Source organism: Paenibacillus xanthanilyticus (assembly GCF_042682185.1).
Lineage (GTDB): Bacteria > Bacillota > Bacilli > Paenibacillales > Paenibacillaceae > Paenibacillus_Z > Paenibacillus_Z xanthanilyticus.
The window spans coordinates 1,775,772-1,877,500 of record NZ_JBHUHA010000002.1 but is presented as its reverse complement, the minus strand read 5'-3'; the positions used below and the strand labels follow the sequence as shown (position 1 = coordinate 1,877,500).

Genomic DNA, 101,729 nt, shown 5'->3' with positions numbered 1-101,729 from the left:
GGTAGGGTGAATAGCCCGAGGGGGCCGCAGTGAAAAGGCCCAAGCGACTGTTTAGCAAAAACACAGGTCTGTGCGAAGCCGTAAGGCGAAGTATACGGGCTGACGCCTGCCCGGTGCTGGAAGGTTAAGGGGAGTGGTTAGGGGCAACCCGAAGCTATGAACCGAAGCCCCAGTAAACGGCGGCCGTAACTATAACGGTCCTAAGGTAGCGAAATTCCTTGTCAGGTAAATTCTGACCCGCACGAATGGCGTAACGACTTGGGCGCTGTCTCAACGAGAGATCCGGTGAAATTTTAATACCTGTGAAGATGCAGGTTACCCGCGACAAGACGGAAAGACCCCATGGAGCTTTACTGCAGCTTGATATTGGACTTTGGTACGATCTGTACAGGATAGGTGGGAGCCGTTGAAGCCTGAGCGCCAGCTTGGGTGGAGGCACCGTTGGGATACCACCCTGATCGTATCGGAGTTCTAACCCGCCACCCTGAATCGGGTGGGGGGACCGTGTCAGGCGGGCAGTTTGACTGGGGCGGTCGCCTCCTAAAATGTAACGGAGGCGCCCAAAGGTTCCCTCAGAATGGTTGGAAATCATTCGAAGCGTGCAAAGGCATAAGGGAGCTTGACTGCGAGACCAACAAGTCGAGCAGGGACGAAAGTCGGGCTTAGTGATCCGGTGGTACCGAATGGAAGGGCCATCGCTCAACGGATAAAAGCTACCCTGGGGATAACAGGCTTATCTCCCCCAAGAGTCCACATCGACGGGGAGGTTTGGCACCTCGATGTCGGCTCATCGCATCCTGGGGCTGAAGTAGGTCCCAAGGGTTGGGCTGTTCGCCCATTAAAGCGGTACGCGAGCTGGGTTCAGAACGTCGTGAGACAGTTCGGTCCCTATCTGTCGTGGGCGTAGGAAATTTGAGAGGAGCTGTCCTTAGTACGAGAGGACCGGGATGGACGTACCGCTGGTGTACCAGTTGTTCCGCCAGGAGCACCGCTGGGTAGCCAAGTACGGACGGGATAAGCGCTGAAAGCATCTAAGCGTGAAGCCCCCCTCAAGATGAGATTTCCCAATTAGTAAGACCCCTGGAAGACGACCAGGTTGATAGGTTCGAGGTGGAAGCGCAGCAATGCGTGCAGCTGACGAATACTAATCGGTCGAGGGCTTATCCTAACGTTTAAGTTCGCAAGAGCTTAGACAAACACAGCTAAAGTGTTGAGTTTCGTATCCAGTTTTCAGGGTGTAACATGCCTGAATATTCCCTGATAGCTCAGTTGGTAGAGCACTCGACTGTTAATCGAGTTGTCACAGGTTCGAGTCCTGTTCGGGGAGCCATATGGAGAGCTGTCCGAGTGGTCGAAGGAGCACGATTGGAAATCGTGTATACGCTAACCGCGTATCGAGAGTTCGAATCTCTCGCTCTCCGCCAGTATGGCCCGTTGGTCAAGGGGTTAAGACACCTCCCTTTCACGGAGGTAACAGGGGTTCGAATCCCCTACGGGTCACCATTGTTTTAACTTGCAAGGAAGAGCTAGAATATGGTACAATGTTGTTTGTCTGTTGTTAATATGGAGGCTTAGCTCAGCTGGGAGAGCATCTGCCTTACAAGCAGAGGGTCGGCGGTTCGATCCCGTCAGCCTCCACCATAATGATTTATAATGACGCGGGGTGGAGCAGCTCGGTAGCTCGTCGGGCTCATAACCCGAAGGCCGCAGGTTCAAATCCTGCCCCCGCAACCAATTCTTAATGCGGAGCCGTGGTGTAGAGGCCTAACATGCCTGCCTGTCACGCAGGAGACCGCGGGTTCGAATCCCGTCGGCTCCGCCATTTTGATTAAGGCTCGGTAGCTCAGTTGGTAGAGCAGAGGACTGAAAATCCTCGTGTCGGCGGTTCGATTCCGTCCCGAGCCACCATTTAACTTCATAAGCCGCTGTAGCTCAATTGGTAGAGCAACTGACTTGTAATCAGTAGGTTGGGGGTTCAAGTCCTCTCGGCGGCACCAGCTTCATGGAGGATTAGCGAAGTGGCCAAACGCAGCAGACTGTAAATCTGTTCTCTGACGAGTTCGGTGGTTCGAATCCATCATCCTCCACCAGTTTATAGGGGCATAGTTTAAAGGTAGAACAGCGGTCTCCAAAACCGTTAGTGTGGGTTCAATTCCTGCTGCCCCTGCCAATTTAGTTTAATCGTGGCGGTCGTGGCGAAGTGGTTAACGCATCGGATTGTGATTCCGACATTCGGGGGTTCAATTCCCCTCGATCGCCCCATGATTATTGGGGATTAGCCAAGCGGTAAGGCAACGGACTTTGACTCCGTCATGCCAAGGTTCGAATCCTTGATCCCCAGCCATGTTTGCGGAAGTGGCTCAGCGGTAGAGCATCGCCTTGCCAAGGCGAGGGTCGCGGGTTCGATTCCCGTCTTCCGCTCCATTAATACGGCGCCATAGCCAAGTGGTAAGGCAGAGCTCTGCAAAAGCTTTACCCCCAGTTCGAGTCTGGGTGGCGCCTCCACCTTTTTAAAACATGTGCCCTTAGCTCAGCTGGATAGAGCGTTTGACTACGAATCAAAAGGTCAGGAGTTCGAATCTCTTAGGGCACGCCAATTGAATATGCCGGTGTGGCGGAATGGCAGACGCGCGCGACTCAAAATCGTGAGGGAAACCGTGGAGGTTCGAGTCCTCTCACCGGCATTTGAATGACAGGATTAAACGTCGATTTCATGAATAGTGAAATCGACGTTTTTTCGTTTTGAATGAGTGTTTTGATTGTATGGAATGACGCGGTGCGTTAAGGTTGGACAGGACCTGTATTTCACATCGAGTTAGATCGGCTTTATCTAAAGAAGAGCGCTGCATGACAGGGCTCTTTTTTTAGTTATTCCGTGAATAGTTAAACCGCTTCAAGCTTGCTCCACCCTTGGTCCATCAGGGACTGGACCCAGGTCTAGGTTCAAAAACCGCCTGCGGTCCGTTTTGAAAACATCGCCAAACACCTAAACTATAAACAGAAGCAAGGTAATGAAACAAAGCAGTCCTGAAGCACGTAAAAGAACAATATGAGCAAACGGAGAGGCGGTGACAACAATATGAACGGTAAAACAGCACTAGGCGTCATTCTTGTTGTGGTCGGCGGATTGATGGTATGGAACTTCTTCGGACATGGATTGTCCGGCTTGATCGGGTTCTTGATGCCTTTCATTCTGATCGGACTCGGCGCGGTCGGGTTGAAAAACAACAGTAAAGTGATCGGTTCGATTTTGGTAGCGGTGGGCGCATTGATGCTGCTCCCTAAACTGATGGGAATCGTTAGCCTGCTGATCGCGGTCGGCATTATCGTATGGGGCGTATCGATGTTCAGACGCAGAAGAGAATTTTAATCGAACACGAAATTGGTATAGGAGGGGCAAACATGAGCATCATTCGTCGAGTCCGCGATATTACGGTCGCCACATTGAACGAGCGGCTGGAGAAAGCGGAAGATCCGGTTAAGCTGATCGATCAGTTCCTTTGGTCGACACGCGAGGAAATCATTAGCGCCGAGCGCTTGTATCAACAATATAGCGGCCATAGCAACCACTTGAAAATGCAATGGCTGCAAGCGGAGCAACAAAAGGAGAAGCGCGAGCAGCAAGCGCTGACGGCCCTCAAAGCGGGCGAAGAACATATGGCTCGCGTCGCGCTTCATGATAAAGCGGCAAGCGAAGAACGGGCCGCGCAATACCGCGATCTCTATGAGCAATCCAAAACGAGCCTCGTCGAGTTGGAAGAACAGCTTCGCGAACTGCGCAGCGAATACCAAACGGTATATGACAAGCGCGAATATTACTCGGCACGCATGGAATCGCTACGGCTGCAGCAGCGAATGAACGCACGATATGCGGGTCAGGGTATCCATAATCAAGGTCTTGGTCAACAACCGTCTGGGATGTTCCGTCGCTTGGACGACCGCATTTCGGATATGGAGTTGGAAGCCAGAAGCCTTCGCGACCTTCGCCGGTCCGGCCAAGAATTTCTGAGCGAGGCTGGGGCCGTCCTTCAAACCGCGATCGAACGCGAGATGGAACAGTTGAAGCGTAAATTACAGCAGGAAGGATGGAAGTCGCAATGAAGAAACTGTACCGGTCGCGCCGGGACAAGAAGCTCTTCGGTCTATGCGGGGGCATCGCCGAAGCGTTGAACGTGGATGCGACATTACTGCGGATTCTTCTGATCGTACTCACCGTATTTTCGGGCGGAGCCGTTATCATCGTGTACATTCTGGCAGGCTTAGTCGTTCCGAGCGAGCCGCCTAGCTACCCTAACTATGATCCGCGGTATGGCCCGGGTCCCTATAACGGTTACCAAGGCGGTTATGGCTCAACGCCGCCGCGTCAGCCGCACAACTATGGCGGACCTTATGCGGGCGCAACGCCGCCGCAACCGGATTCGGGCGCGTTCAACGGCGGTTGGCAAAACCCGCCGCAGGCTCAGCCTGCAGCACATCTTGACGGCGTGATGGACGATCTGGAGAAAAAAGTACTGCGCAGAGAAATCGAAGAACTGCGCGCCAAACTAGCCAAGTACGAGAAGGGAGAATAATACAATGAACATTTTCAAACGAATGAAAGACATGACGAAGGCATCGGTGCACGAACTGCTGGATAAAATGGAAGACCCTGTGGTAATGTTAAATCAATACTTACGCGACATGGAGGCCGAGATCCATACGGCTGAGGTAACGGTCGCGAAACAAATGGCGAACGAGCGCCGCATGAAGCAGCGCCTGGACGAAGTTGTCCGCAATGCGGCTGACCGCGAAGCGAAAGCAGAGACGGCGATCCGTTCCGGCCAAGAAGAGCTGGCGCGCAAATTGCTGGAAGAGAAGATCTATTTCGATCAGAAGAGTTCGGAATACCTCGAGCTGCACGGTCAGGCGAAAGGTCAAGCCGACGATCTGATGCACCAGCTGCATACGATGAAAGACGAGTTCTATCAGCTTCGCAACAAGCGCAACGAGCTTGCGGCTCGCGCTCAGATGGCGAAAGCGAAGAAGCAAATGGCCCAAGTGTCCGCCGTTCATTCCTTGGAAAGCGGCACGGCTTCCCGTGGATTCAGCCGCATGGAAGAGAAGATCATTCAACTGGAAGCGGAAGCAGACGTTCTTCGCGTGCCATATGGCTCTGCAGGCGGCGGCTCTTCGCTGCACAGCACAGTCGATGTCTCGAAGCAACTGCAGGTGGAAGAGCAGCTGCAGGCGCTTAAAGCGAAGCTGCAAAAGCCGGCTGCCGAGCAAGAATAGTCGAGGTTTGGACATCGCTTGGTAAATCGCGATGATCTGCCAGCCGGCAAGCCGGATTAGGAAATTGCGTACACTTAAGCTAGTCTGCGAGAATTAGGCTGTACGCTTATAGAATGGCATAAAGCGATCGTCTATGGTCGACCGTGACAGACGTCCCACACCGGGGCGTCTGTCTTCGGCTGTAGGCCGCTTATCTACATAAATGGGAGGCAATTAGTCGAATGGCAGATCAGTCGGAGCCAAATCTTAGCAAAGATCGCGCGCAGCAACGGGGAGGACCTTTGGAGGGGCAGCGAAGAGGCGGCAATATCGCGGAAACGGTTATCTGGCTCCTCGTTATCTTGGGTTTGCTCGTGCTGGTCTTGCAGGGCACGGGTTATATCAAGCTATTCCAGTTCCAGAGCAAGGCCGCCGCGATCGGACTCGGATTTATCGCGGTTGCATTGGCGCTCGCGGCGGCGTACAGTTATTTGCAGGGGCTTAAATTGAAAACTGCGATTCAGCGGTTGACCGAATTGCAGCTTCGCGGAAAACCGAAGCCGAACGTGACGCTTCCTCCGCTTGCTTCCGATGGCTCCGAAGACGTCGGCGAACAGGAAGAGGATGACCTCTATACGGAGCAGGTGCGTTTCTCCGCGGTCATCGAAGAACGTCAGCGGCTGGCGAGAGAGCTGCATGACGCGGTGAGCCAACAGTTGTTCGCGATCTCGATGACGGCCACGGCGGTCAGCCGGACGCTGGAGAAAGATTGGGAGCGCGCCAAACGTCAGGTTCAGCTGATCGAGGAAATGGCGGCCGTGGCGCAATCGGAAATGCGCGCGCTGCTGCTGCATCTGCGGCCGGTTCATTTGGACGGCAAGAATCTCGGTCAGGCGCTTCACAGCTTGGTGGATGAACTCAAGCAGAAGGTTCCCATGGCGATTACGCTGGATGTGGACGATTCGATCTGCTTGGCGTCGGAAGCGGAGGATCATTTGTTCCGCATCGCCCAGGAAGCATTGTCTAACACGCTGCGGCATTCGAAGGCGGATCAGATGGAGATTCGGCTTCAACGGATTGACGGCGTCGCTCAGCTGATGCTGCGCGATAATGGCGTCGGCTTTGATCTGGAATCCAAAAAGCAGGCCTCGTATGGTTTGCTGACGATGGAGGAACGGGTCAACGTGCTTGGGGGATCGCTTAGAATTGTGACGGAGCCGGGAGCAGGGGTTACGATCGATATTCGGGTGCCGCTCGCGGCATAGAAGGAGGAGCAGCTGGAATGGAGGCTTTGGAGCAAATGGAAACGTTGGAACAACCGATAAAAGTACTGCTGGTGGACGATCACGAGATGGTGCGCATCGGCCTAGCGGCCGTGCTCAATACGGAGGATGGCATCGAGGTCGTCGGCGAGGCGAGCAACGGCATGGAAGGCATCCGATTGGCGACCGCGTATCAGCCTGACGTCGTGCTGATGGATTTGGTCATGGAAGGCATGGACGGCGTCGAGACGACTCGCAAAATCATGGAGTTGTACCCCGAATGCCGCGTGATCGTACTGACGAGCTTTTTGGACGATAGCAAAATGTATCCGGTCATCGAGGCGGGGGCGTTCAGCTACTTGCTGAAAACGTCGCGGGCGACCGAAATCGCCGACGCGATCCGCGCCGCGGCCAGAGGACAGTCGGTCTTGGAGCAGCAGGTAGCGGCGAAAATGATGAACCGGTTCCGTCAACCGAAGGTTGCAGCCAAAGCGGCGCTGCACGAGCAGCTGACCGAACGCGAAATGGAAGTGCTGCTGCGGCTTGCGCGCGGCATGTCCAATCAGGAGATTGCAGAGGATTTGTTCATCGGCATCAAGACGGTGAAATTCCACGTCACGAATATTTTTACGAAATTAAACGTGGACGACCGGACGCAAGCGGCGATCTACGCGCATAAACATGGTTTGGCGGAGTAGTGCCTGCTGACGTGCCTGGAGAGCTGGAAGGTTACGCTAAGGTTCAAGCTGACAACGTCCTGATTGTTGCTTCCACGGAACGTGGATGCAGCATTCGGCGATATAGAGAAATCAGGGGAGGTCGCGGCGCGCGGCCTTTTTGCGTTGGGGGAGCAGTGCCGGGAGGATTAACAATGGAGAACAACGGAGCGGCGTAGAGAGGGGGGCGGTAAAGTTATGATAGCAGCGGATGGAGCTGAAAGAGAGGGAGCGGATGATGGGGTAATCGGTAGTGTGTCTGAAGCGCAGGGAGGATTGTTTGGGGAGGCGAACAGCTAACCAAATAAATAATATGCGATTGAAACTGAAGTCGTGTGATGGGGTCGCGTAGTCGGTAATGGTTGATATGTAGGTCAAGGCAGGCAGACGCGAGGTTAACCTAGGGATCGATTACGTGCCATGACTGAGGTGAGCACCGAATATCGAACGGGGGTAGTTATCGTAGAGGCGCGTTACTGTCAGTGACAGGAATACGGCAGAAAAAGAATGCGTATAACTTGGTCCGTTGCCACGGTCTATTCACGAGCAACGGAAGTCGATAGTATCGATATAGCGGGAAGATGATGAGACGCGGAGAAGCGTGGTGGATGCAGCCAGATCTCTTACGGGCGAGTGGCGTCCTCCAGCTGCTTGAGATACGCATACGCATGCTCGTTCGTCGTACCGCACATCTCGAGGCTAGGCATGAGGCTGCCGCACACGTCGGGTCTATCGGGCTTACCGAATAAACGGCACAGGTTCTGGTCGGTCAATTGCAAACAGCGAACGCCCGCCGGCTTGCCATTCGGCATACCGGGGATGGCGGACGAAATGGAGACAACGGTGCAGCAGGCGGCGCATCCTAAGCGGCATTCCATGGCTATCTTCCCCTCCTCTCTAGTTGGGTCACGTGAAGGATCTCGGCATAGATCGAGCTCGTCTCCGGCAGCCGAAGAATGGCATAATCGGGATGAGCATCGGCAGCCCAATGTTCCATCTCCGGCCAGACGACGACGAGGCGAATGTTCGCCAATTGTTCAAGCAAGGGAAGGTCGTCCGGTTTTCGAATGAGGACGAGCTTCGCATATCGCTCTTGCTTGAAGCCTTCGACGAGCACGATGTCCATTCCGCCCATATGCGATAAGAGCGCGTCCAACGTCGCTGGTTCGTTCGTTAGGACCGCAGCGCGGCGAGAGGAACTGATGGCCGTGACGTCGGCTCCCGCCTCCTGATGCTGCCATGTATCCGTGCCGGGGTGATCCATCGTAAAATCGTGAGCGTCGTGTTTGACCGTGCCTACACGAAAGCCCTCGGCTTTCAGTAGGCGGACAAGCGCGGCCACGAGCGTGGTTTTGCCGCTGTTTTTGTAGCCGACGATTTGAAGAACGGGCGGGGAGTACGAGATCGATGTCGTCATGGAACCCTGCCTCCTTGCTAGTGTGATAGGATCAGTATACCACAGGCCGGGAGAGACTCGGATTTAACGGGGCTGTGGAGCGGTCGGTGCTCTTCTGCTACAATGGAAGTACTTATAGAAGAGCGTCAGGACATAGAGATAGCAGCAGGAGCAGCCGCATGGCGCAGGGGGAGAAACCAACGTGGAACAGCTTCAAGGAGCGTCGCGATTCAACCGAAAAGCCATCAAAGTCGAAGAAGCGCAGCGCCGAATATTGCATGCTTGCGTAAGCGGCCGCGTCGAACATATTCCGATCGGACAAGCTAGCGGAAGGAGACTGGCCGCTTCGTTAACCGCGACAAGCGATTGGCCGCCTTTCGCGCGGTCCGGATTGGACGGCTATGCGGTATTTAGCGCGGATACGGGCAGCGCCAGTCCTAGCCAGCCGGTCGAGTTGGACGTCGTCGATCAGGTAGCTGCCGGCGGACAAGCCAAGCGACCCGTGCAATCAGGAACGGCCGTGCGTATCATGACCGGCGCCATGGTGCCTGAAGGCGCGGATGCGATCATCATGCTGGAGCAAACATTCGAACTGGAACGCGATGGAGCGGCTCGGGTAGGCATCAAGCAGCCCGCGGCAGCCGGGCAGAACGTGGCCAGAGCCGGCCAGGAATTCCGCAAAGGCGACGCAATCGCCGCAAGCGGCGAGCTGCTTAGACCCGGGCACATTGCGCTGTTCGCCACTTTCGGCTATGAGACGGTGCCGGTCTATGCAAGTCCGCGGGTCGGCATTATGTCGACGGGAACCGAGCTGCTGCCGATTGGCGCCGAGCTTGCGCCAGGACTTATCCGCGACAGCAACAGTGTCATGATCGCGGCGCTGGTGCGGGAAGCAGGCGGCGAACCTTATTCGCTCGGGCGAATCACGGACGACCTGACGGCCGTGAGAGAGGCCATGCTCCAAGCGGCAGTCGAATATGACCTGCTGCTTACGACGGGCGGGGTATCTGTGGGCGATTACGACGTGATGGCCGCATTCATGCGAGAGCTCGGTCAAGACGATCAAGAGGATCGGGGCAATCAATCCGACGGCGGGCAAGATCGAGTTGGCAGCGGTGCAGGGAGCGGGCTGCTGACCTCGCGCAGCCAATCGGGTGACGGGTCCTCAGGGGAAATCGGCAATGCGGATAGGTTAAGCGCGGAGAACGAAGCTAGGCGAAATGCCGTACCCGGCAGCACGACCTTGTTGTTCAGCAAAGTCGCGATGCGTCCGGGCAGCCCGACGTCCGCCGCAACGCTCCTTGGCAAGCCGCTCATCGCGCTGTCAGGCAATCCGGGCGCATGTTATGTAGGTTTCGAGCTGTTCGCGCGACCGGTCATCAAGCGGCTTCAAGGCGTCGGCGTGGAACAGGCGCTGCCTCAGGTGACAACGGCGACGCTGACGGCCGATTTCGAGAAGGGAAGTCCGCACGAACGGTTCGTCCGCACCCGCTTGTTCATCAAAGACGGCGTTCAGTTCGCCGATCCGCTGGCGTTCAACAAGTCGAGCATGATGGCCTCGCTCCCGGAGTCGGACGGCTTCATCCGAATACCGCCAGGCTCCTCCGGAGCAACGTCGGGTTCGCTCGTGGAAGTGATGGTACTGCGCGATTACACGTAGCGGTTCAGCCAGAAGCCGTTCCAAGGGACCGGGGTGTTCTGATACGGCGTATCGTTGTAATAGTACTGGCGCAGATGGAACGAGAGCGTGTTCGATTGAAGGAGCTCCGAGAACGGCAGGTTGCGGATCTCGTCGATTGCGTCGATCAGCTGCCGTGCGATGCTTTCGCCACCGGACCATGCGCGCATAGCGGCGTGAGGATGCGATTCAAAGGCGGCATACAGCTGCTCCTCATCCAATGCCCACTCTCCGGCGGCTGACCGGCGGGATAGGCCCGTCCGCCAGGAAGCGCCGCGAGCGAGCGGCGCGTCGATCGCATGTTGAAGCATGGGGTGAAGCGAGCCATCCGCGGCCTTGAAGGCAGCCTGCAGCGCGTTAACCTCATGGACAAGAGCTTGGATACTCCTAACCCATTGAGATTGAACGTCGGATTCGGCGCGAATTGCGGTCACGCGCAGCTCGGCGACCGCTTGAGCGGCTTGTCTCACGCGCAGGCTTTGCTTTAGCCAACGGTTCGTCTGTTCGATCGCGTCTTTGGCGGCGTGAAGCATCTCGAGCGGCAGCCCGCCGCCATAGGGTTGTCGATCAGGATTCGCCGCCAAGTCTTGGCGCGCAATGGGCCGGACCGGCAGGATCGCGTCGATACGGTCTACGATCGGGGGATGTATGGATGGAATTCGCATGAAAAAACCTCCTTGGCTGCATGGTTCTCCTATTTTCACGTGTCTGTGTATACAGATTGTAACATTCATTGACGATAAAAGGGAAGGGAAATGACAGAAGACCTGCAAAGTAGCAGGTCTTCAGCCACAGCCATCCCATTTCTCGATACGTTTCGGAACGATTGGCGATGCCTTTACAGAAGCAGGAACAAATACGCGATTAACGAAAGGTCGATTGCGAACGCTTCGCCGAACGGGTTATGTGGCCGATATGGACCGGAATAAGGCCCTGGCCCCGGATACGGGTAGAACGGATCGAACGGATAGGCTTGAATCTCCGCCTTCGCGGGTGCGGGGGCCGTTTTCTTCGCTTCGGTTTTCTTGCCTTTTTTGGCTTGTTTGCCTTTCGATTTCTTCTCGTTGCCGCCTGGCGTCTCCGAGCTGACGGCGGGGCCGGCTTGGTCGCCGTTCAGCGTGACCCGGCCGCCGCGGCAATGCGACAATATTCCGATATGGCGCGTGCCTTCCTTCGTGATGATGCACACGGGCATGCCGCAAAACATATTGATACGCTCCTCATGGAGCGGGAAGATAGGTTCCATTGTCTCTGCGCACCTCCCTGGATTTCCTGCAAGCAGTATATTCACCTACGGGCGGATGCGTATGGTTATTTACCCAGATCGTCGTTGTATTGAATCCAAAGCGCGGGGCGAGCGAACGGATAACCGCTTAACATTTCTCACGGCGAGCGTGTCAGGGTCAACAGCAACTACAACTGGTAGAGATGCGGATGATTGAACAAGGGGGCGCGATGAACGTATGCGTACAGCGGAGCAAAATCGGGGGTTGCGTACGGCAACCGGCGTCGTCTTGGCGCTGGCCGTTCTCATCTCGGCAGCGGGTTGGGCGCTATGGAGCAACCGAGCGGAGAGCGGGGGCGAAAAGGGCGATCAAGTGAGCATCATGCGCGATTTTCGCGAGGTGTGGACGTGGAGCGACGCGTCGTTTCGGGATGGGGCTGCATCGGCGGCGTGGTCGTTCCGACTCGATGGACGATGGACGCAAGGCCAGTTGAGGTGGATCGCGGAGACGCTAGGGATTGAAACCGTATTCGCGGAGGACGAGCATGCGTATTCCGGCGTCACGGCTAGCGCCGGTCCGAATCCGGGCAAGACGACGTTGTGGTACCGCCCATCCGATACGGCTGAGATGAAGACGGGAAGCGAGGACGCGGGGGCCGTGAACGGTGGCGAGACGGATTCGGGAAGCATCGTCTACGCGGATGCGGTTCTGCTGATCGAATTTCGCGCAGGGGTGGAGCTCGCGTCAATTGGCAATGCTGTAGAAGAGCTGGAGACGCGGATGCGGAAGGAGGGGCTCGCTTTCCAAAGCGGCTTCGTCGGACGCGGAAGCAAGAGCGAGTTGGCGGACGACGCCGCGGGCGCGATCGCGCTACGTGCAGAGGCGGCGCGTAAAGAGTCGTACGATGACGGGCATACGGCGAGCATGACCTATTTTACCTCGAAGCTGGAAAGCGGGGTGGAAAGCGGCGGCAAACGGGTTAACCTGCAGATCGCGCACAGCCGGGGGGCGAAGCCTGAATTAACCGTCGGCGTGCCGTTGATTACCGGAGATTACGCCTCGGAAAATTAGCAAAGATTAGGTTAGCGATCAGTATTTTTTATGTGCTAATGAATAGCAATTGGGGCCGGCAATATGCTAAACTACAATACATGATCGAGACGAAATGGATAGTGGAGTAGAAAAAATACATAGGAAAGAATGGGGCATATGACCGACGTGAGCAAGCAAGAATCGATTGCCGCCGCGGGAGCGGTATACTACTTATTCGGTGCTACAGGCGATTTGGCCCGGCGCAAGCTGTTCCCTGCGCTGTTCAGCTTATATAAGGAAGGCAAGTTGGCGGAGGATTTCGCGGTGGTGGGTCTTGCCCGCCGGCCGCGCACGAACGAAGAGTTCCGTCAAGACGTCTATGAGTCCATCGTGGAATTCTGCCGCTACAAGGCGGACGATCAGCAGCTGTGGGATAAGTTCGCGGAGCACTTCGTCTATATGCCATTGGACATCAACAACGTCGACGGGTTCCGCGAGCTCGGCAAGCTGACGCTCGAGCTGGACGACAAGTTCGGCATCCCGGGCAACCGGCTGTTCTACCTGGCGCTTGCGCCGAACTTGTTCGGACCGGTGTCGTTCAACCTGCGCGACGGCGGATTGCTCGAGACGAAGGGCTGGAGCCGTCTCGTCATCGAGAAGCCGTTCGGTTACGATTTGGAATCGGCGAAGAAGCTGAACGATCAGCTGAGCCAGGTGTTCAACGAGGAGCAAATTTACCGCATTGACCATTATCTCGGCAAAGAAATGGTCCAGAATATTCAAGTGCTTCGCTTCTCCAACGCGTTCTTCGAGCCGCTGTGGAACAACAAGCACATCGCGAACGTGCAAATTACGCTGGCGGAGACCGTCGGCGTCGAGGAGCGCGGAGGCTATTACGATAAGTCCGGCGCGCTGCGGGACATGGTGCAGAACCATCTCCTCCAGATGCTCTCGATGATCGCAATGGAGCCGCCAAGCCGCCTGCATCCGGAAGATATTCGGGACGAGAAGGTCAAGGCGCTTCGCTCGCTGCGTCCGTTCGCATCCGACGAGGATGTGGCCCGCAACGTCGTTCGCGGCCAGTATGGCGCCGGCGCATTGAAGGGCAAGGAGCTTCCTGCTTATCGGCAGGAGGATTCCGTCGCGCTGGACTCGAAGACGGAGACGTATGTGGGAGCCCGCGTATTCGTCGATAATTTCCGCTGGGCCGGCGTGCCATTCTACATTCGTACGGGCAAGCGGCTTCCGGTGAAGACGACCGAGGTCGTCATCGAGTTCAAGAACGTGCCGGACAACGTGCTGTTCGCGAATCGTCACGATCTGTCGCCGAACCTGCTCGTCATTCGCGTCAACCCGATGGAAGGCATTTATATTAAAATCAATGCCAAGAAGCCGGGATCGGACAACGCAATTCAGCCGGTCGTCATGGAGTTCTGCCAAAGCTGCTTGGTCGGCATCAATACGCCGGAAGCCTATGAGCGCCTCATCTATGACGCGGCGCGAGGCGAATCGACGTACTTCACCCGCTGGGATGAAGTCGCCCAGGCGTGGGCGTTCGTCGACCGGATGGCGCAAGCCTGGAAGGAAGAGACGTCCGAATTGCACGGCTACGCGGCCGGTTCGTGGGGCCCTGCCCGTATGGATGAGCTGCTGGGCGAAGACGGCTTCTTCTGGTGGCCGGTCAACGGGCAGGATGAGGATAACGTCATTTGGATTTCCGGTAGTCCGAAGTAAGCAATCGCGGCAGAAATGTCGTATAATAGAGAAAACGCGAAGCCGATTCCATCGCCGGGCCACCCGCCCGGCGAAAGGAGCGGCGTTTTGCGTGTTAAAGGCCTGCACGCACTAATCGATAACCATACCGCTCAAGCGTTCACCCCGGGACCGGTCCAACCCCCGGCCGTTCGCGAGGAGCGGCATGTGGTCCACGAAGGGAATGTACCATGAGCAAACCGTTAACCGAAGAATTACAGCGCGAAGTCGATAAACGGCGCACGTTCGCCATTATTTCTCACCCGGATGCGGGTAAAACAACGTTGACCGAGAAGCTGCTCCTGTTCGGGGGCGCGATCCGCGAAGCCGGTTCGGTCAAAGCGCGTAAAGCGAGCCGTCACGCGACGAGCGACTGGATGGAGATCGAGAAGCAGCGGGGCATCTCCGTTACGTCCTCGGTCATGCAGTTCGATTACAGCGGCCATCGCATCAACATTCTGGATACGCCGGGTCACCAAGACTTCAGCGAAGACACGTATCGTACATTGACCGCCGCGGACAGCGCGGTCATGCTGATCGACGTGGCCAAGGGCGTCGAGGCGCAGACGATCAAGCTGTTCCAAGTGTGCAGCCGGCGCGGCATCCCGATCTTCACGTTCATCAACAAGCTGGACCGCGAAGGCCAAAGCCCGTTCGACCTGATGGAAGAGCTGGAGCGCGTGCTCGGCATCCGTTCGGTGCCGATGAACTGGCCGATCGGCATGGGGCGCGAGCTGTGCGGCGTCTACGATCGGATGAAAAACCAGGTCGAGCTGTTCCAAGGCAACGACCACTCGAAGATCGAAGTACGCAAGGTGGCAGACTACCGCGACCCGATTATTCGCGAGATGGCGGGCGACTATTTGGCCGACCAGCTCATTAACGATCTGGAGCTGCTCGACGTGGCAGGCGATCCGTTCGATCTGGACAAAATCGGGGGTGGCGAGCTGACCCCGATCTTCTTCGGCAGCGCCGTCAACAACTTCGGCGTCCAGACGTTCCTGGAGAACTTCCTGGAGCTGGCGCCGAAGCCGACGCCGCGCGTAAGCGTGAGCGGCCCGGTGGAGCCGACGAACGAGAAGTTCACCGGCTACGTCTTCAAGATTCAAGCGAACATGAACCCGGCGCACCGCGACCGGATCGCGTTCCTGCGGATCGTCTCCGGACGGTTCGACCGCGGGATGAGCGTGCGCCATGTGCGCGCCGGCAAGGAAATCAAGCTGTCCCAGCCGCAGCAGTTCCTCGCGCAGGATCGGGATATCGTCGAATCGGCGTATCCGGGCGACATTATCGGCCTGTTCGATCCGGGCATCTTCCGGATCGGGGATTCCTTGTCCCAGGGAAGCGAGATCGTCTTCGACGAACTGCCGACGTTCTCGCCGGAGCTGTTCGCCAAGGTCACGGCCAAGAACGCGCTCAAGCATAAGCAGTACCAGAAGGGCATCGACCAGCTGACCGAGGAGGGCACCATCCAGGTGTTCCGCACGACGAGCTTCGACGATACGATTCTCGGCGTCGTCGGCCAGCTCCAGTTCGAGGTGTTCGAATACCGAATGCGCGCCGAATACGGGGTCGAAATCCAGCTGCAGCGGATGCCGTACCAGTTCGCGCGCTGGATCGTCGACGAGAAGATCGATCCGTCCAAGTATCGCATCAACTCTACGCTCGTGAAGGACAAGAAAGACAATTACGTCGCCTTGTTCGAGAGCGAATATGCGATGCGCACGGCGATGGAGAAGAATCCGACCTCCAAATTCCTGGAGATGGCGCCGTAAAACAAGAAACGCATGCTTTCCCTTCGGGGGAAGCATGCGTTTTTAGGTTGTGCCGGATGGGCGGCCGCAAGCCTCTAGAGGCTTGCGGCCGTGGTCGGGGTGAGATTATCGGACGAAAGCATCCAGCAGCGGGTCGTACACGCCGTGCAGGAGCAGGTAGATCAGCGCGCCGAGCCCCGCGCCGACGAGCGAGCCGTTAATGCGAATGCGGTTCAGGTCTTCGCCGACTTTGTCTTCGATAAAGGCGATTAATCGCTGCTCGGTGAAGGTGTTCAGCGTCTCGCGCGCGACTTGGCCGATTACGCGATGCTCCGCGTCGACCAGTTTGCTAAGCAGCGATTTGATGAAGCCGTCTACCCATGCTTTCTTCGCGGCATCGCGCTTGAAGGCGTCCCAATAGTCCGCGACGAAACGTTCGGTCCATTCGCGCAGCGCGGTTACGGCCGGTTGTTGGGCAAGCGACGGGATTTCCTCATCGTCGTACCCCCGCGTCAAGCTTTCACCGATCTGAGGCAGCGTAGCCAACTCTTCGTCCAGCAGCCGGCGGAACGTCTGCAAGATGCCCTCTATGGATGGCGCAAACGATAGGCGGGCAAGCACATCGTTCTTCCAACTCTCCAGCGTCTCCGATAACGAAGTCTCCGCATCGAGCTGATCGGCCACTTCGCCAAGCATCCGCAGCAGCAGCAGACGAAGCTCATGATCGTGCCGCTTCAGATCGGCGAGGAAGACTAACAGATCGGCATGGATGGCATCGGCCGCATCCTTCAAGTTGAGGGCGTCGGATTCCTCGGCGAAGATGAACGCGGCTTTCTTCAGAAATTGCATGAAGCCGCCGCCCTCGTTCAGCTGTTTGTCCTTCTCCTCCTCCAGAATGCGGAGGATGGCTTCCTTGGTTTCCGGCGCGGCAGCGGCTTTCTCCGCCTCGTCCACGAGACGGTCGAGCAGGAGATGAACATCTTCGCTTGCGAGAAGCCAGCGAAGCGATCGGCCGGCATACGGCGTGAAGTCGGTGCGGCGCAGAAGCTCTTTCAGCCGATCGTCCCAGTCGGCGCTCATGCGTCCGAAGTCCATGCGGCTCAGCAGACCGCCAAGCAGGCGCCAGCCGGCGCGGGCGAGCTCTTCCCCCGGGAAACGACGATCGATCCAGCCGATAGCGATATCCGCGAGCGGCGCCTGGGCCAGCTTGAGCTTGAGCGTCTCGGGCGGCAGCAGCTGCGTCTCGACCATGCGGACGACGCCGTCGATCAGCTTATCGCGGTTGCGGGGAACGATCGCGGTATGCTTGCCCTTCATGCCCAGCGGATGACGGAACAGCGCGGTCACGGCGTACCAATCGGCGAGCCCGCCCACCAGACCGGCTTCGGCCATATAGAAGAGCAGGCTGGACCACCATGCATCCGGATAGGAATAGCGGATCCAGGCGGCCGCCAGGAAGACGAGGGCAACGGCAGCGAGCACGACGTTGGCGATGCGTTTGTTGGACATTTCGCCGCTCACCTCCCAACCCAGCCGGTGGCCAGGAACAGGAGCAGGCCGATAAGGCCGCCGACGACCGTGCCGTTCAGCCGGATGAATTGCAAATCGCGGCCGGCTTTGTCATGGACGAAACGAACAAGTTCGGCTTCCGTGAACTGCTCCAAGCCTTCGCGGACGAGTCGGCCGATGGCGCTGTGTTTCTGCTCGAAGCCCCGCATGGCGGCTTGCTTCAGCGCGCCGTCCAAGCTCTCGAGCGCGGCGCGGCTGCCGCTGAATTTGCGGACGAAATCGGCGATTCTGCGATGCATCCAGTCGGCGCGTTCTTGTTCCGCCGAGCTTGGAGCCGCGCTGTCTTCGGCATCCGCGGCCGAGGACGGCTTAAGCCGGCGCAGCCATTCCTCCAGCATGGCGCCGAAGTCCAAATGCTCGCGCGCGAACGCGATCACCTGCAGCTTGCCGCGCTCCACCTTCTCGCGCAGCGCTTCTTCTTCGCGCAGCCGCCGGGCGTATTCCGCTATCATCTCTTTGATCCGCAGCCGCTTCGGATTATCCGGGCGAAGCAGCTGCTGAAGCGCGAGCGCAAGCTTCATCTGGACGACGTGGCTCATGCTGACCGGGTTAATCCCGGCGACCGAATTGACGAATTTGCGGTTGTTGCGGTCGCCTTCGTAGGTTTTCAAGGCGGAGGCGATCAATTGCTCCACCGCCTGGCGCAGTTCGGCCGTCTTGACCAAGCGGATGCCTTCGCGAATGAGAAAGTCGAGCAGCTTGTCGTCATAGCCATTGCGAATCGTCCAATCCGCCACGTCCGCCAGCAAGTCGGAGGCTTGGAAGACGTGCGCGTTGTCGAGGAGGAACGCTTGCACCTTGCGGGCCAGCTCGCCGATGTCGGCGCCTTCCATCGCTTCGGACGCGAATCGCTGCAGCAGGCGGGTCAGATCCGCCTCGCCGCCATGTTGGGTCAAATACGTCTCCAGCATGTCGGCGACGTCGAAGTGCTCGACTTTCCGCCGAATGCTCGGCAGCGACAGCAGCTCATGCTGCACCATGTCCACGATTTCATTAATAAGCCGGTCGCGGTTGCGCGCGATAATACGGGTCCCCATGAAGCGGGGCCAAGGAATGCCAAGCGGCTGCCGAAAGAGCGCGCTGACCGCGAATGTATCGGCCAACCCGCCGATGGTCGCCGCGCTGAAGCCGGAATAGCAAAGACCGCCCCAGAACGTATGTTGGAAGGGATAGGCGGCCAGCGTGCCCACGAACGAGAGCGTGAGCGCGGAGTCGGCGTAACGCTTCACATGGTCTTTTTTGATCATAGGGTTGCTCCAATCCAGGATTGCTTTAGGGTCTGCAGGTTTGGTTCTAATTAAACAAGCTGGCGCCTGCCGCTAACAGTACCCCATGCTTGCAGGGAGAAATTAAGAATAAACGTAACCAGTATAAGGGAAGGGGGATATTTCCACAACCGGCCGAGGGCGGGCGTTCGGATGCCAAAAGGCGGGGAACCGTATTGAGGAACGAAACGTGATGACCGAGAGTTGGGTAGGCTATGCGTTACCGGCATCGTGATAACGCAACAACCGATATGTCTTAAGATAAGGCTGGATTACTGATGTACTGCAGCAAGAAGGGAGTGTTTGTAGCGACACGGGCGAAATCCGGGAAGGTTATCAAGCCGGGGAGACGAACGAACAACGTCGAAGAAAGGCGAGAAGGTAGTGCTGCTGTTGCTGGTGCTGTCCCAAGCGCTGGCCGCTCCTAGTTGGCTGGCGGCTAAAACGCTTGGAATCAGCGAACGCTGCATGAGGATGCAGCATCATCTATGCAGATCGGGGTCCGATTAGCTCGGGCTAGGGTTCGCGACACTTTCCGCCTGTTGAATATAATCATACAGCGTTTGCACCATTTTCTGCTGATCCGCCTCGGCGCTTTGCTGCCAAATTACTTCGAACAGGACGCCAAGGCCGGGAAGCGCCATTTCGTCGCCGCCGATCGAATCGGTGATGACGCCGCGCAGCTCATCGCCTGATTTGTTTTGCACCCGATTCATGATGGCTTGCCGCAAGTCGAGTGTTACCTTCACACGTATCCCTCCTCATCGTTATCGCGTTTAATATGGCCTTGGGGGGAACCTTTCATGCCGCCGCGTTTTCGGTTCGAACGCCGATTTATGGTATAATGGGCAAGATGCAGGTTTATCCGAAGGGAGATACTCGGGCATGGCGAAAAAGCAATTTGCGGTCATCGGCATGGGGCGCTTCGGCTCCAGCGTCGCAGGCGCATTGACGAATCTGGGGTTTGAAGTGCTTGCCATCGATCGGGATGAGCAAAAAATTCAGGACATCGCGGACCAGGTGACGCATGCCGTATCTGCGGATACGACGGACGAGGACGCGCTGCGCGCGATCGGCGTCCGGAACTTCGACGTTGTCGTCGTCGCAATCGGGGCCGATATTCAGGCGAGCATTTTGACGACGCTCATTCTGAAGGACTTGGGCGTGCCGAGATTGATCGTCAAGGCGCAGAACGAGCTGCACGGCAAGGTGCTTGGGAAGATCGGCGCGGACAAGGTCATCTATCCGGAGCGGGATATGGGCCTTCGCGTGGCGCACCATCTGATCTCGCCGAACATTCTCGATTTTATCGAGCTGTCCGACGACTATAGCATCGTGGAGCTGAAGGCGCCTACCCAAGCGGTCGGACGCAACCTCAAGCAGCTGGACATACGCGCCAAATTCAAATGCAACGTACTGGCAATCAAATCCGGGGACCATATGAATATTTCCCCTTATGCAGAAGATATTATCCGGGAGCAGGACATCCTCGTGATCGTCGGCAAGAACGAGGATTTGTCGCGACTGGAAATCGAATTCGCGGAAGGCTGAGCAGCTAAAGTGAGCATGGACCGAATCATAACCATTACCTCCGCGCAGAACGACAAAGTCAAAGCGATGGCGTCGCTGCTGGAGAAGAAACACCGCGACCGGAGCGGGAAGTTTATTATAGAAGGCATTCATCTCATCCAAGAAGCGATCGGGGCCGGGGCACAGCTCGAATCGATCGTATATGACATGGAACGCGGCGTGCCGAATGAGCTTCGAGGCGCGCTTGCGCCGGCGAGCGGCGGATACGAGATCATCGAGACGACGCGTGCGATCATCGCCAAATGCACAGGGACCGATTCGCCGCCGCCGGTGTTCGGCGTCGTGCGCAAGCTGGAAGCTGATCCGGCGGCGTTATTCCGGGCGAACGGACTGGTCGTCGTGCTCGACGGCGTGCGCGATCCGGGGAACGTCGGGACGATCATCCGCAGCGCGGACGCGGTCGGGGCCGATGCGGTCGTGCTGGGCAAAGGCTGCGTCGATCTGTACAACCCGAAGACCGTCCGCTCGACGATGGGGTCGTTGTTTCACGTGCCGGTGGTCGAGGGTGATCTGAGCGAGCTGCTTCCGGCGGCGAAGGCCAACGGCATGCGGCTGGTCGGGACAAGTCTTCAAGCCTCCGCCAATTGCTACGCGCACGACTGGCGCGGACCGACGTGGCTGCTCATGGGCAGCGAATCGGACGGGCTGTCGGAGGCGGCGCTCGCGCAGCTGGACGATCGCGTCATCATCCCGATGAAAGGGCAGTCGGAATCGCTGAACGTCGCGATGGCGGCGACGGTGCTGTTGTACGAGGCGATGCGGCAGCGGGACTTCGGATAGGCGTAACACAACAACGCGGAGTGGTTATCCGCACAAAAGGTTGAGTCGAAAATCCGCTGCATAGGCGGATTTTTTGTTGTTCGCGCAAGTGAGGGGATAATGGCCAGATCATGCTACTTGTTGACCCTATTTTCAAGGTAGGGCGAGGAACGCGGTCGATATAATGCTAGATGAATGGAGCACCAAGAGCTGGCGATGCCGCGCGGCGATCGCGGATAGAGAATGACGAAAACGTATACGACGACGATGGAGAGGGGCACGAACGAACATGATCAAACCAAAGAGATGGCCGGGGCTGCTGCTGGCCGCGACCATGGTGGGCGGATTGCTGGCAGGCTGCAGCGGCACGAACGAACCGAAAGCGGCCGGCAGCGGCAATGCACCAGCGAACTCGAATACGGCGGGCGGCGATTCGGCAGACGAAGCGGTGCAGCCGCTTACGCTTAGTTTCTACAGCGAGGACCCGAATCCGAACTGGTCGGACATGCAGGATGACGTCGGCAAGGCCATCACCGCGAAAACGGGCATTACGCTCGAAGCCGAATTCGCCGTCGGCGACCCGGTGCAGAAGTCGGCCTTGATCGCGGCAAGCGGCGATTATCCGGACCTCATCAGCGCGAAAGGCAGCATCAACAAATTCGTCGATGCCGGCGCGGTGCTGGATTTGACGGATCTAATCGAGGAGCATGCGCCCAACATCAAGAAGGTCTACGGCGAAGAGCTCAAGCGCGCGCGTTACAGCAACGAGGATCAGGCGATCTACGCCCTGCCGACCTATGCGGGCGTCGGGCAGACGAGTTTCAACGCCGGCGGCGGCTTCGAGCTGCAGCATCGGGTCGTCAAGGAGCTGGGCTATCCGAAGATTCGCACGGTGAAGGATTTCGAGAACGCGATCAAGACATACCTCGAGAAGCATCCGACCGACGAGAAAGGCAACCCGAACATCGGCTTGTCCTTGAACGCCGACGATTGGCGGATGTATATTTCCGTCACCGATCCGGCTCCGATGGCGACGGGCGCGCCAGGCGACGGCGAATATTTCATCGACTTCGATACGCAGGAGGTCACGTACCATTTTCGCCGTCCCGTCGAGAAGGAGTACTTCCGCTGGCTGAATCATATGAACGCCGAAGGGCTGCTCGATCCGGAGAGCTTCGTGCAGAAGTACGACCAATACAAAGCGAAGATCGCGTCCGGCCGCGTGATCGGGCTCATCGACCAGGATTGGAACTACGGCGACGGGGAGAAAGCGCTCAAAGCCGAAGGGAAGTTCGAATACGGCTACGGCCACTATCCGGTCACGCTATCGGAAGAGTATAAGGATACGAGCTTCTGGCCGACCGGGTTCATGGGCGGCTACGGCATCGCGATCTCGGCCGATAACCCGGACCCGGTGCGTACGATCAAGTTCCTGGACTACCTCGCCTCCGACGAAGGCCAAGTGCTGATGAACTGGGGCATTGAAGGCAAGCATTATGAGGTCACGGCCGGCAAACGCACGATTCCGCAGGACGTGAACGAGCGCAAAATCAACGATGCCGCCGCGTTCCAGAAGGAGACGGGCATCGGGCATTATTTGAATCTGGCCCCTCACTACGGCGACGGGGTGAAGGATCCGAGCGGCAATTATTACACGACCCGATTCCCGGAGCAGATCGTGGCCGATTATAACGACGTCGAGAAAGAAGTGCTGAAGGCGTACGGCGCGACGACGTGGAAGGATCTGTTCCCGAAGGAAGAAGAGTTCCCCGTCCGTCCGTGGGGCGCGGCCTGGAACATCCCGGTTCCGGGCGACAGCGAAATAGCCGTCCTCGACGAGAAGCTGAAAAGCATCACGTGGCAACGGATTCCGGAGGCAATCCTTGCCAAGCCGGAAGACTTCGACAACATATGGGACGATTACATGGCGGAGCTGGAAAAGGCGGGCGTCGAGAAAGTCGAGGAGCTGCGTCAAGAGTTGGTGAAAGATCGCATCGAGCTGTGGCAATAGTCTGGCGGGGGGAGCCTGATCATCGCATCAGGCCTCTCTTATTTGCGGGGGGAATCTCGGAATTAATCGCCGCCGGGGTTCACAGACCCGTGCTGCTTCCGGAACGAGCTGGGGGAAACGCCGTAGGCCTTCGCGAACTGGCGCGTGAAATAGTTGCTGTCGTTAAAGCCGCATTCGTACGAGATTTGCGTCACCGGTCGATTCGTCTGCTTGAGCAGGTGGAACGCGCGCTCCAACCGCAGCCGCTGCAAATACGAGATCGGCGTCATCTTGTAGTAAGACCGGAATATCCGGTTCAGGTGCCGGACCGATATGTTGGCATGCCCAGCGATATCCGGAAGCGACATCGGCTCCAAATAATGATCTTCAATATAAGAGATCGCGCTCGCCAGGTGCAGAAGATTATTGGACTGTCCCTTCTCATGACGATCGTATTGCCGGGATAGGTAGACGACAAGTTCCATGAAACGCGACAGCAGCATCGTCTGGTAGCCTTGCGCCTGGTCTTGATATTCTTCCACCAAACCCGAGACGAGCGAGGCGACGTGCTCCAAGCTGGGGATCGGCAGACTGAGCTTGCTCGGATAGGGCTGAATGCTGCGATAGTAGGGCTCTAGGACGAACAGCGCTTGATAGCCGTTGGACGTCCGCAGATCCGGTCCGGCGAATCGGAGCATCTCCGACCGGTACATGATATTGCAAATTTTGAACTGATGCGGATCCTTGTAGCCGTGGGGCGTATCCCCATTAATCACGAATACGTCGCCTTTCTTGATGAACGAGGTTTCGTTGTTCACGATATGGGTCGCATGGCCGTTCAGCACGATGACGAGCTCGGAAAAATCGACGTGCTGATGCAGCTCCGTATCTTCGTCGTGTCCGCCGTACTGGATAAAGAACGGGAACTGCTCGTCGGTCGTGAACCAAGTCAAATAGACGCTGCTCAAAGGTACTCGCTCCCTTCGCCGGAATCGTATGCTGATATCATCGCTCTTCCTAATCGCAAGATCAAGACCAAATCCCGCGCTTGGCAGGCGCTGGAACAGGCGCTAGAAAAGATTACGCGCAGCATCCATATTAACGAGGGGAGCATGGCTATGCATTATCGCAATCCCGTCCTGAGCGGCTTTCATCCGGACCCGAGCGTGTGCCGATCGGGCGAGGACTATTACTTAGTCACGAGCTCGTTCGAATATTCGCCGGGCGTCCCGCTCTTTCACAGCAAGGATCTCGTCCATTGGGAGCCGATCGGCCACTGCCTGACGCGGCCGGAGCAGCTCGATCTGAGCAAGGCGTGGACCTCGGGCGGCATCTATGCGCCGACCATCCGGTTCCGCGAGGGCATCTTCTATATGACGACCACGAACGTGTCGGGCGGCGGTAATTTCATCGTCTATACGGATCATCCCCGCGGGGAATGGTCGGACCCGATCTACGTCGATCAACCGGGCATCGATCCCGATCTGTTCTTCGGCGACGACGGCACCGTCTACTTCTCGACTTCATGGGATCGGGACGGGCAGGGGATCTATCAAAGCCGGATCGATCTGGCAACGGGACGGCGGCTCTCGGACATCAAGCTCGTCTGGAAAGGAACGGGCGGACAGTTCCCGGAGGCGCCGCATCTGTATCGGATCGGCGAGTGGCATTACCTGCTCATCGCCGAAGGCGGCACCGAGTACGGGCATATGGCGACGGTGGCGAGAAGCACGCAGCCGGACGGTCCGTTCGAGAGCTGCCCGTATAATCCGATCCTGACGCACCGCAGCCTGCAGCGGCCGATCCAGGCGACGGGACACGCGGATTTCGTGCAGACGCCGGACGGACATTGGTGGGCGGTCTTCCTCGGCATTCGTCCCGCGGGTTATCCGATGCGCCACCATTTGGGCCGGGAGACGTTCCTGGCGCCCGTCGCGTGGACGGCGGACGGCTGGCCGGTCATTGGCGAGGGCGGCACGGTCCTCGAAACGATGGCGGCGGATGGTCTAGCGCTAAGTCCGCCTCCTGCGCCATCGGTCCGGGACCACTTCGAAGCGGCGTCGCTCGCGCCGGCTTGGCTGTTGCTGCGCACGCCGAATCCGCCGCATTGGACGCTCGCGGAGCGAGCGAGCTGCCTGACGCTGCGCGGTACCTCCGCTACCTTGAACGACGGCGGCGCGCCGGCGTTCGTCGGCCGCAGACAGCAGCATTTCGCCTGCCGCGCCTCCGCCAAGATGAATTTCGAGCCGCAGCGCGACGGGGAAGAAGCGGGGCTGACCGTCTTCATGAACGAGCGGTTCCATTACGAGATCGCGGTGACCCGGATTCGCGGCGAGAACAAGGTGATCTTCAGAAGAAGAATCGGAAGCCTGTGGAAGGTGGAGCATGAGACGCCGTGGACCGAAGCGTCGATCGTGCTGACGATTCGGGCGGATCGGGAGCACTACGCGTTCGGCTTCGCAAGCGGCGAAGAGGAGCCGTTCTGGTTCGGCCGGGGCGAATGCGCGATGCTGGCGACGGAAGTGGCAGGCGGTTTTACGGGCGTCATCCTGGCGATGTACGCCACCGGCAACGGCGCGGAGTCGCGGACGCCGGCGCAGTTCGATTGGTTCGATTATGAGGCGTTGGACTAGTTCCGCCACAAGCATGCGAAAAGGGTTAGCGACCGCATCCGAGATGCAGCGCTAACCCTATTTGCCGTATTAAGCCGAAGTCTCGGGGATGCGCATTAATGCGCCGCTTTCGGCCGATCCGCCGGTTCCTTCGCCGTGACGAAGGAGGTGACCTCGGCGCGTTTGCTTTGATAGAACAGCCAGTTCAGCACGATGGCCGCGACGTAGAAGCCGATGAAGACGTAGAAGGCGGTCACGTAAGAGCCGGTGGCGTTGATGGACCAGCCGAACAGCTTCGGAATGAAAAAGGAGCCGTAGGCGGCGAAGGCCGCCGTGAAGCCGAGCACCGGCGCCGCTTCTTTCACCGGGAAGATGTACGGAATCATCTGGAAGGTCGAGCCGGAGCCCGTGCCGGCCGCCAGGAATAACACCAGGAACGAGATCAAGAAACCCGCGAAGCTGCCCTGCCCGATGAAATAGATGACTGCGAGCGAGCCGAGTCCCATGGCGAACAGCGTGATGGCCGTCACCTTGGCGCCGCCGAATTTATCCGAGATGAAGCCGCCGAATGGTCTGGCCGCCGCCGCGATGAAGGCGCCCAAGAAGGCGAGCGAGACATGCTCAGGGAACTGCGATTTCAGCAGCAGCGGGAACGCCGCGGAGAAGCCAATGAAGGAACCGAACGTTGCAACGTACAGGTAGGTCATGATCCAAGTGTGCTTGCGCTTCACGATGGCGAACTGGCTGGAGAACGACTGCTTGGCGCCCGGCAAATTGTCCATGCCGAAGAAAGCGATGACGGTCATGAGCACGATCGGGATGACCCAGATGAATGCGGCGTTCTGCAGCCACAGCTGTCCGCCGTCCTTCAGCAGCTTCCCGTCGCCGGACAGCGCGGCAAAGGTGCCGGTCGTGATAATGAGCGGCGTGACGAATTGGACGACCGAGACCCCCATGTTGCCGAGTCCGCCGTTAATGCCGAGCGCTGTGCCCTTCTCTTTCTTCGGGAAGAAGAGCGAGATGTTGGACAGCGACGAGGAGAAGTTGCCGCCGCCAAGGCCGCACAGCGCGGCGAGCAGCAGCATGATGGAATACGGCGTGCCTGGATCCTGAACCGCCATGCCGATTCCAATCGCGGGGATGAGCAGGAGAGCGGTCGAGATGACCGTCCAGTTGCGCCCGCCGACGATGCCGACCGCGAACGTGTAGACGAAACGCATCGTCGCGCCGACCAGACCGGGGATTGCCGCAAGCGTGAACAGCTGGCTATCCGTGAATTGGAAGCCGACGTCGTTCAGCCGGACCGCGACCACGGACCAAATTTGCCAGACGATAAAAGCGAGCATGAGCGAGGGGACCGAGATCCACAGATTGCGCGTGGCGTGACGCTTGCCTTCTTTAGCCCAAAATTCGGCGTTCTCGGGGTTCCATTGATTAATTCTTGCCATAACGAGTACCTCCCGTCGGATGCGTGCCTTCGCTTGTCGTTCGCGGGCCGCACCGTGCTTTGATGATCCAAAGTATACCAATGCCGAAGGGAGGCGCACTGTAAAATAAATCACAGTCGTTGGTGAAAATTAACAACCGTTCTTGGCAAACCGTCACAACGCAGGGAGGAGGGAACGGCGAAAGGGGGCGAAGAGGCTGTGATTTACGTTACAGCGCTTATGGAGGTGGAAGGAGTAGGATCAAGTCAATCAAAGAAAGTGAAAAATTTCACGATGTAGGGATGAAGGGTTGTTTCTACCGCTTACTATTAACCTGCCTTGTTCATTCTGGTAAGAAAGCATTCTTCGCGTTATTCATTCACGTCGTTAAACGGAGGAGATTCCTTATGCTTCACTTATCGCTTACGGCCATTATCCTGCGGTTCGTGCTCGGCGGCGCTGCCGTCGCCGCGGCTTCCCTTATATCGAAACGGGTCGGCGGGGCCATCGGAGGCATATTCGCCGCGTTCCCGGCAGTGTTCCTGGCCGCGCTGCTTACGATCCGGTTCGACCATGCGGGCGATGCGCTCGTCTCGAAGTCGATCGCCTTATCCGAAGGCGCGCTGATCGGGATGGGCATCAACGTGGCATGCGCGGTGGCGGTCGGCATGTTATGCGCCAGCAAAGGATGGAAGAAAGGCCTGTCCTTGTCGGTTCTCGGCTGGTTGACGACGTCGGTCGCGATTTCGTACTTGATGTTCAGCGCGTAAAGAAGGAGGGATTCCAATGAAAGCCAAAGAACTGCTGCTCCGTTTCGCCCTCGGCGGGCTTGCCGTCGTCCTCAGCTACGTCGCTTCCGTGCTGCTTCCCTGGAAAGCGCTCGGCGGTATCTTCGCAGCCTTCCCGGCCGTCATGATCGTGGCCGTCATGATGGTAGGGATCAGCCAAGGCTCGGATAAGGCCGCCGCGATCGCCCGCGGCTCCGTGTACGGCATGACGGGCTGCGCGGCCTGTGTCATCGCGGTACTCGTCGCTCTGCGCGCCACGGGATTGTGGTGGTTCAGCCTGCTGCTTGGCCTGTTGGTCTGGTTCGCGAGCGCGTTCGCGCTGTTCAAGCTGCGCGACCGAGTACAGGAAGCCCGTTCCAGGACATAAGGCGAGTTCTCGCGAAACGATAGCGGTCCCGCGTGATATTAATCACAGCGGGACTGTTTCGCGTTGTGTTCTACTACTTACAGAATCGTTGGAGGCGGGGGGCAGTGAACATGAATCGAGCTTTTGCTTCAAGGTGGGCGAGGAACGTCTTCGCCACGGTGTGCGCGTTGGCGGCGCTCATGTACATAGGATCGCGTTTTTTTACGCACTTGGATTTGGCGTTATACGGCTACATGGTCGGCACCGTCGTCTTTATCGGCGGCTTCTTCTATCGGTTCATGGCTTGGGCGGAACGTCCGCCGACCCGTATTTTGCTCCGCAAGGGGGTACGGTTGATCTTCCGGAGATCGACGCCCGCCGTGGCGGCGGATCATCTCGTCGTGCACCGGTTCATCTGGAACCGGGGCTGGTACCGCTGGCTGCAGCATATTTTGCTCGGCTGGGGCTGCATCCTGTCCGCGTTCGTGACGTTCCCGCTCGTGTTCGGGTGGATGTATTTCACGATGGCGGACAACGGCTATTACACCGTCGTCGGCTTCGGTCTCGATCTGATGCGGGTACCCGCGGACGGCTGGATCGCGTTCCTGTTTTACAATGCGCTCAATATTACGGCGTTCATGGTCATCGGCGGCGTCTGCATGGCGCTGTACCGGCGGATCCGCAATAAGCAGGCGCTGGCCGAGCAAAGCTTCGCGTACGATTTTCTGCCGCTGTACCTGCTGTTGTTCATCTCGGTGACGGGGCTGCTGCTGACGTTCAGCAACATCTTCCTGCATGGCTTCGGCCATCCGGTCATGTCCCTGATCCATCAGTGGTCCGTCATTCTGACGCTGCTCTATCTGCCGTTCGGCAAGCTGGCGCATATCCCGATGCGGCCGCTCAGCGTGCTGGCGAGGAATTATCGCGACCATTACGGCGAGGCGGAGCCCAAAGCATGCCGGGTATGCGGCACGGAATTCGTGTCGGCCGAACAGTCGCGGGACGTCGTCGACGTGCTCAAGCAGAACAACCTGGAATTCAAGACCGAGGACGGCGATCACTTGGCGGAATTGTGTCTGCCCTGCCGCCGCAAATACCGGATGTCCCGGTTCACGGGCATCCCGACCCATCAATTTCGCGTGAAGGAGGCGAATCAGGATGCTAAAGGATAACGGAGCCGCCCGTGCGGCCATCGCGAACAAACATCATCCCGGCGAGCGACTCGTGCCGACCCACTGCTCCTATTGCGGCATGCAGTGCGGTATGAATCTGCGCGTGAATACGTCCACGAATACGATTATCGGCGTCGAGCCGCGCTACGATTGGCCGGTCACGCTGGGCAAAATGTGTCCGAAAGGCGTCACCGCTTACCAACAGACGAATCACGGCGATCGCCTCATGACGCCGCTCATTCGCGACGACCGGTCGCTGCGCGGAACGAAGGAAGGGTTCCGGCCGGCCACTTGGGAGGAGGCGTACGACCTTATCGTGCGCAACTTTCAATCGCTGCGGAGCAGTTACGGCCCGGATGCGCTGTCGGTGTTCAGCGGCGTATCGATGACGAACGAGAAGTGCTACCTGACCGGTAAATTCGCGCGCGTCGGCCTGCAAACCCGGTACATCGATTACAACGGGCGGTTCTGCATGTCCAGCGCGGCCGCGGGCTTCATGCGCACGTTCGGCATCGACCGGGGATCGACGCTGCCCTGGACGGATCTGAACGAGACGGACTGCCTGTTCATCGCCGGCAGCAACACCGCGGAATGCCACCCGACCTCGATGTTCCGCATCTGGGAGGTGCAGAACCGTGGCGGCTATCTGATCGTCGTCGATCCGAGGGAGACCCCGATCGCCCGGCGTGCGGATGTTCATTTGGATTTGCGGCCGGGGACGGATCTAGCGTTGGCGAACTGCATGGTTAACCTGCTGCTTGCGGGCGGCTATGCCGACGAGGCGTTCATCCAGGCGCATACGAACGGAATCGAGGAGCTGGCCGAGACGGTGAAGGCGTTCACCCCCGAATATACGAGCGAGATTACGGGCGTCGCGCCGGAGAAGCTGATCCGTGCCGCCGAGCTGTACGGCAAGGCGCCGAACGCGGTCGTCATGTTCGCCCGCGGCATCGAGCAGCAGCATAAAGGCTCGGACAACGTGTCCGCCTATACGAATATGTGCCTGGTGACGGGCAAGATCGGACGGCCCAAGTCGGGCGTGGCGACCTTCACGGGACAAGGAAACGGCCAAGGCGGCAGGGAACATGGGCAAAAAGCCGACGCGCTCCCCGGCTACCGCAAAATCGCGAATCCGAAGCATGTCGAGGAGGTGTCCCGCGTATGGGGCATCCGGCCGGAAGAGATGCCGCTGCCCGGGGTTTCGGCCTATGAGATGTTCGAGCTGATGACCAATAAGACGATCCGGAGCCTCTACCTGCTGTGCTCGAACCCGGCCGTCTCCGCGCCGAATCTGAACGAGGTGCGGGCCGCGCTCATGAGCCTTGATTTCATGGTGTGCTCGGATATCTATCTCTCCGAATCGGCGGAGTTCGCCGACGTCGTCCTGCCATCCACAACCTGGAGCGAGGACGAGGGCACGGTGACGAATTTGGAGGGCCGCATCATCAAGATCAACAAGGCGCAGGAGCCGGTCGGCGAATCGAAGCCGGATTGGCTCATGCAGATCGAGCTGGCGGAGCGGCTCGGCCGAGGCGATTATTTCCGCCACCTTACCTCTGCGCGGGCGATCAACGACGAATTCCGTCTTGCGTCCAAAGGCGGCTACGCCGATTACTTCGGCGCGACGTGGGAGAAGATCGATCGGCAGCAGGGCGTGTTCTGGCCGTGCAAAGACGAGCAGGACCCCGGCACGCCCCATATGTTCCTGGATAAGACGTTCTATCATCCGGACGGCAAAGCCAAGCTGTGCGCGCTTCCGTACCGGCCGCCGGCGGAGGAGCCCTGCGAGCAATATCCGCTGCGCCTGACGACGGGGCGGGTCGTCTACCACTATCTGTCCGGCAATCAGACGCGGCGCATTCCGTTCCTGCACGCGATGTGTCCGGAGCCGTTCGTCGAGGTTCACCCCGAGACGGCGGAGAAGTACGGCATCGCCCACGAAGAGCTCGTGCGGCTGCATACCCGCCGGGGAGAAGCCCGCTTCAAGGTGAAGCTGACGGAGGCGATCCGCCCGGATACCGTGTTCGTGCCGTATCATTTCGGCCATGACGACTCGGTCAATCTGCTGACGATCGCCGCGCTCGATCCGATGTCCCGCATGCCGGAATTCAAGGCGTGCGCCGCCCAGATCGAGAAGGTCGCGGCCGTATCGCCATCCGCATCCGCACAGACAGGAGGCTTCCGATGAAGCATTATCTTTATATCGAAATGGACAATTGCGTCGGCTGCCGCAGCTGCCTGGCGGCCTGCACCCAATGCGGCGGGCACGACGAGCGCAACCGGAACTACGTGCTCGACGTCAACCCGTTCGTGGACCGGCAGACGATCCCGCTCATGTGCCTGCACTGCGTCGACCCGGCCTGCGCGCGAAGCTGTCCGGCGCAGGCGATTCAAGTGACCGCGGAAGGCGCGGTGCTCTCGGCGCTGACCGAGAAGTGCGTCGGCTGCCAGAACTGCACGATCGCCTGCCCGTACGGCATTCCGAAGTTCGACCGCGCGCAGAACCTGATGTACAAATGCGACCTGTGCTACGACCGGACCAAGGAAGGCATCCCGCCGATGTGCGCGTCGGTCTGTCCGACGAATACGCTGCAGTGGCTGACCGAGGAAGAGTGGAAGGCCAAGGAGCAGCGGCACGCCATCGGGCAGTGGAGCGCGAGCCGTTCACCAGAGAGTCCGCTCGAAGGCGAGACGAACGTCAAAATTAGCCTGCCCGGCATTCTGCAAGGCATACAGAAGCTGTATTAAGGAGGCATTCGCATGAGCGAGGATAACAAGAAGAAGACGCCGGCGCCCGATGTGCCTTTGAACGAAGACAATTACACGCACAACATCCGCAAGTTCCACGAGCGGAAGCTGGACCGTCGCAGTTTCCTGAAGACGATGGTCGGCGCCGCCGGCGTCTTCGCCGTCTCGACGCTGCCTTGGGGCGCGATCGCGGCGAAGCATCTGGCGGAGGGGAGCAAGCGCGTATATCCGGCCCGGCAGATCGGCTCGGCTGCCGACCTGCCGGTGGGGGAGGCGCTGGAGTTCGCGTATCCCGGCGAGCATGATACCGCCCTGCTGGTGCGCTTATCCGAAGGCGAATACAAGGCGTACCATAACGCCTGCACGCATCTGAAGTGCCCGGTGTTCTGGGATAAGGCGGAAGGCGACCTGCTCTGTCCCTGCCACCACGGCGTCTTTGACGTGCGGACCGGGAAGCCGAAGGCCGGACCGCCGAGACGGCCTTTGCCGGAGATCGAGCTATCGGTCGAGCAGGGGACGATCTATGCGACCGGGGTGAAGCGCTATGAAACGTAGCTACCGGGGCGTCGTTTATTTGAGTCTCGTCCTGCTGCTGAGCATCGTGTGCACGCAGCAGGTCGTGAACGCTTTTTTCTATGAACGTTACGCGCTCACGCTCGTCTTTGCAGGCGCGAACGTGCTGCTGTTTCCGATCGCGCTATGGCTGTATCGGCGGGAACGGGACGCGGAGTAACAAGAGAAGGGAGGCGCGCGGATGACGTGCGAATATAACGCCGATCTTTGCTTCATCCGTCCGGCGGGATGGGGCGGCGTCCTGGAGGGCGAGGCGGAGGCGCTGACGCGGAAGCTGTTCCCTGGCGCGGCGGTCGAGACCGAGGCAAGCGTGGAGGAAGGGCTGGACGTCGCCGTCGTCCGGGTGAACGGGCTCGCGGCATGGCAATCGGAGGCGGAGCTCATGGAATGGCTCGACGACAAAATGCCGGAATCATGGTGGATTTGGCTGGCTGGCATCAAGGCGGAGGTGATGCCGAAGGCGGATCACGGGCCATGCCGGGTGAAGAAGCGAACCCCTGCCGAAGGCCGAGCGCATGCCGGACAACAATCGCAAACTTAGGCTTCCCGCGCGTGATTTATATCACAGGCAAGTCGAACCGGTTTCCTTATAATGAACCCAAGACCAAGAAGATTGGGAAGTGATGATCATGACCGGAACGAACAACGCGCGGCGCAAGCTGGTTCTCATCGGCAATGGCATGGCCGGCATCAACGCGCTGGAGCAAATTTTGAAGCTGACGAACGCATTCGAGATTACCGTATACGGCGAGGAGCCGTATCCCAACTATAATCGCATTCAGCTGTCCTACGTGCTGGAAGGCAGCAAGACGATCGACGACATTATTCTGAACAGCCGCGAGTGGTACGAAGAGAACGGGATCACGCTGCATACGGGCACGAAAGTCGCGCGGATCGATACGGCGGCGAAGCGGGTTTATACCTCCGCGGGCGATAGCGCGGACTATGATATCCTGATTATCGCCACCGGCTCCAAGCCGTTCGTGCTGCCGATACCGGGCGCGGACAAGAAGGGCGTCATCGGCTTCCGGGATATCGCGGACTGCGAGACGATGATCGGCGCGGCCGGGCGAGTGAAGCAAGCGGCGGTAATCGGCGGCGGCCTGCTGGGTCTCGAAGCGGCCAAAGGTCTCGTGCAGCTCGGCATGGAGACCACGGTCGTCCATCTGATGGATACGCTCATGGAGCGTCAATTGGATCAGACGGCGGCGGGGATGCTGAAGGCGGAGCTGGAGCGGCAGGGCATCAAGTTTCGGATGGGCGCCAAGACCGTTGAAGTGCTGGGGGGCACGGAGGCGAGCGGTCTACGGTTCGCAGACGGAGAAGAGCTGGACGCGCAGCTGGTCGTGATGTCCGCGGGCATCATTCCGAATGCGGAGGTGGCGAAGGCGAGCGGCATCGAGACCGGACGCGGCATTCTAGTGAACGACTACCTGCAGACGAGCGCGCCGGACGTGTACGCGGTGGGCGAATGCTGCGAGCACCGGGGCGTCTGCTATGGCCTGGTCGCGCCGCTGTTCGACCAAGGCGCGGTCCTTGCGAAGACGATCGCGGGCGTGAATACGGCGCCATACGAAGGATCGACGGTATCGACCAAGCTGAAAATATCGGGCGTGGACGTGTTCTCTGCCGGCGAATATCTTGATGCCCCGGATCACCGGGTGCTGCGCCTTCACGACGATTGGCGCGGCGTCTACAAAAAGGTGCTGCTTCGCGACAAGCAGATCGTCGGCGCGGTTATGTATGGCGACGTGACGGATGCCCCGCTGCTCGCCCGCCTGGTGCGGGACGGCGGCGCGATGACCGACGAGCTCTACGCCGAGCTGTTCGGCGGCGGCTCCGGCTGCTGCGGCGGCGGGGGCAAGAAGAGCTCGGCCGTCGAGGGCATGGCCGACGAGGAGATCGTCTGCGGCTGCAACGGCGTCACCAAGGGCGATATCGTGCGGGTCATCCGCGAGGACGGCTTGTCGACCGTCGATGAGATCAAGGTCAAGACGGGCGCGACGCGCTCGTGCGGAGGCTGCAAGCCGCTCGTCGAGCAGCTGCTGCAGTTCGTGCTGGGCGACGGGTTCCAAGCCAAGGAAGAGACCAAACAAGGCATCTGCGGCTGTACCGATTGCACCCGGGATGAGATTGTGGCCGCCATCCAGGAGAAGCATTTGACGAATGTGCGCGAAGTGATGGCGGTGCTGGATTGGCGGCAGCCGGAGGGATGTTCGAAGTGCAGACCGGCGCTCAACTACTATTTGGGCATGGCATGGCCGACGGAATACGAGGACGAGCGCAACTCCCGGTTCGTCAATGAGCGGCTGCACGCCAATATTCAGAAGGACGGCACGTACAGCGTCATCCCGCGGATGTATGGCGGCGTCACGACAGCTGATCAGCTCCGCCAGATCGCCGACGCCGCGGATAAGTACGGCGCCAAGATGGTGAAGGTCACGGGCGGCCAGCGGATCGACCTGCTGGGCATCGCCAAGGAAGATTTGCCCGCGATATGGGAAGAGCTCGGCATGCCGTCGGGTTACGGCTACGCGAAGGCGCTGCGGACCGTCAAGACCTGCGTCGGCAACCGCTTCTGCCGCTTCGGCACACAGGATTCGATCGGCATGGGCATTCTGCTGGAACAGAAATTCGAGCGGCTCTGGATGCCGGCGAAGTTCAAGATGGCGGTCAACGGCTGCCCGCGCAACTGCGCCGAATCGGGCACGAAGGATCTCGGCATCGTCGGCAACGACGGCGGCTGGGAAGTGTACGTCGGCGGCAACGGCGGCATCCGGATGAAGGAAGCGGAGCTGCTGTGCAAGGTGAAGAGCGACGAAGAGCTGGTCGACATCTGCGGCGCGTTCATTCAGTACTACCGGGAGACCGGCAACTATGCGGAGCGCACGTCGGATTGGCTCGAGCGGATCGGCATGGAGCAGGTGCGGAAGCTCGTCATCGAGGATGCCGACAACCGGAAGGCGCTCATCGAGCGCGTGGAGACGTCGCTGGCCAAGCTGCAGGATCCGTGGCGCGAAGTCGTGGAGAGCGGCAGGCTGCAGCAGGAATACTACCATCGGATCGAAGTGGCGCGAGACTAGGATTTGTCAAAAGGAGGCTGAAGAACGATGAGCGTACAGACGCAAAGCGCGTACAAGGCGGTAGGTCCGCTGCTCGCCTTCCCGGTAGGAGCCGGGAAGGAGGTGCGGATGGGCACATTGGAGTTAGCGGTCTTCCGCACGTCGGATGGGGGCGTGTTCGCCCTCGAGAACCGGACGCCGCACCGCAAGGGCGGACCGCTCGCGGAGGCGATTGTAAGCGGGCATTACATCTATTGCCCGCTGCGGGATCTGAAGATCTCGCTCCGAGACGGCCAGGTACAGGAGCCGGACACCGGCCAAGCGCTGACGTATCCGGTCAAGATCGTAGACGGCTATGTATACATCGAGGTACCGGAGTAGATTCAGGAAGCGCGAAGGGGGATGCCGGGATGTCCGGGGCGCATCCTTCTTCTTATATGCGTGATGCTGCATACCCAATCTTCGGTTGGGGAACGCTAGTCAATCCGCGATACGAATGGGAGGAAAGAGGATGCAAGCCATGGCAAACCTACAGCATACCTTAGAGAAGTTGCGCGAGGATCACGATAGAATCCGGGAGGCGGCCGCGATGGCGTGCCGTATGGCTGAAGAGGTGAAGCGCGGCCCGGCGGAAGAGGTGCAGTCTCGAGTCCGGCAGGTAGAGCGCTGCGCGCGGGCGCTCGGCGAGGAACTCGTGAAGCATGGGCAATGGGAGGGCGAAGTGTTGTTCCCGCTGCTGGCGGAGTTATATCCGATGGAGAGCAATCCCGATTTACCGACGTCGATATGGATGCTGAAGAAGGAGCATCAAACCGCGGATCAATGCTATCGCGCTTATCTACACGACATGCAGGCTTACTTCGAGCTGCGGGATGAACAGCTGCTGCGGCTCGGCATGACGGAGCTTGCGCACGCGTGCCGCGTGATTCGCAGACATTTGGATTCGGAGACGGAGCTGCTCGTACCGCTTTGCGAAGTGCGGGTTAATATGTGATTTATTTCACAACATATATAGTCAGCCCCCCTTACAATGAAGACAGCCGAATGCTGAGGCTAGGAGGCGTGTGAAGATGGCCATTCCTACACAGGATAAACAAATGCAGGTAAAGCCGGTACTGGACGCTTATGCGGAACGGTACGAGATCGACCTCATCTGTCGCCGGCTTGGCGGCATGAACGGGTATCACGATGCGGAATAGAGCGATGAAAGGGAGTAAAGGACCGAAGCGGAGGAGAGAGACCATGCCGATGACGATGAGCAAGGCCGCTGCGTTCGAGCCGGGCAATTCGGCCCGCACCAGCGGGTTCATGGAACTGGCGATCCGCCTGCAGCGCGAGCACGAACAATTGAAGCGGCAGTGCGACGCGCTGTGCGAGCTGAGCAGCCGCACGGCTTCCAGCACGAGTATAGCCGGGGCGTTCGCGATCTTGGCGGAGCTGCGGGCCCAAGCGTCTTCGCTGCTTGCGCTGCTCGAGCGTCACTCGGCTTGGGAGGATGAGGAGGTATTTCCGTTCTTCTCCCGTTATTACAAGCTGAAGATGGAGCCAACGATCATGCCTTCGTTCTGGGTGCTGGAGAAAGACCACGAGCTGGCGGTGCAATTTTTCGAATCGTTTCTGCAGGCAAGCGACGCGCTGCTCGGCTTGATGGACATGGACGCGCAGGGGACCGCCCTGACGGAAGTCAAGCAGAGCTGCGACGATTTGACGCAGGGCTGCTTGATTTTGACGAGCCATTTCGAGATGGAGGAAGAGCTGATCTATCCGATGGCCGAGGAAATTTTGACGGATATGGACTATTTGTTCTCGTAAAGGAGGCTAGGGACGATGATCACCTGCGAACAGTGCGCGCGGACCAAAGGCGAGGGCGCTGCGCCGGGGACGAGCTGGATTTGCGCGGACTGCCGCGTCGAAGCCGGGCAGCCGGCCGACGGAGATCGAGACCATTCGTGAACGCCTATAAGATATACTCATCCAAAGGCCCGTCTGTGCGATTGATCACAGCGGGCCTTTTTTGCGCTTGCTAGAATGAGCGCAGAAGTGGAAATATGCGGGAAAGTCGGGGAGGACGAGGCAATGAAGAGGAGAACAAAGGGAGCCGGCACTCGGCTGGCAGCGGATCCTGCGGCGGGAACGCCGGAAGTAGGCGCGCCGTTAGCCGGCGGCGATGCGCGAGGCGGAGAAGCCGACGTTTCGCGGCAGGGGGACCCTCCGCTCAACGGCACCTTCGCCAGCGTCATGCTGGTCGGCGGGTTCATCGCGCTGACCTGGGTCGCCGTATTCGTTTTATTTATGGCTAGGCAATAGATACAAGGGGAGATCGGCGTTATGCATATTCATCGTTTAGAGAAAATTTGGTTGACCGTGGGCATCGCGATGCTGTTCGTGTTCCTCGGCGTCATCGGCGTCTCGGCATTCGCCATGGGGACGCAGCCGCCGAGCCGGCACCATCATATGATCGATCCGGCCAAGGTGAACGAGACGGCCCCGTTCAATCAGCCGGGCGTCTTTCAGGTCGGAAAGACGGAATACGAGGCCGTCATCGTGTCGTACGCGTTCGGCTATACGGGCGGGCCCGAGGAGCAGCCGGAGATGCGGGTGCCGGCCGGCTCGACGGTTCATTTCACCGCGACGAGCACCGATGTCGTGCACGGCTTCGAGATCCCGGGCACGAACGTGAACATGATGCTCGTACCGGGAGAGGTCAGCCAAGTGTCGCATACGTTCGACCGCAAGGGCGAGTACCTCATTCTGTGCAACGAGTACTGCGGCACGGGACATGAGTACATGATGACGAAGCTGATCGTGGAATGAGGCCTGCGGCCCAGATATCGAATGAAGGAAGAGGCGGAAGATGAACATGGAATCTACTAAAGGATTGGACCCGCGCGATGGCGCGCTCGTGCTCGCCCACGTGCTCTTCGCGTTCGCCGCGCTGCTGCTCGGCGGCATCGCCGGCATGCTGCAGAGCGTCGTGCGCGGCGGCGCGTACACGCTGCCGGGCGGCATCGGCTACTATCAATTACTGACCGCGCACGGCATACTGATGGCCATCGTATTCACCACGTATTTTATCATCGGTTTTCTCTACTCCGGCATCGCCCGCACGATGGGCGGCACGCTGCTGCCCCGAGTCCGGCGGCTCGGTTGGACGGGGTATGCGCTTATGACGCTCGGTGGGCTCTTCGTGCTCATCATGATTTTGCTCGATAAAGCGAGCGTCTTGTATACGTTCTACGCTCCGATGAAGGCGGCGCCGCAGTTCTATTTCGGCTTGGCGCTCGTCGTCATCGGCAGCTGGCTGAGCGGCGCAGGCATTTTCTATCAATACATCTATTGGAGAAGGACTCACCGGGGCAAGCTGTCGCCGCTGTTCGGCTTCATGGCGGTCGTGACGATGCTGCTCTGGCAAATCGCGACGATCGGCGTGGCGATCGAGGTCGTCGTGCAGCTCATTCCGTGGTCGCTCGGCTGGACGGAGACCGTCAACGTCATGCTCAGCCGCACGCTGTTCTGGTATTTCGGCCATCCGCTCGTCTACTTCTGGCTGCTGCCGACGTACATCTGCTGGTATGTGATCATTCCCGAGCTCATCGGCGGCAAAATCTACAGCGACGCGCTCGCGCGGCTGTCGTTCATTCTGCTGCTGCTCTTCTCCATCCCGGTCGGCTTCCACCATCAGCTGATGGAGCCGGGGATCAGTCCGCTCTGGAAATACATCCAGGTCGTGCTGACGTTCATGGTCGTCGTGCCGTCACTGATGACGGCGTTCTCGCTGTTCGCCTCGTTCGAGCTGAACGGAAGAGCCAAGGGCACAAGCGGCCTGTTCGGGTGGGTGAAGGTGCTGCCGTGGAAGGACGTCCGTTTCTTCGCGCCGTTCATGGGGATGCTCGCGTTCATTCCGGCAGGCGCGGGCGGCATCGTCAATGCGAGCGATCAAATGAATGCGGTCGTCCATAACACGCTTTGGGTGACGGGACACTTCCATCTGACGGTGGCGACGAGCGTCGCGCTGACGTTTTTCGGCATCACGTACTGGCTGGTTCCTGTCATTACGGGCCGGGTGCTGACATCGAAGGTCAACAAGCTCGGCATCGTGCAAACGGTGCTGTGGCTCGTCGGCATGCTGTTCATGTCCGGCGCGATGCATGCGGTCGGCCTGCTCGGCTCGCCGCGGCGCACGGCCTACACGACGTACCAGAACCATCCGGATGCCGTGCTGTGGATGCCGTATCATGTTGCAATGGCGATCGGCGGTGTCATTCTGTTCGCCGCGCTGATCTTGATGATCGTCAACGTGGCGCTGCTGTTTCGCGCGCCGAAGGGAACAACGGCCTATCCGATCGGGCAATCCGAGGCGCCGGAAGAGGCGACGCCCCGCTTCCTGGAGCGTTGGGGCGTATGGATCGCGATCACGGCGGTGCTCATCTTGTTCGCGTACACGATTCCGGTCATGGATATGCTTGGGCCGGATACGTATGGGGCACCGGGGTACCAGACCTGGTGAGGCATGCATCCGGAAGGGCTTCACGCCGATGCCGGCCTCGAGCGGCGCTTCCGGGCGCGCAAGATTTTTGCCGGCCTGTGAGCAATGTCATAGTTTGCCATGCGTAAGGAAGGTAAGATGAAGCCATAGAGGAGATGGCTGATCACCGAATCCACATCTCCAAGGAGGAGAAGACCATGGCTGTTAAAGAAAGCAAACTCGAAGCGCAACATTCCGCGCAGGACGAAGTAAACCGGCTGGTCGCCCGCGCGCGACTGGCCCAGGAAGCTTATCTCGGCATGGATCAGGAACAAATCGACCGCATCGTGCAGGCAATGGCGCTCGCTGGACTGGATCGGCATATGGCGCTGGCCAAAATGGCGGTGGAGGAAACGGGACGCGGCGTATACGAAGACAAAATCACCAAGAACATTTTTGCGACGGAATACATTTACCACAGTATCAAGCATGACAAGACGGTCGGCATCATCGAAGAGAACGCCTTCGAGAATTACAAGATGGTCGCCGAGCCGGTCGGCATTATCGCCGGGGTTACGCCGGTCACGAATCCGACGTCCACGACGATGTTCAAGACGCTGATCGCGACGAAGACGCGCAATCCGATCATCTTCGCGTTCCACCCTTCCGCCCAGAAGTCCAGCGCGGCGGCAGCCCGCACCTTGCTGGAAGCGGCCATTGCGGCCGGCGCGCCTGAGCACTGTGTGCAATGGGTCGAGACGCCGTCGCTGGACGCGACGGGGCTCTTGATGAATCATCCGGACGTGGCCCTCGTGCTCGCGACGGGCGGCTCCGCGATGGTGAAGGCTGCGTACAGCACAGGCAAGCCGGCGCTCGGCGTCGGACCGGGCAACGTACCGTGCTTCATCGAGCAAACCGCCGATCTGAAGCAGGCCGTGACGGATCTCATTCTCTCGAAGACGTTCGATAACGGCATGATCTGTGCCTCCGAGCAGGCGGTCATCATCGAAGAGCCGATCTACGACCAAGTCCGCAAGCTGATGAAGGACAGCGGCTGCTACTTCCTGAACAAAGCCGAAACCGAGGCGGTATCCAAATTAGTCATTAACAGCGATAAATGTGCGGTCAACGCGGTCATCGTCGGACAGCCGGCCGTGAAGATCGCCGAGATGGCCGGCATTCAAGTACCGCGGGAGACGAAGATTCTCGTCGCCGAGCTCGCGGGCGTAGGTCCTTCCTTCCCGCTGTCGGCCGAGAAGCTCAGCCCCGTGCTGGCCTGCTATAAAGTCAAGAACGCGCAGCAGGGCATCGACCGCGCGGCGGAAGTGGTCGCCTTCGGGGGCTTGGGCCACTCCTCGGTCATCCATTCGAACGACGATGCGGTCGTGCAGGCGTTCGCCAGACGGCTCAAGACGGGCCGCGTTATCGTCAACTCGCCTTCGACGCACGGCGCGATCGGCGATCTGTACAACACCAACCTGCCTTCGCTTACGCTCGGCTGCGGCTCCTACGGCCATAACTCGACGACATCCAACGTCTCGGCCGTGAACCTGCTCAACATCAAGCGCGTCGCGTACCGGACGGTCAATATGCAGTGGTTCAAAATTCCGCCGAAGATCTACTTCGAGAAAGGCGCGACGCAATATTTGGAGAAAATGCCGGACATCTCCCGCGTGCTGGTTGTGACCGACGCGATGATGGTGAAGCTCGGCTACGTCGAGAAGCTGGAGTATTACCTGCGCAAACGGACGAACCCGGTCGCGATCGAAGTGTTCTCGGACGTCGAACCGGACCCGTCGGTCGAGACTGTCGAACGAGGCACGGCGCTGATGGATAGCTTCAAGCCCGACTGCATCATCGCGCTCGGCGGCGGATCGCCGATGGACGCGGCCAAAGCGATGTGGCTGTTCTACGAATACCCGGACACGAGTTTCCATTCGCTGAAGCAGAAGTTCCTGGATATCCGCAAGCGCGTGTACAAATACCCGCGCCTGGGCGACAAGGCGAAGTTCGTCGCGATCCCGACGACCTCCGGCACCGGATCGGAAGTGACCTCCTTCGCGGTCATCACCGATAAGAAAGACGGCCATACGAAATACCCGCTCGCCGATTACGAGCTGACGCCGGACGTGGCGATCATCGATCCGGAATTCGTCTACAGCCTGCCGAAGATCGCCGTGGCGGACACCGGCATGGACGTGCTGACCCATGCGATCGAGGCTTACGTATCGGTCATGGCGAGCGATTACACGGACGGATTGGCACTGCATGCGATTCGGCTCGTATTCCAGAACCTGGAGAAATCCCATCATGAAGCGGATCCGACCGCGCGCGAAAAAATGCACAATGCCTCGACCATCGCGGGCATGGCATTCGCCAACGCGTTCCTCGGCATCAATCATAGCTTGGCGCACAAGTGGGGCGGCCAGTATCATACGGCCCACGGCCGCACGAACGCGATTCTAATGCCGCACGTCATCCGCTATAACGCGCAGAAGCCGACGAAATTCGCTTCTTTCCCGAAATACGGCCATTTCGTCGCCGATGAGCGTTATGCCGAGATCGCCCGTATGCTCGGCCTGCCGGCCCGCACGACGGAGGAAGGCGTGAACAGCCTGATCGAGGCCATCCGTAAGCTGAACGCGTCGCTCGGCATTCCGGAGAAGTTCCAGGATCTCGGATTCGATCCGGCCGATTTCGAGGCGAAGGTCGACTACCTGGCCGACCGCGCCTTCGAGGACCAGTGCACGACCGCGAATCCGCGCATGCCGCTCGTGACGGAGCTGGCTGACGTTTACCGCAATGCCTTCTACGGCAGATTCTAACCGCGTTTGCATCGCCCGGCTGCCGATCTGTGAGATCGGCAGCTTTTTGATTGGTTGCGGCCGTGACGGAACTCACTGCGCGCCGCTCCTGGCCATGGTGTAATGGTAGGGCGGGCGTACGCCGCCATTCGATAACGAAAGGAATGATCCCTATGCTGTCCGGCGTCATATTGGCGGGAGGCGAGCATGCCGCCACCCAAGGAGAGAATCGCGCCTTCTATGAGTTAGAGGGCCAAATGCTCATTCAGAAGCAAATCCGGGAAATGCAGGCATGCTGCAGCGACATCACGATCGTCACCGACCAGCCGGGGGCTTTCCTTCGCGTGGTCGACCGGAGCATACGCATCATTAGCGACTACTACCCCGGCAGCGGCCCGATGAGCGGCATGCACGCCGGCCTCGCGCTCGCGAAGAACCGGTCCGTCTGGCTGCTCGGCTGCCACATGCCTTACCCTTCGGCGGCCGCCGCCAAGCTGCTCTGGGAGCGGCAGACGGGAGGCATTGACGCCATTCTTCCGTTGGTGGAGGGCGCCCCTCATCCGCTGCACGGCATATACGACCGCGACTGCGCTAGCCAGCTGGAAGCCTTGCTCAGCCAAGGCAGCACGACGAAGGCCGATCTGCTGGAGACGATCCGCTGGAAGCCGCTGGAGGAAGCCGAATTCCGGTCCCGCGGCATCAGCAGCCGGTTCGTGCGCGCGATCCAGTCGTCCGAGGATTGGGCGCGCATCGCCGCCGACCAAGCGGAGACGTCGGCCAAACGCGGATATCTCATAAAATCGCGCCGAAGTGTGAGCAATGTCATAGTGAAACGGCTGTAAAACCGTTAATTTAGAGGTATAGAACAACGGAGGTGCTTATTCATGGCGATGAAAGAGCAGGAAGTCAAAGAAGGGCTGAATCGGCAGGGAGCATGGCGGGGCTTCGCGGAAGGGAATTGGCAGGCGAAGATCGACGTCAACTCGTTCATCGAGCGGAACCTAACGCCGTACGAAGGCGACGAGACGTTCCTCGCCGGTCCGACGGAAGCTACCGTTTCCTTGTGGGAGCGAGTCAGCGAGCTGCTGAAGGAAGAGCGCGAGCGGGGCGGCGTTCACGATATCGACGTCAATACGGTATCCACGATCACCTCGCATGAACCTGGCTACATCGACGAGACGCGGGAGCGCATCGTCGGCTTGCAGACCGACGCGCCGCTGAAGCGGTCCGTGCAGCCGTACGGCGGCATCCGGATGGCGGCTGATGCCTGCGAGGCGTACGGCTATAAGTTGAATCCAGAGCTCGACCGTCTCTTCACGGAAATCCGCAAGACGCATAATCAAGGGGTATTCGACGCTTACACGACGGAGATGCGGGCCGCTCGCCGGGCGGGCATCATCACCGGCCTGCCGGACGCCTACGGACGCGGTCGCATCATCGGCGATTACCGGCGCGTGGCGCTGTATGGCGTGGACCGGCTCATCGCCGGCAAGAAGGAGGAGCAGCTCGAGCTCGAGGTCGATGCGATGACCGAGGACGTCATTCGCCTCCGCGAGGAGCTGTCCGAGCAGATCCGCAGCCTCGCCGAGCTGAAGAAGATGGCCGCTTCGTACGGCTTCGATATCTCTTTGCCGGCTGTGAACGCGAGAGAAGCGGTGCAGTGGTTGTACTTTGCTTATTTGGCGGCAATCAAGGAGCAGAACGGCGCGGCGATGAGCCTTGGCCGGGTGTCCAGCTTCCTCGACATCTTTATCGAGCGCGACCTGCAAGAAGGCACGCTGACGGAGAGCGAAGCGCAGGAGCTGGTCGACCATTTCGTCATGAAGCTGCGGATCGTGAAATTCCTGCGGACGCCGGATTACAACGAACTGTTCAGCGGAGACCCGACCTGGGTGACCGAATCCGTCGGGGGGATGGGCGTGGACGGCAAGACGCGCGTGACGCGCAACTCCTACCGGTTCCTGCATACGCTCTATAACCTGGGACCGGCGCCGGAGCCGAACCTGACGATTCTGTGGTCGACGAAACTGCCGGACAACTTCAAGCAATACTGCGCGCGGGTATCGGCGGAGACGAGCTCGATCCAGTACGAGAACGACGACCTGATGCGCCCTTACTTTGGCGACGACTACGGCATCGCCTGCTGCGTATCCGCGATGCGGATCGGGAAGCAAATGCAATTTTTCGGCGCCCGCGCCAACTTGGCCAAAGCGCTCCTGTATGCGATCAACGGCGGCGTGGACGAGAAGCTCGGCGCGCAGATCGGGCCGAAGCTTGCGCCGATCACGTCCGACGTGCTGGACTATGAAGAAGTCAAAGCCCGCTTCGACACGGTGCAAGACTGGCTGGCGCAGCTGTACATGAACACGCTCAACGTCATTCACTACATGCACGACAAATACTGTTACGAACGCATCGAGATGGCCTTGCACGACCGGGATATCGTCCGGACGATGGCATGCGGCATCGCGGGTCTGTCGGTTGTCGCCGACAGCTTGAGCGCGATCCGCTATGCAAAGGTACGTCCGGTCCGCAATGAACAGGGCATCGCGGTCGACTTCGAGATCGAGGGCGACTACCCGATGTACGGCAACAACGATGACCGCGTCGACACGATGGCCGTCGAATTGGCGGAGGGCTTCATGAACCGGCTGCGTCAGCATAAGCCTTATCGCAACGCGATTCCGACGATGTCGGTGCTGACGATTACCTCCAATGTCGTGTACGGGAAGAAGACCGGCAGCACGCCGGACGGCCGCAAAGCCGGCCAGCCGTTCGCGCCAGGCGCCAACCCGATGCACGGCCGCGACCGCAAAGGCGCGCTCGCCTCGCTCGCTTCGGTGGCGAAGCTGCCATACGAGCACAGCCTGGACGGCATCTCGAACACGTTCTCGATCATTCCGAAGGCGCTCGGACGGGAGGACGCGGTCCGCTTCAACAACTTGGCGGCGATGCTGGACGGCTACGCGGCAAGCGGCGGCCACCATCTGAATGTGAACGTCTTTAACCGCGAGCAGCTGCTCGACGCCATGGAGCATCCGGAGAAATATCCGCAGCTGACCATTCGCGTCTCGGGTTATGCGGTCAACTTTATCAAATTGACGAGAGAGCAGCAGCTCGACGTCATCAGCCGCACGTTCCACGGGGAAATTTGACAGCTAGACGTGCATCATGGAAAGGAGCGTGGCCCGCATGAAAGGCCGTATACATTCAATGGAAACCTTTGGGACGGTGGACGGCCCCGGCATCCGCTTCGTCCTGTTCATGCAGGGCTGCGCGCTGCAATGCCAGTTTTGCCATAACCCCGATACTTGGGACACGGCAGGAGGCCGCCAAGTCACGGTGGAGGAGATTTTAGCGGAAATCGAGCCGTACCTGGCCTATTACAAAGGCTCGGGCGGCGGCATTACGGTGACGGGCGGAGAACCGACGCTGCAGGCCCCTTTCGTCGCCGAGCTGTTCAAGGCGTGCAAGGAGCGGTTCGGGCTGCATACCGCGCTGGACAGCTCGGGATTCTGCGAGACGTCCCACGCGGCGACACTGATGGAATATACCGACCTCGTGCTGCTCGATTTGAAGCAGATGAACAAGAAGAAGCACGAAAGGCTGACCTCCCAGCCGAACGACCGCATTCTGAAATTCGCCCGCTGGCTGTCCACGATCGGCAAGCCGGCGTGGATCCGGCACGTGCTCATTCCGGGCATTACGGATAATGCGGAGGATCTGAACGCCTTGGGCGAATTCATCTCGCTGCTCTCCAACGTCGAGAAGCTCGAACTGCTGCCCTACCATCGCATGGGGGTCTACAAGTGGCAGGCGCTCGGCCGCGAATACCCGCTGGAGGGCGTGCCGACTCCGACGGAACGGGACATTCGGCGGGCCAGGGAAGTCATCGACCGGGCCAGGAAACATATCGTGCTGTAATAGTTGGCAAAGAAGGCGCATTTTGCGCCTTTTTTGCGTAGGTACCTTCCGGCGATCCGCCGGGGTTATCAGGGTTTTCCCGCATACGTTCGGTGGAATAAGAAGGCGATTGGAGCAAATTACCTGTCTAAATTGTGATTTCCCTCACAGCGAAGCGGGGGGAAACCCGCCGCAAAGATCAGTGGAGCCCCCGATGTTCGGCGAAGGCCGCGCCGCGATATGATAGAGGCAACAAGGAAGCCGGTCGGGGCTTGAAAGGGGACGGATGAGAATGGGAATGATGGTGAATCGCGCGGAGGGCTTGGAGCCGATCTTGTCAAATGAAAGCTTCGAACTGCTTAAGGGCATCATGTATATCAAACAGGTCGAGAAAGGCAGCTGTCTGTTTTGGGAAGGCGATAAGGCGGATAAATTGTTCTTTCTTTTCGGCGGCCGGGTCAGGACGACCAAATCGTCGGACAGCGGTCGGACGCTGACGCTGTACTTGCATCAGAAGGGCGATCTCATCGGGCAAGTGGACCCGTTCCAGGACTCCGTGCACGGCTTCAGCGCGGAAGTAACCGAGGATGCGAAAGTCGGCGTCATTCAGCGCAAAGACCTCGAGGTGCTGTTGTGGCAGCACGGGGATTTGGCGGTGGAGTTTATGAAATGGATGGGGCTGATGCACCGGCTGACACAGACCAAATTCCGCGATCTGATGATGTTCGGCAAGACCGGCGCGCTGTGCTCGCTGCTCATCCGGCTTAGCAATTCGTACGGCAAAGACAAGGACGGCGGCATCTTCATCGACCTGAAGATCAACAATACCGAGATGGCCGATATGATCGGCGCCACGCGCGAGAGCGTCAACCGGATGCTGAGCGACCTGAAGAAGGAAGACGTGATTCAATACGCGGACGGACACTTCTTGATCAAGGATCTCCATTATTTGCGGGATGTATGCCATTGCGAGAACTGTCCGAAAGAGATTTGCCGCATGTAGGGAGCATCAAAAAGGACGATGACGGGCGCAAGGGATGACCGGTGCGGCAACCGCACGTGAGAAATTTCACAGCTTCTCCCCCGGCTGCGGGCGTATACTCGGCTCATAACAGAGCGGGGGGAGATAGAGAATGGGATACACGAAACCGGAACAATTAGCCAATCTTGCCGTCGAGATGGGCGTCAAGAAAGCGTCGCTGCCGCTTCGAGCCCAGGCGGTGCTCGGCTTCGCGGCCGGTGCCTTCATCGCGCTCGGCTTTCTGCTCGCCATTAAGGTGAGCGCGGGCATCCCCGAATCGTGGAGCGGCATGAACAACTTCATCGGCGCGGCGGTGTTCCCGCTGGGCCTGATCCTTTGTCTAGGCGCAGGCGGGGAGCTGCTGACCGGCAATATGATGGCGGTCCCGCTCGCTTGCTTTGCGGGCAAATTGACCTGGCGCAAGTGGGCGGCGAATTGGAGCGTGATCACCGTCAGCAATATGGCGGGGGCGCTCTTTGTTGCTTACGTGTTCGGACATCTCGCGGGGTTGACCGAACACGGTCCGGCGCTCGCGCGAATGGTTGCGCTGGCGAGCGGCAAGCTGGAGGAGTCGTTCCTCGTCGCGTTCATATCCGGCATTGGCTGCAACTGGCTCGTCTCGTTAGCGGTATGGATGGCGAACGGCTCGAAGGACGGAGCGGGATTCGCCGTAGCGGTCTGGTTTCCGACGATGGCCTTCGTCGCGCTCGGCTTCCAGCACGTCGTCGCCAACATGTTCCTGATTCCTGCGGCGATCTTCGCGGGCGAAGCGGGATGGCTCGATTGGCTGTACAATTTCGTGCCCGTGTACCTCGGCAACGCGGTCGGCGGCTCGCTCTTCGTCGGCGGATTGTACGCCCTCGCTTATATCCGAAAATCATAACCGTCCTTGCGCAAGCGGCGGCGCCAGCGAGATCGACTCTCGGGCGCCGCCGCTTGTTGCGTTCTTCACTTGCGGAATTCCCTGAGCGGTGAATGGGGGAGTTCCCTTACATACAAGTTCCCGCGGAACTTTTACAATATAGATAGAAAATAACTGAACCTGGGTCAACCGGCGGAAAGAAAGGTGAAAAACCAGTGAACGGTTCGAATATAAGAGAGCACCTGGCATTGGAATTGGAGCGGCTTCGGGAGCGCAACGGCAGCGACTTCGCCGCGATCGCGCTTCCGGCGTCGGACGACCGCGCCATGCGCTGGCAGATCGTCCTCGGCGGTCGCAACGGGAAAGTCGGGCAGATGAAAATTAAACCGGGGGTCGGACTCGGCGGTATGGTGCTGCGGCACGGGACGGTATACACTGTTAACGATGGAGAAAACGCAGAATTGCTGGAAGCGTGTCCCGTCATGCTCGCCGAACGGCTCGCGTCGGGTATCGCCTGTCCGCTGATCGAGAGCGACACGGGTCCGGCAGCCGGCATCCTGTTGTTCGGCAGGAGAGGAAGGGAAGCCTACGAGAAGTTCGCGATATCGCGAATCGGGGAGGAATTCCGAGATTCGGGGCTGCTAACCGGCCTCCTTGACGGCGACTTCGGTTAGAGCGGGCTGCGTGAACAGCGGAAAGAGGGATCGGAATGATAAAAATTTTGATCGTGGACGATCACGCCATGGTTCGCTCCGGGATGCGGCTGCTGCTCGGCGGCAAGGACGATATCGAGGTCGTCGGCGAAGCTTCCGACGGCGATGAAGGCATACGCGCGGCGGAATCGCTGCGTCCGGATGTCATCTTGATGGATCTGAGCATGCCTCATGGCAAAGACGGCCTGACGGCCGCCGCGGAGCTCAAGGAACGGATGCCGGAGACGGCCGTTCTCATCTTGACCATGCACGACGACGATGAATATTTGTTCCGGGCGATTAACGCGGGCGCCGCCGGATACGTACTCAAGAGCGCGCCGCACGAGGAGCTGCTCACCGCGATCCGCTCCGTCGCCAAGGGCGACGCCTACCTGTATCCGACCGCCACGAAGCGGCTCATGAACGAATACGTGGAGCGCATGAAGCGAGGCGAGAGCTCGGACGTATTCGATACGCTCTCCGAGCGGGAGAAGGAAGTGCTGGCGCTGGCGGCTCAAGGCTACGCGAACAAAGAAATCGCCGAGCAGCTCGTGATTAGCGTCAAGACGGTGGAAACCCACAAGAGCAACGTCATGGAGAAGCTCGGACTGAAAACGCGGCCGGAGCTGATCAAATACGCGATGAAGAAAGGACTGCTGCAGTTTGACTAACGATCCGATGTATCCGGAACGAGACGTCATCGCCGAGCACGTCGAGGCGCTGCTCGCCCGCTTGGACGAGGAGCTGGGAGAAGGCGCGTTCCGCGCCGAGTTGAGACAGTCCCTCAAACAGCTCGCCGACGTCAAAGCGGCGCTCGACGCATCCTCGATCGTCGCCGTCACGGACCATAGAGGCAAAATTCAATACGTGAACGAAAAATTTTGCGAAATTTCGAAGTACCCGCGCCAAGAGCTGCTCGGACAGGATCATAGGCTTCTCAACTCCGGCTACCATGGCAAAGCGTTCATGCGCGACCTGTGGGAGACGATTCAGGCCGGGAAGGTATGGCGGGGAGACATTCGCAATCGGGCGAAGGACGGCTCCCATTACTGGGTGAACACGACGATCGTTCCTTTCGTGGACGAGGAAGGAAAACCGTATCAGTTTTTGGCTATTCGCAACGAGGTCACCCGGCTGAAGAAGGTGGAAGAAGAGCTGCAGGAGACGCTGGCCAAGGTGATGACGGTACAGGAGGAGGAGCGGCGCAAATTTTCCCGCGAGCTGCACGACGGGATCGGGCAAAGCCTGTTCTCGCTGCTGATCGGGCTGGACCGCGTCATCTCTGCCGAAGCGCCGGAGAAGCGGGAGCTCTCCATGATCCGCGAGCAGGTTGCCGGCATAATGGAAGAGGTGCGGGGACTGGCGTGGGAGCTGCGGCCGTCGGTATTGGACGATCTCGGCATCGTGCCGGCCTTGCGCACCTATATCGACAATTACGCGTCGCATTACGGCATCAAGGTGGCGTTCGACTGTCGTCTGCGCGGCCGGCTCGGCATAGCTGCCGAAACGGTCATCTACCGCATCGTGCAGGAGGCGCTGACGAACATCGCCAAATACGCCGACGTCGACGAAGCCGAAATTAGCATTGCGGAGCGGGACGGCGAGGTTGTCGCGCGCATCGCTGACCGCGGAAGAGGCTTCGATACGAGCGCGGCCGCCAAGGGCGTCGGTCAGTCCAGCATGGCCGAGCGGGCGCGAATCGCGGGCGGGACGCTGTCCGTGGAATCCGCTCCGGGCGAAGGATGCATTGTGACGCTGCGTCTGCCGGGAGAGTCAACATAGTTGTGACGTGGCGCACAGCCGCGGATGCCGGATTGGGGTATAGTACTACCAAGAGGAGATGATGCAGATGACCGAGAAAGCATTCGTTATGATTAAACCCGATGGCGTAAGACGCGCATTGATCGGCAAAATCGTCAACCGATTCGAAGAGAAGGGCCTTTCGTTAGCTTGGGCGGAGATGATGAACGTGTCGCGGGAAATCGCCGAGACGCACTACGGACATTTGAGAGACAAGCCGTTCTTCGGCGATCTCGTGGACTACATTACATCCGGTCCGGTATTTGCGATGATCGTGGAAGGCAAGGGGGCCGTCAAGAACGTGAGATCGCTGATCGGACCAACCGATCCAGCAGCCGCGCCTCCAGGCACGATACGCGGCGACTACGGCGTGGATGTCGAAGAGAACGTCATCCACGGTTCGGATTCGCCGGATAACGCGGTCAGAGAAATCGCCTTGTTCTTCAATCGGATGTGAGATCCATCACAGCGGTCATGGATCGGATCGCGTAAACTAAAAGCATAAGAGGAAGCAGCGGCTGCCGGCAGCGAGCAAAGCAGGGCGTCATCGACAGGCGGCTTCGCTAACTCTACCACACTATGTGAATAAATTCACATAACCCAAGGAGTGAGTGTCATGATGAAATTTCTGCGCGAGAACGTGTACGCCGCCGGGCTGCTGGTCCTGCTTCGAATCTATGTCGGCTGGCAATGGCTCGATGCCGGCATCCACAAACTGAAGGACGGCTTCGACGCCGCGGGCTTCTTGAAGGGAGCGATCGCGAACCCCGTCGCGGACCGCGCAACGGGCGAGCTCATTTATCCGACCTTCATGAAATTCATCGAACATGCGGCGCTGCCGAACGTGAAAATCATTAATATCGTCATCCCGCTTGGCGAAACGCTGGTCGGGCTCGGCTTGATCGTCGGCGGATTGACCGCGACGGCCGCGTTCTTCGGTCTGCTGATGAACTTCATGTTTCTCTTCGCCGGCACGGTAAGCACGAACCCTTGGCTGATCTTGCTCGGCGGAATCGTCATGATCGCCGGCGCGAACGCGGGCCGCTTCGGACTTGATTATTACCTGCTGCCTTTCCTTCGCAAGCATGTTCGCTTTCAGCGCAAAGGCCGCGGCGGGGAAGCGACGCCGGTCAATCCCATCCCGCCGCAAGCCGCTCATTAATGCGAAGCTAGGCTCATAGGTCCATATTATTCCGAAACGAGGCGATCATGATGATGCCATTTGATCCGAAAGAGACCCGGACGACAAGAAACCTGCTTCAGTTCTGCTACACGTGCCATGAAGCGCATGAATGCGATACCGAGCGGAAATGCATCGCATGCTGGGAAGCGTTGGGCATTGAGGATGAAGCCGTGGAAGCCGAGCAGACGACGGAAGAGCTGCTTGTCCTATACGCGATGTAGATTCAGATATGACGATCGAGTAATAGAATAACGGAATCAATGGTCGGTGCCGAAATAACGGTGCCGGCCATTTTTGGTTCCCTGCAATGGGAAAATAATAGAATCCTATAGGCCTAATTTATGACAAATTTTCTAGTGATATCGTCGCATTGCACCGAAATTTGGTATAATGGTAACATCTGTATGAGCATGACCGCATGACCACATGACGAGAAGGGATGCACGCAGCTTTGGGGGAATCGGGTATGGACAGCTTATTGGGACTCAAACTGAAGAACGACGTGACAACCGCATACGGATTAACGATTATACCGGCACACACCGTTTTGGAAGAAAGACATACGGCCCTCTTGGCTAAACACGGGATCGACCCGTATTCGCTCGTCTACGTTCAGCATCCGCGGGGCTCGCAGCGCCGCCCGGAATCGGGGGGCGGCACGCAAGACGCAGCGGTACGCCAGGCGGTCAAGGCTTCGAAGGCGCTATTCGCCAGGATGCAGGAAACGCGTAAAATCCCGGTGATGGAACTGCGGGACGAGGTGCTCCCGCTCGTGCAGCAAGCGGCGGAAGAGCCGGACGTATTCGGCTTGTTCGAGTCGATCAGGGCTAAAGACGATTATACCTACGAACATAATATCGGGGTCGGCGTGCTTGCGACGCTGATTGGCAGGTGGATGAACCTAAGCGAGACGGAGCTTTCGGTACTCGCTATGGCCGCCACGCTGCACGATGTCGGCAAAATTAAAATTCCATCGGAAATATTGAACAAGCCCGGCAAGCTCACGTCCGAGGAGTACGCGATCGTCAAGCAGCATACGGTAATCGGCTACGAGATGCTGAAAGGGACGACCGGACTGAACAGCAGAGTCGCGCTTGCGGCGCTGCAGCATCATGAACGCAGCGACGGGAGCGGCTATCCGCTGGGACTAACGGCGGAGCAGATCGATCCGCTTAGCCGAATCGTTGCCGTGGCCGACGTCTTTCATGCCATGTCTTCGCGGCGGCCCTATCATGAGCCGCTTCCGTTCTACGACATATTGAATCAAATTCGGCTCGGCAAATTCGGCGTTTTCGATCCGCAGATCGTGTCGATTTTCCTGGAAAACATGGTTGGCCGCATGGTCGGCCGGAAGGTCGTGCTGTCGGATGGCAGGTCGGGCGAAGTGGTTTTTTTGAATCCGCATTCGTTGGAGAGGCCGCTGGTGCGACTAGAGGACGAGTTCATCGACTTAAGCAAGGTGGGCGACGTACATATCCTAAGAGTAATCATCTAAAATGGAGTAAGGCGAAGAAGAGGAGCGTCGGGGCTGCTCCTCTTGTAAAATTAAGTCTTTTCATGACGAAAAATATTGTGTAGAATGAAGGAGTAGTAGTCCGAAAGTAGGACGCGTGTTGCCTAGGCGGCTTTGTTACATGACTTGCTTCTCGGACCCAGCGGACGGATGTTGTTCCTCGGTGTTAAGATTCAATGTTTTCCAGGCCTCGAAGAACTTATTCGAAATACCCAGGTGCTCGATGATTTTCTCCGCGGGAATAACGATTTTTTCATTCATAGTTATAATTCCTCCTGAAAAAAGATAGACCACCCCCATATAAATGAGAGATGGTCGGTTGCACTACTAGCTCCACCGCATCCAAGTGCCCACATACAGATGACGGTTTCTTAGCTCCCATATATAAAGCATGTACGACATATCGACTGGATCTAGCATAGCATCCGATTTTAATCGCTTTGTTAAGCTCGGCTCATTTCTTGTAAAAATTCGCCTAATCTTATGCATTTTCCTATCTTCTGGCCAACTCAACCGAGAAGAATTCTCATCACGCAATGTGATTAAACACCAGCACAGGAAGAGTGAACCGATCATGGTGATGTTTCACAATTTATTCAAGAGCATTCCGATTTTTGAAGGGCTCGATCTGGAAGAACTGAAAGCCATCGAACCGCTCTTCAAAAAAAGAACATATACCCGAGGCACGATCCTGTTCATGGAAGGCGACTTGGGGGACGAGTGCTTTGTCATTGACAGCGGGCTGGTGAAAATCTTCAGGGTTGACGAATCGCGCGAAATTACGCTGGCTCTTCTGCATGAAGGCGACTATTTTGGGGAAATGGCCATGATTCGGAAAGGGATGCCGCGATCTGCAACGGCTGAAGTAATTGAAACCGGGATGTTGTACACGTTAAGCCGAACAGACTTTATGTATTTCTTGGAAAGTAACCCCATAATGTGCCTGAAGCTGCTGGAAGAAACCATGGAGCGTCTCCGCAACGCCAATGAACAAATCTACGATTTAACCTTTCTGGATTTGAAAACCAGACTTCATAAAGTGCTTGTCCGCATGGCGGACGAGAAGGGCGTACCCGTCGACGGCGGCATGATGATCCCGTTTAAGCTGACTCATCAGCAGCTGGCGAATATGGTAGGCTCCATACGAGAGTCGGTCTCCAAGATGTTGATCGAGCTGCAGGACGAACAATTAATCAGCGTCAAGAACAAACAGTTCACGATCTATCGCCGTTAATCGTTAACTAAACTCATTACTATTATTGTACATGACGGCTCATTTTGAAACTGTATGCTGGCATACAAAATGCTCCGAAACCTTGCGGCGGGGGTGGAGAAAGCTTCCAATAGCCCGTAGTTGCGCGGGTTTCACCGATTTTCAACCCATGCTAAAGATTCCATAAAGTAGGCGCTCGCGAGCTGATGGCCTGCGAGTCCATTACCATAAGAATCATCCGCTTACAAATAGTGGGTGATTCTTTTTTTTTGAAATACAAGAGTGGAAAGTCGTTGGCTGCAGTCATGTACGTATAATATTCGGACAATTTCGCTTGTTTGAGGGGGCTCGCTTCAAAAATTGGTGAAATTTTCCCTGCCCCGTTCGCGCATCCGCCTTACGCGAGGGCTTCTTCTTTTTTGGACGGACCGTGCATAAGCTGTGATGGAGAGCGCGGACGAGATCTGAAGAAAGGAGCCGCCGATCATATGGCAAGGTGGGGAAGGCGAGGTTGGCGCAGCAGAAGGGGGAAGCGGGGCAAGCTGGGATTGCCGCGCCTTGGGCGCAAACAATTTTGGCTGATTATGCTTGCGCTTGCCGCGGTGCTGCTCTTTCAATTTTTCGTATTCGTGGAGCGCAACCTGAAGGGACCGCTTATGAACGTTGCCACGATTCGGGTGAAACAGGTCGCGACACAGGCGATTAATAAAGCGATCACCGAGCAAGTAGCGGGCGGGACGGAGACGGAGAAGCTCATAGACTGGAAAATGAACGCATCCGGGAAAACATCCGGCTTCATGATCAATTATTCCGAACATATGCGGATCCGGTCGGAGACGACGCAGACCGTGCAGGATACGTTAGGCGAGCTGGGTGAAATTCCGGAGCACGTGCCCGTCGGCCAAGCGCTCGGAAGCGCGATCATTGCGTCGTTCGGCCCGCGCGTGCCGGTCAAGTTCGAACCGCTCGGCTCCGTCAAGGTCGATTTATTCACCAGGCAGAAGGAAGCGGGCATCAATAACATTCTCGTCGAGGTGTACATGCGGATCATCGCGGAAGTCTCCATCATCATTCCGTTCGACACGAAGCCGGAGATGGTCGAGACCGAAATCCCGATATCGTACTTGCTCGTTGTAGGCGACGTACCCATGTATTATTACGATAACAAAGGTAATCCGGTCGGCGATTCGGCCCAAGGCGCGCCGAGCATCACGCTGCCTTCCGGCAATGCCGACGGCGTCACGACGACGGTGCCGGAACTCTCGGATGAAGAACTGGACATGCAAGAGATCGAAGGCGAAGCGGCAACTGACGAAGGCGCGCAGTCTGACGAAGCTCATGCCCAGGAAGAGAATGCTGCATCAGAGAGCCCGCCCAACGGAGGCGCGGAATAAGGCCTCTTGACGTGGTGTCAAGGCAATAAAGTGCGTTTATTATAAGGTTGTTAGGGGCAGCAAGCAAAAGGCGCAGCCCGGCGTTTTCGCGCCGGATTGCGCCTATTGTCTTGCGGAGGCTGAAGCTAACGTTATTTTTTCTTGCGCAAACGCCGTGCTTCTTCCTTCTCCCACCGGTGCAGCAGCGGGTAAGGATCGAACGACCACTCGATTAACCCCCGGTCGCGGTAGACACCGTAGTGAAGATGGGGCGGGAACTTCCCTGACGTGCCGGGCTTGCCGTAGCCTGAGCTTCCGACCCAACCTAACGTCTGGCCGGGCTTGACGACGGTGCCGACCTGCACCGTTTTATCATAACCGGACAGATGGGCGTAATAGTGGTAAATATTGTTCAGATCGCGTACGCCGATGCGCCAGCCGCCGTAAGGGTTCCACCCCTTCGTCTCCACGATGCCGTATGTCGTGCTGCGTACCGGAAGTCCATAATCGGCGAAAATATCCGTTCCCTCGTGGATTCGGTAGCCGCCCCAGCTTCGCTTGGTGCCCCATGTGCCCCGGTAGGAATAGTGGCTCCCGATCGGGAGCGGGAAGGCGTGTCCTTCCAAGTCGAGTTTGCCGTATGTCTCGTAGATTTTGGCGAATTGTCCGATTCGCTGAACGGCTCTCGTATTGTGGTAGAACTGCCAACACGCGATCGCGAAATCATCATTAGACGGTCCGAATTGCATCATATGGCTGGCGACCGCGTACAGCAGGTCTGCGTCGCTCGTCCGCTTGGCCAGCCCGTCGCCGTCGCCGTCCTTACCGAGTCCGTTGAACCACCGGATTGTGCCGGGCAGCTCGTCTTCGAGGTTGGGGTTCAAGGCGCCGGCCCAGTCCTCGTCGGACATATAGATGCCGATCCACTGGCCGAGCTGGCCGCGCGATTTTGGTCTGGCCTTCGTGATGGTACGCTCGTACTGGTCGATGGCGGCTAGCCTATACCACGGAATATGGGTCGTCGCGCCCATCCATTCGTACAACTCGCGGCGTTTCTCGAATGGGTCGGCCGCTTCCTGCGCGACGCCGCCGCTATGTGCAGGGACCTTGGCCGAGACGTAACGCTCGTCCGCTGCGAGTTTCATCTGCGGCTTGGCTTCCCCCGCCCAAGCTTGGTCATTCGTTAGGGGCAGCAGGCAAAGCGCGCAGAGCGCCGCCGATAACCGCAGCAACCGATTGCTTTTCAAAACGCGAGTCACCTCCTGGCTGCGAAAGTGGAGTCAATTCATCATGCATGAGGATAGTCGATAGCATTTGCAATCGGCCGTTTTTTATCCGAAAACGAAACAGGCTAGAAGCGGCACCGACATTGGCGCGCGCTTCTAGCCTTTGTCCATCAGGATGCATCAATTCGTCCTTACTTGTGATTACATGACTCTCTCCAAATTCGGGCATACAGGTGAAGTGTGTCCATAAAGGATATCATAGACCTTAGACCTATTCGGAAGATGGCTTTCGAAACCTTGGAATCGTCCCCAGGGATGAAAAGGAACCAAGCTAACGCCTTTAGCGACAAATCTCTCTTTGCGCTGGAGGCCTCCACTACCTTATAATAAAACGATGGAACAAACACGTAATGGACAAGAAAGCGGGTATGACCATGAAGACGAAACAGCAGGCGCTACCAAAGCCGGACTGGCTTCGGATCAAACTTACGACCGGTGGAAACTACGCCGAAATTAAAGATATGATGGGCTCGAAAAAACTGCACACCGTATGCGAGGAAGCGCGCTGTCCGAACATTTACGAATGCTGGGCGAACCGGACCGCGACATTCATGATCCTTGGCGATATTTGCACGCGCGCGTGCCGCTTCTGCGCGGTGAAGACCGGCATGCCGACAGAGTTGGATCTGGAAGAGCCGAAGCGCGTCGCCGAGGCGGCCGAGCAGATGGGACTTCGCCACTGCGTCGTCACCTCCGTCGCTCGCGACGACCTGAAGGATGGCGGGGCGATGATCTTCGCCGAGACGGTGAAAGCGATTCGCGAACGCTTGCCTTTATGCAGCGTAGAGGTGCTGATCCCCGACTTCATGGGAAGCGAAGAATCGCTTCGCGTCGTCATGGATGCGAACCCGAATATCCTGAACCACAATATCGAGACCGTGGCGCGGATGTCAGACCGCGTGCGCGCCAAGGCCAAATACCCGCGCTCGCTCGAGCTGTTGAAACGGGCGAAGCAAATGAAGCCGAACATTCCGACCAAATCCAGCATTATGCTCGGCGTGGGCGAGACGTACGAAGAAATTTTGCAGGCGATGGACGATCTGCGCGCGGCAGACGTGGATATCCTGACGTTGGGCCAGTACCTGCAGCCGACGCCGAACCATATGCCGATCGTGCGCTACGTTCACCCGGACGAGTTCGCGAAGCTGAAGGAAGAGGGCTTGAAGCGGGGCTTCAGCCACGTGGAATCGGGTCCGCTCGTCCGCAGCTCGTATCATGCGCATGAACAGGTCAAGTCGGCAAGCGAAGCCAAGGCCCAGGCGGCGACCCTGTAAGAAGGAGTGACGAACAGCATTGATCCATATCGGCGGCAGAACCTATGAACTGGTTTACGATCACAAAAACGGATGGAATCCCGAGGCGTTCCGCAACCGGTACAGCGACGTGCTGGAGCGTTACGATTACGTCATCGGGGACTGGGGTTACAATCAGCTGCGGCTGAAAGGCTTCTTCCGCGACACGCATCCGAAAGTGACGGCAGGCAGCTCGTTCTCGAGCATGTCCGACTATATTAACGAATATTGTAATTTCGGCTGCGCTTATTTCGTATTGCAGAAGCAGACCGGCGCGAAGCGCGAGGGCGAGAGTGAAGGCGATATCTATCTCGACGAGATTGATATGTCGGAGCGCTTGACCGGTACGGGAGATAATGCGGAATCCGCATATCGTCAAGCCGTGCCGGCAGCGGCCGCCCAGACGGCAGCCGCTGCCGAGGGCGGCGAGACGCCGGTGCCGAGACGAGAGCACGCGAGAGGCCCTCGTGGACCGCGTAACGATCACCGCCGCGACGGGCACCGCTCGTCGTATGCGAATCGGCGGGACCAAGACCGCGATCAGGAACGCGGGGGCGAGCAAGGACCGGCGCCGGAACGCGCGGAGTCCGGCGGCCGTCCTGAGCGCGCGCAGGAAGGGCGCAAGCCTTATTACAAGGATCGCGACCGCTCGCGCGGAGATCGCGACAACAACCGCCAACAAAGCGGGCATAGCTCCGGCGGCGACCGCAGCGGCGGCGAACGTCCACGTCAGAAGCGGCAGCATTTTCCGCCTAAGGCGCCGGTCGCAGCCGCTTCCGAAGGCCAGCAGTCGCGCAGTCGCGACAATGCGGCAGGATCGAAGCCGAACCAAAACCAGAACCAGAATCCGAATGCGAATAAGAGCGATACCTAGTGAAACAAACAACAAAAAGCCATCCGGCGCCCATTGCGGGCAGCGGATGGCTTTTTTGGTCGGTCTTCTTGGCGACCAAACGATGGCCGTAAACTAATTATTCAAGGTGCTGTACCCGATACAAGCGGGCATAAGCACCGTCCGCATGCATCAGTTCATCGTGACTGCCTTGTTCGATAATGGCGCCATGCTCGATTACGACGATCCGATCCGCATGCGTGATGGTGGACAGCCGGTGCGCGACGACGAGGGTCGTTCGGTTATGGGCCAGCTCCTTGAGCGACGCTTGGATGGCGTGCTCCGATCCCAGATCCAGCGCGGACGTAGCCTCGTCGAGCACGAGGATGGCCGGATCCTTGAGGAAGACGCGGGCGATGGCGATCCGCTGCTTTTGCCCGCCGGACAGCTTTACGCCGCGTTCGCCGATCTCGGTGTCATAGCCGGCCGGCAGCCCTTCGATGAAGGTGTGCGCGCTCGCTTGGATGGCGGCGGTTTGAATATCTTCCTCCGAAGCGTCCGGGCGGCCGAGCCGGATATTGTCGCGAACGGTGCCGCTGAACAGGATATTATCCTGCAGTACCATGCCGATCTGGCCGCGGAGGCTGTCCTGCGTGACGGTCCGGATATCGCGCCCGTCAATGGAGATGGCGCCTTCCTGAACGTCGTAAAAGCGGGCGAGCAGGCTGACGATCGAGGATTTGCCGCCTCCGCTCATGCCGACGAGCGCGATCGTATGTCCGGCCGGAATATAGAGATTGATGTGTCGCAGCACCCAGTCGCCGTCGTCCAAATATCGGAACGACACGTCCCGAAATTCAATCTCTCCCCGTGCGCGGGCGAGCGGCTCGGCGTCTGGCCGGTCCTTGATTTCGGGCTCCTCCTCGAGCAGCTCCACGACCCGTTCAAGCGAAGCGGACGCCTGCGTCAGCTCGGTTGACGCGTTCACGAGTCTGCGAAGCGGGGAGTAGAGACGGTCAAGATAGCCGTAGAACGCCACGAATCCGCCGAGCGACAGCTTGTTCATCGCCACGAGGTAGCCGCCGTAGGCCAGCACGAGCAGCGGCGCGATCTCCGTCAGCGTATTCACGATCGATTGCGTGAGCGCGTTCCATCTGGTCAGGGCGAGCGCGCGATCCAGGAACGCGCGGTTGCGGCGGCGAAATTGTTCTTCCTCGTAATTTTCCAATGTGAAGCTCTTGACGACCGGAATGCCGTTGACGTGTTCGCTCAAATACCCCTGCATCTCCGCCAGCGCTTGACTTCTGGCGCGGGAGTATTCCCGCAGCCGTCGGTACAGCTTCTTGACGGCGACGCCGTAGAAGGGAAGCACGGCGATGGCGACCAAGGTGAGCATCGCATCCATATGGAACATAACCGCCAGTGCCAAGATAAGCGTAAAGATATCCAGCCAGACGTTCATCAAGCCCGTTTCGACTAGCGACTTCGTCTGTTCGGCATCGTTGATCATCCGGGAGATGATCTCGCCGGATTTACGGTTTTGGTAGAAACGAAGCGACAGCCGTTGCAGATGGCTCTGCAATCGGGAACGCAGGTCGAACAGAATGCGGCTGGTCGTCATCTGGGCGAAATATTGGCGGAAATATTCGATCGGATAGCGAAGAACGACGAACACGAAGAAGGCGATCGCGATCGCCTTCATTAACCGCGCGACTTTGGCCTCCGGAGCCGCACCCGAAAGCAAAATATCGTCGATCACGTATTTCAGAAAAAGCGGGAAGGCGAGCGGAATCGCGAACTTCAAGGCGCCTATAAGCAGCGTCAGGCCGATCAGCCACTTATAGGGCTTCACGACCTGTAGATATACGAAAAATGGGCTGGACTCGCGCCGTTTCATTATTTCACGTCGTAGCCGAGGAACGCTTCGCGAACCCGTGTCCAAAACGGGAACGGCCGGTAACGGGCGAAGCTGATCTTATGCGCGGCCACGCTGCATCGGATGGAGCGGATATCCGAGCTCATCATGTTAAGCTGGTCGAACGAGAGCTGAAGGCGCTGCTGCTTGCGTGAGATGATATCGCAATGGTGATGTTGGGGCAGTATCGCGGACGAGCCCAGCGTCCGATATACCCGGTTGTTGATGGAGGCGATCTCCGCGATCTGGATCGCTTCCAGCGACGGGTGAATGATCGCGCCGCCCAAGCTTTTGTTATAAGCGGTGCTGCCCGAAGGCGTCGAGACGACGATACCGTCGCCGCGGAACATCTCGAACAGCTCGTCGTTGATATCAATCTGGGCGACGAGCGTGCCGTCCACGCCTTTGATCGTGAATTCGTTCAGCACGAGGCGCTTCACGATCCCCTCGGCCGTGTCCAGCTCGATCTGCGCCAGCGGATAACGGATGATGCGAGGCGCGGTCTCCGTCATCATGCGAACGAGCTCCTCCAGCTCGTCTGCTTTCCAATCGGCGAAAAAGCCGAGATGGCCGGTATGGACGCCCACGAAGGCAACCTCCGCGATGCGGTGGCTGTAGGAATGGAATGCCTGCAGCAGCGTGCCGTCGCCGCCGATAGAGATGACCATCTCTGGCGCCTTCTCGTTCAGCGTCATGCCGCTTGCGCTCGCCAGCTCATGAAAACGCGCCGCCAGCTGCTTCGACAGCTGATCGCCTCTGTCCACTACGACGTAATTCAAAGCCCATTAGCCCCTTCCGGTCGGATATTACCTCGATCATAGCGGAAAATGCCGGCAAACACAACGTTAGACGGCCGGGCCGAGATAGCTCCACAACGCGTAAACCAAGAGGACGGCTAGGCAGCCGTGCGCCAATCTGGCGATCAAGAAAGGCTTATAACGCAGGGCTGTCCGGCTGAGAAGACTGACGACCTGCGCATGGACGGATAGGCCTCCCCAGGAGAGAATGAAGGCGGCGATCGCCGTTTGATGAACGAGTCCGCTGCCGGCAGCCGCCCCTGCCGTCTTGGCGCCGAGCGTCACTTCGAACAGACCGTTCACGACCGCCTCGGCCAGCGCCGCCGGCATGCCGAACGCATGCATGATTGCGCTGATTCCCGATGCAATCGCATGCAGCAGACCGATGCTCGTGGCCAGCTCCATGACCACGGAGAAGAAGACGACGAGTCCGCCGACGACGACCATCAGCTTAAGCGCGGATTGAACGGCGTCTTGGAGCAGCGCGCCGACCGGGCGACCGTCGAGCAGGCGAGCGCGGTGCATGGCGGTGAAGGCTTGGGTAATGCGCGGTCTCCTACGGACATCGGAGATAGCATCGCGCGCCGGGGTGCCTGCCTCCCGCCGATCGTGGAACCGCATCAGGAGACCGATAATCATCGCGCCTCCATAGTGCGCAGCGGCCAACACGGGGGCCAGCGCGGCATTGTGGAAGAAGCCGACCGATACGGCGCCGATCAGGAAAATCGGGTCGGACGTCGTCGTAATCGCGACTAACCGTTCCCCCTCGGCGCGGGAAATAAGCCGCTGATCCCATAGCTGCGAGGTAAGTCTCGCGCCGACCGGATACCCGGACGCGAAGCCCATGGCGAATACGAACGCGCCGCTGCCGGGAATTCGGAAGAGCGGACGCATGAGCGGGTCGAGCAGCGTGCCGAAGAAATGGACGATGCCGAATCCGATCAGCACCTCGGAAATGACGAAGAACGGGAATAACGCCGGGAACAGTACCTCCCACCAAATCGACAGTCCTCGTACCGCGGCTTCCAGCGAAGCGGAAGGGAAGACGGCCAGCAGTAGCGCCAAGAGGACGGCGGTCCAGGCGGGGATGACTTGAGGACGAAACAGAAAGCGGACATGCTGCACGGAAAGTCCCTCCACATCGGGCCCTGGCGTACAAGCCGAGGCAGTCTCTTATCGTTATATGCGCGAAGCGGGACAATCCATGACAATTGTGAACCGAACCAGGCATAAAATTCAAGAAAATTGGGTAAAATGAAAGTAGTAAACGCTTGCAAAAAGTGCTGTTATTTCGCCATGTTTGTGGTAAAATATTGATACATCCAAACGTTGGGGTGATGAATGATGAGTTTTGTTGCAGGCATCCTCGTTTGCGCTTTCGTATATGTCATCCGCGAGTCGCTGTTAGCGCCAGGCGAAGAGGACTACGAGAGCTAGCTAATCATGACGGAAGTACCATATAGTCGCAGAATGCCCTTCAACGGAGGGCATTTTTTTTGTGCGGTAAATTGTGCATCTCCGCACAGATATGCTTTTTTGTGTTATACTACAAAAGACCTAAAGAAAGAGGTTGTACTTACCGATGAACAACTATAGAACTATTTATGAAGCAGTTGGCGGTTATGATGGAATAGGTCGTATTGTCGGGTTGTTTTATCCTAAAGTCCAGCAGCATCCGCTGTTGGGGCCATTGTTTCCAGAAGATATTATTCCGGTTATGGAGAAACAGCAGCTGTTTCTCACGCAGTTTTTCGGCGGACCTACCCTATACTCCGATGCTTACGGCCACCCGATGATGCGGGCGCGCCATCTGCCGTTCCCGATTACGCCCGAGCGGGCGGAAGCCTGGCTCTCGTGCATGCGCGAAGCGCTGGCGGAGACGGGGATGCCGGAGGAGCTCCAAGACATCGTGATCGAGCGGCTGTCCGGGCCGGCGCATCACTTTGTGAACACTACCAACGAACGGGAGACGTGACCGTTATGGAACCGCTTTACCAGTCCACGATTACGTGCATTTGCTGCCAAGCCCAATTTCAAACGTCGCGCGTTCGTCCAAGCTTCAAGCGGGTTGTCTCGCGGGATACGGACTTCTGCGCCTATTACAAAGACGGGATCAATCCGGACTTCTACGTCGTTCGGGTATGCCCTTCCTGCGGCTTCGCGTCGACGGAGAACGGCACGCAGCAGTTGACGGACGTAAAGCGGAGATATTACTACGAGCGGTTCGGCTCCTCTTGGGTTCACCGCGATTACGGCGGTGAGCGTACGGTAGAGCAGGCGCTCGATACGTACAAACTCGCACTCCTTTGCGCGCAGGTGGCCGGTACGAGCGAACGCGTCATGGCCGGTCTGCTCCATCACATCGCCTGGCTGTACCGGTATATGGGGAATAAGGCGCAAGAAGAACGTTTCCTGCAATTCGCGCTGCAATCGTATACCGCGGTGTACGAGACGGAAGGCGGCTCTGTCAATGACGCGAAGCTGATGTTCCTGATCGGTGAGCTGAACCGTCTGCTGGGCGATCGCAAAGCGGCCGTGCGCTGGTTCGCGCGCGTCGTCAACGACAAGCACATCGTCGATGCGACGATGATCCGGGCGAGCCGCGAGCAGTGGCAGCTTCTGCGTGAAGAAATGAAGCGGGAAGGCCAGTATATGGAAGAAGAGCTGCTGAACGCGTAGCGCGTCGGCTGGCGGCCGTGCGGCCCCTTGAGGGCAGCACGGTTTTCTTTTTGCGAGGGCAAAGACAAAACTCCGGTGCCGCGAAGGACCGGAGTTTTTGGTTTTTGAGCGTGTATTATTTGATATAAATGCTGCCAAACGGCAATACTTCGCGCAAAACGCGCTTGATCACGCTGTCTCCGCGGAGTTGGTCCTCCAGCTGTGGATCGCGCGACCCGGTCTGGATCAGCACGGGACCTTTGCCGGTTAATTCCCACTGCACCTGCATATGCTGGCTGGCGAGCGGATTCCCGTAGACGGTCAGCTTGATGCCCGCCTTCTCGGGGTACGCGACGAGCGAACTTTTCTCCACGTAAAGCGGGCGATTCTCGTCGAGCTGCAGCACGGCCAGATCGCCGGTGACGAGAATGCCGAGCGTCCCGGGGCCGCTGAAGCGCATCCGTACCCATTCATGCGTGATCCAGGCGGTTTTGAATTTCTGGATGCGGCTATTCATGCCCATGCCTTCGGAATAGAGGAGCACGTGCCGAAAATCGAACATCAGGTCGCTGTCCGCCGGAATGTCGATCGGCTCGAGGGTGCAGCCCGCGGGCAGGCCGAGCACGAATTGGGATGGGCCCTGGATGCGCGAACGAATCCATTTTTTCTTACGGTACATGCCGGCCAGATCCATGAATTTGTCTTCGCGCAGCGTCGGCGCGCCTTGGAACGCGATAATCGTACGGGGATGCAGCACGTGGACGGCTTCTGCCTCGGTTAGCTCCACCATGGCATGTCCCACGGGAGCGGGGGCGTTTACCTTCATTCGGCGCCACCTCCGGCGGAACGGTTGCTGCGCCAAGCCCGATACCGCCATATGCGCACCGAGATGATGTACAGAAGCCCGGCGCCGGCGAATACAAGGACGGATGCGGCGATTTTGCGATAGAACCGTTTGCGCTCGGATTGATCCTTCTCCAACTGTTCCATTCGCGTGTGCAGCGCTTGGTTTTGTTGGATGAGCGCCTCATTCTGCTGTCGGTAAGTTTCGTTCTCCTGCAACAGCTTCAGCTGCTGCTGCGCGTATTCATCCGCTTTGCGGCGGGCCTCGTCGAGCTCTTCCTGCGTCTTCGCGAATTGCTGCTGCAGCTCGTCCAGCTTCTCGGGCGCGTTGTATATATCTTTGAACCGGTCGATGACGCTGCCGTCGGCCGAAGGAGGCGTGCTCGCGAGCAGCCCGGCCGCAAGCGCGGCAGCCATCCCGATTCGCGCGTAACGTTTCATCGTCATCACCTCGATTGCTTGCCTTGCGGAACGTTTGTTTCATTTTACCCCGCGGCTATCGGTTTGAACAGCGCGGATGGACCCCGGCAGCAATTGGCATGCGAGCCTTACCGCTGCCGTAACGGCCGGCTCTTCGCGGCTACCCTTTGCGCAGCTTCGTATCCGTCAGCAAATAGTCGGCGTCCGCGTCGACCACCGTCACCCGGCCATGGCAGCAGGGGAACACGAGCAGCCGTTTCTTCCCGGACTTGATGTCTTTCAGCTCGGCGGGCCTCAGCGGCAGCAGTACGTTGTCCTCGCTGCAAAATGGGCAGGAGGGGACGTACACGTCCTTCATCTGGATATCGTAGGGCCATGCCCGCTCGAACGGAATCAAGGCTTCTCCTCTCCTTTATCATCTTGGCTCTCGGTAGCCGCAGGCGAGGATGCTTTGGCGGCCAGCTCGGCCATTTTCTGCATCAGGATGTGTTTGGGCATATGCATCAGATGCTCGATCGGCACGTTAAGTTCCTTCGACAGCCGAATGGCGGTCTCGGGCGAAATTTGAAGCGGTCTAGACATGTCGGGTACAACTCCTTTGATGGGCGCCTGGCCGAATGTTGAATATCGGGAGATAGACGAAATGATTGGCAATGCGGCGCTTCGGTTCAGTATAATTCAGTTATACACCGCTTCGCGGGAGCGCGCAATGGAAGCGGTCGTTCCGTCGGGCGAAGGGGTATGTACATAAGTCGAAAAATTTCAGGAGGTTCGCAATCATGACCTTTCCGATCTTTCCCCAAGTCTGGGATCTTGATGTCATTTACCCGGGCGGTTCGAAATCGTCCGCATTCGTCCAGGAGCTGGACGGCATGGAGCGGGATATCCGCGCGCTGGAGGAGGCGCTGCAAGCGGCCAAAGGCGCTGCGCCTGCGGCGGCACAGCTGGCGGAATGGACGGCTGTGGTTCAGTCCGTGCTCAGCCGCTTGCATCAAGCCGATTCGTTCGTCGGCTGTCTGTTGGCCGAACAAATGAAGGATGCGGCGGCATCCGCGCTGAACGATCGCGTCCGCACGATCGCGGCGCGGTTCAATACGGCGCTGACGAGCTTCGACGAGCAGCTGAGCGCGGCTTCGGATGCGGAATGGGCCGGTTTCCTGGCGCGGGAAGCGATCGCGCCGGTCGCCTTCCGCCTGCAGGAGAGGCGCGATGTCGCGAAGGAGAAACTGGCGCCGGCGCTGGAGGCGCTGGCAGGCGAGCTGGCCGTCGACGGATATCACGGCTGGGGCGAGTTTTATAATACGGTCGTCTCGCGCACGCAGTTCCATACCGTGGACAAGGACGGGCAAGCGAAGACGCTGTCGGTCGGTCAAATGGCGAATAAGTTATCCGATGGCGACCGCGCGGTTCGCGCTGAGGCATTCACGCATTGGGAGCGCGTCTGGGGCGAACAGTCCGAGCTGTGCGCCGAGGCGCTGAACCGACTGTCGGGCTTCCGTTTGAAGCTTTACGAGAAGAGGGGCTGGGGCTCCGTGCTCAAGGAGCCGCTCGCGATTAACCGAATGAGCGAGGCCACGTTGAACGCCATGTGGTCGGCGGTGAACGAAGGCAAACCGGCGCTCGTCCAATACCTCGACCGCAAAGCGAAGCTGCTCGGTCTGGAGCAGCTGGACTGGCACGACGTCGACGCGCCGATCGGATCGGCATCGCGCACCGTCTCGTACGACGAAGGCGCGAAGCTGATTTTGGATTCCTTCCGCAATTTCAGCAGCGACCTCGCGGACTTCTCGGAGATGGCGTTCAAGGACGGCTGGATCGAAGCGGAGGACCGTGCGGGCAAGCGCCCCGGCGGCTTCTGTACATCGTTCCCGATCAGCGGGCAAACCCGGATTTTCATGACCTATTCGGGCACGATGAACAACATCTCCACGCTGGCGCACGAGCTGGGCCATGCGTACCACCAGCATGTATTGAATGATCTACAGCCGTTCGCCCACGAATATGCGATGAACGTCGCGGAGACGGCGTCGACGTTCGCGGAACTGATTTTGTCCGATGCGACGATGGCCACGGCGAAGGATCACGACGAGAAGCTCGGGATGCTCGACGACAAGCTGCAGCGCTCGGTTGCCTTTTTCATGAACATCCATGCCCGGTTTCTGTTCGAGACGCGGTTCTACGACAGACGCCGCGAAGGCATGGTGACCGTCGAAGAACTGAACGCCTTGATGTCGGAAGCGCAGCATGAAGCTTACAGCGGCGCGCTCGGCAAGCTGCACCCGCATTTCTGGGCGGCGAAGCTGCACTTCTATGCCACGGATGTGCCGTTCTATAACTTCCCGTATACATTCGGCTATTTGTTCAGCTGCGGGCTATACGCGATCGCGCAGAAGGAAGGGCCGTCGTTTGCGGATCGCTATGTTGCGCTGCTGCGCGATACGGGGCTGATGACGGTCGAGGAGCTGGCGCAGAAGCATCTGGGCGTTCGTCTGGACGAACCGGAATTTTGGCGCGGCGCGGTGGCGCTGTCGACGGCGGACGTCGAAGCTTTCCTTGCGTTGACCGCCGAGTAGCGTGTCGGATGCGGCCGTGCAACCTTTTGTGGGCAGAGCATCCGGATTTTCATTAACCTGAATGAATCGTGGGGATTAATGGAAAACTGATCAGTGACAGTGCGGCTGCATCATCTTTCGGCATGGAGGTCTGCCGGCCGTACGGGCAACTCGAACTCTGCTTAATCGAAAGGGGAGGACCGCATCATGGAACGCACGTTTGTTATGGTTAAACCCGATGGCGTCCGCAACGGATTGATCGGGGACATCGTGTCCCGATTCGAGAAGAAAGGCTTCACGTTGAGAGGCATCAAGCTGATGCATATTGATCGTCCCCTTGCGGAACGGCATTACGGCGAGCACAGGGAGAAGCCGTTCTTCGGGGAGCTTGTCGATTATTTAACATCGGGCGAAGTGTGCGCGATGGTGTGGGAAGGCAAGCATGCGGTCGCGAACGCCCGGAGTCTCATCGGCAAAACGAATCCGGTCGAGGCGGTGCCAGGCACGATCCGCGGTGATTTCGCGATGGATGTGGCGAGCAACGTCGTGCACGGCTCGGATTCGCCGGAGAACGCGGAGCGCGAAATCTCGCTGTTCTTCGGCGATAGCGCGGCGGCCGTCTATTTGTTCACGAGTCCGCCGCTCACGCATTCGCCGAACGTGACTCCGCATTAGGGGCGAGACGACAAAGAAAGCCGGGAGGCCGGCCATCCTCGCCGAGCGCAAGGCTCGAGCGGCCGGCCTCCCGGCTTTTAGCATGCCGTGTTACCGTATGGCGCGGCTGAGCGCGCACGGCAAAAAGGCCGTCTCCAAGTGGAAGACGGCCCGCAAGCGGCAGATGCCGCAAGGGATTAGAACGATTCGTTGATAACCAGCTCGCTGAGCGGCAGACGACCGGATGCACGAGCGGGTTTCGCCGCTTCGCCGATTGGCACGAGCATAACCGGAAAGTAGCGGTCAGGGATGTTGAGTTCCTTCACGAGCGCCTCGGCATTGAAGCCGCCCATTGGCACGGTGTCGTAGCCTTTCGCTTTCGCGGCCAGCATGAGCTGCATCGAAGCAAGACCGGCATTCTTGTTGGCTTCATCCCGCGCAACTTGAGCGGACGTGTAGGCGCCATCGATTTGGCCGACGAGCGTATCGCGAACTTGCTGCGGTACGGCGCCTGCGGCAACGGCGGCGTCATAAATTTGGTGGCCCGTCAGGTTGGCTTGCAGGTCGCCGAGGACAACGACGACGACGGAAGCGTCGGATACTTGTTTCTGACCGTATGCGATCGGGAGCAGGCGATCTTTGTTCGCTTGTTCTTTCACGACAAGGAAACGCCATTGCTGCAGGTTCCAAGAGGAAGGCGCGCTTGCGGCCAGCGTCAAAATTTCGTTCAGCGTTTCTTCGGGAATTACGACGTCGCGTTTGTATTCGCGTACCGAATGGCGTTCCAGCATGACTTGCTCGGCGTTAAGAGTGGTATTGGACTGAGACATGATTATCTCTCCTTTTATCATCTGTGTTTTGTAGGCTAACGATAGTATAATCAACTATATTATTTTTAGCAACTGATTTTTTGCGCTGGACTTACAGGATTGAGTTGTAAAAAAAGATTGACCTGTTTGAATTATACATGGTAAAGTATGGACAAATTTAGCTGTTTAGCTGCGGCCTTAAGTGGCCGCTGCTTATTACGGAAGCACCGTAAATTACGCGAACAGGCGTAGTTTATGGTGCTTTTTTGCGTTTACATTCATACATCGAACATCTGGGAAGGGGTGGACACGCGTGCATAAGCAGCAGCTTGTTGCCGCCGTGAGGGAAGCGGATTACCTCGAGCGGCTGGCCGATTACATCCGGCATTCGGCATTCGGCGAGCGGTGGCAATTGACGGCGTTTACGAATCCGCAGGCGCTTCGCCAATATTTAAAATCCGGTTATCCGGTCGACCTTCTCGTCGCGCAGACGGCCTTCACGCCGCAAATTGAAGAAGCAGGTGTTTCCTGCATTACGGGGCTGTTCGTGCCCATCGGCCATACGAGCGGTGAGCGGGAGATCGCGCAATTTCAACCGCTGCCAACGCTGCTCCAATCGTTCGAGACGTTATATGCGTCGGGCGCTCCGGGCGGGAGGGGATCGATAAGGGGAACGAAGAAGAGCGCGGTGGTCACGGTTTGCAGCGCGGTATCCGGCATCGGAAAGACGACGCTGGCCCTCCGGCTTGCCCAAGCGATGGGCGCGCGGGGAAACAGCGCCTTTTACTTGAATCTCGAACAGTGGAACGCTTCCGCATCGTGGCTCGGCCGCGAAGGCAGGGAGGATGCGCTGTCGCGGCTGCTCTATACCCTGCAATCGGAGCCTGAACAAGCAGCCGGTCATCTGAACGAGCTGAAGTGCCGTCACGCCGGATTGAAGATCGACTATATTCCGCCGTGTCCGAATCCGGAGGAGCGGGAATCGATGACGGCCGAATTGGCGGAGCTGCTCATTCGGGCAATCCGGGAGAGCGGCTATTACGACCTGCTTGTCATCGATACGGACGGGCGGTTCGATCCGGTCACGATTCGCGCGATGCAAGCATCGGATACGCTGTTGTGGATGACGGAGCCTTACGCCTCATCCCGAATCAAGACCGAAATGGCTTGGGCGCATATCAAAGCCCGATGGGGAGAAGGAGCAGCCGAATTGGCTCGGCGCACCAAATGGATTGCCGTTCACCCCGGGGGAACAAACGACGAGCCTTATGCGGAGACGAGGGTTCGCATCGACCACGTCCTTCCGCCGGCCGAGGAGGGGGGTCACGGCGCGGAGCCGAGCGCATCGCCAGGTTACCGCGCCGCGATCGAGCATATTTTGGAGCGCCAGCTGTTGCGGGCAAGGGGGAGGTAGCGATGGAGGAAATCGTACAGCTGCTAAAAGCCGACATCCGGGGCGGCCTTGATATGGAGCATGCGATGAGCGATCATGATTTCCATTTGCTGATCGAACAGCACGTATTCAAATGGAGTCAGACCCATCCGCTGACGGCCATCCAGAAGGTACAGCTCGTCCGCCGGCTTTACCATGCTTTCCGCGGATTGGACATTCTCCAGCCGTTGATGGACGATCCGGATATTACGGAAGTGATGATCAACGACTACGATGAGATTTTCGTCGAGCGGCGAGGGCGGCTCGTCAAGCTGGCCCTGTCATTCGAGAACCGCGGGAAGCTCGAGGATTTGATCCAGCATATCGTGGCGGGCGTCAATCGGGTCGTGAACGAATCCTCGCCGATCGTAGACGCGAGGCTCAAAGACGGCTCGCGTGTACATATCGTTCTCCCGCCAGCTGCCCTGAAGGGGCCATGCGTGACGATCCGGAAGTTCCCCGAGCGTCCGCTGCGGATGAGCTCGCTGGTCGAGCTTGGCGCGCTGACGCAAGAAGCCGCGGATTTCTTGAAACGGTTGGTGACCGCGAAATACAACATCTTCATCAGCGGGGGCACCGGCTCGGGCAAAACGACGTTTCTGAACGCGCTGTCGGCGTTCATACCGCCGGATGAGCGGATCATTACGGTGGAGGACGCCGCAGAACTGCAAATTCGCACGATCCCGAACCTGGTGTCGTTGGAGACGCGTAACGCGAATACGGAAGGCAAAGGCGCGATCTCGATGCGAGATTTGATCCGGGCCTCCCTTCGGATGCGGCCGAACCGCATCATCGTGGGCGAGGTGCGGGGCGGGGAGACGGTCGATATGCTGCAGGCGATGAACACCGGCCATGACGGAAGTTTGAGTACGGGTCACGCCAACTCGGCCCGCGACATGCTGACCCGGCTGGAGACGATGGCGCTCGGGGGCGCGGACTTGCCTGTACCGGTCATTCGCCAGCAGATCGGCTCCGCAATCGATGTGATCGTGCATCTGTCGCGGCTGCGCGACCGGAGCCGGCGGGTGACGGAGATTTCCGAGATTACGGGCGTAAGCGGTGGCGAAGTGCAGCTGGCGCCGTTGTTCCGATTCGAGGAAGAGGGCGAGCGAGAGGGGAGCGTGCTCGGGAGCCTTCGGCCGACGGGGACGAAGCTTGCGCGAACGTGGAAGCTTCGGATGGCGGGCTTCGCGGGTGAGGCGCCGTGAAGGGGCCGCTTGCACGCAAGACCGAGCTGTCGGCATGGATGGGATGGCCTGGCCGAGAGGCGGAAGCGTCTGCCGGGGGCTTGCCGGACTATCGGGACCTTGAGCTGACGAGGAGACAGTTTGTTGCTGCCGCATCGCTCGGCGCGGTGATCGTTTTTGCGGCGGCATATTTGTTCTATCATGCTTGGGCGTTATCGCTGCTCTTGTCCGTCGCTGGGCTTGCAGCGCCGCGTTTCTATCGGCGGTCGCTCCTGGATCGACGGCGCCTCAGGCTGACGCTTCAGTTCAAGGAAGCGCTGTACTCGCTGACGGCTTCGCTCGCGGCGGGCAGGTCGGTGGAGAACGCCTTTGTGGCGGCACTGGACGACCTGAAGCTGTTATACCCGAATCCCGATGCCGAGATTAGGGTCGAATTCGAAATCATCCGCACTAGGCTCGCTTACGGCGAACCGATGGAGCATGCGCTGCTCGATTTCAAGCAGCGGGCCGATGTCGAGGACATTGCGCAGTTCGTCGACGTGTTCGTCATTTGCAAGCGGACGGGCGGCGATCTGGTCGAGGTCATCCGGCGCACGTCGCAGACGATCGGGGAGAAGTTGGATGTCCAGCAGGAAATCGGCGTCATGGTCGCCCAGAAGAAATTCGAATCGCGCATCATGATGAGCATTCCGTTCGTGTTTATGGCGTTCCTCAGCTTCGCGGCGCCGGACTATATGGAGCCGCTTTACGGCGCCTTCGGCTATGTGGTGCTGACGATCGCGCTTCTCATATTGGGCGGCTGCTATTGGCTGATGGCCAAGCTGATGAATATTCGGGTTTAGTTGGCAGTCTAGGTTTCAAGGGCTGGCGCTCTCGATGCGTTAATCCGTCCGCGAATGGATAGGGGGGAGAACGGAATGGTCATGATTTGGGCCTGCTTGCTCGCGGCCGGATGGGGGGCATGCGCTTTGATGGCGCAGCGGCTTCTTCCGGTGACATCCTACGAAGCGGCCAAGCTGTTGGATGGCGGAGATGCGCAGCGGAAGCTGCTGGCGCTGTCTTTCCGGTATGCATTGGAGCGCTTAGGGATGTACGACCGGCTGCAGCTGCAGCTCGGCGAGCTGCACGGCAAATTGCTGATCGTGAAAGGAAGCACGTGGTCGTTGGAGGCAACCCGCTTGCATGCCGCCTCGGCGGTCGGTGTCGGTTATGCGGCGGCATGCATTGGGGCCGGTGTCGGCGCGGCAGGCGATGAGCCGGTGATCTGTCTTCTGGGTCTGCTGCTCGGCGTGCTGCTTCCGGTCGTCAAATGGCGGGAGCCCGCCAAGCTGGTCGAGCGGCGCAAACAGGACATGCTGATCGCCCTTCCGGACGTGCTAAGCAAGCTGACGCTGCTGCTCGCCGCCGGCGAGACGATGCAGCGCGCGCTTACCCGCTGCATCGTTCGGGTGCCCGGCAAGCCGGATCACCCGCTGCATGAGGAGCTGGCCAAAGCGTGCGAGGCCGTTCGCAACGGGGAATCGTTCGCCGCAGCTATGGAGAGCTTCAGCCGGCGATGCGCGCTGCAAGAGGTGTCCTTGTTTACGACGACGCTCCTGCTGAATTACCGCCGAGGCGGCGACAAGCTCGTTCTGTCGCTAAAGGAGCTGACGTATTCGCTTTGGGAGAGGCGCAAAGCGATCGCCAGGTCGCGCGGGGAAGAAGCGTCCTCCAAGCTGGTGTTTCCGCTGGTCGGCATTTTCGTGGTGCTTATGATGCTCGTTGCCTCGCCTGCCGTCCTGCTAATGGGCTGGTAGCGGGGACGCAATACAAATACAAATGAAGTTGAAGAGGAGCGTGTCCGTATATGTTGACGGTCATAAAGAAGAAGGCAGGCGCGTTTTGGCGCGAAGACGAAGGGCTTGGAACGCTGGAAGTCATCCTTATTATCGCGGTAGTCATCATTATCGCCCTGCTGTTCAAGGATTGGATCATTCAGCTGCTGGAGAACTTGATGGGCAAAGCCGATGACCAGGCGAACGAAATTTTTGCCGAATAGCCGCCTCAAGGCTTGGATGCGCGGGGATGAGGGGAGCTATGCGTTGGAAGCTTCCTTTGTATTCCCCGCCTTGTTCACGGTCTTGGTGGCGCTGTTGATGTTCGGCCTTTATGTATATCAGCAAGTCGCGGTCTATTATGTCGCTTCCATGTCGGCGGAGCGGGCGGCTTTCGTTTGGGACAACAGCCATCGCGACGCGCAGAGCGGCATCTCGCCGGTCGGGGCATACGATGGCTTGTACTGGCGCGTAGGCGACGATGGCGCGCTGAAGTCGGTATTCAAGATGGCCGGCGCTTCGGGGTCGAGCGTCGAGGTTCCCATCGGTAACTTTGGAGGCGACGGCCGAGAGCAGGTAACCGGCGAGTCGCTTCCTGCTCGCAAGCTGGTCCGGATCACGGCGCGCGTGCCCGCTTTTCGGGAAGGCCGGATCGCCTATACGAACCGGCTCTTGACGAAAGAAGTCCAGATGGGCATATCTCCGCCGATGGACATTCCCCTTCTTGATCAGCTCGGACATCGGGTTTCCTTGCAGTCGGCTAGCCGCGCATCGATCGTGGACCCTGTCGAGCTCATTCGGAATGTCGATTTGGCCCGTTATTACGCCGCCAAATGGAACAACCGCGCGGATGCCGTCCTTACGCGGGCGAATGCCGCCGCGGTTATCCAGCAGAAAGCTGCGCCTTGACAGGAAGCGAGAAGGGGGAAGCGGAGTTGACATGCACAGGCGGTAAATTACGGGCCCGACGCGGATTTATCGCGCGATCGGACGGATCGGTTTCAATTTATATGATCGCCGCTACGGCTGCGCTTGTGCTCGTGATGAGCGTGCTGATCGATTACGCGCGGATCGCTGCGTTCCGCAAACAGACGGAGCTCGCGGCGCATGCCGGCATCCGCTCGGCGCTCTCCGCCTACGACGGGGAGCTGTACTTGCGATATGGCCTGTTCGGGGCGGGCGGCAGCGACCGGAACGAGCTGTTCGCGCAGGCAGCGAAGGGGCAATGGCCCGCGGAGCAAGCAAGAGGAGCCTTCCGTCTCGTGAACGGGCGCTATGAGACGTCGCGGATGAACCTGCATGAGACGCTGGGCCGCCATGATATCATGAAGCGCCAGATTCTGGAGGAAATGAAATACAAGGCGCCGGTCGACTTCACGCTGGAGGTCGCTTCGCAATTCGCGCCGGCGGCATCCGCCATGAAGGAAGCTCATGCCGCGATGACGATGCTGGAGAACGTGCGCAAGCTGTACGACAAGCGCGAAGCACATTTGCAGGCGGTGCTGGATTTGCAGAAAGCGATGCGGGATGCGGCTGGCGACGCGGGAGCGATTATACCGTTCCGGAACCGGGACCTCGCGCAATCGCAGACGGTGCTGAACATCGTCGCCCGCTACCCGCATTATGTGGCGATGATAGAAGCCGATGCCTATTTGGAAAAGGACGAATTTCCCGCGTACACCGCTCAGATCGTAGCGTACCGGGAAGAAGCCAGAACCGTTGCCGGCGATCTGTTTCGCCAAAGTATGCTGGCGCTTCGGCGTCATCAAACTTTAGAGCGGCGGGCGCTCGAAGAGCTGGGGAAGGCGGAGCGATTGAACGAGGAGATGCGAGTGGTCATCGCGCAGAATGAGCAGCAGCTCAATTCGGGGTACGACCGGGTGCAGAAATCGAAGGTGCCCGGCACGGCGCCCGGTTCTCCATCCGCCGCGGAAGTATCGCAGCTGGAGCAGGCCGGACAGTCCGCGCAGCAGCTGCCGCTGGCGCGCGAGTGGTTCGCCCGCTACGCGGAAGAGCTCTCGGCGCAAACCGCGATTTACGCTTCCTTCGATGCCGAGGCGGCCGGTTTCCAATCGTCGATGAATGCGGTGCTGGCCGGCTCGGGATCGGCTGCGCTGTTGACGGAGAACGCGGCACAGCTGCGAATGGCGTATGAGCAGTACGACGCGAAGTACGGTTTGAACGGGACCGTAATAGTGGAGCGGACACAAGAGCTCGAAGCCCGGCAAGCCTCGGATCGGGAGCGAAAGAAGCAGGAAGCGAAAGCAGAAGCCAAGTGGAATGACATCCGCAGGATGCTGCATAACATAACGGCCGTTCCGCAGGTTGCCGAGCATCAAGCGCTGTTCGACCGTGTCAAGAAGCGCGCGGAGGCGAGTCTAGCCTTTAACGCGTTGGACGAACAAGCAGGCGCAGATTCAATCACGCAGCTGCAGGAGGAGCCGAATGCCGCTGCCGAGCAATCGATGCATCAGACCGGCGGCGTATTCGATGGTCTGGCCGACATGCTCGAAGGTACGCGCGACACGGTATATCTGAACGAATACGTCATCAACCGATTCTCCAGGTTCGATCCGCAGAAAATGCAGGGCGCGCTGCTCAACGGGGACGCGAGCGAGTACGCGCATGCGCTGAGCTTGAACAACCAGGAGACGGAGTACATCTTGTACGGCTATCATAGCCCGGCGGCCAATGTGGCCGCGGCGGCCGGCGAGGTATTCGCGATGAGACTGGCCATCCGGACCATGGAGGGGCTGATCGAATGCAGAACGATGATGCATCCGCTGCTCATTTTGGCGGGCGCGGTTCTTTACGGCCTTGAGCATGCGGCGGCGGATATGATCCGTCTCGTGCAGACCGGTACCACGCCGTTATCCAAATACGCGCCCGTAGAAGTCGCATACCGGGACTACATGCGTCTGTTTCTATTGCTGCATGATGGCGGACCGAAGCGATTGGCCCGCATGGCGGCCGTAATAGAGCAGAATACGGGCTTGCAGTTGGCACGGGTCGGAACGGGGTGGACGGGGGAGCTGCGCGCATCGGTCAACGTGTGGTTTTTGCCAGGCGTCATGAACCGATTCAATAAGTGGGGGCTGCTCGACGGGAAGGTGGCGGACGGTCGTTATGAGATGGACCGAACGGTTGGCATGTCGTACAGCTGACGTCGCCTCGTTAATTAGCGGCAGGCGCGGTTTGAAGCGAAGGAAGCGAACCCGGGGCGGGATGGGGAACGAAGCGGGAGGCATCGTGGTTGAAGCCTCGTTGATTGCGCCGATCGTCATGATGGCGATCGTGCTCTTCATCTGTCTCGTAAGGCTGGCCGCCGTGCAAATGGCCGTTCACGGCGCCGCCTCCCAGGTGGCGCGGCAGGCGGCCGCAGGCATGTATCCGGTATCGCTCGCCTCGGCACATGCCGCGCAGGCGCTTCCCGCAATGCCTGGCGGCGTGCAGCTGCCCGGAATGGAGCAGGCCGGCGAGGCGTTGAAAGAATGGCTGCCCGCTCCGGTAGGTCCGATGTTGGGCGCCATGCTTCAAGGGGATTGGCAGGAGGCGGGCAATGCCGCCGGGTCGGAGGTCGCGAAGACGGCTTTATTGCCGCTGCTGCGTCAATCCGCGGACGAACGCGTGCTGGATCCCGCCAGATTGACGATATCGTATGTCGCGTTTCCGGATTTCTCGGGCGATTCCGGCTCGAACGTAGTCATCGAAGCCGAATATCGATTCCCGCTAAACATGCCGTTTACGAGGCGTAACATCATCCTTAAAGAACGAGCGGTAGAACGCGGTTGGGTGAGCGATTCGACGCCTGCCGCGCGGGAGGGCGACCCTGATGCCGAAGGGGCGTCCAAGCTCCAGATCGCCTCTATCGAACCGGACCCGCTGCGACCCGGCCGCAAAGCGACCGTCACGGCGATTGCCGATCCGGGAACGGCGGTCTCGGTATCCGTCCGGTACAAGAGCGGCGCGAGCACGGCCAAGCATCTTGGCGACGCGACGGTTGGAGCGGATGGTACCGTATCCTGGACCTGGCATGTATCGGGCAACACGACGCCCGGGGTATGGGAGCTCGTCGTGACGGCGGCGGACGGCACCCGGGTCGCGCGACATTTCGTCGTGGAGAGTAAGGCGACAGACGACGAGTAATGAAAGGGGATTAATATGATCGTGACCATAACCGGCATTGGTGCCGCCGTCGTATTGGCTTGCGCGTTCGCGACGGATTTGCGCGCCATGCGCATTCCGAACCTGCTGACGGTCACCGCATTCGCGGCCGGTATGACCTGTCAGCTGCTAACGGCGGGCTGGCAAGGCGGGCAGATTGCGCTAATGGGTGCGCTAGCCGGATTCTTGCCCTTTTTTCTCCTCTATCTGTTCAAGGGCATCGGCGCGGGAGACGTCAAGCTGTTCGCTGCACTCGGCGCTTGGTTGGGCGCGGCGGCGGTGTTGAACGTCGCCATGTACGCGATTTTATATGCGGGCGCGCTCGGTGTGCTCTACATGCTTGGCTCGCGTCCGTTCTGCAGGCGGATGTTGAGTAGCATGGCTGTTCTGCTGAGTCCGGGGGCCGCGGGCAAACGGTTGGTACTTCATGGCTGGGAAACAGGAGCGAAGCGGTTTCCCTTCATGATCGCCGTGCTTCCGGCCGCCGTATCCGTTTGGGTGATGGGAATCTAACAAGGAGGAGAACTGATCATGAGCGTGGATGAGCTGCGCATCGATTTTGCAATGAACCATGAGCACGAGATGGTCGTGGACCGGGCTGGCGGCATTGCTCGAGAGGAATTGGACGAAGTCGAGATCGCCATGCTTCAGGGCGGACAGTCCATTCCGCGGTTGCTGCGCATGGAATGGAGCGATATGGACGGGAACGTCGCGTTCTGCTATCCCTTAACAGGCCGCAGATTGCTGGCGCATCGGATGCAGACGCAGCCGGTCGGCATGATGGACTACTATGCGATCCTGTTGGCGCTGGTGGAGACGATCGACGATTGCAAAGATTACATGCTTCGTCCGGAAGGTTTTCTGCTGCAGGAGCAGGCGATTTTTACCGGCGACCGGATCGACGATCTGGCGCTCTGCTACGTGCCGCTCCGCCAGTCGAAGGCAGGCTCGCAGCGCGTCTCCGAAGTCGTGCTGGCACTTGCCGTCAAATGGCTAGGCTGCGTCGGTCAGCCGGACGGGGAAGGGATGAAGCAAATCTTTCGGCATCTTCGCGAGGAGCATGTGGCTTGGCGGGATCTTCGCCGGACGCTGCTGGGATTAATCGGCGGTACTCCGGCAGAGGGAACGGAGGAGTCGGAAACGTGCGCGCAGGTTGAAGCGATAGGGGGAGCGGATACAGAGCGGCAGTATGCAGAGCCGTTCGCGAGAGTGTCCGATCATGTGGAAGGCTGGAGGACTTCCGGCGGCATGCACGAGCAGCCGAGGCAGGCGCAATCTTCTGCTGCCATGGGATCGCAATCGGCATTTGCCGACTATCCGGAGCCGCAGCTCGTTAGCGGCAATCCGGCCGATCCCCGCGGAACGAACGCTTCGCGCCAGATATGGATGCTCGGAGCGGCGCTGACGGTAGGCCTTGCGTGCGCATGGCGTTTTGTTTATTTTGCCGCGCCTTCCTCTACGTCGTTGAAGATCGCGCTAGGGTTGACGGCGATATCCGCGGCAGTCGGCATTATTGCCGGCAGAAGAATCATGGGCGGCGCTCAAGCGGAGCAGCAGGAAGAGGAGCGGATGGCCGCCCTGGATGACCAGCCGGAACACCCCGCCTGGTCTTGGCGAGCAGAACAAGACGCGATTCCGGCGGCATCCGATCTCAAGACGCAGGATGAATCGCTTGGCAATTCGGTGCGGAGGCCGGGGGAGGCATGGGGTCAAGAGGGGAAGGCGCGAAATGAGAATGTTCTTCATGGAGGGACAAGCCAGACACGGCTAACCGCGCTGCATGGCACCCGGATGCCCGCTAATGCTTTCCCGGAAGCGACCGTATGGCTAGGGAAAACCGGCGGTAACGAAACTGTCGGCGGCCCCGGCGCGGGGCAATGGCTGGAGCGGCAAACGGACGGCAAATCGGAACGAATCGACGTTGCGGGGAGTCTCGTGATCGGCCGTTCTGGCGACGGCGTGCAGTATGTGGATGCGGCGCCCGGCATTTCGCGCGTACATCTGGAGATTCGGGCTAGCGGGGCGAGCTGGACCGCCAAGGACGTCGGATCACGCAACGGGAGCACGCTGAACGGCGTCATGATGATTCCCTACAAGGCGTATCCGCTGAACGCTGGCGATGTGATGCAGTTGGCCGGGGATAAGGGGCCTAAGTACATTTGCAAAGCGGGCTAAATGGTGGCGATGTGGGATGAATATTTGGCAAGCGATAAAAAAGACGCGCTCAACCGCATGCCGCGGGCATGCGAATGGAGCGCGTCTCTTTGCTGCTTAATTTTCAGGGCGGTAAGAGAGTCGTTGCTTACTTCCCCTTGCTTTTGCCGACTAAATTGTCCATGGCGCTCTCGATCGTGGGATAGCGGAAATCGAAGCCTTGCCGCTGCAGCGTGGCGGGCAGGATGCGCTGCCCTTGAAGCAGCAGGGATGACATTTCGCCCAGCGCCATCTTGAGCAGGAAGGCGGGGACGGGGAACCAGTGCGGTCTTCGCATCGCCTTGCCGAGCGCGCGGCCGAATTGGTCGTTCGTCACCGGCTGCGGCGCACATGCGTTCACCGGACCGGCGATCTCGCGGTTGTCGATGCAGAAGAGCAGCATTCGGGTCATGTCCTCGGCATGAATCCAAGATATCCATTGCCGGCCGCTGCCGACTTTGCCGCCGCCGAACAGGCGATAGGGCAGCGCCATGAGCGGGAAGGCGCCTCCGTCGTTGCCCAGCACGAGACTGACGCGAACGAGCACGAGCCGTTCCGTCGGAATGGTTTGTGCCGCTGCTTCCCATCGTTCCACCACGCTTCCGAGGAAGTCGTTAATGTGCGCAGGGCTATTCTCGTCGAACGTCTTCGTGTCGGATGTCCCGTAGATCGAGATGCCGGAAGCGTTCACGACCGTATCCGGTTTCTGCCGGAGTTCGCCGACGAGCTTGGCGATCCGCTCAGCCGCATCCGTGCGGGAATTCATGATTCTCGCCTTGGCCTTGGCGCTCCAGCGCTGATTGATCGATTCCCCCGCCAAATTCACGATGCATTGCGTTCCTTCGAGAAGCGAAGGTTCCTGCTCCAGCTGCCGCCACGTCGCATAACGCAGCCGCTCCTGCCCAGGGCGGGCGTCCGCTGATGTGCGGGAGATAATCCATACTTCGTCTCCCCGGGCGAGCAGCGCCGCGACGAGCGCTTGCCCGACGAAGCCGGTCCCTCCGGTTACGGCGATTTTCATGCCATGACTCCTTCCCGCCGTCTAAGCCGGGCGCGAATGCCCGGTTAACGTTCTTGAATGCCGGTTAACCAGCGTTCTACGTATTTCTCTTCCCCGGCTTCGATTTCCTGCCGCGTATAGGTGAACCTGACGGGCGTGCCGTCCGCATGATCGTCAATCTTGCTCAGCTTCGCTTCGATCGTCTCGTCGATTTGAAAGACCGTCGGCACGCCGTTGATATTAATCTCGATCGAGTGGGAATCGATCTGTCCCATATAGAGGCCGTTGCCTTTCAATTGCCCGAATGGAATACTGCCCGCGGCTTGGGCGGCGACGCCGGAGAGTGCCGTCTTGGGCGCCGGGGCAGTGGCCGTACGGGAGGTTTTGGCCGAAAGGGGCTGTACCTCTCCCGCTATGCCCGATGCCGGCTTGGGCTGGATGGTTGCGGCTGTACCAGCTGCCGTCCCCCGCTGTTCAAGTTCTTCCGACTTCCGCTCCGACCTGTCGCCCGCAGGCGTCGGCTTCAGTGTCGATTTCAGCGTCGCCCGGTCGGCCGGATCGCCGCTTCGGGCGCTGGCCGTCAATCCAGAAGCGGGCGGGGCCTCGTCTAATTCCGCCTCGCCTGATTCGGAGCCCAGGACGCTGGCCATCGTGCCGGCCGGCGACAGCGCGGAGGCTTGTCCTTCTTCCTCGGTGGCTAATCTAGCGCCGCAACCAACCGTCGCGGCAAGCATGAAGCAGAGCAGGGCGAGTACGCCCGCGCGCATGGTTTGTGGTTTTCGCGTCCGTCTCATAATCATCGTCTCCTCCTGATGTTCTTATCCTATGTATACCCATCGCGCATTCAGTACAACCCTGCCGGGATCGCGTCAAATGGCCGAGAAGCGCAATGATGTGCATAGGAAATAAGATCAAACAGGGGCTGCGTCTCCATCGTAGATCGGCTATCGAAGAATCGACTTCAAGTCGTTCCGATGCTGCGGACCTAACCAAAAAACGCCCCCGGCTAGGCCGGAGGCGTCGATAGGTGCATGGTGAAGGCTATCGGTTGAACAGATGCTGATAGGGCTGGTAATCGATGCCCCGCTTGTCCAGAAACGAGATTAAGCTGCGATAGTCGCGTTTAGGGGTCGCTTTGATATAACCGGCGATGCAGTGGCTGCGCGTGACTTCCTGCGCCCCGCTCTCGATGGCATACTGCGCGATGCTGGCCGCGATCGAGTGCTTCGCGATATCGCGGAACGGACCCGGAACCGGCTGCACCAGCTCGTCGAGAAATGCCTTCGAATCATCCGGCCACATGTGGCGGCTGCGGTCGACCCAATAGTTCTGCCAGTCGAGCTTGGACTTGCCGTCCCGCTTGGGCAGCACCTTTAAGAATTTGCGGAACATGAAATATCCGCCGATCGCCATGGCGCCCAGCATGACGAACGCCCAAAATACGATGAAAAACATAAACCAATTCGGAGCATTGCCCATTCGAGTCGTTCACCTCATTAACGATATGTTACGTTGTCCGCCTGAAGCGGCACCGAAGCGTGCATGGTCTTGTTAAATGATTGCTAGACGATTCGGCTCACCGGGAAGAGCTGCTCGAGCCGCGCCGACAGGGGATCGACGGGCGAGCGCTTGTCCGCGGCGCGCGTCCATTTTGCCTGCATCCATTATAAGTCACCCGCAAGTCCAGCCGCAACCGCAAACAGCTGACTTTACCAGCGGTCGTACGCCTAGATTTATTTATGCGTAGCCTGTAAAATAAGGGGATACGCGTTTTACTACGAAAGGGGCGAATATCGTTGCTCAAAATCGGATCTCACGTTTCGTTTTCGGACAAGGGCTTGCTCACGGCGACCAAAGAAGCGGTTTCTTACGGTTCCAGCTCGTTCATGATTTACACGGGCGCTCCGCAGAATACGCGGCGTAAGCCAATTGAAGATCTATATATCGAAGAAGGCAAAGCCGCGATGGCGGAAGCAGGCATCGACGAGATTGTCGTCCATGCGCCGTATATCATCAACCTTGGCTCCTATAAGGAAGATACGTTCAAACTCGCGGTGGATTTCCTGCAGGAAGAGATTCGCCGCACCGAGAAGATCGGCGTGCGCAACATCGTGCTTCATCCGGGCGCGTACACGGATAAGGACGCGGAGTACGGCATTGCGCGCATCGCCGAGGGCTTGAATCTCGTACTGGAAGGCACAAAGGAAACGAACGTTAATATCGCGCTCGAGACGATGGCGGGCAAAGGGACGGAAATCGGCCGCAGCTTCGAGGAGATTGCGGCGATCATCGACAAGGTGCAGGCGAACGAACGGCTTACCGTCTGTATGGACACCTGTCACATGCACGACGCGGGCTACGACTTGAATGACGATCTGGACGGCGTGCTGGAGAAGTTCGACAAGATCGTCGGGTTGGACCGCGTCGCCGTCGTGCACGTGAACGACAGCAAAAATCCGCGCGGCGCTGGCAAAGACCGCCATGCTCCGGTAGGCGCGGGCTGGCTCGGATTCGATACGATCCGCAGCATCGTGCATCACGACGCGCTCAAGGGCCGTCCGTTCATTCTCGAGACGCCATGGATCGGACAGAACGACAAGACCGTCCGCCCGATGTACGAAGCCGAGATCGCGCTGCTTCGCGGCGACGCGGAGAACCGTTTCGGCGGCGAATTTTTCGAGGACGTGGAGCGTCTGGCGTTCTTCTTCAACAAACAGGAGATCGACCGCCGCGCTTATGTGCTGTCCACGTGGGACGTGCTCAAGTCGGACGCGAAAGCGCGCAAGGCCGACCCGCGCGAGCCGATGGACAGGCTGTTCGACCTTGTCCAGGAGCACCGGGTGCTGGCAGAGCTTCCCGAGGAAGCGGTCAATCACCGCATTACCGCATGGTTTGCCGGCAAGGCGCTGCTCGTGAACGTCTAACCGGCATGCGAGCCGGCTCGCCGGACGCAAGCCTAACGGCATTAACGTTTCATACAGTGAATCAATCGTTCAATGGGGAAGGAAGAAGTTGTTGTTATGTCAAACACGAATCAAGCCAAACACCCTTCACAGCGTCCGGATAACGCGAACCGCGCGCGCATGCTGATCTCCTGTCCGGACCGTCCGGGCATCGTGGCGGCCGTCTCGCAGTTTTTGTACGAGCACGGCGCCAACATCGTGCAATCCGACCAATATTCGATGGATCCGGGGGGCGGCATGTTCTTCATTCGCTTCGAATTCGATCTATCGGACCTGGAGAAAGAGCTGCCGGTGCTTCAGGAGGACTTCGCCCGCGTCGCCGACCGTTTCGAGATGAAATGGCACACGTTCCGCGCTAGCCGCCGGAAGCGTCTGGCGATTTTTGTATCGAAGGAAGATCACTGTCTGCTGGAGCTGCTGTGGCAGTGGCAGGCGGGCGATCTGGACGCGGACATCTCGATGGTCATTAGCAACCATCCGGACATGCGCGAGCTGGTCGAGTCGTTCGGCATCCCGTATCTGCATATTCCGGTGACGCCGGACACCAAGGCTGAAGCGGAGAAGCAGCAGCTGGAAGCGGTCGTCGGCAAAGCCGACCTGATCGTGCTGGCCCGTTACATGCAGATCATCACGCCGAAGTTCATCGAGCAGTTCCCGAACCGGATTATCAACATTCACCATTCCTTCTTGCCGGCGTTCGTCGGCGGCAAGCCGTATCAGCAGGCGTACCAGCGCGGCGTCAAGATCATCGGGGCGACCGCGCACTACGTCACCGAAGAGCTGGACGGCGGGCCGATCATCGAGCAGGACGTGCAGCGCGTCAGCCATCGAGACAACGTCGAGGATCTCAAGCGGATCGGGCGGACGATCGAGCGGGTCGTACTCGCGCGCGGCGTGAAGTGGCACGTGGAAGACCGGATTCTCGTGCACCAGAACAAGACGGTTGTCTTTAACTAATTCGGCATATACTAGGGCGTCGGCGACAAGCCGGCGCTTTTGCTTTGTGCGGGCCGCCCGGGGTTCAGGATGTGGCGAAAGAGCTTGTGAAAGATTCATAAGGGCTTCATGTTCTCTTCATCAACTCTTCATGAAAACGGCCGGCGCGCAATGGTATCATTTAGGTACAAAATCGTACGATAATTGGCGAAATTGAGAGAATCCTTCGGTTTTAATGGACGAATCTTGCAATCTGCTGCTTGCGTGCGAGCATTTTGTCGCTTTACGGTTTAAAAGATGGAAATGACCGGGGCGTAGTGGTACAATATTTCAAAGCCAGTGCGCGAAAAGCGCTATAGAGAAGAGAGAACAACTAACGGAAGCAAGGAATAGGAGGAGTTTTTTGTCATGACAGTCACGCAAAAATCGATCGATCAGCTTTCGATTGACACGATCCGCACCCTCGCGATCGATGCCATCGAGAAAGCGAATTCCGGACACCCGGGTATGCCGATGGGCGCAGCGCCTATGGGCTATCAGCTGTTCGCAAAAAGCATGAGACACAACCCATCCAACCCAAGCTGGATCAACCGCGACCGCTTCGTGCTCTCCGCGGGCCACGGTTCGATGCTGCTGTACAGCCTGCTCCACCTGAGCGGCTACGATCTTCCGATCGAAGAGCTTCATAATTTCCGTCAATGGGGATCGAAGACCCCGGGCCATCCGGAGTTCGGCCACACGGCGGGCGTTGACGCAACGACAGGTCCGCTCGGCCAAGGCGTGGCAATGGCAGTCGGCATGGCGATGGCGGAAACGCAGCTCGGCGCGACGTACAACAAAGATAACTTCGACGTTATCAACCACTTCACATACGCGATCTGTGGCGATGGCGACTTGATGGAAGGCGTGGCAAGCGAAGCGGCTTCGCTCGCGGCGCACCTGAAGCTCGGCAAGCTGGTCGTCCTGTATGATTCGAACGACATCACGCTCGACGGCGAGGCGAACCTGTCGTTCTCCGAGAACGTGCAAGGCCGCTTCGAAGCTTACGGCTGGCAAGTCATCCGCGTGGAAGACGGCAACGATCTCGACGCGCTCGCGAAAGCGGTAGCGGCGGCTCAAGCGGATCTGTCCCGCCCGACGCTGATCGAAGTGAAGACGGTTATCGGCTACGGCAGCCCGAACAAAGGCGGCAAAGGCGGACATGCCGGTCCTCACGGATCCCCGCTCGGCGTCGAAGAGACGAAGCTGACGAAGCAATTCTACGCATGGGAGCATGAAGAGGCATTCACGGTTCCTGCCGAGGTTCGCGAGCATTTTGCGGCTGTCAAAGCAAACGGCGAGCAAGCCAACGCGGCATGGGACGCGCTCTTCGCTTCCTACAAAGAAGCTTACCCTGAGCTTGCGGCTCAGTTCGAAGCAGCAGTCAACAATCAGCTGCCAGAAGGCTGGGATCGCGATCTGCCGGTCTACACGACGGAAGATAAACCGGTCTCGACTCGCGTCGCTTCCGGCAACGCGCTGAACGGTCTGGCGAAGAACGTGCCAAACCTCGTGGGCGGCTCCGCCGACTTGGAGAGCTCCACGATGACGCACCTGAAAGGCCTCCCGGTTTACAAGCCAGGCAACTACGCCGGCCGCAACATCTATTTCGGCGTTCGCGAATTCGGCATGGCCGCGGCGATGAACGGCATCAGCCTGCATGGCGGTCTGCGCATCTACGGCGCGACGTTCTTCGTCTTCACGGACTACCTCCGTCCGGCGGTTCGTCTGTCCGCGCTCATGAAGCAACCGGTTGTCTACGTGCTGACGCATGACTCCATCGCGGTTGGCGAAGACGGCCCTACGCATGAGCCGATCGAGCAGCTGGCATCGCTTCGCATCATTCCGGATGTCACGGTTCTTCGTCCGGCCGACGCGAACGAGACGTCCGCGGCATGGGCATTCGCGCTCGAGAACCAGTCGAAGCCGGTCGCGCTCGTCCTGACGCGTCAGAACCTGCCGATCCTCGAAGGCACGAACACGAACGCGCGCGAAGGCATCAAGAAAGGCGCTTATGTCGTATCCGAAGCAGCTGGCGAGGTGCAAGCGCAAATCATCGCGACGGGCTCCGAGGTACAACTGGCGGTTGAAGCTCAGAAGGCGCTCGCGGCGGAAGGCATCCACGTTCGCGTTATCAGCATGCCAAGCTGGGATCTGTTCGAAGCACAGCCGCAATCCTACAAGGATTCGGTCATCCTGCCTGAGGTTAAAGCCCGCCTCGCGGTCGAAATGGCTTCGCCGTTCGGCTGGGAGCGCTATGTAGGCGACAAAGGCGCGATCCTCGGCATCAACACGTTCGGCGCTTCGGCACCGGGCAACAAAGTCATCGCAGAGTACGGCTTTACGGTAGAGAACGTCGTCAGCAAAGTCAAAGGCTTGCTGTAATCGAATTTTTCGCCTAACCGCACCAGATTGTCATAGCGGGGCTGGCGCCGTCTTCGGGCGGTTTCCAGTCCCGTTTTTTAACATATCGGATCGTATACGTTTCACGCTTAAACTTCGGCCTATATGTACCCGGATTCTTCCGTGCAGGAAAGCTTTAGACGATTAAAGCCATCATTCGATTTCGACGTTATGAAGGAGCTGTCAACAGACCATGTCCCAATTCGAGAACGTAACCGCAGTGAAGAAAGCCAATGTCTATTTCGACGGCAAAGTGACGAGCCGCACGGTTATTTTCCCGGACGGCACCAAGAAAACGCTGGGCATCATGCTGCCGGGCGAATATGAGTTCGGCACGGACGTAAAAGAAATCATGGAAATTCTCGCGGGCGAGCTGAAAGTACTGCTTCCAGGCGACTCCGAATGGATCACGATTTCCGGCGAAGGCGAGTTCACGGTGCCGGCAAACGCGAAATTCAAGCTGCAAGTGGAGACGGTTACCGACTACTGCTGCTCGTACATTCAAGAATAAGCCGCCACAAGGCGAAACGGCTATCGCTGTCTTATGCGGCGAGGCGTGTTTCGTGTAGCGGATTGGTTTGCGAATACAAGATCCGGGAATGCAGCATTCAGCACATAAATTCTTGCATTTTGACAAAAGGCTGCTTCCCGCTCGCGACCGGCTACGATGGCGAGATGGAAACAGCCTTTTTGACAAGGGCTTGCGCGTTAGGGGTTAATCCGCCGTCACGCCTTGCTTGTTAATGTAATCCTCCAGCTGGAGGCGCTGGTAAGGCGCCAGTCCCGCGAGCAGGCAGCCGTAACGGAATTCGGCGCCGCTTGGCTCGATGCGGATAATCCGGCCCGTGACCGGCGGAAGCTGCGAATCTTGCGGGAAGTGGATGACGATGAACATGTCCCGCTCCAGCGGCTGACTGCTTGCGATCTGAACGCCGCGATCTGACAGATCGATCAGGACGCCATCGATAAAGTGGCCGGAGAAGGAGCCTTCCTGCTCCCACTGGTAGACGGACAGCTTAAGCGGAATATGCAGCGGCAGCCGCTCGCTTTTGCGGCGATCCGATTTGTCCGAGACGACCGCTGGGACGACAGGCTGCGAAGGCGCAATCGCCTCTTCCGGTGCCGCGCCGGGACCGCTGAACTGCTTGTTCGTCCATTCCTCGTAGCAGTTCACGAGCGCGGCCATGTCCAGGTTGCCGAGTCCCATCGATTCGCCGACTTGAAACACGCTCTTGACCGCTTCGAGCACCGGCGTCGGCGTGCGCAGGCTGTCCGACAAGGCGGAGGAGAGACGCAAGTCCTTCAACATGAGCGACAGCGAGAATTGCACGCTGAAGTCACGGTCGAGCAGCTTCGGCGTCTTCAATTCCGCGAAACGGCTGTTCGCTGCGCCGGCTTGCACGAGGTCAAGGAAAGCGGCGGCGTCGATCCCGCCATTCGCAGCTATTGCGAGTCCTTCCGCGAAGGCGGCGGCGTGAATGCCGACCATCGTGTTATGGGCCAGCTTCGCGGTCTGGCCGCTGCCGCTTGGACCCATGTAAATGATTTTGCGGGCCATGGCCATGATGACATCATGGGTCTGGGCGAGAATCTGCTCGTCGCCGCCGACCATGAACACGAGCGTGCCGCTCTCGGCCGCGGGCTTGCTGCCGGTTACCGGCGCATCGAGGAAGTCGCTGGATTTCGCGGCGATATCCGCATACAGCTGCTTGGCGAGCGAAGGTGAAATCGTGCTGCTGTCCATGACGATCGTGCCCGGCATGAGCGAGGCGATAATGCCGTCCTTGCCATAATAAACGTCGCGAATCGAGTCGTCGTTGCTCACCATTGTAATGACGAGCTCGCTTCCGCCGACGGCCTGCGCCGGCGTGTCGGCGACTTCGGCGCCGAGCGCGATCAGTTCGTCCGCTTTGCCCGGCGTGCGGTTGTACACCGTCACGACGTAGCCCTTGCGAAGCAGGTTGGCGGCCATGGGCGCACCCATGACGCCGAGTCCGATAAAGCCGATTTTGTTCATCGTATCACATCTCCCAGAACGCGTTGGTCATGCTTTTCCCATCTTACCACAAACTTTGTCGAATGCGGAAAGCGGGACCAGGCTTGCTTGTCTTCGGCGGGGAAATCCATTATTCTTAGGTTGCGTTTAAGAAGACCGGGCAGGTTCGTCCCAACGTGATGGGAAAACGAGGGCAAAGCGTGAGGTTTCGCACTGACGGCCCCGCGCGCAGGCGCGTATGCTTGCGGAACGAAGCCAGTTTTGTTGCGAAGAAGAACCAGGGAGCTTAAGCTCCACAAAACTTAAGTCCATGCTTCCGAAGCCAGTTTTGTTGCGAAGAAGAACCAGGGAGCTTAAGCTCCACAAAACTTAAGTTCATGCTTCCGAAGCCAGTTTTGTTGCGAAGAAGAACCAGGGAGCTTAAGCTCCACAAAACTTAAGTCCATGCTTCCGAAGCCAGTTTTGTTGCGAAGAAGAACCAGGGAGCTTAAGCTCCACAAAACTTTTAGGAGGATTCACCATGTCCAAAGCTGTTCAATTCGACTATAGCAAAGCACTGGCCTTCCTGGGCCAACACGAAGTGGATTATTTCGCGGAGCAAGTGCGCGTTGCGCACGAGCAATTACATAATGGCACGGGCGCCGGCTCCGATTACCTCGGCTGGATCGACCTGCCGCACAACTACGACAAAGAAGAGTTCGCCCGCATCCAGCAGGCGGCGAAGAAAATCCAATCCGACTCCGAAGTGCTCGTCGTCATCGGCATCGGCGGTTCGTACCTCGGCGCGCGCGCGGCAATCGAAGCGCTGTCGCACTCGTTCTACAACATCCTGCCGAACGGCCAGCGCAAGACGCCTCAAGTGCTGTTCGCCGGCAACAACATCAGCTCGACGTACGTCAACCACCTGCTGCAGGTGCTTGAAGGCCGCGACTGGTCGATCAACGTTATCTCCAAATCCGGCACGACGACCGAGCCTGCGCTGGCATTCCGCGTGTTCCGCGAAGCGCTGGAAGCGAAATACGGCAAGGAAGAGTCCCGCAAACGCATCTATGCGACGACGGACCAAGCGAAGGGCGCGCTGAAGAAGCTGGCGACCGAAGAAGGCTACGAGTCCTTCATCATTCCGGATGACGTAGGCGGCCGTTACTCCGTCCTGACGGCTGTAGGCTTGCTGCCGATCGCCGTTGCCGGCATTGACATCGAGTCGATGATGAAAGGCGCGGCCGACGCCGCAACCGAGTACAGCAACCCGAACCTGGCCGAGAACGAAGCCTACCAATACGCGGCGGCGCGCAACGCCCTGTACCGCAAAGGCAAAGTCACGGAAATTCTCGTCAACTACGAGCCGTCGCTGCATTTCGTCTCCGAGTGGTGGAAGCAGCTGTTCGGCGAGAGCGAAGGCAAAGACTATAAAGGCATCTATCCGGCTTCCGTAGACTTCTCGACGGACCTGCACTCGATGGGCCAATTCATTCAAGAAGGCAACCGGAATATCTTCGAGACGGTCATCCAAGTGGAGAACGTATCCGAGCAGATCACGATCGGCCATGACGCCGACGACCTGGACGGCCTGAACTACCTGACGGGCAAGACGATGGACTTCGTGAACAAGAAAGCGTTCGAAGGCACGCTGCTCGCCCACACGGACGGCCAAGTACCGAACTTCATCGTGAACATCAAAGACCTGACGCCGTACACGTTCGGCTACCTCGTCTACTTCTTCGAGAAAGCATGCGGCATCAGCGGCTACCTGCTCGGGGTCAACCCGTTCGACCAACCGGGCGTCGAGGCTTACAAGCGCAACATGTTCGCGCTGCTCGGCAAGCCGGGCTTCGAGAAGGAAAAAGCGGAGCTGGAAGCGCGTCTGTAGTCGGACGGCGAGATTGGCGCATGCCGCAAGGAGCGTGAGAGCAGCATGTTGACCCGATACAAGACGCTGCGGAAGCAAGCGCACAAGGAAATCGTCATTAAGAAATCCCGGTTCATCGGCTACGGCAAACCGGTCGAGTCCGAAGAGGAAGCGATCGCGTTCATCGAGGAGATCAAGAAGCTCAACTGGAACGCGACGCATAACTGCTCCGCGTACATGATCGGCGAGCGCGACGAGATTCAGAAGCAGTCCGATGACGGGGAGCCGAGCGGGACGGCCGGCAAGCCGATTCTGGAAGTGATCAAGAATCAGGGCCTGAAGAACGTCGTCATCGTCGTGACCCGGTATTTCGGCGGCATTATGCTCGGCGCGGGTGGCCTGATCCGTGCGTACACCGACGGCGCCGTAGCGGCGACGGAGGCGGCCGAAGCGATTACGCAGGTGCTGCACCGCGAAGTGATCGTCGACGTCGACTATACGTGGTACGGCAAGCTGGAGAACGAGCTGCACGGCAGAGGCGTTCGCGTCGGCGGGACGGACTTTACGGACCGCGTCGTCGTGACGTGTTTGCCCGAAGCGCCGGAGGCGGAGCGGTTTGCCGCTTGGATGACGGATTTGACGCAAGGGCAGGCCGTTATTTCGCTCGGCGAAGAGCGGTATTTTATCGAAGGCGAATAACGGTGCGGCTAACTTCGTTAGCGTAAGACCCCCGGCATGGACGAAAAGACGTTCATGCCGGGGGTTTTTCGTATGCAGGGATCTAAAAGTCGTTGTGAACGGAGTTCTACCTCTGAAACAACTTCAAATGAAAGAGGTTATAACCGCGAGTGGAAGCCCATCGCGACCGGAGGTTACGGTTTTTCATCGGCTTCCGGGCGTATCAGATAAAGGACTGGCTTGAAATGGAAGAATAGATGACAGCGTATTCCGGTGTGCTTGGGCTTTTTCGCCATGGTCTAGCACCATTTATCAGCAATCGCTATAAACTGCATTAGATTCGTTGATTTCAGGATTGACGGAACATCCTTCATTCGGCTAAAATAAACCAATACCTAGTAAGTTCATAGGAATTAAAAGATCGCATCCCGCCATTCCACGAGGAAAGCGTCAGGAGGTAGCCGGTTTGAATATTAGGTTTCGCAGTCGCGGGTGGAGCTTCGGATTCCGATCCGCGATTATGCTCTACTTTGTTCTGCTCATCGTATTGCCGATTCTCGGCATCTATACCCAGTCGTTCAAGCTGGGATGGACGCCATTCTGGGAAAGCGTCAGCGATCCGCTCGCATGGAAAGCCGTGCTGCTTACCCTCAAACTGGCCATTATCGCGACCGTCATTAATATATTCCTGGGCACGATGATCGGATGGGTGCTCATTCGTTACCGCTTCCCCGGACGAAGGCTGCTCAACAGCCTCGTCGATCTGCCGTTCGCGCTCCCGACCGCCGTCGGGGGGCTGATGATATTGCTCTTGCTCGGCCCGAATAGTCTCGTAGGCTCGTTCGCCTCGGGAATGGGCTTCGATATCGTATTCCACGAGCCCGCGATCGTCGTCGCGATGGTGTTCGTGACCTTCCCGTTCGTCATCCGCGCGGTGCAGCCGCTGCTGGAGGAGATGGACAAGTCGGAGGAGGAAGCGTCGTATACGCTGGGCGCTTCCAAATCGCATACGTTCTTCCATGTGATTTTCCCGTCGATGCTGCCGGGCATCTCGAGCGGCGCGATGCTGGCATTCTCTCGCGCGCTCGCGGAGTTCGGCGCGGTCGTGCTCGTCGCCGGCAACATTCCGGGCAAGACGCTGATCGCATCGGTGTACATTTTCGGCGAAATCGAGAGTGACAATCCGCAGGGCGCGGCAGCCGTGTCGGTCATGCTGCTGACGCTGTCGTTCCTCATTCTCTGGGCCGTTAACCTTGTGCAGACAAGGAGGCTCGGCAAATGAAAAAGGTTTGGATTCCGCTCACCTATCTCGTCTTTATCGTGCTGCTGATCATTCCGATTCTTAAAATTTTCACCGGCTCCTGGGCCGAAGGCTGGAGCGGTTTCATCGAGGCGCTGACGCGCAAGCAATCGCTGCACGCGCTGATGATGACGGGCATCATCGTAGTCGTCGTCACCGTCCTGAACACGATTTTCGGGGTCATGCTGGCGCTCTATCTCGTGCGGGCGACCTGGCTCGGCCAACGGATCAAAAATTTGCTTAACAGCTTGGTGGACCTGCCGTATGCGGTGTCGCCAGTCATCGGCGGCTTAATGATCGTCCTGATCCTTGGCCCAAGCACGGCGCTCGGCGCGTTCTTCGAGGATATCGGGTTCAAAATCGTGTACGCGCTGCCGGGCATGATTCTGGCGACGCTGTTCGTCACCTTCCCGCTCATGGTGCGCGAAGTGATGCCGGTGCTGCAGGAGATCGGCGCGCAGCAGGAAGAGGCGGCATCGACGCTCGGGGCATACTCTTGGTACACCTTCTGGCATGTGACATGGCCTTCGATCCGTTGGGGCGTTATCTATGGCGTCGTCTTGACGGTCGCTCGTTCGCTGGGCGAATTCGGCGCGGTGCTCGTCGTATCGGGCAATATTATGAATAAGACACAGACAGCGACAACGCTTGTCTATCAAGATGTGGAGAACTTCAACGTCGTGGCGGCCAACGGCGTGGCGCTCGTGCTGGCGGCGTTCTCGGTCGGCTTGCTGCTGCTCATGGAATGGGCGAAGAAAAGAAAGGAAGTGCATTAGACGATGCATATCGAGGTGCGCGGGTTAAACAAGCAATTCGGCGATTTTCATGCGGTGCGCGATGTCAGCTTTGAGATCGCCAAAGGCCATCTCATCGGCTTGCTCGGACCTTCCGGGGGCGGCAAGACGTCCATTCTTCGCATGCTGGCGGGGCTGGAGAGCCCAACGTCGGGCGATATTATTTTCCATGGTAAACGGGTGAACGACCTGCCGCCGCAGGAGCGCGGCATCGGCTTCGTCTTCCAGAACTACGCGCTGTTCAAGCATATGACGGTATTCGATAACGTGGCGTTCGGCTTGAAGGTCAAGAAGCAATCGAAGGACCAAATTCGCGACCGCGTCATGGAGCTGATCGAATTGACGGGACTGAAGGGCTTCGAGCATCGGTATCCGCATCAGCTCTCCGGCGGCCAGCGTCAACGTGTCGCGTTCGCTCGCGCCCTCGCGCCCGAGCCGCAGCTGCTGCTGCTCGACGAGCCGTTCGCGGCGATCGACGCGAAGATCCGCACCGAGCTGCGCACGTGGCTCAAAGAGATGATCGAGCGCGTCGGCATCACGTCGATCTTCGTCACGCATGATCAGGACGAGGCGATCGAGGTCGCGGACGAAATCATGATCATTAACAAAGGGCGGCTGGAGCAGAAGGGCTCGCCATGGGATATCTATAAGAGTCCGCAAACCCAGTTCGTCGCCAGCTTCATCGGCGAGTCGACGATGGTCGAGCAGGTGGAGCGGCTTCGCGGCTTCGAGGAAGCGGCCAACTGGCCGGGGACGCAGGCGCTGATCCGTCCGGAATATATCGAGATCGGCAAGCGGCATGAATTCCGCATTCCGTCGGCGACCGTGCAGGGCAAAGTGAAGCATCTTCACTTCCGCGGCAGCGAGTGGATGGTCGAGGTCGAGGTCGGCGACATCAAGCTGATCACGTACCGTTCCTTGGAGAAGGACGTGCTGCAGCCGGGTGAAGAAGTGCATGTGCTTATTCACCGCGCGTATCTGTTCAACGACAACGACACGTGGATCATGGAGAATAAGCTGAAGGAAGATCCGATGCCGGTGCATATTTGATTCGAATCTCTATCGTACCTTTTAATAGAAAGCGTTGTGTGCACGAATGAAACCTACCCTGACCAAAGGATGGAGAAAGCTCGGCATCGCGCTCGCCGCGGCGGCACTGCTCGTGACGGCTGCTTGCAGCGGGGGGAACGAGCCGGCGACGGAGGCAGACGCGAAGCCGAAGGGCGACGTGACGCTCGTCATTGGCGCCTACTCGGTCGCGAAGGACGCCTTCGCGGAGCTGCTGCCCAAGTTTCAGGCGAAGTGGCTAGCGGAGACCGGGCAGAAGCTCGTATTCCAGGAGTCGTATGAGGCGTCCGGAACGCAGGCGAGGGCCATCGCGGGCGGCTTCGAGGCGGACGTGACGGTGCTTGCCATGGAGAGCGACATCGACAAGATCCAGAAAGCCGGCTTTATTACGCACGACTGGCGCCAAGCGACGAACGGCGGCATGATTACGAACTCGATCGTCGTGATGGGCACGCGGGACGGCAATCCGAAAGGCATCCGCGACTGGGCCGATCTGACGAAGGACGGGATCAAGGTGCTGTACCCGAATCCGAAGACGTCCGGCGGCGCGCAATGGGACATCAACGCGATGTACGGCGCCGGTCTGATGAAGTCGGAGGAGGAGACCGGGACGAAGGATCCGGCCTACGCCAAGGCGTTCCTGGAGCAGATCCACGCGAACGTCGAATCGCTGGATAAGAGCGGGCGCGCGTCGATGGCCGCCTTCGAATACGGCGTCGGCGACGTCATCGTCACGTATGAGAACGAGCTGCTGGCGCGGCTGAAGCAGGGCGTGAAATATTCGATCGTCGTGCCCGAATCGACGATTCTGATCGAGAATCCGGCGGCGGTCGTCGACGTCAACGCCGACAAGCACGGCGTACGCGAGGCGGCGCAGGCATTCGTCGATTACATGCACGGCGAGGAGGCGCAGCGGGTATTCGCGGATTACGGATTCCGTCCGGTCAACGAGAAGGTGGCGAAGGAAGTCGAAGGCAAGTTCACGACGCCGCCGAAGCTGTTCGATATCCGCTACCTCGGGGGTTGGCCGGAAGTGCGCGAGAAGCTGTATTCGCCCAAAGGCGTCTGGTACCAGGTGCTTGCGGGCTTGTAACCGCCTGGGAGTTTCGGTTCGCGATATAGCGTTCAATAGCCGTTTATCCTGATCTCATGGTCAGGGTAGACGGTTTTTCTGCGTCTGCCGTAAAATGGAAGGCGGGTCATCCATCTGAATCGGAATCGGGGGAACGACAGTGAACGATGATTACGGCAATCGCCTGCAGACGGTGCTCGCATATATAGAGGCGAATTTGCATTCGCCGTTGAATTTGGACGAACTGGCCGAGGCGTCCCATTTCTCCAAGTACCATTTCGCGCGGCTGTTCTCGGCGCTGCAAGGGCAGGCGCCGATGGCTTACGTCACCGAGCGACGCCTGGTCCGCGCGCTCGACTATTTGAACAAGACCGATAAGACGATGCTCGACATCGCCTCCTTATGCGGGTTCGGCTCCCTCTCGCGATTTAACGCCGCGTTCAAGAAGCGGTATGAAGCAACGCCCAGCCAGATGAGACGGAAGCTGAGGCAACCGAGCAATTTTCGGCAAGCGGACGGCAAGATCCGGGAAGAAACGGCTTCGATGGAATCGTATGATGAATCTAGCAATAATCATCGCGATTTTCTAAGGAGAGTGTGGGGCATGAACATTGACGTTACGGAGCTGCCAAGCTATCACGTGGCTTACGTCACCCATGTGGGCAGCTATCTGGACACGTACAAGGCATGGGGAACGCTCGGCGCGTGGGCCCAGCAGCATCGCTTGTTTCCGCCCGAACAGCAGTTTATCGGCGTCTCGCTGGATGACCCCAGCCTAGTCGACGAGTATGCGTGCAGGTACGAGGCATGCGTTACCTTGCCTGAGGCGCTTCTGGCGGCCGGCAGCGGCGATCCCAATGTGGCGTTCCAAACGCTGCCCGGCGGACTATACGCCCGGTATACGTTCTATGATACGATCGACAAATTCGCGCTTGCCTATCAAAGCGTCTATGGCGGGTGGCTGCCAAGGAGCGGGTACGAGCCGGACGACCGGCATGCGCTCGAATTTAGTCTGAACAATCCCGCCTCCGATCCGGAAGGGAAGGCGAGGGTGGATTTGTACGTGCCGATTCGGCGGATGGGCGGCTAAATAATTTGACTAGCATTGTGTCACTCCTGGGTTTGGTATGTTCGTTTATACGGTGGTAATATTAAACCAGATAACACCTGCTAGACGTACGACATTCCCATAGAGAAGAATGTGATCCCAGTGACTGAGCCTCAGATACGGGCACGGACCCAAAGTCTGCTGAACAAGCATCTGTCCGGCGCCTCGATGGATTACCGGAAAGTGTTCGCGTTATTCCTTCCGATCTTGATCGATCAGGCGTTTATCATCGGCTTTAATGTGATGAACACCGCCATGATCAGCTCGGCGGGGGTGGCCGCGGTCAGCGCGGTAAGCACGGTGGATTCGCTCAATATTTTCCTGATCAACGTGTTCGTCGCCGTGGCGACCGGCGGGACGGTCGTCGTCGCGCAATACAAGGGCAGCCGCAATGATGCGATGGTGTCCAAAGCGGCGAGCGCGAGCATTGCATCGGTGGCCATACTGGCCCTGGTCATCGGCGTCGTCGTGATGGCGCTGTATGACCCGCTGCTTCGCCTGCTCCTTGGCTCGGCGTCGCCGGACGTGCTGGCCCACTCGAAGGTGTACTTGATCGGCAGCTGCGCGTCTTTCCTGGGCATTGGCGTCGTCCAAGCGGTCAGCGGCATCATGCGCGGCATCGGTCGATCACGGGTATCGCTCGCGCTGTCGCTCATCATGAACGTGCTGTACGTGCTGCTTAACTTCGTCTTCATCGCCCTGCTCGACATGGGCGTGCTCGGCATGACGATCGCCGTGAATATCGCGCGGTATGCGGCGGCGATCTGCGCGCTGTGGTACATTATCCGAATGGACGCGTCGCTTCATCTGCGGCTGACGGCGCTGCTCCATGTTCCGTGGTCGATGCTGAAGAAGATCCTGACGATCGGGATGCCTTTCGCGGCCGAGCAGATGTTCTTCAACGGCGGCAAAATGCTTACGCAAGTGTTCATCGTCAGCCTGGGCACGCACGCGATTGCCACGAACGCCATCGGCGGGACGATTGCCATGCTCTATCAGATTCCGGCGGTGGCGCTGTCCATCACGCTCGTGACGGTAGTCGGTCAATGCATCGGCGCCCGGAACATCGAGGATGCCCGCAAGTTCATCCGGTCGTTCCTCTGGCTGGGCTCCTGGTCGTTCGTGATCATGACCGCGATTCTGCTGCCGCTGTTCCATCCGCTCGTCGCGTTGTTCCAGCCGCCTCCCGAAATCGTCGACGATTTGTTCTGGGTGCTGCTTATCAATGCGATCGCGCAAATCCCGCTGTGGGCGATCAGCTTTATTTTGCCTGCGGGCTTGCGGGCGGCGGGCGACTCGCGCTTCACCTCGATCACGTCGATGCTGACGATGTGGCTGTTCCGCATCGTGTTCGGCTATGTGCTCGGCATTACGCTCGGCATGGGCATTATCGGCGTCTGGATTGCGATGAACTGCGAATGGGGCGTGCGGGGCGCGTTGTTCCTGTGGCGGTACCGGGGAAGCAAGTGGTATGCGCATAAATTGGTGTGACGTCGGCTGGCATGCGTGTCGATGACAGGCGAACCGACCGGGACATCCTCGATCGAATACTGTAACGCTAACAGCCGGCTAAGAGCCGGCTGTTTTTTGTTACAAATGCTCGGCATCACGGGCTGCGCTTGTTTGGTGGTGCCGGAATATGACGCGGTTGTCGTCCGGATGTACAATCAGCTGCGCAATCCGCCGGGCTATGATTACTTGCGGGATATTCGGCAGTTCGGGAATTTAGCGGGTGAAGGATTAAGGGCGTTAGCGTCTAACGGGATGAATCTTTAGGCTTCTTATGAACGACGCCCGTGAGGACGACGACCTCCGGGTGCATGTCTGGATGACAAGAGCGCCAATAAAAAGCGCAGCAGGCAAGGGCCTGCTGCGCTTTGTCGCATCTGCTGCGTATTAGACCTGCGCCGGATTCAACACGAACTTCTCGATGACCTTCGCCACGCCGTCCTCGTTGTTGGAGGCAGTGACGTAGTCGGCGATTTCCTTCAGCTTCGGCAGCGCGTTGCCCATCGCCACGCCGAGGCCTGCGACTTCGATCATCTCGTGGTCGTTCCACGAGTCGCCGATCGCGATGACCTCGTCCAGCGTGCAGCCGATATGCTCGGCCATGAAGGAGATGGCGTGGCCTTTGGTGCCCTCTTTGTGCGTAAACTCCAGGTAATGCGGCTTTGATTTCGTAATATGGACGCGATCGCCGATGATCGGGGCCAGCTTGGCCGCGACTTCGTCGAGGTAATCGGGATCGTCGATGATGAGCATTTTGGTCGAAGGCTGATCCAGCAGCTTGTCGTAATCCGGCTCGACGACGAACGGGATTTTGGACAGCGCGGAGTAGCGGCGAGCCTTCTCGTTGTCTTCTTGGACGATCAGCTCGTCGTTGATGTACAGCTGCAGGTGCAGGTTATGCGCTTTGCAGAACGCGAACAGCTCCTTGGCCGCGTCCTTCGGCACGCTGCGCTCGTAGAGCACCTGCTCGTCGAACAGCGTCTTCACCAGCGACCCTTGGTAAGTAATGATCGGCACGTTCAGCTCGACCTGGGCCGCGATTTTCTTCGCCGACGGGAACATGCGCCCGGTCGCGAGCGTGACGAACACGCCTTGGGCGGCGGCCGCTTTCAGCGCCGATTTAGTGGCCTCGGTCACGATCAGCTCGTCGGAGAGCAGCGTATCGTCGATATCGATGGCGATCAGTTTGTAAGGCATGGTTGTTCCGCTCCTTTGGTTGTCTGTATTTGCCTTTGATTGTAGCCCAAATCCATGGGGGGAACAAGATTTATTCACCGTTTCGCCATGGCTGCCGTGGCCCCCGTCGCTTGCTTGGCGCTGCCCATGTACGATAAAGTGAGAGAATCAGCATGCTGTTGAGAACGGAGAGA

The 101,729-nt window shown here is 58.7% G+C and carries 99 protein-coding genes, 16 tRNA genes, 1 rRNA gene and 1 riboswitch (1 of these 117 only partly in view); of the genes, 92 read left to right on the top strand and 24 right to left on the bottom strand.

Annotated features, from left to right (window positions below; translation table 11 throughout):
- The 23 genes from ACFSKT_RS25545 to ACFSKT_RS25435 all read left to right on the top strand — a co-directional run.
- Positions 1-1,168: ribosomal RNA gene (locus ACFSKT_RS25545) — 23S ribosomal RNA — on the top strand (it extends 1,762 nt beyond the left edge of the window).
- Between the two features lie 86 nt (positions 1,169-1,254).
- Positions 1,255-1,330 (top strand) — tRNA-Asn (locus ACFSKT_RS25540).
- Positions 1,331-1,333: 3 nt separating this feature from the next.
- Positions 1,334-1,424 (top strand) — tRNA-Ser (locus tag ACFSKT_RS25535).
- Positions 1,425-1,428: 4 nt separating this feature from the next.
- Positions 1,429-1,503: transfer RNA gene (locus ACFSKT_RS25530), tRNA-Glu, on the top strand.
- 62 nt (positions 1,504-1,565) lie between these two features.
- Positions 1,566-1,641 (top strand) — tRNA-Val (locus ACFSKT_RS25525).
- A 16-nt stretch (positions 1,642-1,657) separates the two neighbouring features.
- Positions 1,658-1,734: transfer RNA gene (locus ACFSKT_RS25520), tRNA-Met, on the top strand.
- Between the two features lie 11 nt (positions 1,735-1,745).
- Positions 1,746-1,822: transfer RNA gene (locus ACFSKT_RS25515), tRNA-Asp, on the top strand.
- 10 nt (positions 1,823-1,832) lie between these two features.
- Positions 1,833-1,908 (top strand) — tRNA-Phe (locus ACFSKT_RS25510).
- Positions 1,909-1,921: 13 nt separating this feature from the next.
- Positions 1,922-1,997, top strand: a tRNA-Thr gene (locus ACFSKT_RS25505).
- 7 nt (positions 1,998-2,004) lie between these two features.
- Positions 2,005-2,090 (top strand) — tRNA-Tyr (locus tag ACFSKT_RS25500).
- Between the two features lie 6 nt (positions 2,091-2,096).
- Positions 2,097-2,170 (top strand) — tRNA-Trp (locus ACFSKT_RS25495).
- 16 nt (positions 2,171-2,186) lie between these two features.
- A tRNA-His gene (locus tag ACFSKT_RS25490) sits at positions 2,187-2,262 on the top strand.
- A 7-nt stretch (positions 2,263-2,269) separates the two neighbouring features.
- Positions 2,270-2,344: transfer RNA gene (locus ACFSKT_RS25485), tRNA-Gln, on the top strand.
- A 5-nt stretch (positions 2,345-2,349) separates the two neighbouring features.
- Positions 2,350-2,424 (top strand) — tRNA-Gly (locus ACFSKT_RS25480).
- A gap of 7 nt (positions 2,425-2,431) precedes the next feature.
- Positions 2,432-2,505 (top strand) — tRNA-Cys (locus ACFSKT_RS25475).
- A gap of 14 nt (positions 2,506-2,519) precedes the next feature.
- Positions 2,520-2,596: transfer RNA gene (locus ACFSKT_RS25470), tRNA-Arg, on the top strand.
- A 9-nt stretch (positions 2,597-2,605) separates the two neighbouring features.
- Positions 2,606-2,684: transfer RNA gene (locus ACFSKT_RS25465), tRNA-Leu, on the top strand.
- Between the two features lie 395 nt (positions 2,685-3,079).
- Complete coding sequence (locus ACFSKT_RS25460; RefSeq protein WP_148931375.1) at positions 3,080-3,370, top strand: LiaF transmembrane domain-containing protein; 291 nt, start codon at positions 3,080-3,082, stop codon at positions 3,368-3,370.
- A gap of 32 nt (positions 3,371-3,402) precedes the next feature.
- Positions 3,403-4,101, top strand: a complete 699-nt coding sequence (locus ACFSKT_RS25455) for a PspA/IM30 family protein (protein WP_377720847.1) — start codon at positions 3,403-3,405, stop codon at positions 4,099-4,101.
- A complete protein-coding gene (locus ACFSKT_RS25450) occupies positions 4,098-4,571 on the top strand; it encodes a PspC domain-containing protein (RefSeq protein WP_377720848.1) in 474 nt (157 codons plus the stop codon). Before ACFSKT_RS25455 ends, ACFSKT_RS25450 begins: the two co-directional genes overlap by 4 nt.
- Positions 4,572-4,575: 4 nt before the next feature.
- Positions 4,576-5,271 carry a PspA/IM30 family protein gene (locus ACFSKT_RS25445; RefSeq protein ID WP_377720849.1) on the top strand — a complete coding sequence of 232 codons (696 nt, stop codon included), beginning with the start codon at positions 4,576-4,578 and terminating at the stop codon, positions 5,269-5,271.
- Between the two features lie 221 nt (positions 5,272-5,492).
- Positions 5,493-6,515, top strand: coding sequence for a sensor histidine kinase (locus ACFSKT_RS25440; RefSeq protein WP_377720850.1), 1,023 nt, complete (start codon positions 5,493-5,495; stop codon positions 6,513-6,515).
- Positions 6,516-6,532: 17 nt separating this feature from the next.
- Positions 6,533-7,210, top strand: coding sequence for a response regulator (locus tag ACFSKT_RS25435; protein WP_377720851.1), 678 nt, complete (start codon positions 6,533-6,535; stop codon positions 7,208-7,210).
- A 641-nt stretch (positions 7,211-7,851) separates the two neighbouring features.
- Here ACFSKT_RS25435 and ACFSKT_RS25430 read toward each other — a convergent pair.
- The gene (locus ACFSKT_RS25430; RefSeq protein ID WP_377720852.1) at positions 7,852-8,106 is read right to left on the bottom strand and encodes a YkgJ family cysteine cluster protein; all 255 of its coding nucleotides are present in this window, start codon (positions 8,104-8,106) and stop codon (positions 7,852-7,854) included.
- A gap of 2 nt (positions 8,107-8,108) precedes the next feature.
- Entirely contained in the window at positions 8,109-8,645 is a 537-nt protein-coding gene (gene mobB, locus ACFSKT_RS25425) for a molybdopterin-guanine dinucleotide biosynthesis protein B (RefSeq protein WP_377720853.1), read from the bottom strand.
- A gap of 181 nt (positions 8,646-8,826) precedes the next feature.
- Between mobB and ACFSKT_RS25420 the strand changes: the two genes are divergently transcribed.
- Positions 8,827-10,284: a molybdopterin molybdotransferase MoeA gene (locus ACFSKT_RS25420; protein ID WP_377720854.1), complete on the top strand. Its 1,458-nt coding sequence runs from the start codon at positions 8,827-8,829 to the stop codon at positions 10,282-10,284.
- On the opposite strand, the gene ACFSKT_RS25415 is transcribed toward ACFSKT_RS25420, so the two are convergent.
- Together ACFSKT_RS25415 and ACFSKT_RS25410 are read right to left on the bottom strand one after the other, a co-directional pair.
- Positions 10,275-10,967: a hypothetical protein gene (locus ACFSKT_RS25415; protein WP_377720855.1), complete on the bottom strand. Its 693-nt coding sequence runs from the start codon at positions 10,965-10,967 to the stop codon at positions 10,275-10,277. The two genes, ACFSKT_RS25420 and ACFSKT_RS25415, sit on opposite strands and share 10 nt — an antisense overlap.
- 173 nt (positions 10,968-11,140) lie before the next feature.
- Positions 11,141-11,548 carry a hypothetical protein gene (locus ACFSKT_RS25410; RefSeq protein ID WP_377720856.1) on the bottom strand — a complete coding sequence of 136 codons (408 nt, stop codon included), beginning with the start codon at positions 11,546-11,548 and terminating at the stop codon, positions 11,141-11,143.
- 217 nt (positions 11,549-11,765) lie between these two features.
- Between ACFSKT_RS25410 and ACFSKT_RS25405 the strand changes: the two genes are divergently transcribed.
- From ACFSKT_RS25405 to ACFSKT_RS25395, 3 genes are all read left to right on the top strand, one after another.
- A complete protein-coding gene (locus ACFSKT_RS25405) occupies positions 11,766-12,599 on the top strand; it encodes a YwmB family TATA-box binding protein (protein ID WP_377720857.1) in 834 nt (277 codons plus the stop codon).
- A gap of 147 nt (positions 12,600-12,746) precedes the next feature.
- Entirely contained in the window at positions 12,747-14,294 is a 1,548-nt protein-coding gene (gene zwf / locus ACFSKT_RS25400; protein WP_377720858.1) for a glucose-6-phosphate dehydrogenase, read from the top strand.
- 209 nt (positions 14,295-14,503) lie between these two features.
- Positions 14,504-16,087, top strand: a complete 1,584-nt coding sequence (locus tag ACFSKT_RS25395) for a peptide chain release factor 3 (RefSeq protein ID WP_377720859.1) — start codon at positions 14,504-14,506, stop codon at positions 16,085-16,087.
- A gap of 105 nt (positions 16,088-16,192) precedes the next feature.
- Here ACFSKT_RS25395 and ACFSKT_RS25390 read toward each other — a convergent pair whose 3' ends face one another.
- The 3 genes from ACFSKT_RS25390 to sspI form a co-directional block, all read right to left on the bottom strand.
- Entirely contained in the window at positions 16,193-17,575 is a 1,383-nt protein-coding gene (locus tag ACFSKT_RS25390) for a DUF445 domain-containing protein (RefSeq protein ID WP_377720860.1), read from the bottom strand.
- Between the two features lie 8 nt (positions 17,576-17,583).
- A complete protein-coding gene (locus ACFSKT_RS25385) occupies positions 17,584-18,882 on the bottom strand; it encodes a DUF445 domain-containing protein (RefSeq protein ID WP_377720861.1) in 1,299 nt (432 codons plus the stop codon).
- 524 nt (positions 18,883-19,406) lie between these two features.
- Positions 19,407-19,649 carry a small acid-soluble spore protein SspI gene (sspI, locus tag ACFSKT_RS25380; protein WP_377720862.1) on the bottom strand — a complete coding sequence of 81 codons (243 nt, stop codon included), beginning with the start codon at positions 19,647-19,649 and terminating at the stop codon, positions 19,407-19,409.
- 136 nt (positions 19,650-19,785) lie between these two features.
- Here sspI and ACFSKT_RS25375 point away from each other — a divergent pair, with 136 nt between their 5' ends.
- From ACFSKT_RS25375 to ACFSKT_RS25365, 3 genes are all read left to right on the top strand, one after another.
- Entirely contained in the window at positions 19,786-20,451 is a 666-nt protein-coding gene (locus tag ACFSKT_RS25375) for a potassium channel family protein (protein ID WP_465263329.1), read from the top strand.
- A gap of 15 nt (positions 20,452-20,466) precedes the next feature.
- Positions 20,467-21,270, top strand: a complete 804-nt coding sequence (locus ACFSKT_RS25370) for a TrmH family RNA methyltransferase (RefSeq protein ID WP_377720863.1) — start codon at positions 20,467-20,469, stop codon at positions 21,268-21,270.
- A 268-nt stretch (positions 21,271-21,538) separates the two neighbouring features.
- Positions 21,539-23,260, top strand: coding sequence for an ABC transporter substrate-binding protein (locus ACFSKT_RS25365; protein WP_377720864.1), 1,722 nt, complete (start codon positions 21,539-21,541; stop codon positions 23,258-23,260).
- A gap of 62 nt (positions 23,261-23,322) precedes the next feature.
- Here ACFSKT_RS25365 and ACFSKT_RS25360 read toward each other — a convergent pair whose 3' ends face one another.
- Positions 23,323-24,207, bottom strand: coding sequence for a helix-turn-helix domain-containing protein (locus ACFSKT_RS25360; protein WP_377720865.1), 885 nt, complete (start codon positions 24,205-24,207; stop codon positions 23,323-23,325).
- A gap of 150 nt (positions 24,208-24,357) precedes the next feature.
- Here ACFSKT_RS25360 and ACFSKT_RS25355 point away from each other — a divergent pair, with 150 nt between their 5' ends.
- Positions 24,358-25,872, top strand: coding sequence for a glycoside hydrolase family 43 protein (locus ACFSKT_RS25355; RefSeq protein ID WP_377720866.1), 1,515 nt, complete (start codon positions 24,358-24,360; stop codon positions 25,870-25,872).
- Positions 25,873-25,967: 95 nt separating this feature from the next.
- On the opposite strand, the gene ACFSKT_RS25350 is transcribed toward ACFSKT_RS25355, so the two are convergent.
- Positions 25,968-27,299 (bottom strand): MFS transporter, encoded by a 1,332-nt coding sequence (locus ACFSKT_RS25350; RefSeq protein ID WP_377720867.1) that lies wholly within the window; start codon positions 27,297-27,299, stop codon positions 25,968-25,970.
- A gap of 386 nt (positions 27,300-27,685) precedes the next feature.
- Here ACFSKT_RS25350 and ACFSKT_RS25345 point away from each other — a divergent pair, with 386 nt between their 5' ends.
- The 30 genes from ACFSKT_RS25345 (at position 27,686) to ACFSKT_RS25200 (ending at position 54,192) form a co-directional block, all read left to right on the top strand.
- The gene (locus ACFSKT_RS25345) at positions 27,686-28,048 is read left to right on the top strand and encodes a DUF3147 family protein (protein ID WP_377720868.1); all 363 of its coding nucleotides are present in this window, start codon (positions 27,686-27,688) and stop codon (positions 28,046-28,048) included.
- A gap of 16 nt (positions 28,049-28,064) precedes the next feature.
- The gene (locus tag ACFSKT_RS25340; RefSeq protein WP_377720869.1) at positions 28,065-28,433 is read left to right on the top strand and encodes a DUF3147 family protein; all 369 of its coding nucleotides are present in this window, start codon (positions 28,065-28,067) and stop codon (positions 28,431-28,433) included.
- Positions 28,434-28,543: 110 nt separating this feature from the next.
- Positions 28,544-29,584 carry a hypothetical protein gene (locus tag ACFSKT_RS25335; protein ID WP_377720870.1) on the top strand — a complete coding sequence of 347 codons (1,041 nt, stop codon included), beginning with the start codon at positions 28,544-28,546 and terminating at the stop codon, positions 29,582-29,584.
- A complete protein-coding gene (locus ACFSKT_RS25330) occupies positions 29,571-31,772 on the top strand; it encodes a molybdopterin oxidoreductase family protein (protein ID WP_377720871.1) in 2,202 nt (733 codons plus the stop codon). The genes ACFSKT_RS25335 and ACFSKT_RS25330 overlap by 14 nt, the downstream gene beginning before the upstream one ends.
- Positions 31,769-32,332, top strand: a complete 564-nt coding sequence (locus ACFSKT_RS25325) for a 4Fe-4S dicluster domain-containing protein (RefSeq protein WP_377720872.1) — start codon at positions 31,769-31,771, stop codon at positions 32,330-32,332. The genes ACFSKT_RS25330 and ACFSKT_RS25325 overlap by 4 nt, the downstream gene beginning before the upstream one ends.
- A 12-nt stretch (positions 32,333-32,344) precedes the next feature.
- Complete coding sequence (locus tag ACFSKT_RS25320) at positions 32,345-32,887, top strand: Rieske 2Fe-2S domain-containing protein (RefSeq protein WP_377720873.1); 543 nt, start codon at positions 32,345-32,347, stop codon at positions 32,885-32,887.
- Positions 32,877-33,065 (top strand): hypothetical protein, encoded by a 189-nt coding sequence (locus tag ACFSKT_RS25315; protein WP_377720874.1) that lies wholly within the window; start codon positions 32,877-32,879, stop codon positions 33,063-33,065. The genes ACFSKT_RS25320 and ACFSKT_RS25315 overlap by 11 nt, the downstream gene beginning before the upstream one ends.
- Before the next feature lie 21 nt (positions 33,066-33,086).
- Positions 33,087-33,446, top strand: coding sequence for a hypothetical protein (locus tag ACFSKT_RS25310; protein WP_377720875.1), 360 nt, complete (start codon positions 33,087-33,089; stop codon positions 33,444-33,446).
- A gap of 88 nt (positions 33,447-33,534) precedes the next feature.
- Complete coding sequence (gene nirB / locus ACFSKT_RS25305; RefSeq protein WP_377720876.1) at positions 33,535-35,988, top strand: nitrite reductase large subunit NirB; 2,454 nt, start codon at positions 33,535-33,537, stop codon at positions 35,986-35,988.
- 27 nt (positions 35,989-36,015) lie between these two features.
- Complete coding sequence (nirD, locus tag ACFSKT_RS25300; RefSeq protein WP_377720877.1) at positions 36,016-36,348, top strand: nitrite reductase small subunit NirD; 333 nt, start codon at positions 36,016-36,018, stop codon at positions 36,346-36,348.
- 139 nt (positions 36,349-36,487) lie between these two features.
- Positions 36,488-36,961 carry a hemerythrin domain-containing protein gene (locus tag ACFSKT_RS25295; RefSeq protein ID WP_377720878.1) on the top strand — a complete coding sequence of 158 codons (474 nt, stop codon included), beginning with the start codon at positions 36,488-36,490 and terminating at the stop codon, positions 36,959-36,961.
- Positions 36,962-37,037: 76 nt separating this feature from the next.
- Positions 37,038-37,166, top strand: coding sequence for a hypothetical protein (locus ACFSKT_RS25290; protein WP_377720879.1), 129 nt, complete (start codon positions 37,038-37,040; stop codon positions 37,164-37,166).
- A gap of 43 nt (positions 37,167-37,209) precedes the next feature.
- Positions 37,210-37,779, top strand: a complete 570-nt coding sequence (locus ACFSKT_RS25285) for a hemerythrin domain-containing protein (RefSeq protein WP_377720880.1) — start codon at positions 37,210-37,212, stop codon at positions 37,777-37,779.
- A gap of 15 nt (positions 37,780-37,794) precedes the next feature.
- Complete coding sequence (locus tag ACFSKT_RS25280; RefSeq protein WP_377720881.1) at positions 37,795-37,920, top strand: hypothetical protein; 126 nt, start codon at positions 37,795-37,797, stop codon at positions 37,918-37,920.
- 123 nt (positions 37,921-38,043) lie between these two features.
- Positions 38,044-38,274, top strand: coding sequence for a hypothetical protein (locus tag ACFSKT_RS25275; protein ID WP_377720882.1), 231 nt, complete (start codon positions 38,044-38,046; stop codon positions 38,272-38,274).
- Between the two features lie 21 nt (positions 38,275-38,295).
- Positions 38,296-38,781 carry a cytochrome c oxidase subunit II gene (locus tag ACFSKT_RS25270; RefSeq protein WP_377720883.1) on the top strand — a complete coding sequence of 162 codons (486 nt, stop codon included), beginning with the start codon at positions 38,296-38,298 and terminating at the stop codon, positions 38,779-38,781.
- A gap of 46 nt (positions 38,782-38,827) precedes the next feature.
- A complete protein-coding gene (locus tag ACFSKT_RS25265; protein ID WP_377720884.1) occupies positions 38,828-40,474 on the top strand; it encodes a b(o/a)3-type cytochrome-c oxidase subunit 1 in 1,647 nt (548 codons plus the stop codon).
- 176 nt (positions 40,475-40,650) lie between these two features.
- Entirely contained in the window at positions 40,651-43,257 is a 2,607-nt protein-coding gene (adhE, locus tag ACFSKT_RS25260; RefSeq protein ID WP_377720885.1) for a bifunctional acetaldehyde-CoA/alcohol dehydrogenase, read from the top strand.
- A 152-nt stretch (positions 43,258-43,409) separates the two neighbouring features.
- Positions 43,410-44,078 carry a molybdenum cofactor guanylyltransferase gene (mobA, locus tag ACFSKT_RS25255; RefSeq protein WP_377720886.1) on the top strand — a complete coding sequence of 223 codons (669 nt, stop codon included), beginning with the start codon at positions 43,410-43,412 and terminating at the stop codon, positions 44,076-44,078.
- Positions 44,079-44,120: 42 nt separating this feature from the next.
- Entirely contained in the window at positions 44,121-46,391 is a 2,271-nt protein-coding gene (gene pflB / locus ACFSKT_RS25250) for a formate C-acetyltransferase (RefSeq protein ID WP_377720887.1), read from the top strand.
- Between the two features lie 37 nt (positions 46,392-46,428).
- Entirely contained in the window at positions 46,429-47,160 is a 732-nt protein-coding gene (gene pflA / locus ACFSKT_RS25245; RefSeq protein WP_377720888.1) for a pyruvate formate-lyase-activating protein, read from the top strand.
- A gap of 277 nt (positions 47,161-47,437) precedes the next feature.
- Entirely contained in the window at positions 47,438-48,142 is a 705-nt protein-coding gene (locus ACFSKT_RS25240) for a Crp/Fnr family transcriptional regulator (RefSeq protein WP_377721127.1), read from the top strand.
- A gap of 130 nt (positions 48,143-48,272) precedes the next feature.
- Positions 48,273-49,043 carry a formate/nitrite transporter family protein gene (locus tag ACFSKT_RS25235; RefSeq protein WP_377720889.1) on the top strand — a complete coding sequence of 257 codons (771 nt, stop codon included), beginning with the start codon at positions 48,273-48,275 and terminating at the stop codon, positions 49,041-49,043.
- 194 nt (positions 49,044-49,237) lie between these two features.
- A complete protein-coding gene (locus tag ACFSKT_RS25230) occupies positions 49,238-49,696 on the top strand; it encodes a GAF domain-containing protein (RefSeq protein ID WP_377720890.1) in 459 nt (152 codons plus the stop codon).
- Positions 49,697-49,731: 35 nt separating this feature from the next.
- On the top strand, positions 49,732-50,385 hold the full coding sequence (locus ACFSKT_RS25225; RefSeq protein WP_377720891.1) for a response regulator: 654 nt from the start codon (positions 49,732-49,734) through the stop codon (positions 50,383-50,385).
- A gap of 7 nt (positions 50,386-50,392) precedes the next feature.
- Positions 50,393-51,496, top strand: a complete 1,104-nt coding sequence (locus ACFSKT_RS25220) for a PAS domain-containing sensor histidine kinase (RefSeq protein WP_377721128.1) — start codon at positions 50,393-50,395, stop codon at positions 51,494-51,496.
- Between the two features lie 67 nt (positions 51,497-51,563).
- The gene (gene ndk, locus ACFSKT_RS25215) at positions 51,564-51,971 is read left to right on the top strand and encodes a nucleoside-diphosphate kinase (RefSeq protein WP_377720892.1); all 408 of its coding nucleotides are present in this window, start codon (positions 51,564-51,566) and stop codon (positions 51,969-51,971) included.
- Positions 51,972-52,130: 159 nt separating this feature from the next.
- On the top strand, positions 52,131-52,676 hold the full coding sequence (locus ACFSKT_RS25210; protein ID WP_377720893.1) for a TQO small subunit DoxD: 546 nt from the start codon (positions 52,131-52,133) through the stop codon (positions 52,674-52,676).
- 47 nt (positions 52,677-52,723) lie between these two features.
- Entirely contained in the window at positions 52,724-52,918 is a 195-nt protein-coding gene (locus ACFSKT_RS25205; RefSeq protein WP_377720894.1) for a hypothetical protein, read from the top strand.
- A gap of 245 nt (positions 52,919-53,163) precedes the next feature.
- A complete protein-coding gene (locus ACFSKT_RS25200) occupies positions 53,164-54,192 on the top strand; it encodes an HD-GYP domain-containing protein (RefSeq protein WP_377720895.1) in 1,029 nt (342 codons plus the stop codon).
- A 135-nt stretch (positions 54,193-54,327) separates the two neighbouring features.
- Here the strand turns inward: ACFSKT_RS25200 and ACFSKT_RS25195 are convergent, their stop codons facing one another.
- Entirely contained in the window at positions 54,328-54,471 is a 144-nt protein-coding gene (locus ACFSKT_RS25195; RefSeq protein ID WP_377720896.1) for a hypothetical protein, read from the bottom strand.
- A gap of 43 nt (positions 54,472-54,514) precedes the next feature.
- A riboswitch (cyclic di-GMP riboswitch) is annotated at positions 54,515-54,599 on the bottom strand.
- A gap of 185 nt (positions 54,600-54,784) precedes the next feature.
- Here ACFSKT_RS25195 and ACFSKT_RS25190 point away from each other — a divergent pair.
- Both ACFSKT_RS25190 and yunB read left to right on the top strand, forming a co-directional pair.
- Positions 54,785-55,444: a Crp/Fnr family transcriptional regulator gene (locus ACFSKT_RS25190; RefSeq protein WP_377720897.1), complete on the top strand. Its 660-nt coding sequence runs from the start codon at positions 54,785-54,787 to the stop codon at positions 55,442-55,444.
- 467 nt (positions 55,445-55,911) lie between these two features.
- A complete protein-coding gene (gene yunB / locus ACFSKT_RS25185; protein ID WP_377720898.1) occupies positions 55,912-56,817 on the top strand; it encodes a sporulation protein YunB in 906 nt (301 codons plus the stop codon).
- Positions 56,818-56,948: 131 nt separating this feature from the next.
- On the opposite strand, the gene ACFSKT_RS25180 is transcribed toward yunB, so the two are convergent.
- The gene (locus tag ACFSKT_RS25180; RefSeq protein WP_377720899.1) at positions 56,949-58,043 is read right to left on the bottom strand and encodes a M23 family metallopeptidase; all 1,095 of its coding nucleotides are present in this window, start codon (positions 58,041-58,043) and stop codon (positions 56,949-56,951) included.
- A gap of 389 nt (positions 58,044-58,432) precedes the next feature.
- Between ACFSKT_RS25180 and lipA the strand changes: the two genes are divergently transcribed.
- Positions 58,433-59,356: a lipoyl synthase gene (lipA, locus tag ACFSKT_RS25175; RefSeq protein WP_377720900.1), complete on the top strand. Its 924-nt coding sequence runs from the start codon at positions 58,433-58,435 to the stop codon at positions 59,354-59,356.
- Between the two features lie 19 nt (positions 59,357-59,375).
- Positions 59,376-60,248, top strand: coding sequence for a YutD family protein (locus ACFSKT_RS25170; protein WP_377720901.1), 873 nt, complete (start codon positions 59,376-59,378; stop codon positions 60,246-60,248).
- Between the two features lie 97 nt (positions 60,249-60,345).
- On the opposite strand, the gene ACFSKT_RS25165 is transcribed toward ACFSKT_RS25170, so the two are convergent.
- From ACFSKT_RS25165 to ylbJ, 3 genes are all read right to left on the bottom strand, one after another.
- Positions 60,346-62,103 (bottom strand): ABC transporter ATP-binding protein, encoded by a 1,758-nt coding sequence (locus ACFSKT_RS25165; RefSeq protein WP_377720902.1) that lies wholly within the window; start codon positions 62,101-62,103, stop codon positions 60,346-60,348.
- Positions 62,103-62,900 carry an NAD kinase gene (locus ACFSKT_RS25160; protein WP_377720903.1) on the bottom strand — a complete coding sequence of 266 codons (798 nt, stop codon included), beginning with the start codon at positions 62,898-62,900 and terminating at the stop codon, positions 62,103-62,105. Before ACFSKT_RS25160 ends, ACFSKT_RS25165 begins: the two co-directional genes overlap by 1 nt.
- Before the next feature lie 66 nt (positions 62,901-62,966).
- The gene (ylbJ, locus tag ACFSKT_RS25155) at positions 62,967-64,043 is read right to left on the bottom strand and encodes a sporulation integral membrane protein YlbJ (protein ID WP_377720904.1); all 1,077 of its coding nucleotides are present in this window, start codon (positions 64,041-64,043) and stop codon (positions 62,967-62,969) included.
- 457 nt (positions 64,044-64,500) lie between these two features.
- Here ylbJ and ACFSKT_RS25150 point away from each other — a divergent pair, with 457 nt between their 5' ends.
- Together ACFSKT_RS25150 and ACFSKT_RS25145 are read left to right on the top strand one after the other, a co-directional pair.
- A complete protein-coding gene (locus ACFSKT_RS25150; protein WP_377720905.1) occupies positions 64,501-64,893 on the top strand; it encodes a globin domain-containing protein in 393 nt (130 codons plus the stop codon).
- Positions 64,894-64,898: 5 nt separating this feature from the next.
- Entirely contained in the window at positions 64,899-65,597 is a 699-nt protein-coding gene (locus ACFSKT_RS25145; protein WP_377720906.1) for a DUF2225 domain-containing protein, read from the top strand.
- 115 nt (positions 65,598-65,712) lie between these two features.
- On the opposite strand, the gene ACFSKT_RS25140 is transcribed toward ACFSKT_RS25145, so the two are convergent.
- The 4 genes from ACFSKT_RS25140 to ACFSKT_RS25125 all read right to left on the bottom strand — a co-directional run bounded on the left by ACFSKT_RS25140 (position 65,713) and on the right by ACFSKT_RS25125 (position 67,421).
- A complete protein-coding gene (locus tag ACFSKT_RS25140; RefSeq protein ID WP_377720907.1) occupies positions 65,713-66,402 on the bottom strand; it encodes an AIM24 family protein in 690 nt (229 codons plus the stop codon).
- Complete coding sequence (locus ACFSKT_RS25135; RefSeq protein WP_377720908.1) at positions 66,399-66,860, bottom strand: hypothetical protein; 462 nt, start codon at positions 66,858-66,860, stop codon at positions 66,399-66,401. Before ACFSKT_RS25135 ends, ACFSKT_RS25140 begins: the two co-directional genes overlap by 4 nt.
- A 139-nt stretch (positions 66,861-66,999) precedes the next feature.
- Positions 67,000-67,236, bottom strand: coding sequence for a hypothetical protein (locus ACFSKT_RS25130; RefSeq protein WP_377720909.1), 237 nt, complete (start codon positions 67,234-67,236; stop codon positions 67,000-67,002).
- Positions 67,233-67,421 carry a YycC family protein gene (locus tag ACFSKT_RS25125; RefSeq protein ID WP_377720910.1) on the bottom strand — a complete coding sequence of 63 codons (189 nt, stop codon included), beginning with the start codon at positions 67,419-67,421 and terminating at the stop codon, positions 67,233-67,235. The genes ACFSKT_RS25130 and ACFSKT_RS25125 overlap by 4 nt, the downstream gene beginning before the upstream one ends.
- A gap of 197 nt (positions 67,422-67,618) precedes the next feature.
- Between ACFSKT_RS25125 and ACFSKT_RS25120 the strand changes: the two genes are divergently transcribed.
- Positions 67,619-69,412 carry a M3 family oligoendopeptidase gene (locus tag ACFSKT_RS25120; protein ID WP_377720911.1) on the top strand — a complete coding sequence of 598 codons (1,794 nt, stop codon included), beginning with the start codon at positions 67,619-67,621 and terminating at the stop codon, positions 69,410-69,412.
- A 186-nt stretch (positions 69,413-69,598) separates the two neighbouring features.
- The gene (ndk, locus tag ACFSKT_RS25115; protein ID WP_377720912.1) at positions 69,599-70,066 is read left to right on the top strand and encodes a nucleoside-diphosphate kinase; all 468 of its coding nucleotides are present in this window, start codon (positions 69,599-69,601) and stop codon (positions 70,064-70,066) included.
- Between the two features lie 176 nt (positions 70,067-70,242).
- Here the strand turns inward: ndk (ACFSKT_RS25115) and ACFSKT_RS25110 are convergent, their stop codons facing one another.
- A complete protein-coding gene (locus ACFSKT_RS25110) occupies positions 70,243-70,875 on the bottom strand; it encodes a nitroreductase family protein (protein WP_377720913.1) in 633 nt (210 codons plus the stop codon).
- Positions 70,876-71,167: 292 nt separating this feature from the next.
- Here ACFSKT_RS25110 and ACFSKT_RS25105 point away from each other — a divergent pair, with 292 nt between their 5' ends.
- The 10 genes from ACFSKT_RS25105 (at position 71,168) to ACFSKT_RS25060 (ending at position 81,626) form a co-directional block, all read left to right on the top strand.
- The gene (locus tag ACFSKT_RS25105; protein ID WP_377720914.1) at positions 71,168-72,268 is read left to right on the top strand and encodes a P-loop NTPase family protein; all 1,101 of its coding nucleotides are present in this window, start codon (positions 71,168-71,170) and stop codon (positions 72,266-72,268) included.
- Between the two features lie 2 nt (positions 72,269-72,270).
- Positions 72,271-73,494 (top strand): CpaF family protein, encoded by a 1,224-nt coding sequence (locus ACFSKT_RS25100; RefSeq protein ID WP_377720915.1) that lies wholly within the window; start codon positions 72,271-72,273, stop codon positions 73,492-73,494.
- Complete coding sequence (locus tag ACFSKT_RS25095; protein ID WP_377720916.1) at positions 73,491-74,315, top strand: type II secretion system F family protein; 825 nt, start codon at positions 73,491-73,493, stop codon at positions 74,313-74,315. The genes ACFSKT_RS25100 and ACFSKT_RS25095 overlap by 4 nt, the downstream gene beginning before the upstream one ends.
- A 75-nt stretch (positions 74,316-74,390) precedes the next feature.
- Positions 74,391-75,269 (top strand): type II secretion system F family protein, encoded by an 879-nt coding sequence (locus ACFSKT_RS25090; protein WP_377720917.1) that lies wholly within the window; start codon positions 74,391-74,393, stop codon positions 75,267-75,269.
- Positions 75,270-75,319: 50 nt separating this feature from the next.
- A complete protein-coding gene (locus ACFSKT_RS25085; protein WP_377720918.1) occupies positions 75,320-75,511 on the top strand; it encodes a Flp1 family type IVb pilin in 192 nt (63 codons plus the stop codon).
- A 43-nt stretch (positions 75,512-75,554) separates the two neighbouring features.
- A complete protein-coding gene (locus ACFSKT_RS25080; protein ID WP_377720919.1) occupies positions 75,555-76,196 on the top strand; it encodes a pilus assembly protein in 642 nt (213 codons plus the stop codon).
- 26 nt (positions 76,197-76,222) lie between these two features.
- The gene (locus ACFSKT_RS25075) at positions 76,223-78,451 is read left to right on the top strand and encodes a hypothetical protein (protein WP_377776365.1); all 2,229 of its coding nucleotides are present in this window, start codon (positions 76,223-76,225) and stop codon (positions 78,449-78,451) included.
- An 85-nt stretch (positions 78,452-78,536) separates the two neighbouring features.
- Entirely contained in the window at positions 78,537-79,433 is an 897-nt protein-coding gene (locus tag ACFSKT_RS25070) for an Ig-like domain-containing protein (protein WP_377720921.1), read from the top strand.
- Between the two features lie 15 nt (positions 79,434-79,448).
- Positions 79,449-79,964, top strand: coding sequence for a prepilin peptidase (locus tag ACFSKT_RS25065; protein WP_377720922.1), 516 nt, complete (start codon positions 79,449-79,451; stop codon positions 79,962-79,964).
- An 18-nt stretch (positions 79,965-79,982) separates the two neighbouring features.
- Positions 79,983-81,626, top strand: coding sequence for a DUF6382 domain-containing protein (locus ACFSKT_RS25060; RefSeq protein ID WP_377720923.1), 1,644 nt, complete (start codon positions 79,983-79,985; stop codon positions 81,624-81,626).
- Between the two features lie 127 nt (positions 81,627-81,753).
- On the opposite strand, the gene ACFSKT_RS25055 is transcribed toward ACFSKT_RS25060, so the two are convergent.
- The 3 genes from ACFSKT_RS25055 to ACFSKT_RS25045 all read right to left on the bottom strand — a co-directional run bounded on the left by ACFSKT_RS25055 (position 81,754) and on the right by ACFSKT_RS25045 (position 84,123).
- Positions 81,754-82,665 carry a TIGR01777 family oxidoreductase gene (locus tag ACFSKT_RS25055; protein ID WP_377720924.1) on the bottom strand — a complete coding sequence of 304 codons (912 nt, stop codon included), beginning with the start codon at positions 82,663-82,665 and terminating at the stop codon, positions 81,754-81,756.
- 44 nt (positions 82,666-82,709) lie between these two features.
- Positions 82,710-83,438, bottom strand: coding sequence for a hypothetical protein (locus ACFSKT_RS25050; RefSeq protein WP_377720925.1), 729 nt, complete (start codon positions 83,436-83,438; stop codon positions 82,710-82,712).
- A gap of 247 nt (positions 83,439-83,685) precedes the next feature.
- Complete coding sequence (locus ACFSKT_RS25045) at positions 83,686-84,123, bottom strand: DUF2621 domain-containing protein (protein WP_377720926.1); 438 nt, start codon at positions 84,121-84,123, stop codon at positions 83,686-83,688.
- 317 nt (positions 84,124-84,440) lie between these two features.
- Between ACFSKT_RS25045 and ACFSKT_RS25040 the strand changes: the two genes are divergently transcribed.
- From ACFSKT_RS25040 to ppnP, 4 genes are all read left to right on the top strand, one after another.
- Positions 84,441-85,568, top strand: coding sequence for a deoxyribonuclease IV (locus ACFSKT_RS25040; protein WP_377720927.1), 1,128 nt, complete (start codon positions 84,441-84,443; stop codon positions 85,566-85,568).
- A 96-nt stretch (positions 85,569-85,664) separates the two neighbouring features.
- A complete protein-coding gene (purU, locus tag ACFSKT_RS25035) occupies positions 85,665-86,564 on the top strand; it encodes a formyltetrahydrofolate deformylase (protein ID WP_377720928.1) in 900 nt (299 codons plus the stop codon).
- Between the two features lie 387 nt (positions 86,565-86,951).
- A complete protein-coding gene (gene tkt / locus ACFSKT_RS25030; RefSeq protein ID WP_377720929.1) occupies positions 86,952-88,967 on the top strand; it encodes a transketolase in 2,016 nt (671 codons plus the stop codon).
- 211 nt (positions 88,968-89,178) lie between these two features.
- Positions 89,179-89,496 carry a pyrimidine/purine nucleoside phosphorylase gene (gene ppnP, locus ACFSKT_RS25025; RefSeq protein ID WP_377720930.1) on the top strand — a complete coding sequence of 106 codons (318 nt, stop codon included), beginning with the start codon at positions 89,179-89,181 and terminating at the stop codon, positions 89,494-89,496.
- Between the two features lie 204 nt (positions 89,497-89,700).
- Here ppnP and ACFSKT_RS25020 read toward each other — a convergent pair whose 3' ends face one another.
- A complete protein-coding gene (locus ACFSKT_RS25020; protein WP_377720931.1) occupies positions 89,701-91,002 on the bottom strand; it encodes an NAD(P)-binding domain-containing protein in 1,302 nt (433 codons plus the stop codon).
- Positions 91,003-91,501: 499 nt separating this feature from the next.
- Here ACFSKT_RS25020 and ACFSKT_RS25015 point away from each other — a divergent pair, with 499 nt between their 5' ends.
- The 9 genes from ACFSKT_RS25015 to ACFSKT_RS24975 all read left to right on the top strand — a co-directional run bounded on the left by ACFSKT_RS25015 (position 91,502) and on the right by ACFSKT_RS24975 (position 100,626).
- Positions 91,502-92,851, top strand: a complete 1,350-nt coding sequence (locus tag ACFSKT_RS25015; RefSeq protein WP_377720932.1) for a glucose-6-phosphate isomerase — start codon at positions 91,502-91,504, stop codon at positions 92,849-92,851.
- 45 nt (positions 92,852-92,896) lie between these two features.
- A complete protein-coding gene (locus tag ACFSKT_RS25010; protein ID WP_377720933.1) occupies positions 92,897-93,529 on the top strand; it encodes a YigZ family protein in 633 nt (210 codons plus the stop codon).
- A gap of 445 nt (positions 93,530-93,974) precedes the next feature.
- Entirely contained in the window at positions 93,975-94,790 is an 816-nt protein-coding gene (gene cysT / locus ACFSKT_RS25005; protein WP_377720934.1) for a sulfate ABC transporter permease subunit CysT, read from the top strand.
- Positions 94,787-95,584 (top strand): sulfate ABC transporter permease subunit, encoded by a 798-nt coding sequence (locus ACFSKT_RS25000; RefSeq protein ID WP_148931445.1) that lies wholly within the window; start codon positions 94,787-94,789, stop codon positions 95,582-95,584. The genes cysT and ACFSKT_RS25000 overlap by 4 nt, the downstream gene beginning before the upstream one ends.
- Positions 95,585-95,587: 3 nt before the next feature.
- Positions 95,588-96,652 carry a sulfate/molybdate ABC transporter ATP-binding protein gene (locus ACFSKT_RS24995; RefSeq protein ID WP_377720935.1) on the top strand — a complete coding sequence of 355 codons (1,065 nt, stop codon included), beginning with the start codon at positions 95,588-95,590 and terminating at the stop codon, positions 96,650-96,652.
- A gap of 46 nt (positions 96,653-96,698) precedes the next feature.
- The gene (locus tag ACFSKT_RS24990; protein ID WP_377720936.1) at positions 96,699-97,763 is read left to right on the top strand and encodes a sulfate ABC transporter substrate-binding protein; all 1,065 of its coding nucleotides are present in this window, start codon (positions 96,699-96,701) and stop codon (positions 97,761-97,763) included.
- 139 nt (positions 97,764-97,902) lie between these two features.
- Complete coding sequence (locus tag ACFSKT_RS24985) at positions 97,903-98,832, top strand: AraC family transcriptional regulator (RefSeq protein ID WP_377720937.1); 930 nt, start codon at positions 97,903-97,905, stop codon at positions 98,830-98,832.
- A 186-nt stretch (positions 98,833-99,018) separates the two neighbouring features.
- Positions 99,019-100,341, top strand: coding sequence for an MATE family efflux transporter (locus ACFSKT_RS24980; RefSeq protein ID WP_377721129.1), 1,323 nt, complete (start codon positions 99,019-99,021; stop codon positions 100,339-100,341).
- Positions 100,342-100,437: 96 nt separating this feature from the next.
- The gene (locus ACFSKT_RS24975; protein ID WP_377720938.1) at positions 100,438-100,626 is read left to right on the top strand and encodes a hypothetical protein; all 189 of its coding nucleotides are present in this window, start codon (positions 100,438-100,440) and stop codon (positions 100,624-100,626) included.
- Positions 100,627-100,746: 120 nt separating this feature from the next.
- Here ACFSKT_RS24975 and ACFSKT_RS24970 read toward each other — a convergent pair whose 3' ends face one another.
- The gene (locus ACFSKT_RS24970; RefSeq protein ID WP_377720939.1) at positions 100,747-101,556 is read right to left on the bottom strand and encodes a Cof-type HAD-IIB family hydrolase; all 810 of its coding nucleotides are present in this window, start codon (positions 101,554-101,556) and stop codon (positions 100,747-100,749) included.
- Positions 101,557-101,729 lie beyond the last annotated feature (173 nt).

What these genes read in the sequence shown, in the direction of transcription:
- ACFSKT_RS25460 (WP_148931375.1), top strand. Translation starts at nt 3,080, where the DNA reads ATGAACGGTAAAACAGCACTAGGCGTCATTCTTGTTGTGGTCGGCGGA.
- ACFSKT_RS25440 (WP_377720850.1), top strand. Translation starts at nt 5,493, where the DNA reads ATGGCAGATCAGTCGGAGCCAAATCTTAGCAAAGATCGCGCGCAGCAA.
- purU (WP_377720928.1), top strand. Translation starts at nt 85,665, where the DNA reads ATGTCAAACACGAATCAAGCCAAACACCCTTCACAGCGTCCGGATAAC.
- ACFSKT_RS25020 (WP_377720931.1), bottom strand. Translation starts at nt 91,002, where the DNA reads ATGAACAAAATCGGCTTTATCGGACTCGGCGTCATGGGTGCGCCCATG.
- ACFSKT_RS25200 (WP_377720895.1), top strand. Translation starts at nt 53,164, where the DNA reads ATGGACAGCTTATTGGGACTCAAACTGAAGAACGACGTGACAACCGCA.
- ACFSKT_RS25280 (WP_377720881.1), top strand. Translation starts at nt 37,795, where the DNA reads ATGATCACCTGCGAACAGTGCGCGCGGACCAAAGGCGAGGGCGCTGCG.
- ACFSKT_RS25375 (WP_465263329.1), top strand. Translation starts at nt 19,786, where the DNA reads ATGGCGAAAAAGCAATTTGCGGTCATCGGCATGGGGCGCTTCGGCTCC.
- ACFSKT_RS25350 (WP_377720867.1), bottom strand. Translation starts at nt 27,299, where the DNA reads ATGGCAAGAATTAATCAATGGAACCCCGAGAACGCCGAATTTTGGGCT.
- ACFSKT_RS25435 (WP_377720851.1), top strand. Translation starts at nt 6,533, where the DNA reads ATGGAGGCTTTGGAGCAAATGGAAACGTTGGAACAACCGATAAAAGTA.
- ACFSKT_RS25370 (WP_377720863.1), top strand. Translation starts at nt 20,467, where the DNA reads ATGGACCGAATCATAACCATTACCTCCGCGCAGAACGACAAAGTCAAA.
- ACFSKT_RS25320 (WP_377720873.1), top strand. Translation starts at nt 32,345, where the DNA reads ATGAGCGAGGATAACAAGAAGAAGACGCCGGCGCCCGATGTGCCTTTG.
- ACFSKT_RS25285 (WP_377720880.1), top strand. Translation starts at nt 37,210, where the DNA reads ATGCCGATGACGATGAGCAAGGCCGCTGCGTTCGAGCCGGGCAATTCG.
- ACFSKT_RS24980 (WP_377721129.1), top strand. Translation starts at nt 99,019, where the DNA reads ATGGATTACCGGAAAGTGTTCGCGTTATTCCTTCCGATCTTGATCGAT.
- ACFSKT_RS25270 (WP_377720883.1), top strand. Translation starts at nt 38,296, where the DNA reads ATGCATATTCATCGTTTAGAGAAAATTTGGTTGACCGTGGGCATCGCG.
- ACFSKT_RS25430 (WP_377720852.1), bottom strand. Translation starts at nt 8,106, where the DNA reads ATGGAATGCCGCTTAGGATGCGCCGCCTGCTGCACCGTTGTCTCCATT.
- ACFSKT_RS25135 (WP_377720908.1), bottom strand. Translation starts at nt 66,860, where the DNA reads ATGAAACGTTACGCGCGAATCGGGATGGCTGCCGCGCTTGCGGCCGGG.
- ACFSKT_RS24995 (WP_377720935.1), top strand. Translation starts at nt 95,588, where the DNA reads ATGCATATCGAGGTGCGCGGGTTAAACAAGCAATTCGGCGATTTTCAT.
- adhE (WP_377720885.1), top strand. Translation starts at nt 40,651, where the DNA reads ATGGCTGTTAAAGAAAGCAAACTCGAAGCGCAACATTCCGCGCAGGAC.
- ndk (WP_377720892.1), top strand. Translation starts at nt 51,564, where the DNA reads ATGACCGAGAAAGCATTCGTTATGATTAAACCCGATGGCGTAAGACGC.
- ppnP (WP_377720930.1), top strand. Translation starts at nt 89,179, where the DNA reads ATGTCCCAATTCGAGAACGTAACCGCAGTGAAGAAAGCCAATGTCTAT.
- ACFSKT_RS25340 (WP_377720869.1), top strand. Translation starts at nt 28,065, where the DNA reads ATGAAAGCCAAAGAACTGCTGCTCCGTTTCGCCCTCGGCGGGCTTGCC.
- ACFSKT_RS25335 (WP_377720870.1), top strand. Translation starts at nt 28,544, where the DNA reads ATGAATCGAGCTTTTGCTTCAAGGTGGGCGAGGAACGTCTTCGCCACG.
- ACFSKT_RS25045 (WP_377720926.1), bottom strand. Translation starts at nt 84,123, where the DNA reads ATGGGCAATGCTCCGAATTGGTTTATGTTTTTCATCGTATTTTGGGCG.
- pflA (WP_377720888.1), top strand. Translation starts at nt 46,429, where the DNA reads ATGAAAGGCCGTATACATTCAATGGAAACCTTTGGGACGGTGGACGGC.
- ACFSKT_RS25010 (WP_377720933.1), top strand. Translation starts at nt 92,897, where the DNA reads ATGTTGACCCGATACAAGACGCTGCGGAAGCAAGCGCACAAGGAAATC.
- ACFSKT_RS25165 (WP_377720902.1), bottom strand. Translation starts at nt 62,103, where the DNA reads ATGAAACGGCGCGAGTCCAGCCCATTTTTCGTATATCTACAGGTCGTG.
- ACFSKT_RS25090 (WP_377720917.1), top strand. Translation starts at nt 74,391, where the DNA reads ATGGTCATGATTTGGGCCTGCTTGCTCGCGGCCGGATGGGGGGCATGC.
- ACFSKT_RS25150 (WP_377720905.1), top strand. Translation starts at nt 64,501, where the DNA reads ATGAACAACTATAGAACTATTTATGAAGCAGTTGGCGGTTATGATGGA.
- ACFSKT_RS25100 (WP_377720915.1), top strand. Translation starts at nt 72,271, where the DNA reads ATGGAGGAAATCGTACAGCTGCTAAAAGCCGACATCCGGGGCGGCCTT.
- ACFSKT_RS25110 (WP_377720913.1), bottom strand. Translation starts at nt 70,875, where the DNA reads ATGTCTCAGTCCAATACCACTCTTAACGCCGAGCAAGTCATGCTGGAA.
- yunB (WP_377720898.1), top strand. Translation starts at nt 55,912, where the DNA reads ATGGCAAGGTGGGGAAGGCGAGGTTGGCGCAGCAGAAGGGGGAAGCGG.
- mobB (WP_377720853.1), bottom strand. Translation starts at nt 8,645, where the DNA reads ATGACGACATCGATCTCGTACTCCCCGCCCGTTCTTCAAATCGTCGGC.
- mobA (WP_377720886.1), top strand. Translation starts at nt 43,410, where the DNA reads ATGCTGTCCGGCGTCATATTGGCGGGAGGCGAGCATGCCGCCACCCAA.
- ndk (WP_377720912.1), top strand. Translation starts at nt 69,599, where the DNA reads ATGGAACGCACGTTTGTTATGGTTAAACCCGATGGCGTCCGCAACGGA.
- lipA (WP_377720900.1), top strand. Translation starts at nt 58,433, where the DNA reads ATGGACAAGAAAGCGGGTATGACCATGAAGACGAAACAGCAGGCGCTA.
- ACFSKT_RS25210 (WP_377720893.1), top strand. Translation starts at nt 52,131, where the DNA reads ATGATGAAATTTCTGCGCGAGAACGTGTACGCCGCCGGGCTGCTGGTC.
- ACFSKT_RS25295 (WP_377720878.1), top strand. Translation starts at nt 36,488, where the DNA reads ATGGCAAACCTACAGCATACCTTAGAGAAGTTGCGCGAGGATCACGAT.
- ACFSKT_RS25395 (WP_377720859.1), top strand. Translation starts at nt 14,504, where the DNA reads ATGAGCAAACCGTTAACCGAAGAATTACAGCGCGAAGTCGATAAACGG.
- ACFSKT_RS25405 (WP_377720857.1), top strand. Translation starts at nt 11,766, where the DNA reads ATGCGTACAGCGGAGCAAAATCGGGGGTTGCGTACGGCAACCGGCGTC.
- ACFSKT_RS25125 (WP_377720910.1), bottom strand. Translation starts at nt 67,421, where the DNA reads ATGTCTAGACCGCTTCAAATTTCGCCCGAGACCGCCATTCGGCTGTCG.
- ACFSKT_RS25365 (WP_377720864.1), top strand. Translation starts at nt 21,539, where the DNA reads ATGATCAAACCAAAGAGATGGCCGGGGCTGCTGCTGGCCGCGACCATG.
- ACFSKT_RS25065 (WP_377720922.1), top strand. Translation starts at nt 79,449, where the DNA reads ATGATCGTGACCATAACCGGCATTGGTGCCGCCGTCGTATTGGCTTGC.
- ACFSKT_RS25205 (WP_377720894.1), top strand. Translation starts at nt 52,724, where the DNA reads ATGATGATGCCATTTGATCCGAAAGAGACCCGGACGACAAGAAACCTG.
- ACFSKT_RS25455 (WP_377720847.1), top strand. Translation starts at nt 3,403, where the DNA reads ATGAGCATCATTCGTCGAGTCCGCGATATTACGGTCGCCACATTGAAC.
- ACFSKT_RS25015 (WP_377720932.1), top strand. Translation starts at nt 91,502, where the DNA reads ATGTCCAAAGCTGTTCAATTCGACTATAGCAAAGCACTGGCCTTCCTG.
- ACFSKT_RS25055 (WP_377720924.1), bottom strand. Translation starts at nt 82,665, where the DNA reads ATGAAAATCGCCGTAACCGGAGGGACCGGCTTCGTCGGGCAAGCGCTC.
- ACFSKT_RS25265 (WP_377720884.1), top strand. Translation starts at nt 38,828, where the DNA reads ATGGAATCTACTAAAGGATTGGACCCGCGCGATGGCGCGCTCGTGCTC.
- ACFSKT_RS24970 (WP_377720939.1), bottom strand. Translation starts at nt 101,556, where the DNA reads ATGCCTTACAAACTGATCGCCATCGATATCGACGATACGCTGCTCTCC.
- ACFSKT_RS25415 (WP_377720855.1), bottom strand. Translation starts at nt 10,967, where the DNA reads ATGCGAATTCCATCCATACATCCCCCGATCGTAGACCGTATCGACGCG.
- ACFSKT_RS25410 (WP_377720856.1), bottom strand. Translation starts at nt 11,548, where the DNA reads ATGGAACCTATCTTCCCGCTCCATGAGGAGCGTATCAATATGTTTTGC.
- ACFSKT_RS25355 (WP_377720866.1), top strand. Translation starts at nt 24,358, where the DNA reads ATGCATTATCGCAATCCCGTCCTGAGCGGCTTTCATCCGGACCCGAGC.
- ACFSKT_RS25385 (WP_377720861.1), bottom strand. Translation starts at nt 18,882, where the DNA reads ATGATCAAAAAAGACCATGTGAAGCGTTACGCCGACTCCGCGCTCACG.
- ACFSKT_RS25085 (WP_377720918.1), top strand. Translation starts at nt 75,320, where the DNA reads ATGTTGACGGTCATAAAGAAGAAGGCAGGCGCGTTTTGGCGCGAAGAC.
- ACFSKT_RS25120 (WP_377720911.1), top strand. Translation starts at nt 67,619, where the DNA reads ATGACCTTTCCGATCTTTCCCCAAGTCTGGGATCTTGATGTCATTTAC.
- ACFSKT_RS25050 (WP_377720925.1), bottom strand. Translation starts at nt 83,438, where the DNA reads ATGAGACGGACGCGAAAACCACAAACCATGCGCGCGGGCGTACTCGCC.
- ACFSKT_RS25275 (WP_377720882.1), top strand. Translation starts at nt 38,044, where the DNA reads ATGAAGAGGAGAACAAAGGGAGCCGGCACTCGGCTGGCAGCGGATCCT.
- ACFSKT_RS25315 (WP_377720874.1), top strand. Translation starts at nt 32,877, where the DNA reads ATGAAACGTAGCTACCGGGGCGTCGTTTATTTGAGTCTCGTCCTGCTG.
- ACFSKT_RS25195 (WP_377720896.1), bottom strand. Translation starts at nt 54,471, where the DNA reads ATGAATGAAAAAATCGTTATTCCCGCGGAGAAAATCATCGAGCACCTG.
- ACFSKT_RS25225 (WP_377720891.1), top strand. Translation starts at nt 49,732, where the DNA reads ATGATAAAAATTTTGATCGTGGACGATCACGCCATGGTTCGCTCCGGG.
- nirD (WP_377720877.1), top strand. Translation starts at nt 36,016, where the DNA reads ATGAGCGTACAGACGCAAAGCGCGTACAAGGCGGTAGGTCCGCTGCTC.
- ACFSKT_RS25235 (WP_377720889.1), top strand. Translation starts at nt 48,273, where the DNA reads ATGGGATACACGAAACCGGAACAATTAGCCAATCTTGCCGTCGAGATG.
- ACFSKT_RS25000 (WP_148931445.1), top strand. Translation starts at nt 94,787, where the DNA reads ATGAAAAAGGTTTGGATTCCGCTCACCTATCTCGTCTTTATCGTGCTG.
- ACFSKT_RS25310 (WP_377720875.1), top strand. Translation starts at nt 33,087, where the DNA reads ATGACGTGCGAATATAACGCCGATCTTTGCTTCATCCGTCCGGCGGGA.
- ACFSKT_RS24990 (WP_377720936.1), top strand. Translation starts at nt 96,699, where the DNA reads ATGAAACCTACCCTGACCAAAGGATGGAGAAAGCTCGGCATCGCGCTC.
- nirB (WP_377720876.1), top strand. Translation starts at nt 33,535, where the DNA reads ATGACCGGAACGAACAACGCGCGGCGCAAGCTGGTTCTCATCGGCAAT.
- ACFSKT_RS25325 (WP_377720872.1), top strand. Translation starts at nt 31,769, where the DNA reads ATGAAGCATTATCTTTATATCGAAATGGACAATTGCGTCGGCTGCCGC.
- pflB (WP_377720887.1), top strand. Translation starts at nt 44,121, where the DNA reads ATGGCGATGAAAGAGCAGGAAGTCAAAGAAGGGCTGAATCGGCAGGGA.
- ACFSKT_RS25190 (WP_377720897.1), top strand. Translation starts at nt 54,785, where the DNA reads ATGGTGATGTTTCACAATTTATTCAAGAGCATTCCGATTTTTGAAGGG.
- ACFSKT_RS25390 (WP_377720860.1), bottom strand. Translation starts at nt 17,575, where the DNA reads ATGTCCAACAAACGCATCGCCAACGTCGTGCTCGCTGCCGTTGCCCTC.
- ACFSKT_RS25445 (WP_377720849.1), top strand. Translation starts at nt 4,576, where the DNA reads ATGAACATTTTCAAACGAATGAAAGACATGACGAAGGCATCGGTGCAC.
- ACFSKT_RS25140 (WP_377720907.1), bottom strand. Translation starts at nt 66,402, where the DNA reads ATGAAGGTAAACGCCCCCGCTCCCGTGGGACATGCCATGGTGGAGCTA.
- ACFSKT_RS25145 (WP_377720906.1), top strand. Translation starts at nt 64,899, where the DNA reads ATGGAACCGCTTTACCAGTCCACGATTACGTGCATTTGCTGCCAAGCC.
- tkt (WP_377720929.1), top strand. Translation starts at nt 86,952, where the DNA reads ATGACAGTCACGCAAAAATCGATCGATCAGCTTTCGATTGACACGATC.
- ACFSKT_RS25450 (WP_377720848.1), top strand. Translation starts at nt 4,098, where the DNA reads ATGAAGAAACTGTACCGGTCGCGCCGGGACAAGAAGCTCTTCGGTCTA.
- ACFSKT_RS25220 (WP_377721128.1), top strand. Translation starts at nt 50,393, where the DNA reads ATGTATCCGGAACGAGACGTCATCGCCGAGCACGTCGAGGCGCTGCTC.
- ACFSKT_RS25240 (WP_377721127.1), top strand. Translation starts at nt 47,438, where the DNA reads ATGATGGTGAATCGCGCGGAGGGCTTGGAGCCGATCTTGTCAAATGAA.
- ACFSKT_RS25290 (WP_377720879.1), top strand. Translation starts at nt 37,038, where the DNA reads ATGGCCATTCCTACACAGGATAAACAAATGCAGGTAAAGCCGGTACTG.
- ACFSKT_RS25330 (WP_377720871.1), top strand. Translation starts at nt 29,571, where the DNA reads ATGCTAAAGGATAACGGAGCCGCCCGTGCGGCCATCGCGAACAAACAT.
- ACFSKT_RS25345 (WP_377720868.1), top strand. Translation starts at nt 27,686, where the DNA reads ATGCTTCACTTATCGCTTACGGCCATTATCCTGCGGTTCGTGCTCGGC.
- ACFSKT_RS25060 (WP_377720923.1), top strand. Translation starts at nt 79,983, where the DNA reads ATGAGCGTGGATGAGCTGCGCATCGATTTTGCAATGAACCATGAGCAC.